Consider the following 112,798-nt stretch of genomic DNA (forward strand, 5'->3'; position numbering starts at 1 on the left):
GGCCGGCGGCGCCACTGCGACCTGCACCTTGGGCAGGCGCGCCGCGCCCCGATCGATTGCCCGCGCCTCGCTGAGGATCGCGCGCGTGCCGTTCATTTTCCAATTGCCGACGATGTAAGGCAGACTTGCCATCATGAACCCTTGTCTACGAGCCGACTCGTTGAAAGCGGCTCCCCCTGTTACCCGGCAGCTAGGACAGGGCCGCCCGGCTTGTCAAAGCGAGCGCGCCCGCTTTGCGACGACACGTCGTCCAGCGATGGGATCGTTCGCCCCTCTCCTTGCAAGCCGGCCGCGCACAAGTTTGCCGCGCGCCATTGCAGGAAGCCGCGTTGGCACTTAAAGCGTCGCCGCCCGGGCGCGAGCGTACTGTTTCGCGCCTACCCGACACGTCTCACTTGCTGAACGGCTCTCTCGCGCATGCTCCATTTCTTCCGCACCCTCATCAAGTCGAAGATCGGCGCCATCGTGGCGATCGTCGTGCTCGGCGTGATCGCGCTGTCGTTCGTCGCCGGCGACATCGGCGGCAATCGTAGCCTGGGCGGTGCAGGCAGCGGCGTCATCGCAGAAGTGGGCGGGGAGGACATCACCTCGGCCGACCTCAATCGCGAGGCGAACGACGCCTTGCAGCGGGTGCGCCAGCAGGACGCCAACCTGTCGATGGCCGGCCTGGTTGCCCGCGGTGGCCTCCAGATCCTGCTGAACGACCTCGTCGACCTCAATGCGCTCTACGCGTTCGGCAAGGACCATGGCGTCATCGCCGGCGACCGGCTGATCGACAGCGAGTTGCAGCGTGCAGGCGCCTTGCAGCCCAACGCCATCCCGCGCCAGTCGGTGGCGACGCGCCTGGTTGCACGCCAGCTGCTCTCGCCGGCCGAATACGGCGCCGTCATGCCTCGCGAACTGGCCTGGCGCTATGGCCAGCTGCTGGGCGAGCGGCGCATCGGCTCCGTCGCCGTGCTGCCCGCCCTCAGCTTCGCGCCGGAAAAGGCACCAAGCACGGCACAGCTGTCGAATTACTACAAGGCGCACACCAGCACCTTCATCCGCCCCGAGCGCCGCGTGATCCGCTTCACGACGTTCGGCCCCGACGTGGTGAAGAACGTGCCGGCGCCGACCGATGCGGAAATCGCCAAGAGGTACGAGGCCAACAAGGCGCTCTATGCCGCGCTGGAGCGCCGCGCCGTCACCCAGCTCGTCGTTCCGACAGAGGCCGCAGCCAAGGCGATCGTCGCCGAGGTCACCGGTGGCAAGACGCTGGAGGCCTCCGCTGCGCAGAAGGGACTCGCCGCCGCCAAGGTCGGTCCGTTGAGCAAGCAGGACTTCACCGCCCAGTCCTCCGCAGCGGTGGCCGATGCGGTGTTTGCCGCTCCCAAGGGCCAGCTCGTTACGGCGCGCAGCCCGCTGGGCTGGTACGTCGTGCGGGTCGAAGCGATCGACCAGCGCGCCGGCCGCTCCCTCGAAGAGGTCAAGGGCGAGATCGCGACTGCGCTCGCCGCCGACAAGCGCCGCAGCGTGATCAGCGATTTCGTCGCCAAGGTCGAAGAACAGTTCGAAGGTGGCGCCAACTTGCCCGAGGTCGCCAAGAACCTCGGCCTGCAAGTGCAGACCACACCTCCGCTGACGGCCGATGGCGCGGTCTACAACCAGCCCGGGGCCGCAATCTCGCCAGCGCTCAAGCCCGTACTCAAGACCGCTTTCACCATGGCGGAGAACGAACCGCAGGTGGCCGAGGCGGAGCCGGGCAAGACGTTCGTGCTCTATGACGTGACCGCGGTTGCGCCTTCCGCGCCGGCGCCGTTCAACGAGATCGTGCAGGACGTGAAGGTCGCCTATGCGCTCGATATCGGTGCGGCGACGGCCAAGGCACAGGCGCTGGCGATCCAGGCTGCCGTGCGTAAGGGTGAGAAGCTCGACGCCGCGATCGCCAAGATCGGCAAGAAGCTTCCGCCGATCGAACGTGTCGGCATGACCCGGCCCGAGCTCGCGCAGATCCAGCGCTCGGGCCGCCAGGTGCCGCCGCCGGTGCGCCTGCTATTCGCCATGGCCCGCGGTACCGTGAAGGTGCAGGAAGCGCCGCAGAAGCGTGGCTGGTTCGTGGTCGTGCTCGACAGCATCGAGCCCGGCAAGATCGATCGCAACGATCCCTCGATCGCCAATGCCCAGCGTGAGCTCGGCAAGGTGGCGGGCGGGGAATATGCCGAGACGCTGCGCAAGGCGATCACCAAGAGCGTCGGCGTCAAGCGCAACGAGGCGGCTTTGGCAGCCCTGCGCGACGAGCTCTCCGGCAAGAGCGCCGAGTGAGCGCCGGCCACACGGCCGCGACCTCCGGCGGCGAGACGCTTCAGCGCGGTTCGGCCGCTGCAGCGCTAAGCGCGGGCAAGCCCTCGCTGGTGTGGAAGCGCCTGGTTGCCGACACCGAGACACCTGTGGGCGCCGCCCTCAAGCTGTTCGAACCCGAGCGCGGCGACTTCCTGCTGGAATCGGTCGAAGGCGGCGAGACGCGCGGGCGCTACAGCTTGCTAGGGCTCGATCCCGATCTGGTGTTCCGCGCCGACCGCGACGGCTGTTCGGTGAACCGCGCGTGGCAGGCCGATCGCGGGGCTTTCTCGCCCTTGTCCGGCGGCAGCCTAGTGGAACTGCGCGCATTGGTGGAAGCCTGTCGCATCGATGTGCCGGCCGAGCTGCCCAAGGCGCTGGCGTGTCTCGTCGGCTACTTCGGCTACGAGACGATCGGCCTTGTCGAAACGCTGCCCCGCGCCGCGCAGAGCGCGCTCGAGCTGCCCGACATGCTGTTCGTGCGCCCGTCGCTTATCCTGGTATTCGACCGCCTGAGCGACGAGCTGTTCTGCGTCGCCCCGATCTGGCCCGAGCGCGTTGGAGCTAGTCCGGAGACGGCGATCACCGCGGCGGAGGAGCGCATCGACGAAGCCCTGCGTCGCCTTGCGCGGCCGGTGCCCGCCACCGCGCCGCTGGCGAACGAGGTCGAGCCCGAACGTACCCCGGTGATGGCGCCCGAGGACTACAAGGCCATGGTCCTGCGCGCCAAGGAGTACATCTCTGCGGGGGATATCTTCCAGGTCGTGCTCGCTCAGCGTTTCACTTGCCCGTTCCCGCTGCCGCCGATTGCGCTCTATCGCGCGCTGCGCCGGGTGAACCCCTCGCCCTTCCTCTACTTCCTCGACTTGCCCGGCTTCGCGCTGATCGGCTCCAGTCCCGAGATCCTGGTGCGCGTGCGCGATGGCGAGGTCACCATCCGCCCGATCGCCGGCACCCGCCCGCGTGGCGCGACGCCGGCCGAGGACCGCGCCAACGAAGCCAGCCTGCTCGCCGATCCCAAGGAGCGCGCCGAGCACCTGATGCTTCTCGACCTGGGCCGCAACGACGTCGGCCGTGTGGCCGCGGCAGGCACGGTGGAAGTGACCGACAGCTACATGGTCGAGCACTACAGCCACGTCATGCACATCGTCTCGAACGTGACCGGGCGCCTCGACACTGCGAAACACGATGCGATCGATGCGGTATTCGCTGGCTTCCCCGCCGGCACCGTCTCGGGCGCGCCTAAAGTGCGCGCCTGCGAAGTCATCGCCGAACTCGAGCCCGAGACGCGCGGGGCGTATGCCGGCGGCGTCGGCTACTTCGCGCCCGACGGCTCGGTCGATTCGTGCATCGTCCTGCGCACCGGCGTGCTCAAGGACGGCGTGCTCCACGTCCAGGCCGGCGCGGGCATCGTCGCCGACAGCGATCCGGCCTCCGAGCAGCGCGAGTGCGAAGCGAAGTCTGGCGCGCTCTTCGCCGCCGCCCGCGAAGCCATCCGCGTCGCGGGGGAACCCGCGTTCGGGCAGTAGGGTGCTGCAACGGATCAGGTCATCGTCGTCCCGAGCTCGACCCGGGACGATGCTGATGCTCGCTCTCGCGCTTGCCGCCTGCAGCGACCCGCAGCCCAAAGCCGCTGCCAAGGCCCCGCCGCCGCCACCCTGCTCCAGCGCGACGTTCGAGGGCACTCCGCTCACGCACTGCATCGCAGACCCGGCGCTGCACACCATTCGCATCGTGCTCGGGCCCAAGGGCAAGCCATACCGCAGCCTGTCCGAACTCGCCGTCGCGCTTGGGCCCAAGTCGAGCCAGGTGGCCTTCGCCATGAACGGCGGCATGTTCGACGAAGCGGGCCTGCCGATCGGCTACTACGTCGAGAACGGGACACGCACCCACGCGCTCAATCGCAACGAGGGCTGGGGCAACTTCCACCTCCAGCCCAATGGCGTGTTCTTCGGCACCGGCACCCGCTGGGAAGTCCGCACCGCGGCCGACTTCGAGAGCCACGTCGGGCATCGTCCCCAGTTCGGCACCCAATCCGGCCCGATGCTGGTGATCGCCGGCAAGCTGCACCCGCGCATCGACAACGATGGCCCCTCGCAGAAGCTGCGCAACGCTGTCGGCGTCGACAAGCAGGGCCGCGCGCACTTCGTCATCAGCGAGGCGCCGATCTCCTTCGGCAAGCTCGCCCGCTACTTCCGCGACGAGCTGCACACACCCAACGCCCTCTTCCTCGACGGTAGCGTCTCCTCGCTCTGGGATCCGCGCATGGGCCGCGTCGACGGCGGCCCGCCGCTAGGCCCCCTGATCGTCGTGGAGAAAAAGTTGATCGTCGGCGAGAAAAGGGCGAAGGCACACCCATGATCCTGGTCATCGACAACTACGACAGCTTCACCTGGAACCTGGTCCACTACATCATGGAACTGGGTGCGGAAGTGGAGGTCGTGCGCAACGATGCCCTGTCCGCCGGCCAGGCGATCACCAGCGGCGCACAGGGGTTCCTCATCTCGCCCGGGCCCTGCACGCCCAACGAGGCAGGTATCAGCCTCGACCTCGTCGGCGCTGCGGCTGACGCTAAGCTGCCCCTCCTCGGCGTGTGCCTGGGCCACCAAGCGATCGGCCAGCACTTCGGCGGCAGCGTCGTGCGCGGCGGGCTGATGCATGGCAAGACCTCGCCGGTCACCCACGACGACAGCGGCGTCTTTGCCGGCATCCCGACGCCATTCACCGCCACCCGCTACCACTCGCTGATCGTCGAGGACATTCCGGGAAGCCTGCAGGTCAATGCCCGCTCAGACGATGGCCATGTCATGGGCTTTCGCCATGCCGAACTGCCGATCCACGGCGTGCAGTTCCATCCCGAAAGCATCGCCACCGAGCACGGCCACGCCATGCTCGCAAACTTCCTGAAGCTCTGCGGCATCGACGCCAAGCTGCCCGAACGCCTCGACGCATGAGCGTCCTGACCACGCCCACCGTCGCCGAAACCGAAGAGCTGTTCGGGCGCATGCTCGACGGCGACATGCACGATGCCGAGATCACCGAAGTGCTGCTCGGCATGTCGGACCGCAAGGAAACTGCCGAGGACATCGCGGGTGCCGTGCTCGCCATGCGTGCGCGGATGATCCCGGTGGCGGCGCCCGCCAACGCGATCGACGTCTGCGGCACCGGCGGCGATGGCCAGCACAGCCTCAACGTATCAACGGCCGTCGCGATCGTCGTGGCGGCGTGCGGCGTGCCGGTTGCGAAGCACGGCAACCGCGCGGCCTCGTCCAAGGCTGGCGGCGCCGACACGCTGGAAGCACTCGGCCTCGACCTCGACCGCGCCAGCGAGCGAGCGGAGGAGACGCTGGCAGACATGGGCCTGGCGTTCCTGTTCGCGCAAAAGCACCATCCCGCGCTCGCCCGTATCGCTCCGATCCGCAAGGCCATTGGCAAGCGCACCATCTTCAACCTGACCGGTCCGCTCGCCAACCCGGCCGGCGTAACCCGCCAACTCGTCGGCGTCGCCAACCCCGTCTACGTCCCGATCTATCGCGATGCGATGGCGATGGTCGGCACTGGCGCCGCCCTCGTCGTCGGCGGCGAAGAGGGCCTGGATGAGCTCTCGATCGATGGCGCCAGCGTCGTCGCCGCTCTCAATTGTGCCGACGTCGCAACCCGCATCACCCCGGCTGACGCCGGTCTCGCCAGCCACCCGCTGGAGGAACTGCGCGGCGGCGACGCTGCCTACAACGCAGCCGCCCTGCGCCGATTGCTCGATGGCGAGCCCGGCGCCTATCGCGACGCGGTGCTGTTCAACGCCGCCGCCGCGCTGATCCTGGCGGGCGAGGCAAGCGACTGGCGCGATGGTGTCGAGGAGGCCGCCGAGATCATCGACAAAGGGCTCGCCAAGTCGCTGCTCGACTGCTGGATCCAGACCACCTCCAGCTAACCCCAGCATCTCAGCGGAAATATCGATGTCCGACAAGCTTTCCGAAATCTGCGCCACCAAGCGCGAGGAAGTCACGCAGCGGCAAGGTTATGCGACGATCGCCGACCTCGACGCGCGCGCGACCGAGCAGACCGCACCGCGCGGCTTTCGCCGGGCACTTGAGGCCAAGGCCGGTTCAGGCTTCGCTCTGATTGCAGAGATCAAGAAAGCTTCGCCGTCCAAAGGCTTGATCCGCGACGATTTTCGTCCTGCAGAGCACGCGCTCGCCTACCAGCACGGCGGTGCAGCCTGCCTTTCGGTCCTGACCGACGCTCCGTACTTCCAGGGCCATGAAGACTACCTGATGGACGCGCGCGCAGCCTGCGATCTGCCGGTCTTGCGCAAGGACTTCATGATCGATCCCTGGCAGGTCGCCGAGGCTCGATCCATCGGGGCCGACGCGATCCTGATCATCGTCGCGGCGCTCGACGACACGCAAATGGTGGAGATCGAAGCGGCAGCGATCGAGCGTGGCATGGACGTCCTCGTCGAAGTTCACAATGAGAATGAGATGGACCGTGCTAACGGTTTGAAATCGCGCCTCATCGGCGTCAACAATCGCGATCTCAAGCGCTTCGCCACCGATGTCGCCACCACCGAGCGCCTCGCCCCACTCGCGCCCCAAGGCACGCTGCTGGTGAGCGAAAGCGGGATCAACAGCCACGCCGATCTCCAGCGCCTGGCCACCTGCGGCGCCCGCACCTTCCTCGTGGGCGAGAGCCTCATGCGCCAGCCCGATATCGAGGCTGCCACCCGCACCCTGCTGTTCGGCTGAGCTGCGAACGCCCTGTCCTACAGCGACACGCTCTGGCATGAGACCGGCATGACTCGCCTCGACGCCATCGCCTGCCCTGCCGAAGACCTGGAATCGGCGGAAATACTTTGCTTCTGGACACCGGCAATTGCGGCAACTGGCGCATGAGCAAGTCGCTGACCCACATCGACGCCGAAGGCACTGCGCGCATGGTCGACGTCGGCGCCAAGGCTGAAACGCAGCGCCTCGCAGTCGCTTCGGGGCGCATCCGCATGAGCGCCGAGGCGCTTGCCGCCATCCGCGCTGGCGACGCGCCCAAGGGCGATGTGCTGGGCACTGCCCGGATCGCCGGAATCATGGCCGCCAAGCGCACCGGGGATCTCATTCCCATGTGTCACCCTCTGGCGATCGACGCGGTCAATCTCGACTTCGCCTTCGAGGATGACGCCGTGCGCGCGACCGCCACCGTTTCGCTGACGGGTAGGACGGGCGTCGAGATGGAGGCGATCACCGCCGTCACCATCGCGCTCGTCACCGTCTACGACATGGCGAAGGCGCTCGACAAAGCGATGGTAATCGAAGGCGTGCGCCTGATCGAGAAGCGCGGCGGCAAGTCGGGCCACTGGCGCGCACCGTCAGCATGACTCGCGATCCACCGATCCCGCTGGAGGAGGCGCAGGCCCAACTTCTCGCGCTGGCGAGACCTATGCCGATCGAGCGTGTCGATGCCGACAGCGCGCTCGGCCGCTATCTCGCCGAACCGCTCCATGCCCGCCGAACGCAGCCGCCGGTCGCACTGTCCGCGATGGATGGCTATGCCGTGACCGAGGGCGATCTGGCCGGCCCGTGGCAGGTGATCGGCGAGAGTGCTGCGGGACATCCCTTTTCCGGCACTTTTGAGCCGGGCGAGGCGATCCGCATCTCTACCGGAGCGGTGCTGCCGACCGGCGCAGGTGCCGTCATCCTGCAGGAGGATCTCGCACGCGAAGGCGATCGCCTGACGCTTACCGGCGAGCCGCCCAGGCCTGCACACAAGCACATCCGGCCGTGCGGGATGGACTTCTCGGCCGGCGCCGAGGTTCTGCCGGTCGGCACCCGCATCGGCCCGGCGCAGCTCGCCCTGGCGATCAGCGCGGGCCACGCCTATGTCCCCGTCCGGCGGCGTCCCCGCGTCCTGGTTATGGACAGCGGTGACGAGCTGGCGGCCGATCCCGAAGATTGCGGCGCGCACCAAATCCCGGCCAGCAATGGCGCGATGCTTGCTTCGATGGCGCGCTCGGTCGCCTGCGACGTGCGCCGTATCGGCCCGGTACGCGATACCATGGACGCGCTCGCCGCCGCCTTTGCGCAAGGCGACGATGCCGACGTGATCGTCACCAGCGGCGGCGCATCGGTCGGCGACCATGACCTCGTGCGCCCTGCGTTGGAAGCGTGGGGCGCGCAGATCGGCTTCTGGCGCGTCGCGATCAAGCCCGGCAAACCGATCCTCGTGGCGACCCGGGAGGCCGGCGGCCGGCGCCAGATCATCCTGGGGTTGCCCGGCAATCCGGTCTCCAGCCACGTCACTGCGTACTTGTTCATGCTTCCGCTGCTGCGCGCTCTGTTCGGGGCGGCAGCGCCCCTGCCCCGGTCCGTGACGATGCGCCTGGCCGCACCGCTGCCCGCCAACGGCGGACGCCGGGCGTTCCTGCGCGCGGTCTGGGCCGACGATCTCGTTACCCCGCAGCAACTGCAGGACAGCAGCGCGCTGGCGTCGCTCGCGGCCAGCAATGTCCTTATCGATCGACCCGCAAATGCCGAGCCGGCGGCGGCTGGGGACGCCGTCCGGGCGTACTGGCTCGAAAATGGCGGGACGGCTTGACGACACCATTTTTGTTGCTTAATTGTTCGCCAATTGTTCACGAGAAGAACGCCTGAGGAGGCGGCGGACATGTTGACACGTAAGCAGCACGAATTGCTCCGGTTCATCCAGGTCCGCCTTGAGGAGACGGGCATCTCTCCCAGCTTCGAGGAGATGAAGGAGGCGCTGGATCTCAAGTCCAAGTCGGGCGTACACCGCCTGATCTCCGCACTGGAGGAACGCGGCTTCATCCGGCGCCTGCCCAACCGGGCGCGGGCGCTCGAAGTGCTCAAGCAGCCAGAAAATTTGGGTGCTCGCCCGCCGGCGCCACGTGCTGCTGCGAATACCACCGCCGCGAACAGCAACGATGCGGCGCGGCCGCGTGCGGCGGCTCCGCAGCCTGCGAACGATGTGATAGAGATTCCACTCCACGGCCGCATCGCTGCCGGTGTTCCGATCGAAGCGCTTGAGGGGCAGACCACCCTACCCGTTCCTGCCGCCTTGCTGGGTGCCGGTGAGCACTACGCACTGGAGGTTTCGGGCGATTCTATGATCGAAGCGGGCATCCTGGACGGTGACTTTGCTTTGGTGAAGCGCACCAGCACTGCACGCGATGGCGAGATCGTGGTCGCGCTCGTGCATGGCGAGGAAGCGACGCTCAAGTACTTGCGGCGCGAGAACGGGATGGTGTGCCTCGATCCCGCGAACGCCGCGTATGAGCCGCAGATCTACCGCACCGGTGACGTCGAGGTTCAGGGCAAGCTCGCCGGGCTGCTGCGCCGCTACAACTGAGTGGTGCGCTGATCTCCGGGTCAGCCCGGCGGTTTGGCCGGCGATGCTGGTGTGGCAGTCGGGCGAGGTCGCTTAGGCCTGTCCTCGACCACGCGCCACCAGCCATGATCGCCTTCGCCCTCGGCTACGGTGCGGACATGCGGCGCGCTCAAGTCGATGGCGAGGCCGCCTGTGCGGGCCAGCAGATTGCGATCGGCCTTGAGCCAGCGAGGCTGGCAACTGCGCGGAAGCCAACGATCCGCGACGACCAGGTCGACCCGCTCGCAGACCGCCGCCAGGGATCGTTCGGGGAGCACACCGTGCCCGAGTGTTAGCAACAGCCGCCATTCGCGGCCGCCCCGGGCTACCACAATCACGCAAGCATCGGAATTGCACCGCGCGCCCGGCCATGACGAAATGAGGACAGGCGCGCCGCTCATCCCAGCGATCTCGGTCAGGTTGTCGCGTACGAAGTCGCTCCTGGTCTCGCGCAAAATGTACAGGGTGGTGCCGTCGCCGGACATCAGACCGACATGCCGGCCATCCGAGGACACCAGCACATCGGCGGGGCGAGCGGCAAGCAGCAGGGCCACGCCGGCGCAAACAGGAAGCAGCCCAAGCCAGCGCACCTTGCTGCTCCACAATCCCAGCCAGAGTGCCCCGGCCACGAACAGCGCGAGCGCTTCACCGCCGAATGCCGGCATCACGGTCACCGACCCGGGCCTGCTCGCAACCCAGTGCGCGATGCCGGTCAGCAAGGCTACCGATTGGCTCGCGATCCACCATGCCGGTGCGCCCAGACCGACGACGTCGAGTACCAGCGCACCGAGCACCGCGGGCATGATCACCAGCGTCGTCAACGGGATGGCGACGATGTTGGCCAAAGCGCCGTAGAGTCCCGCGCGATGAAAATGGTACAAGCCGATCGGCATCAACGCCAACTCAATGACGACACCGGTGAGCAGCAGAATCGCGAGATGACGAAGTGCCCGCAGCAGCAGGCTCTCCTCGCGGGGCGCGATGAACGCGCGGATCGGTGCCGCACCCGACAGGGCGACGATCGCCAGAACCGCGGCAAAGCTCATCTGAAAGCTGGGTCCGATCACCGCCTCGGGCCATAGGAGCAGCACGAGGAAGGCCGCTATCGCCAGCATCCGCAGCGACAGCGCCTCACGGCCGAGCGCCAATGCGGCGAGGACGAGCAAGGCGCCGATGCAGGATCGCACGGTGGGGACTTGAGAGCCGCTGACGAGCGTGTAGCCAAGGCCAGCCAGGGCGCCGAACCCGGCAGCGATGACCGGCAAGCGCACGCGCAAGGTCAGCCATGGCCATAGTGCAAGCAGCCGCAGCGCAACGAAGTACACAGCGCCGATTACTGCGCTGACATGGAGCCCACTGATGGAGAGCAGATGCGCAAGGCCAGAGTCGCGCATCGCCTCTGTGTCCCCATCCGTGATCCCGCCCATGTCGCCAGTGACCAGCGCCGCGGCAATGCCCGCCTCGCTTGCATCGAGGCGAGCCCGCACATGCTCGTTCAGTGCGCTTTGCACTCCGCTCAGCCACACACCACCGCGTCCGCGCTCCAGCACGATCGGAGGTGATAGCGCAGACCCGGTCGCCGCCAGCCCGCTGAACCAGGCCGTGCGCGCGAAGTTGTAGCCGCCTGGCAGCATCGGCGCCGCGGGTGGTACCAAGCGCGCCCGAACCTGGACCAAAGCACCGGCGCGCAAAGGCCGCCCACCCGAACCCTGGTTATCGGACAGGTTCAAGCGAACGCGGATTGCGCGCGCCGTCTCAGGCTCCCGTGCTGCGAGGATGATGCGTGTGCGCTGCTGCGCAGGCTGCGGCTCCACTGCCAGGATCCGCCCTGTCAGCGTCGATACCATGGGCCGGGCAATCGGCTGAGCGCCCACGAGATGCGAGCGCATCCACACCGAACCACACCCGGCGGCGAGTACCAAAGGCACGATGATCCCGGCCGACCTCAGGTAAGGATAGTTGCCGCTGGATCGGAGGATTGCAGCGCAAGTCGCCGAGACAGCGAGGCAAAGCGCGAGCAGCGCCAACCACTGCCCGGCATGCGGGAGAGCGAACCAGAGGACGATCCCGCTGCCGAATGCCACCGCGAGCCACGGCGCGCGGTCGAACTGCGCGCCGCCAAGAAATTGCTCGATGGACTGCAAGGGCCTCGACAACCGCGCCGCACTGTTCCATGGCCGATGTTGCAATGCAGCGTTCTCCGGAGCGCCTTGGGGCAGGATATCTTGACGCGCGGCTCCGCTGGCCATGGCGCGCATTGGACAGGAAGGATCGAGTGATGGCAAGCGGCAGCGTAACGCAGGCCACGCCAGGCGGAAACGCCGGCGCCCGGCCGGTCGTCACGCGGTTTGCGCCCTCACCGACGGGTTACCTCCATATCGGCGGAGCTCGCACGGCGCTGTTCAACTGGCTCTATGCTCGTCATCATGGCGGCAAGTACCTCCTGCGCATTGAAGACACCGACCGCGCACGATCGACCGAGCCGGCGATCGGCGCCATCTTCGACGGCCTGAGCTGGCTCGGCCTCGACGGTGACGAGCCTGCGACCTTCCAGTTCGCCCGCTCCGCCCGCCATGCCGAAGTCGCGCACAAGCTGATCGAGGCCGGCCAGGCCTATCGCTGCTACATGACGCAAGAGGAGCTCGCCGCTCACCGTGCCAAGGCGCAGGAGGAGCGGCGGCCGTTCCGATTGCTCAGCGCATGGCGTGATGCCGACGCTGCCGAATACCCGTCCGATGCCCCCTATGTCGTGCGCGTCAAGGCTCCTCGGGATGGCGAAACCGTCATCGACGATCTGGTCCAAGGCCGCGTTACCGTCCGCAACGAAGAGATCGACGACTTCGTCCTGCTGCGCTCTGACGGTACCCCCACGTACATGCTGGCGGTGGTGGTGGATGATCACGACATGGGCGTGACCCACGTGATCCGGGGCGACGACCACCTCAACAACGCGTTCCGCCAATTGGCGATCATCGATGCGATGAGCGCCATCGAAGGCTGGGAGCGGCCGGTCTATGGGCATGTGCCGCTGATCCATGGATCGGACGGAGCAAAGCTTTCCAAGCGCCATGGAGCGCTGGGCGTCGACAGTTACCGTGACGACCTGGGCATCCTGCCCGAAGCCTTGTTTAACTACCTGCTGCGGCTTGGCTGGGGACATGGCGACGACGAGATCATCGCCCGCGAGCAGGCCGTCGAGTGGTTCGATATGGCCGACGTCGGCAAGTCGCCCTCCCGCTTCGATCTGGTCAAGCTCCAGAACCTCAATGGTCACTACATGCGCGAGGCGGATGATGCCCGCCTCGCCGCCATGGTCGCCGAACGCCTTGGTGGTACGCCGGACCTTGATCTGCTCACCCGCGCCATGCCGGTGCTCAAGGTGCGCGCGAAGGACATCAACGAACTCGCTGACGGGGCTGCGTTCCTGTTTGCGACGCGACCGCTGGCGCTCAGCGAGAAAGCGGCCGCGCTGCTGACCGACGACGCGCAAGAGCGCCTCGCCGTCATGCACGATCGACTTGCCACTCAGGCGCAATGGTTGGCCGAGCCGCTCGAGGCGGCACTGAAAACCATGGCCGAGGAGCTGGGGCTAGGCCTCGGCAAGCTGGCACAGCCCCTGCGAGCTGCCCTGACGGGTCAGACGACCTCGCCAGGAATCTTCGACGTTTTGGTTCTGCTCGGCCGGGACGAGAGCCTTGCGCGGATTGCCGCGCAGGCTAGCGCTTCGGCAGGGTCGCATGTCTAGGGAGTAAAGACACTTGGCTAACCAGGCAAAACTCACCATCGCTGGCAAGGATTTCGACTACCCGGTTCTGCAAGGCAGCGTCGGTCCGGATGTGATCGACATCCGCAAGCTCTATGCGCAGACCGGGCAGTTCACCTTCGATCCCGGCTTCACTTCGACGGCGGCTTGCGAATCCGCGCTGACCTACATTGATGGTGACGAAGGCGTCCTTCTGCACCGCGGTTATCCGATCGGGCAGCTTGCCGAGCAATCCAGCTTCATGGAAGTGTGCTACCTCCTGCTGAACGGCGAGCTGCCAAGCGGGGCCGAGCTCGACAACTTCTCCACCACTATTACCCGCCACACCATGCTGCACGAGCAGCTTGCAACGTTTTACCGCGGCTTCCGCCGTGACGCGCACCCGATGGCGATCATGTGCGGCGTGGTCGGTGCGCTTTCGGCGTTCTACCATGACAGCACCGACATTGCGGACCCCGAGCACCGCAAGATCAGCTCGCACCGTCTGATTGCCAAGATGCCGACGATCGCGGCGATGGCGTACAAGTACTCGGTCGGGCAGCCCTTCCTCTACCCCGACAACAATCTCAGCTACACCGGCAACTTCCTGCGCATGACGTTCGGTGTGCCCGCGGAGGAATATGAGGTGGTGCCGGCCGTGGAAAAGGCGATGGACCGGATCTTCATCCTCCATGCCGACCACGAGCAGAACGCCTCGACCTCGACCGTGCGGCTTGCCGGATCGTCGGGCGCAAACCCGTTCGCGTGCATCGCCGCGGGTATCGCCTGCCTGTGGGGTCCTGCGCATGGCGGCGCCAACGAAGCGGCGCTCAACATGCTCAAGGAGATCGGCACGCCGGACAAGATCCCGCACTACATCGAGCGTGCGAAGGACAAGAACGATCCGTTCCGCCTGATGGGCTTCGGCCACCGCGTGTACAAGAACTACGACCCCCGCGCGACGGTCATGCAGTCGACCGTGCGCGAAGTCTTCGAAGCGCTCAAGGTCGACGATCCGCTGTTCGAGACCGCGCTGCGCCTCGAGGAACTGGCGCTGAAGGACGACTACTTCATCGAGAAGAAGCTGTTCCCCAACGTCGATTTCTATTCGGGCGTGATCCTCTCGGCGATCGGCTTCCCGACCACGATGTTCACCGTGCTGTTCGCGCTGGCTCGCACCGTCGGCTGGGTTGCGCAATGGAACGAGATGATCAGCGATCCAGGCCAGAAGATCGGCCGTCCGCGCCAGCTCTACACCGGCCCGACGCAGCGCGACTACGTGCCGCTCGACCAGCGCTGAGCCAGGCGCCGATCGGCGACGCTGCCTCGATTAGGAAAGGGCTCCGGTGCGAACCGGAGCCCTTTTTTGCTGAGACCGCCTTCCTGAGCAGGTAGCTTCTAAGCGCTGATCCTGCCGAACGGCATGAGCAGTTTGGCAAGGCTTGCCGCAGCCCGCCCGTCACCCTTGCGCAGCATGACCAGCAGTGCCGCGGCCTGTCTTTGCATCAGCCGATCGAAGACGTTGTCGGCGCTGGCAGCGACGGCCGCCTCCGCCAGGCGACGCGCTCCGGCCACATCCGCGGGATCGATCTGGATACGCTGCAGGCTGGCTAGCGCCGGAACGGCAGCATGATTGCCACCTAGCGCCAAGGCTCGACCAAGAGCGGTGTTGCCCGTTGCGGCCCGAGCGCCAAGCACGGTGCGCGCCATGAATGGCCCCAATTCGATCACCGCAGCAAGATGCCACCCGGCGAGCGCAAGGTGCGTCTCGGGGTTTCGCGGATCTGCCACGACGAGCGCTTCGAACTCACGTCTGGCAGCGATGACGTCGGCACGGCTGCGGGTAAGCTTACCGCGGTAACTGATGGCGAGGGCACGCTGCAGTCGTGCATTCTCGTCCCGCGGGTCGCGCTTGATCGCCGCGTCGGCCGAAGCGAGCGCCTGGCCTATCCGCGCGAGCGCCACACCCTTCTCGCGCGCACCGAACGCGGCACTCACCAGGATGTCACGCGCGCTTTCGGCGTGCACCGGCGTGCAGACAAGTGCGGAGCAGAGCCCCATCATCGCGGCGACATGCTTCATTCCGGGCTTCTCCCGCACGCGTTGGCGCGCACGCGTATGCTAAGCCACTGATGACGCGAAGCAATACCGAAAGCGGCGCCGGCGAAAGCGCGAGTAGTCATAAGCGGAGCAACTGCGTAAGCCGGATCACCGACATCGTGACGATTTCGCCGAGCTCTTAGAGGAATGTTAAGTATCCCTTATCAAGAATAAGCCACAAAACCCGCGTACTGAAACCTGGTCCCCCTAACGGAGCGCCGAGGAACTCCCTTGGCGATGAGGCATGCTGATCGGCGTATCCCCGCATGCCCTTTTTGACAGCGAGCAAACGCAGCGACAGCTTCGTGCCGCTTGCAGTCGCATGCTGCCTCTGGCGGTCGCGGTTTGCCTGGTCTGGACGCTGGTCTTCCTGATCCTAGCCGAGCCGCTCCTGGCGCTGATACTCGCCGCCGGCGCAGTCCTAATGGGTTGCTGCTGGATGATCTCGGAGCGGGTCTGCCTCTCGACCGGCATGATCCTCGCTGAAATCCTGTGCCTGGCGATCACGACGACGTTCTGCCTCGTCCTCGACCTTCCCACAGATGCGGTGCCCCGTACCAGCCATGGCTACTTCCTGGTCATCGGTTTCGGCGCCTATATCGATTTCCGCCGTGCGCCCGGCTTGGCACCGCTCGCTACTATCTGCGCCTCGATCTGCGGCTTCGTCGCCTTTTCGAGCATGCCGCTCCACTTCCAGTTTGCCCAGCCGGTCGCCGACCCGATCCGGATCGTCATGGCTTGGCTTAATGCCACCGCCACTGTCTTCCTCTTGGGAGCGATGCACTATGTCGTGCGGCGACGTGCGGCGCTCAACAAGAGGTTGGCGCGCGAGTTGGCATCTGCGGTTGCGCAGGGCGAACTGGAACTGCTGCTGCGACCCCAAGTGGATCGCTCGCGCAAGGTGATCGGGGCCGAGGCCGTGCTCCGCTGGAACCGCGTGACCGGGGCGCGCTTTGATGCGGGGGCATGCATGGCGACCGCCGAGAAGGCCGGCCTTGCCAGTCAGATCGACGCCTGGTTGCTCGCCGAGGCGGTGCATACCCTCTCGCGCTGGCAGCTGCGCTCCCACACCTACGATCTGGTTCTGAGCGTCGGCGTCAGTCCCGAACGCCTGCTGTCGGCTGGGTTCGTCGAGGAGCTGGGGGAGAGCCTGCGCTCGCATGGCGTCCATGCGCGCCATTTAAGGCTCGACCTGAACGGTCGCGCTGCGACTGCGGATTACGCGCCGCTCGTCGAGCGTATGGACCAGTTGCGAGCGCTGGGTCTGTCTATCGCCCTCAGTGGCGTAGGCACAGGCAGCAACGCCTTGACGTACCTCGAGCACATGCCGCTACAGCAGCTTAACCTCGACGCCAACTCCACGGCAGATGGCACGGACAACCGCAAGGCTGCGACGGTGGCGCGCAACCTGGTGGAATTGGCGCAGGAACTCGGCCTTACGGTCCTGGCGCAAGGCATCGAGATCGAGCCGCAGTTCGCGTTCATGCGCGAATGTGGCTGCCAATCCTTTGAAGGTCCGCTATTCGGATCGCCGTTGTCGCTGCAAGCCTTCGACGCTCATGTTCAAGCGACCCGCAGTGAACGGCTCCCGGCCGATGAGATGTCCCACTAATCTCACGCAGCATGACGAAAGAAGACCTCCCGAAGCACGTGCTTCGGAAGGCCTTCTTGCGATCAGAAGCTGCCGCTCAGCTCAGCGCAGCGAGACGACGTTGTCCGAGACGCGCGGATCCTTGCGCTCGCCGGTGTAGAGGCTGGCCATCGGCTCGTCCGTCACGATCACGCTCTCGCCCTGGCCGAAGCCGTTGAACGCGGTGCGCATCGCCGCGCCGTATGCGCCGAGCATGCCGATCTCGATGAAGTCACCCGCCTTGATGTCTGCCGAGAGCTGGAAAGGGCCTTCCATGTAGTCGGCATCGTCGCACGTGGGGCCGTAGAACGCGAAGTCCTCCATCACCTCGGAGCGCGCATCGTTGAGGATCTTGACCGGAAAGCGCCAAGCGACGTGCGCGGCATCGTAAAGGGCGCCGTAGGCACCATCGTTGATGTAAAGCTCCTTCCCACGGCGCTTCTCGACCTTGACGATCAGCGAGTTGTACTCGGCGCACAGCGCACGGCCAGGCTCGCACCACAGCTCGGCGTTGTAGGCGATCGGCAGCGCCTCGAAGTGACGGTGGATGATCGCGAAGTAGTCTTCCAGCGGCGGCGGCTCCATGCCCGGGTAGACCGAGGGGAAGCCTCCGCCAACATCGATCATGTCGATGACGACGCCAGCGTCGGCGATCGCCGCACGCACGCGCTCCAGCGCCTGGACATAGGCAAACGGGGTCATCGCCTGGCTGCCCACATGGAAGCAGACGCCGAGCCAGTCGGCGACCTGGCGAGTCTCCTGCAGCAGCGGACCTGCGTCGGCGAGGTCGATGCCGAACTTCGACGCGAGGCTCAGCTCCGAGTACTCGGACGAGACGCGCAGGCGCACGCAGAGACGCAAGTCGGCGGCCGGGTTGCCCTGATCGTCGGCGGTCGCCGCGACGATCTTCTCGAGCTCCTCGCGCGTGTCGAGGCTGAAGGTGCGCACGCCATGCACGAAGTAGGCCTCGCGGATGGCGCTGGCGGTCTTGACGGGGTGCATGAAGCACAGCGTCGCTTCGGGCAACACGCCACGAACAAGGCGAACCTCGGCGATCGAAGCCACGTCGTAGTGGGTGATGCCGCCCTTCCACAGGATCGGCAGCAGCTCAGGCGAAGGGTTCGCCTTTACCGCATAGAGCGACTTGCCCGGGAACTTCGTGGCGAAGAAACGTGCAGCCCGCTCCGCGGCGTGCGGACGGTTGAGGATAACGGGTTCGTCGGGCGAAAGGGCGCGCGCTACAGCCGATGCGTCAAGATGATGGTGCAACTCAAGGGACCCCCAAACGGATTGTTAGACAAGAGCTGCCTTGCGGTTTGGAAGTCCCCATGGGGCAGCGGAGGGCGGATATAGGGGGGTAGACCTGAATCGCAAGTGAAAAACACGGCCCGTCACAAAAGCTTCATGGAAGGATTTTTGCGCTCGGCTATGTGGCGGTAAAGTTGCGAAAACGCGTCGGTTTGGCGGCATCGTGTGGTCTCTCCCGTGCCGCGGCTCCAGGGCGACGGCATGCGATGAACGTCACTGACAGGAGGTGGTTTCGCCACTCAGGCCCGCGCGGGGCTTACGTGAGCTGGGCCGATCATTCATGCTACCGGCCTCGCTTAACTCAGACGATCACGGAAGTCCTCGTAATCAAAGCGCTTGATGCACTCGAGCGCATCGGTCCCCGAGTCCCACAACCAAATGGAAGGGAGCGGCACGCCGTTGAAGGTCGTGGTCTTGACCATCGAATAGTGCGCCTGATCGAGGAAGGCGAAACGTGCGCCCGGCTCGGCCGTGACTGGCAGAACATAGTCGCCGATGACGTCGCCAGCGAGGCACGAGGGGCCGCCCAGCCGAATGCGGCCCCCTCCCGGCCCGCCGAGCTCGTCGCCCGGACCGGCGCCCTCTCCCAGCATGGCCGGACGGTACGGCGCCTCGATCACGTCGGGCATGTGGCAGGTGGCGGAGATGTCGGTAATGGCCACCGGCATGCCGTTCCACCCGGTATCGAGCACAGTGCCCACCAGGATCCCGGCGTCGAGTGCGATGGCCTCGCCCGGCTCGATATAGACATCGGCGCCGGTATCCTCGGCGATGTCGGACAGGAACTCGATCAGTTCCTCGCGCTGGTAATCGGCGCGCGTGATATGATGGCCACCACCCAGGTTGATCCACTTGAACTGGCCGAAGTAGGGTTCGAGGTAGTCGAACACCTTGTCCCAAGTGCGTGCCAGCGGCTCGAAGTCCTGCTCGCACAAGGTGTGCATGTGGATGCCGTCGACCAGCTCCATATGCTCTTCCGTCAGCTGATCGATCGGAAAGCCCAGGCGTGAGTGCGGAGCGCAGGGATCATAGCGCGGCACCTCACCTTCGGCATGCAAGGGATTGATCCGCAAGCCGATATCGAAATCCTCTCCAGCTGCGCGGGCATGCTCGATGATCGGCCAAAGGCGCTCGATCTGGCCGGGTGAGTTGAAGATCACGTGGTCGGACAAGCGCAGGATCTCGGGCAGATCCTCGGGCTTGTAGGCCGCGCAGTAGGTCGTGATCTCGCCATCGTAGAACTCGGAGGCGAGGCGGGCTTCCCAAAGCCCTGAGGTGCACACGCCGTCGAGGTACTCGCCGACGATCGGCGCTGTCGACCACATCGAGAACGCCTTCAACGCCGCGAGCACCTTCGCGCCCGAACGCTCGCCTACATCCTGCAGCACGCGCAAGTTGGCACGCAGACGCGCCGCGTCGACGACGAAAGCGGGGCTGTCGACACGGCTGAGATCGAACTGGGCAAAGGCGCCTGGGTCGCCGGCTTTGGTTTCCATCTAGCTCAACCTTTCAGGACGATCATTAGACCTTGTCCGTTCGTGTCAGAGCCACGAAGGACCAGTTCACGTGCGGCTCAATCGACGCAGATCGCGTTCGAGGCTTTGCCGCCGACGATCTCCGAGTAGCATCCGAACATCCTGTCGTCGGCTTGGCACTGACCTGCCGTTGCGTCGCTCGCGTTGCCTTGGGCGATGCACTTGCCTTGGCACTGAGCCTTGTCGGTGCAGGCCTTGCCGGCATCGGCGAAGGGGTGGACGCACTGCTCGGCCTGGAGCCGTCCGCGCCGCTCCACCTGCCCGCCAACAGCGGCGCATGCCGCACGGTCAGCCACGCTCATATCACGCGGGAACGACTGCCCTCCGGCCTCTGGCGGCGCTTCGGTCGGGGTGCAACCGGCAAGGACGAGGCCGCCGAGCGCGGCGATGAGGAGCCGCCGCATCAGAATGCCAGCGGTCCGTCGAGTTCCTCGACAGTCCAGGGAAGGCCCTGCGTGTTTAGCATGTCCATGAACGGATCGGGATCGAGTTGCTCCATGTTGAACACGCCCTCGCCGCTCCATTTGCCCGTGAGCAGCATCGCCGCCCCGATCATCGCCGGCACGCCGGTGGTGTAGCTGACGGCCTGGTTACCGGTCTCGGCATAGGCCTCTTCGTGGTCGCAAATATTCTTTATATAGAATGTCTTCTCGCCCGAACCGTCCAGCGCTTCTCCGGTTGCGATGTCACCGATGTTGGTCTTGCCCTTGGTCGTTGGGCCGAGCGAAGCGGGTTCAGGCAGAACGGCTTTCAGGAACTGCAGCGGGATGATCTCGACGCCGTTGTAGGTGACCGGATCGATGCGAGTCATCCCGACATTCTGCAGTACGGTGAGGTGCTGGATGTAAGCGTCGCCGAATGTCATCCAGAAGCGCGCCCGCTCCATCTCGGGCAGGAACTTGGCGAGGCTTTCCAGCTCCTCGTGGTACATCATGTACATGTTCTTGGGCCCGACGCCCTCGAAGTCGAACTGCTGCTTCACGCCCATTGCCGGGGTCTCGACGAACTGGCCATTCTCCCAGTGACGCGCAGGCGCGGTCACTTCGCGGATGTTGATCTCCGGGTTGAAGTTGGTGGCGAAGGCCTGGCCGTGATCGCCGCCGTTGCAGTCGAGGATGTCGAGCAGGCGAATGGTCTTGAGCTTGTGCTTTTTCAACCACATAGCGAAGACACTTGTGACACCGGGATCGAAGCCCGAACCGAGCAGCGCCATCAGGCCGGCCGCCTTGAACTTGTCCTGATAGGCCCACTGCCAGTGGTATTCGAACTTGGCCTGGTCGCGCGGCTCGTAATTGGCGGTGTCAAGGTAGTTGGCGCCGGCTGCCAGGCACGCGTCCATGATCGCCAGGTCCTGGTAGGGCAGCGCCAGGTTGACGACCAGCTTGGGGCCGATGCTCTCGATCAGCTTGGTGGTGGCGGCGACATCGTCGGCGTCGATCGCATAAGTCTGGATGGTGACGCCAGTGCGCTCCTTCACCGACTGGGCGATCGCCTCGCACTTGGAAACGGTGCGGCTTGCGAGGTGGATGTCGGAGAAGATGTCCGCGTTCATCGCCATCTTGTGGACCGCAACCGATCCGACGCCGCCTGCGCCGATCACCAGAACCTTGCTCACTTGGCACTTCTCCTCATCCGGGGGGAACCCGCGAAGGTGGTGCATATAGGTCCGGCATATGACAACACAACAACGCCGCTACGGGGCTTGCTCCCGGTAGGGCGCAAGGCCTACCGCAACAGCCATGACCATCTCCCGTATGCCCACTCATGCCGGCGTGCAGCGCGCGGCTGAAAAGATCGCGGCTATCCTGCCGCCCACCCCATTGCTGCCGCTGGAGATCGATGGGCAGACGATCTGGTGCAAGGCCGAGTGCCTGCAGCCCGTTGGCGCATTCAAGATCCGCGGGGCATGGCACCGGCTGACCGATCTCGATGCAGCCGAACGCGCGCGCGGCGTCGTCGGTGTGTCGAGCGGCAACCATGCGCAAGGCGTCGCGTGGTCGGCAGCGCGGCTGGGGATTGCGGCCACCATTGTCATGCCGGTGGATGCGCCGGCGGTGAAGCTGGCGGCGACGCGCGCGCTCGGTGCGGAGGTCGTGCTCTACGATCGGCCCGCTGGCGAGAACCGCGACGAGGTGGCGGCGCGGCTGGTCGCCGAACGTGGCGCGACGTTGGTCCATGCCTTCGCCGATCCGTGGGTGATCGAAGGCCAGGGCAGCGCCGGGATCGAGATCGCGGCGCAAATGGCCGAGCTAGCGGGTGATGAGCCGCGACTGATCGTCGCGCCGTGCGGCGGTGGCGGCCTCGCAGGCGGGCTCGCGCTCGCGTGTCCGGACGCGCTAGTGGTGCCAGTCGAACCCGAGGGCTGGGATACGGTGGGGCAGAGCCTTGCCGCAGGGAGCCTGGTGCCGGTCGGCCCCGGCGCCCCGCCGACGAACTGCGATGCGCTACAGCCGCCGGTTACACACCAGATCAACCTCGATGTGCTGCAGGGCCGCGTGACGCAGGCGGCAACCGTGACGCCGAGCGAAGTGCGCGCGGCGCAGCGGCTCGCCTTTGCCAAGCTGCGGCTGGTCGTGGAGCCGGGCGGCGCGGCGGCGCTTGCAGCGGTGCTGGCGGGCAGGATCGCGGTGCAGCCGCGCACCGCCGTGATCCTGTCGGGTGGGAACACCGATCCCGCTGCCTACGCGCAAGTGCTGCTGGGAGACGATTGATGGACTTCGATGACCAGCTGCGTCGCTACTTCGGCACTGCCGACATGGACGCGATCGCGCCGCCCGCGCTGGCGGCCGGAATCGAGCGCATGGGTGTCGACCTCGGCATGGAGAGCGATCGCGGCCGCCGTTTCGCGCTGTGGACGCTGATGTACCTGCTCGGCGCCGCGCCCGATCTCGACGTTGCCTTCAAGGACGCCGACGATCGCGATGCCGCGCGTGACTTCATGGACATGATGGACCGGGCGACGCGCGAGTAGCTCGCACCTAAGCTAAGAGCGCACGAACAAGCTGGCCAGCTCGACGTGTGTCGACCAACGGAACTGGCCGATGGGCCGCAGCTCCGCCAGGCGATAGCCGCCGGCGACCAGCAGTCCGGCATCGCGCGCCCAGCTCGACGGGTTGCACGAGATGTAGACGACTCGGTCGACGGTGCTTTGTGCGATGTAGCCGACCTGTTCGCGCGCACCGGCGCGGGGCGGATCGAGCAGAACCGCGGCAAAGCGGTTCAGTTCGTCGGGCTGCAGCGGATTGCGGAAAAGGTCGCGATGCAGCGCATGGATGGGCACTTGCGCCCTCCCCGCCGCCATCCTGCAGGCAAGGTGCGCCTCACGCGCGGCTTCTGCGGCGAGCACCTTGGTGCCGGGTCCCACAAGCGCGAAGGCAAAGGTGCCGAGGCCGGAGAACAAGTCCGCGATCGTCGACGCCCCGGCTAGCCACTCGCGTGCAGCAGCGACCAGCGCCTCCTCGCCATCGCGAGTGGCCTGCAGGAAGGCGCCGGGCGGCAGCGACACCGGTACGCCGCCGAGGCGCACAGTAACGGGCTCCGGCTCCCAAGCGCCTTCTGGACCATAGCCTTGGTTGAGCGTGATCCGCGCCAGCGACTGGCGGCGCGCATAGTCCAACAGCGCCTCGGTGGCGGCGAGGCCTTCGACCTTCAGGCCCTTAAGCCCGAGATCGACACCTTGCTCGCTCAGCGCCATGTCCACTTCGACCGCCAGCTTGCCCGGCTGCGCAGCGAGCATCCGGCGCAAAGGTGCGACTTGCGCGAAGAGCTCGGGCGCGAGCACATGGCATTCGTGCATGTCGACGATGCGGTGCGATCCCATCTCGCGGAAGCCGATGGCGATCCGGCCGCCCACACGCTGGGCATGAAGCGTCGTGCGGCGCCGGGTGCGCGGAGGCGACAAGTGGGGAGGCGTAATCCGCTCGGGTTCGAGGCCCTGACCGGACGCCGCATTCGCGACGCGGCTGGCGACGAACTCGGTCAGCGTAGGCTCGTCGAGCTGCTGGAGCTGGCAACCCCCGCACGTACCAAAGTGGCGGCACGGCGGCGTGGCGTGACGCGGTCCCAGCTCCAGGGTTCCGTCCGCGAGCACCCGGTCGCCCGGCGCACTAAAGGCGAAATGGCGACCGTCCGACGTCACGCCATCACCCTTGGCAGCAATGCGGATGATCTCGTCAGGCTGGCTCACAGGCAGGCAGCCATGGCTTGGGGCAGATGCGCGACCAGGTCGTCCGCCGCGAACGCAGGTCCGGCCAGTCGCGCCGCCTCCCCGTGCAGCCACACAGCCTCGCAGGCGGCTTGTAACGGGTCGCCCGTCACGCCCAGCCGCGAGGCACACAGGCCGGCGAGGACGTCGCCGGTTCCCGCGGTGGAGAGCCAGGTCGATGCGCGCGGGGCGATCGAGACGCGGCCGTCCGGCGCCGCGATCACGGTGTCCGGCCCCTTGTACACGATCACGCTGCCGCTCTGCGAGGCGGCCTGCCGAGCACGCTCGATCTTGTTGCCCATCAATTCCGGAAACATCTTCGCAAATTCGCCTTCATGCGGAGTGATGATGGCCGGCGCGGTGAGCCCTGCAGGTCCCTTCTCGCCGAGCAGCCACAGCGCATCGGCGTCCGCCATCACCGGCACGCCGCTGCCAAGCGCGTCGTGCAACTTCTGCCACGCAGCATCGTCGCGCCCTAGTCCCGGCCCGACAAGCACCGCCTTGGCCTTGGTGAAGTCGGGCTTGTCAGCCTGAACGATGGCGTGGCTGGTCCGCACCGCCTTGGGCGCGCTCAACCGCACGTAGCCGCATCCGCCCCGCGCACAAGCTTCCGCTGCGAGGCCCGCCGCCCCGGGCATGGCGCCGCCAACGACTGCGACGAGGCCGCGCCGGTACTTGTGAGCGTCTGCCTCAGGTGCTCTCAGCGAGGGTCGAACCAGCACGTGTGCCGCGCCCGCTTGCTGCGTCACCCCAATGTCGACGAGTTGCAGCATGCCCATGCTGGCCACCGCAGGCATGAGACTATGAGTGTGCTTCCACGCGCCGAGTGCCAGGGTCAGGTCGCACGCCGGCAGGTCATCGGAAAGGAAGGCGCCGCTGTCGGCATCGACGCCGCTCGGCACATCGACCGCCACGGTGCGACGATGCGACTGCGCCAGCCTTGCCAGCAGCGCCACGTGCTCGGGTGCAAGCGGGCGCGAGAGGCCGCTGCCGAACAGGCAGTCGACGAAGACCTCGCCCTGAACAATCGCTTCGCTGTCCAGCACCGGACCTGCAAACAGAGCGCGTGCGTTGCGCGCCGCATCGGTGCGCGGCTCGCCAGCGGCAACAACCACCGCGTCGCCGCCGCGCTCGAGCAAGCTTTGCGCGACGACATAGCCGTCGCCGCCGTTGTTGCCCGGTCCGCACAGCACCGTCACACGCTGCCGCCCAGCGATGCGCCAGACCCAATCGGCGACGCCGCGCCCTGCGCGGTCCATCAAGGCCTCGACGCTGGTGCCGGCGGCGGTCAGGGCATCCTCGGCAGCGCGCATCTGCGCCACCGAGAGGATCTGGTCAGGGTTTCGCATCGGCCCGCTTGGACTTGATCTTGGCCGGAAAGAGGTAGCGGTCATCCGCCACGCTGACCGCCAGCTTGTCGCCCTCGATCGCCGTTCGCGCCTGCTCCGAACCATCGGCCACGACCAGCCCGCGGCCGTCACGCACCACGGCGAACCGGCGGAAGGCACCGTCCGGGTGCCGCACGATCAAGGTCAGCGTGTTGTCGACCTCGGCGCGATCGACGGCGCAGCTCTCGCTGAACTCGCGCGCCCCGGCCAGCGCGCAGGCGATGCGCTCGCCCCCCTCTGCCACCTTCGGAGTCTCGTCCGCCTGCTGTGACGAGCAGCCGGCCAGCAGCACCAGCGCGAGAACGGCAGCGCCGCGCATCAGCCGCGCTTCAGCTGCGACACGTCCCGCACCGCACCGCGCGCAGCGCTGGTGGTCATCGCCGCATAGGCCTGCAACGCCACCGAGACCTTGCGCGGCCGCGGGTGAAGTGGGGTCCAGGCGTGGACGCCCCGCGCCTCCATCGCGTCGCGCCGCTCCTTCAGCACCGCGTCGGAGACGGCGAGGTTGATGGTGCGATTGGGGATGTCGATCTCGATTACGTCGCCGTTCTCGATGAGGCCAATGGCGCCGCCTTCCGCCGCTTCGGGCGAGGCATGGCCGATCGACAGGCCCGACGTGCCGCCAGAGAAGCGCCCGTCGGTGATCAGCGCGCAGGCTGCGCCCAAGCCCTTCGACTTCAGGTAGCTGGTCGGGTAGAGCATTTCCTGCATGCCCGGCCCGCCGCGCGGTCCTTCGTAGCGTATCACCACTACGTCCCCCGCCACGACCTGGCCTCCGAGAATGCCCGCGACCGCTGCGTCCTGACTCTCGTAGACCCGCGCCGGACCGGTGAACTTCAGGATCTTCTCGTCGACACCCGCGGTCTTCACGATGCAGCCGTCGAGCGCGATGTTGCCCGAGAGCACGGCCAATCCGCCGTCCTGGCTGAAGGCATGCTCGGCCGAGCGGATCACGCCGGCCTCGCGGTCGATGTCGAGGCTTTCCCACCGGCGTGCCTGGCTGAACGCGGTCTGCGTCGGCACGCCGCCAGGCGCCGCGGCGTAGAACTCACGCACGTCACTGGAGGGCTGCAGCGCGATGTCCCAGCGCGCGATGGCATCGCCGATGCTCTTCGAGTGCACGGTGGGCAAGTCGCTGTTGATCAGGCCCGCGCGGTCGAGCTCACCCAGGATCGCCATGATGCCACCCGCCCGGTGGACGTCCTCCATGTGGACGTCGGACTTGGCCGGCGCGACCTTGGACAGGCACGGCACCTTGCGGCTCAAGCGGTCGATGTCGGCCATGGTGAAGTCGATCCCTGCCTCATGCGCTGCGGCGAGCAGGTGGAGCACGGTGTTGGTCGAACCGCCCATCGCGATATCGAGGCTCATCGCATTCTCGAAGGCGCCGAAGCTGGCGACGTTGCGCGGCAGGACGCTGGCGTCCTCGCCCTCGTAGTAGCGATGACACAGGTCGACGGCGACCCGGCCAGCTTCCAGGAACAGCCGCTCGCGATCGGCATGGGTCGCCAGCATCGAACCGTTCCCAGGCAGCGACAGGCCCAGCGCCTCGGTCAGGCAGTTCATCGAGTTGGCGGTGAACATGCCCGAGCACGATCCGCACGTCGGGCAGGCCGAGCGCTCGATTGTCGCGACATCCTCGTCGGAGTAGGACTCGTCGGCTGCGGCAACCATGGCGTCGACCAGGTCGAGCGCGTGCTCCTTACCCTTCAGGATGACCTTGCCGGCCTCCATCGGACCGCCCGAGACGAACACGGCCGGTATGTTGATGCGCAGCGCCGCCATCAGCATGCCCGGCGTGATCTTGTCGCAGTTGGAGATGCAGACCATCGCATCGGCGCAGTGCGCGTTGACCATGTACTCGACGCTGTCGGCGATCAGGTCGCGGCTGGGCAGCGAGTAGAGCATGCCGTCGTGGCCCATGGCGATGCCATCGTCGACCGCGATGGTATTGAATTCCTTCGCGACGCCGCCTGCCGCCTCGATCTGGCGCGCGACCAGCTGGCCGAGGTCCTTCAGGTGCACGTGGCCCGGCACGAACTGCGTGAACGAGTTCACCACCGCGATGATCGGCTTGCCAAAGTCGGAGTCCTTCATGCCCGTCGCACGCCAGAGCCCGCGTGCGCCCGCCATGTTGCGGCCGTGGGTGGTGGTACGGGAACGATAGGCAGGCATGGCACGGCTCCGGAAGGACGCTGGGCAAGGGAGATCGAAGCTCCCCCTACTCCACACGCTATTGCAGCCGAAGCGGAAAATAGCCGTCGTCTGCCGGCCGACTTGCGACGTGTGGAGCCATTTGCTCGCCGGGGCGTGCGCACGGCCCGGAGAACTGTCTTACGCTCCGTGTTATAAGTATTGTTGCGGATGGAGAGAGCATCAGCTTGAAGCCGCAAGAAGAACCGAAGGATTAACGGATCTTCATCATAGTCGCCTGCACAAGACAGGCTTCGTCGGGAGCGGACGCAAGTGTTTGATAGCAGATCGTAAAGGCAGGTTTGCAATGGGTCGTATCAGGTAATGCTAGGAGCTTCACGATGATCGCATGGAAAGCAACTTTTGCCTTCGGCTCCGCTATGGGCCTGGCTCTTGCCCTGCCGGCGGCGGCGCAGACTGCCGCAACGCAAGCTGCGAACTTTCAGGCAGCGCCCGGAGCGCCCGGCCAGTACCAGTCCGATTTCGCGCGCATGCGCAATGACGATCTCGAGCGCGGGAACGGCGGCTACCATGGTGAGGGCAAGGACAAGGGCAAGGGCCATGACAGCCATGGCAATGGCCATGGCTATGGTCACGGACACGGTCACTGCGACGATGGCGACCGCTGCCACGCCAGCCCGGGCTGAAGGCTAGCGTGCCATGTCGCGCCGACCGGTCGGCAAGCATCCGGACTCGCGGATGAAGTCAGCTGAAGTGGTGCGCCACGGCCTGAGTGATGCGTCCGAGACGTTCTGCCCAGGCCGCTTGCCCAGGCGCATCGCCGATCTGATCCTGGCGGACCTCGATGCCGAGGTATAGCCGCCCTTGCGCCTCGGCGTGGCGGTTCATCGTCGCGTTGAGGATCTTGCCTGAGTACGGCTGTTGATCACCCACGATCAGCCCCTCGGCTTCGAGCAGCGAGATCGCCAGGCGCGCGGCACGATCGTCTTCGTTGTAGAGGACACCAACATGCCATGGCCGCTGCTGCGTGGGATCGCTGGCGAGGCTCGGCGTGAAGCTGTGCAGCGACAGGATCAGCGCTGGCGGGGTCGCTTCCAGCACCGCCGCCAGTCCGGAATGATAGGGCTCGAAGAAGCGCATCATCCGCTCGGCGCGGTCTTCAGCACTGAGCGCATTTCCTGGGATCAAGTGGCCATCGCTGACCTGCGGGAGGATACCAGGCGCGTCGGGATCGCGGTTGAAGTCGCACACCAGGCGGCTGACATTCGCAAGGTATGCCGCGAAACCGGGGCGCGCCATCCGTTCGGCGACGCCCGCCACGCCGATGTCGACGGCGATATGCTGCTCGAGCAACTCGGGCGCGATGCCCAGGTCGACGCCATCGGGTACGCGGTTGGAGGCGTGATCGGCGACGACGAGGACGCCGCCGCTGCGAGGCTGGCCGAGAAGGCGATAAGTGTCGGACTGCACCCCGCCGCTATCCTCGTTCCGGCCGCTCAGCGCAAGGCGCCCGCGAGTTGCCACCAGTCTGGGTGCATGCGCGAGAGTTCCGCACTGGCCTGGTCCCGCTGCTCGGCGTTGTCATAGAGCCCGAAGCACGTCGCGCCCGAGCCCGACATGCGCACCACGAAGGCAGCGGTCTGCGCCAGTGCGGCGAGCACCCCGCCAATGGCGGGGCACAGCCGCAGGGCGGGCGCCTCCAGATCGTTGCGGCCTTCCAGCGCAATGGCGCGCAGCGGGCCGATCGGCATGGCGCCGCGGTCTACACCGTCCCAGCCCTTGAAGACCGGCCCCGTCGCCAGCGGCACGCGCGGGTTGACCAGCAGCACGGGCGTGCCGGCCAGGTCGTTGTCGACAGGCACCAGTTCCGTCCCAGTGCCAGTACCCACGCATGCCTGCGAGCGGACGCATGCGGGGACATCGGCGCCCAGCTTGGCCGCCCGCGCTTGCCAATCGTCGGGCAGCCCATGGGCCTGCTCGACCATGCGGAAGATCGCTCCGGCATCGGCCGATCCTCCGCCGAGACCGGCGGCGACCGGCAATCGCTTGTCGAGTTCGACCGCCCACCCGCGGCCATGCGGCAGCGTGTTCAGCGCCTTGGCCACGATGTTGCCGAACGGGGCGTCGATGCCGGAGGCGAACTCGCCGAAGATGCGCAGGCTGTCCTGCGAGGACGGCGCCGCGCTGACCTGGTCGCCTGCGTCCACGAAGGCGAACAGCGTCTCGAGCTCATGATAACCGTCGTCACGCCGCCGCCGGACGTGCAGCGCCAGGTTGATCTTGGCGTAGGCGGTTTCGGTCAGCACCAGCACGTCCTTGTGGAAGCCAACAGATGCGATCGCTAAGCCCGACGCAACGTCATGATCCCCGTCACCTTGAACTTGTTTCAGGATCAATTGCTCCGCAAGCGGCGCGCCGTATTTCGGCAGGCTGCACTATCCGCTGGCGAACCGAACCCTCGACTGAGCGGCCGATAGACCCTGAAACAAGTTCAGGGTGATGAAGACCGATCGGGATGCAAAGGCGCCCTGCAAGCAGGAGCGCGCCGGCCAATTACATATTCGGGTAGTTCGGCCCGCCACCGCCTTCCGGCGCGGTCCAGACGATGTTCTGGCCGGGATCCTTGATGTCGCACGTCTTGCAATGGACGCAGTTCTGCGCGTTGATCTGGAACTTCACGCCGCCCGTCGCCTCGTTCGGCACGTATTCGTAGACACCCGCCGGGCAGTAACGTGTCGAGGGGCCGCCGAAGACCGGCAGTTCGGTTTCCAGCGGGTAATCCGGGTCCTTCAGCACGAGGTGGACCGGCTGATCCTCCTCGTGGTTGGTAAAGGAGTAGGACACGCTGGTCAGGCGATCGAACGTCAGCACGCCATCGGGCTTGGGATAGGCGATCGGCCGGAACAGGTCGGCTCGCCGCAGCGCCGAGGCGTCGGTGTGGTGTTTCATCACCGGGAACGCCGGTAGCTTGAGGTACCGCAGCCACATGTCGATGTCGGCCAGCGCCGATCCGAACAGGTCGCCGTGGAACTTGGCCGTTAGCGGCTCGGCGTTCTGGACCTGCTTCAGCTCCTTGGCGATCCAGCTGTCGCGCAGTCTTGCCTCATAAACGTCGAGGCTGTCCTGCTCACGCCCGGCGGCGACCGCCTCGGCGATCGCCTCTGCGGCGAGCATGCCGCTCTTCATCGCGGTGTGCGTGCCCTTGATCCGCGGCACGTTGACGAACCCGGCCGAGCAGCCCGCAAGCACGCCGCCTGGGAACGCCAGCTTGGGGACCGACTGCCAGCCACCCTCGTTGATCGCACGGGCACCGTAGGCCACGCGCTTGCCGCCTTCGAGCAGTTCGCGGATCGCCGGGTGGGTCTTCCACCGCTGGAATTCCTCGAAGGGGTAAACGTAGGGGTTCTCGTAATCGAGCGCCGTCACCAGCCCGAGCGCGACCTGGTTGTTCGCCTGGTGGTACAGGAACGCGCCGCCCCAGGTGTTGCTCTCCGACAGGGGCCACCCTTGCGTGTGGAGCACACGACCCGGCACGTGCTTGGCCGGATCGATATCCCACAGCTCCTTGATGCCGATGCCGTAGATCTGCGGCTCGCACTCGGCTTCGAGGTTGAACTGCGCCTTCAGCCGCTTGGTCAGGTGACCGCGCGCGCCTTCGCAAAACACGGTGTACTTGCCGAGCAGCTCCATGCCGGGCTCGAAATCCGACTTCTCGCTGCCGTCGCGGGCGATGCCCATGACGCCGGCGACCACGCCAGTCACGGCGCCGTTCTCGTCGAACAGGACTTCGCTGGCCGAGAAGCCCGGGAAGATCTCCACTTCCAACGCCTCGGCCTGCTCGGCCAGCCAGCGGCACAGGTTGCCCAGCGAGCCGGTGTAGCAGCCCTTGTTGGACATGAACGGCGGCATGAATGCGTGCGGGATCGGCAGCTTGCCGGTCTTCGTCAGGTACCAGTGCCAGTTGTCCGTGACCGGCGTGTCGGCCAGGAAGCAACCGTCCTCGCGCCAAGTCGGCAGCAGCTCGTCCAGCGCCCGCGGATCGATCACTGCGCCCGACAGGATGTGCGCGCCGATCTCCGAGCCTTTTTCCAGGACGCAGACGCTCAGGTCCGGATTGACCTGCTTGAGCCGGATCGCGGTCGACAACCCAGCAGGGCCACCACCGACGATCACGACGTCGAACGGCATCGATTCACGTGTCGTCATGGACTTCTCGGTTCCCAGAGCGCTTGTTCAATCGCGCGATTAAATTTGCAAACGCCTTGATTGGTCGCGTGCGGCAGGTCAAGACCCGAGGCATGGGGATCGGAACAAATCCGGATTACGCAAGCGCGATCGCGGCGACTCTCGACTGGTGGCGTGACGCGGGCGTGGACATGGCGTTCGAGGACGCGCCGCGCTCCTGGCTGCCCCTTGCCGAGCCGGACCATCCCGCTCCCCGCGAGTCGCGCCGGCCGGCGCCCGAGCCGGAGGCACCCGCTCCACCTGCGCTGCTCCCGGCCACGCTGGAGGCATTCCATGCCTGGTGGATGTCCGCGCCGGAACTCGATGGCGGACGCTGCACCGGCCGAGTGCCGCCGCGCGGCGCCGCCTCGCCCGAACTCATGATCATCGCCTGCGCTCCTGAAAGCGCTGACCGCGAACTGCTGCTGTCCGGCCCCGAAGGCAGCGTGCTCGATGGCTTCATCAAGGCGTGCGGCCTGTCAGAAGAGCAGGTCTATCGAGCGAGCGCCCTGCCCTGCCACGCTCCGGGGACGGACTGGTCGCCACAGGCCAATCAGATCATCTCGCGCGCGCTGATCCAGCACATCGCACTGGTCCGCCCCAAGCGGGTGCTGGTGTTCGGTTTCGTCATCCTGCCGCTGCTCGGCCACGACTCACCTCAAGTCCCTGCCGTTTCACTCAGTTTTAACCATGAGGGAGCGACGGTGCCGCTGCTCACAGTGCGCAGAGTTCCGGCAGCGGCCTCGCAGCCGCGTTGGAAGTCCGCGCTGTGGCAGGCATGGCTCGACTGGTCGGCATGATCGTAGACGCGTCGGCGGTCGAGCGGGATCGGATCGTTTAGGGATCGGGGTGAAACCTTGAAGACTGCTGCAAAGGCCGGGCTGCTCGCCCTTCTGAGCGCTGCTTCGCTCGCCGCAAGTCCGGCGTTCGCGAACAGCGCCGCGGTGGATTACTTCCGTACGCGCGCGGATCGGACCGCCGTTCCATCGCTGCTCACGCTCGATGAGCGCGATTACTACCGCAAGCTCTTCGCCGCGATCGACAGCAAGGACTGGACCACAGTCCAGACGCTGTTCGCTCAGAAGAGCGACGGTCCGCTTCATCAGCAGGCCCGCGCCGAGTATTTCCTGGCGTCCGGATCTCCCAAGATCGAACTGACCGACCTGCAAGCCTGGCTGTCGCAAGGCACCGAGCTCCCGGATGCCGACCAGATCAGCCGACTTGCGCTGAAGCGCGGCGCCGTCAGCCTGCCGTCAGTGCCGACGGCACAGCGCTTTGCCACGCTGCCTTCGCTGCCCAAGCGCATCAAGCCTGGCGCGATCAACGACGGGACGATGCCGGGCACGGTCTCGGCGGGTATCCTGGAGCGGATCAAGGCCGACGATCCGATGGGCGCGCGGGTGCTGCTTGACGGTATCGATGCCTCGCTCAGCCCCTCGGCTCGCGCCGAATGGCGCCAGCGGGTGGCCTGGAGCTTCTACATCGAGAACCAGGACGCGCAGGCCTACGAAGTCGCGCAGCTGGGCGCGCAGGGTCAGGGCCCGTGGGTCGGCGAATCCTGGTGGACCGCTGGCCTTGCCGCCTGGCGCCTAGGCGACTGCGACGGTGCGGCCGACGCTTTCAAGAACACCGCTGCCCGCTCCGAGAACGCCGAGCTGACGTCTGCCGCATACTACTGGCAAAGCCGCTCGCTGGTGCGCTGCCGCAAGCCCGAGCAGGCCGCTGCCATCCTGCGCAAGGCCGCCGTGCGCGACGAGACGCTGTATGGCATGCTCGCCGCCGAACAGCTCGGCCTGCGCCTGCCGGAGCAGCACTCCGCCGCCGACTTCACGCAAGGCGACTGGCAGCAGCTGCGCAACGACAACAACATCCGCGTCGCCGTTGCGCTGAGCGAGATCGGCGAGGATAGCTTGGCTGACGAAGTGCTGCGCCACCAGGCGCGCATCGGCAGCCCTTCCGAGTTCGAGCCGTTGACCCGCCTCGCGCGCGACTTGGGCCTGCCCAAGACGCAGCTGTGGATGGCCTACAACGCACCATATGGCGGCAAGCCTGCACCAGCCACGCGCTTCCCGACGCCCAAGTGGGTGCCGGTGGGTGGCTGGCAAGTCGATCCGGCGCTGGTCTACGCGCACGTGCTGCAGGAGTCGGTGTTCCAGACCTCTGCGGTCAGTCCGGCAGGTGCACGCGGTCTGATGCAGATCGTGCCCGCGGCCGCGCAGGATCACAGCGGCGCGCTGGGCTACTCCGGCTCGCCGAGCGACCTCAACAAGCCCGAGGTCAACCTCGCGTTCGGCCAGCGTCACCTGCAGATGCTGAAGAACTCGGGCGCGACGCAAGGACTGCTACCCAAGGTCATGGCCGCCTACAACGCTGGCCTGGTTCCCACCGGCCGGTGGAACAGCGAAGTGCGTGACCAGGGCGATCCGCTGTTGTGGATGGAGTCGCTGCCGTACTGGGAGACGCGCGGCTACGTGAACATCGTCATGCGCAACTACTGGATGTACGAACGCCAGGCCGGCGGCGCCTCCGAAAGCCGCGAGGCCTTGGCACAGGGCATGTGGCCTACCTTCCCGGGCTTGGGCAGCGCCAAGGGCGTGCGCATGGCGGCGAACGGAGCGGTGCTGCGTGGCCGTTGATCCGGAGCGCACCTTCAAGCCGATCCAGATCGCCCTGCTCACCGTCTCCGACACGCGGGGTCCGGAGAACGACACCTCAGGCGACATCCTGGCCGATCGCATCACGGGCGCCGGGCACACGCTCAGCCAGCGCACCATCGTGCGCGACGACGTGCCGACGCTGGTCGCGCAGCTTAACGCCTGGATCGACGATAGCTCCGTCGATGCCGTGATCATCACCGGCGGCACCGGCCTCACCGGCCGCGACGTCACGCCTGAGGCCTTGGACCAAGTCAAGGAGAAGGACATCCCGGGCTTCGGCGAGCTGTTCCGCTGGCTCAGCTACAAGACGATCGGCACCTCGACCGTGCAGAGCCGTGCATGCGCCGTCCTCTCGCGCGGGACCTACATCTTTGCCCTGCCCGGTTCGAACGGGGCGGTGAAAGATGGTTGGGACGGCATCCTCGCCGAGCAGCTCGACAGCCGCAACCGCCCCTGCAACTTCGTCGAGCTGATGCCGCGCCTGCGCGAAGTTTAGAAGCTACTGTTCCGGCAGAGTGGGCTTGCCGCACTGTCAGCTGGCATGCTTCGACACGCTCAGCATGGGCGGCGACAGGTGACACGACGCAATGGTGAGAGAACGTCACCAACTTGCGGCCTCCCTCCAACACCGCCAAGGCTGGAACGTGCGGCCTCCCTCCAACATCGCCCAGGCTGAGCTTGTCGAAGCCCACTCCCGGCCTCGCGTAAGACGCTGATTCCCCCCTTAGGACCGCCAAACTCTTGACGATAAGTTCTTGGTATGTTCTCATCCGCACATGGCGGATCGAGCGCATGCACATGGCCGCGGAGCCCAGTCGTCCAGCGTCTCGGCGCGCTTCAATCTTGCCGCGCGAGAGGAGGACGGCGACTGGCAGGATGTGCATGAGTTTGTCGATGGTCCTGTGGACAGGCTGCGGACAACCGTCACAGAGGAGCACCCCAAGGCGATCCTCACCTTCAACAGCTCGCCAGACGTGCCGTTCGACCGTTCGATCAACGCGTATCGCGGCTGTGAGCATGGCTGCATCTACTGCTTCGCGCGGCCGAGCCATGCCTATCACGATCTCTCGCCGGGTCTCGATTTCGAGACCAAGCTCTTCGCCAAGCCGGACGCCGCCCGCCTCCTGCGCGAGACGCTTGCCAAGCCGAGCTACCGCCCGGCCCCCATCGCCATGGGCACCAACACAGATCCCTACCAGCCGATCGAGGCACGCTATCGAATAACCCGGCAGGTCTTGGAGGTCTGCCTGGAGACGCGGCATCCAGTGACGATCACTACCAAGTCCGATCGCGTGCTGCAGGATCTCGACCTGATCACCGAACTGGCGCGTCACGGCCTGATTTGGGTCGGCATCTCGGTCACGAGCCTCGACCCAAAGCTCTCGCGCCTGCTGGAGCCGCGCGCCGCCTCGCCGGCCAAGCGGGTCGCGGCGCTCGGCGCCCTAGTAGCGGCAGGAGTGCCGTGCCATGTCTCGGTGGCGCCGGTCATCCCATCGATCACCGATCACCAGATCGAGCAGATCCTGGCCGAGGCAGCCGCCGCGGGTGTGCGTGCGGCAACCTGGATCATCGTGCGGCTCCCCAATGAGGTGGCGCCGCTGTTCCGCGAATGGCTGGAGACCCACTTTCCGGATCGTGCGGCCAAGGTCATGGCGACGATCCGCTCCATTCGCGGTGGTCGCGACAACGATCCGCGCTTTGGCAAACGGATGAAGCCCGAAGGCGTGTGGGCCGACCTGTTCCGCAGCCGCTTCGCCATCGCCATGCGCCGCCACGGCATGGCGCGACCCGATGTCCGGCTCGATTGCACGGCCTTTCGCAAGCCCTCGGCAGATGGCCAACTCTCGCTCCTGTAACCGTGTGTTGCGCAACCCAAACGTTCGGCGCGCGTTCCAGCGCTTGATATGCATCAAGAGGAGGACTGAGATGGTCGAGGAACGCATTACCACGGTCGAAGGCGGCGCCGCTCCGACGACGCACACCACCGTGATCCACGATGGCGAGCGTCGCAGCAGCGGCGGCACTGCGCTGTTAGCGATCGTGCTGCTGATCGCAGTAATCGCCGGCATCTACTTCTTCAGCCAGTCGAGCTCGAGCGAGGCGGCCAAAGACAATGCCGTTGCGCAAGCCGCCAGCAGCGTCGGCGACGCGGCCAGCAAGGTCGGTAACGCCGCCGAGAATGCTGCCGACAAGGTGACCGACGGCAAGTGACCGCAGCGCGGGGTGGGTCAGAGCACCCACCTCGTCTGTGTGAATGATACGATGGATTGGTGCCGCCTCGTTGGAGCTCGCTGAGCTTCGTGTGTTAAAGCGCACTCGTCGCTGTTTGTCGGCCTTACTGTTCCCCCACCACCTCGACCGCGGGGCACTTTTCAGCCCGACTGACCACGATGTGGCGGGCAAGAGAGCATGTCGCGGCGACGACCGCGAACCCGACCGCCACCAGCATGGGCGTCGGCCCAAGCCCCGCACCTAGCGACAGCAGCACGCCGACTACGGCCGCGCCCAACGTCTGCCCGAACAGGCGCGAAGTGGCCAAAAGTCCTCCTGCAGCAGCCGCGCGGGCCACGGGTGCCCCGCCGATGATCATGCGCGCATTGGGCGAGAAGAACAGCCCGAACCCACAGGCGCAGACGACCAGACGCCAGGCGATGTCGAAACGTGTCGCCTCGTGCGGCAAGAAGCCGATCAGACAAAGGCCGACGATCGCCACCGCCATGCCGACGATGCCCAGCAGCGACGCGGAAACGCGGTCGGACAACCAGCCCGCCAGCGGCGCAATGATCAACATCGTCAACGGAAACGGAAGAAGCAGCAGTCCGGCTTGCTCGGGCGCGTAGCCCAAGCCCTGTTGGAACCGGAACGGCAGCGCGACGATGAGCCCCGCAGATGATAGAAAGCCGGTAATCGCTGCCAGCGAGGACAGGCCGATCCCGGGCTTGGCGAGCAGGTCAACCGGAAACACGGGTCGCTCCCGGGTCCGCTCACGCCGCACCAGCAGCCCTGCGGATAGCGCGCCCAGGCCGACGACCACCAGCCCGAGCGCCACACGGCCACCATGCGCCGCAAGTTCGACACCGCCGATCAGCAGCGCCAGGCTTCCTGCACTCCATAGCCCAGAGCGCCAGTCGAAGGGTCGGTCACTGCCGGCCGGGCTAGGCAGAAAACGCCCAAGCATCAACGAAACCAGCGCGAAGGGCACAGCGGCGACGAAGATCAGCCGCCAATCGCCTTGCGCGACGATGAAGCCACCCAGCGCCGGCGCCAGAGCGTTCGCCGAAGAGACGATCACGCTGTTCACACCCAGCCCGCCGCCCAGGCTCCGGCGCGGATAGATCTGCCGGATCATCGCTGAGGACACCGACATCGCCATGCCTGCGCCGAGGGCCTGCAGCGCGCGGATCGCCAGCAGCGAGGCGAGAGAGTGCACGAAGAATGCGAGCCCGGAGGCGACCAGGAAAACGACTTGCCCGGTCTGGTAGACGCGGCGCAGCCCCCAACGGTCGCCGAGATTGGCAAAGGGCAGCAGCGCCATCACCATGACCAGTTGGTAGACGGTGACGACGTTGACCACGACACCGGCATCGATCCGCAGATCGCGGCCGATCGTTGGCAGGGCGACGTTGGCTATGGTGCCGTCCAGTACGAACAGCCCCGTGCCAAAGCAGATCGCCACGATGGCCCAGATCCGGCGGGGGAGCGGCAGGCCATCGGCGGGCGGATGGGTTGCGGCAGGCGTGGCTGCGAACTGGATGTCGTCGTGTGACCGGAGCATGGGGGTGGAACGCTTCAAATACCGGTTAGTCGGCGACGGCTGTCGCGAATGCCGGACCGGAGGCTGGGGTGCTTCGACAAGCTCAGCACTGGCGGTACTCGAGTGAGCCTCCAGCTGCTGACTGGAGAATGCTTACGGGAGGATCATCATCGGCCTAGCGTCAACGCAGCTTGCCGATGGTCATCCCGTGCTGCTTGGCCGCGTCCTTGGTGGACTCCTCGGTGCGATTGAGCGCCTTGGCGATCTCCTTCAGCCCTTTGCCCTTGTCGGCGAGGGTGCGCAGCTTCTGGAGTTCCTCGGGCTTCCAGGGCTGCTTATGCTTGGCGACCTTGTCGCTCATTCGGCCGCCTCCGCAGTCTTCTTCTTGGCCGGCGCCTTCTTGGCAGCAGGCTTCTTGGCCGGAGCTTTCTTCGCTGCGGCCTTCTTTGGCGCTGCCTTCTTCTTGCCCTTAGGCGGGCCCTTGGCCGCCTTCTCGTCGATGAGAACGATGGCGGCTTCGGCGGTCAGCTCCTCGGGCTTGGCGTCGCGTGGCAAGGTGGCATTGGTTGTGCCATCGGTCACGTAGGGGCCATAGCGCCCTGCCATCACCTTCATCTCGCCGCCGGAAGTCGGGTGTGCGCCGAGCACCTTGAGCGGCTCGGCTGCGGTGCGGGCGCCGCGTCCACCCTTGTTCGCCGCCGCTTCCGCCAGCAGCGAGACGGCGGCGTTCATGCCCGTCTCGAACACCTCGGCCGTGGTCCGCAGACGCGCGTACTTGCCGTCGTGCACGAGGTAAGGGCCATAACGCCCGATGCTGGCCTTGATCTCCTCACCCGTTTCCGGGTGCATGCCGACGGTGCGCGGCAGGCTCAGCAGCTTAATCCCCCAATCCAGCGTCAGCTCGTCGATGTCCTTGGGGATCGACGCGCGCTTTGCTTCCTTGCCTTCGCCCAGCTGGATGTAGGGCCCGAAACGCCCTGCGCGCCGGACAATCTCCAGCCCGCTCTCGGGATCGACGCCCAGCGGCTCGTCCTCGGCCACTTCGCCATTGCCGCCCGGCTGCGCGAACTTGCGGGTGTACTTGCACTCCGGATAGTTCGAGCAGGCGACGAACGCGCCGAATTTGCCGCCACGCAGCGCCAGTCGGCCCTGCTGGCACTTGGGGCACAGACGCGGGTCGGTGCCGTCGTCCTTGGGCGGGAACAGGTAATCGCCCAGGAACTCGTCCAACCCTTCCATGACCTCGGACGGCTTGCGATCCATGACCTCATCGGACTTGGGCTTGAAGTCGCGCCAGAACGCGGCGAGCACGTCCTTCCACTCGGCCCGGCCGCCCGAGACGTCGTCGAGTTCATCCTCCATGCCAGCGGTGAACTGGTAGGCGACGTACCGGTCGAAGAAGCGCTCGAGGAACGAGGTCAGCAGGCGCCCGCTTTCTTCGGCGAAGAAGCGGTTCTTCTCGGTGCGGACGTAGTTGCGGTCTTTCAGTACCTGCAGCGTCGCGGCGTAAGTCGAAGGCCGCCCAATGCCGAGCTCCTCCAGCCGCTTGACGAGGCTCGCCTCGGAATAGCGCGGCGGCGGCTGGGTGAAGTGCTGCTCGGCGCTGACGTCCTTCTTGGCCGGCATGTCACCGGCTTTCATCGCCGGCAGCAGGCCGCTTTCCTCATCATCATCAGCCTTCTGGTCGCGGCCTTCCTCGTAGACCGCCAGGAAGCCGGGGAACTTCACGACCTGGCCGGTGGCGCGCAGCTCGTTGCGGCCGGTGCCGTCGCGTAGGGTGACGGTGGTGCGCTCCAGCTGCGCCGAGGCCATCTGGCTCGCCATCGCGCGCTTGAACACCAGATCGTAGAGCCGCGCCTCGTCGCCCGAACCGAAGCGCTCGCGGGTGAACTCAGTCGGGCGGATCGCCTCGTGCGCTTCCTGCGCGTTCTTGGCTTTGGTTTCGTAGTGGCGCGGCTTCTCGGGGAGGTAGTGGCCGGAGAACTTGTCCGAGATCGCGGCGCGCGCTTCGGAGATCGCTGAGGGGTCCATCTGCACGCCGTCCGTCCGCATGTAGGTGATCGCGCCCGCCTCGTAGAGCGTCTGCGCCACGCGCATGGTGTGGCTGGCCGAGAAGCCGAGCTTGCGCGCCGCCTCCTGCTGCAGCGTCGAGGTGGTGAACGGAGGCTGCGGATTGCGGCGGTGCGGCTTGGTCTCGACGCCTTCGACCTTGAACGCGCCGCTCTCCACCGCCGCCTTGGCGCGCATGGCGGTGCCTTCGTCGCTGAGGCTCAGGCGATCGAGCTTCTGGCCGTCGAACGTCACCAGCTTGGCGGTGAAGTCGGTGCCGTCATGCGCCATCAGCGCGGCGACCGACCAGTACTCCTGCGGTTTAAACGCCTCGATCTCACGCTCGCGATCGACGATTAGACGCAGCGCCACCGACTGCACGCGGCCTGCCGACTTGGCGCCCGGCAGCTTGCGCCACAGCACCGGCGAGAGCGTGAAGCCGAACAGGTAATCAAGCGCGCGGCGCGCCAAGTACGCGTCGATCAGATCCTGGTCCAGCTCGCGGGGCTGGGTCATCGCCTTGGTCACCGTATCCTTGGTGATGGCGTTGAAGGTGACCCGCTGCACGTCCTTGGGCAGCGCCTTGCGCTTGGCGAGCAGCTCACGCACGTGCCACGAGATCGCCTCGCCCTCACGATCGGGGTCGGTGGCGAGGATCAGGCGATCGGCTTGCTTGGCAAGATCGGTGATCGCCTTCACCTGCTTCTGCTTGTCGCCATAGAGCTCCCAATCCATGGCGAAGCTCTCGTCCGGGCGCACTGAGCCGTCCTTGGGCGGCAGGTCGCGGACGTGTCCGTAGGAGGCCAGGACGCGGTAGTCCTTGCCCAGATACTTCTCGATGGTCTTGGCCTTGGCCGGCGATTCTACGATGACGAGTTGCATTGTGATCCTGGAAAAGCGCCTCTACGCGTGCGCGCATACATACACGTACAAGGTGGGTCCGCTCGGCGCCGGCCGTCAAGAGGGTGCTTCAGGCGAAGATGCCCTGCAGCGACTCACCCTCGCCGATCACCTTTTCGAAGATCGCGACACTCAAGTACGCGGTTCCGACCGTTCCGATGTTGGCCAAAAGGTTCAGCATGATGACGAACGGCGGCGACTTGTCGATTGCATCGACTGATCCGCCTAGCAGCACGGGAGCAAGTGCGGCCACGATCGTGAATGTGGCGAAAATCGCGACGTACGCGCCGAAAGTAACGACAAGGATGAGTACGATCGTCCACGCACAATCGCGCGTTGCCTGCCAACTGGCGCGCAGCGCCTCGATGGACTTCGAGCCTTGCGTGATCACGAAAGCAGATGCCACTGACCACCGCGCCATCAGGAAAAGTCCCGGTACTACCAGGAACAGGAAGCCGACGATGATGGCGATGCCCGAAAGAAGTCCGACTCCGAAGTAGCTACGAAAGCTGCCTTCCCGGTCGATGAACCCTTTCTTCTTCAGCAGCATCCGGAAAATCGCGTAGACGACGCCGATCGAGACGAAGCTGGTGAGCGAGGATATGCTGTCCTCGCCTGCCAGCAGCTCGACCGCACTGTCCAAGGCTGACATGCCTACTGCGCCGAGCACCATTCCGAGAGGATGCCTAAGCAAGAGCTCCCACGTCGCGGCGAGCACCGCGCCGATGCTCAAGGTATTCGCCGTCCTTTCGATCGCCCCCTCCTGCGCGCACGCTCAAGCCGAAAGGCTGACCCGCCCTCCTGCATGCCGGTGAAGCCTGCCTGCGATCTCCAGTTCAAGCAAGGCCAGCTGGACGGACGCTGAAGTCGCGCCCGACTGGCGGATCAGCTCGTCCACGCCGATCGGCGCCAGGGTGAGCAGACCGACCACTTCCGCAGACTCCGCCGGATCAGGTTCGTGCCACGGTGTAGTCGACGAGAACTCGCGAAAGCTGGAGCGCGCAGCACCATCGAAACCGGAGAGCAGTTCGACCACATCCTCGGGCCGCTGCACCAGGATCGCGCCATCGCGGATCAGCTGGTTGCAGCCGTGTGAGCGCGAATCGAGCGGGGAGCCGGGGATCGCCATGATCTCGCGCCCGAACTCCCCGGCGAGGCGTGCGGTGATTAGCGAGCCGGACTTGGGGGCCGCCTCGACCACCAGCGTGCCGGCGGCAAGGCCGGCGATGATGCGGTTGCGGGTTGGGAAGTGGCGCGCGAGCGGCTCGGTGCGCGGCGGTTGCTCGGCGAGCAGTACGCCCTCGTTGGCGATACGCTCCTGCAGTTCGGCATGTTCGGGCGGATAGGCGATGTCGATGCCGCTCGCGATCACGCCGACGGTCCGGCCCTCGCCCGCCGCCAGCGCACCGGTATGCGCGGCGCCATCGATACCGCGAGCAAGACCCGAAACGACGGTAAAGCCGGCCTCGGCCAGGCCATGCGAGAAATCGCGCGCCAGCTTCACCGCGGCGCCCGAGGCATTGCGTGCGCCAACCACGGCGACGCAAGGGGCGTGCAAGTGGCTGGGATCGCCGCGCATGGTCAGGATCGGCGGCGCGCCTTCGGCCTCGGCAAGGAGCGGCGGGTAATCCGGCGAGTCGTCAAACAGATAGCGCGCGCCCGCCTTGCGAACGGCAGCGACCTCGGCAGCGACACGTCCCTCGGCGGCGGGAGTGTAGGCCTTGCCAGAGCGGCCGACCATGTCCGGCAACGCGTCCAACGCCGCGCTCGCCGTGCCGAAGCGGGCGAGCAGCTGCCGGTAGCTTACCGGGCCGATGTTGGGCGATCTCAGCAGGCGGATGCGGGCAAGCGCCTCGTCCTGCGTCAGCGCCGACCCCGCGCTCACGGCTTGGCCGCGCCGATCCGCGGCTCGGTGCCGCTACGCAGCCGCGCGATGTTGGCGCGATGCATCCAGACCACCAGCACGGCGAGCACCACCAGGGCGGGCACATACGCCTGGTAACCGAGCAGCAGTGCCGCGATCGGCGCTCCGACAGCTGCGGTCATCCCACCCAGTGAAGAGATCCGCGCAAGCGCCAGCACGCCAAGCCAGAGCACCGCGTAAGCCAGGCCGATCGGCCAGGCCAAGCCGAAGCACACACCCGCGAGCGTCGCGACGCCCTTGCCGCCGCGGAAGCGCAGCCACACCGGAAAGCAATGGCCCACCACCGCACCAACAGCGGCAAACGGCTCGCTCCCCGGCCAGATCGCACGCGCGATCAGCACCGCCGCGAGGCCTTTCGTCAGGTCGAGCAGCAGCGTCGTCGCCGCCAGTCCTTTGCGGCCGGTGCGCAGCACATTGGTCGCACCAATGTTGCCCGAGCCGATCGAACGCAAGTCGCCCGCGCCGGTCAACCTCGTGAGCAGCAGCCCGAACGGCACGGACCCGAGCAGATAGCCCAGGATGGCAGCAAGAATCTCGCTCATCGCCGCGTCTTAACCGCTCCCCAGGCGATTGGCGACGCCCTGTTGCCCTCTGCCGCGCAGCCTCGCTAACAGACGCAGCGACTTCCGCCCGAAAGGACCTTGCGTTTTGGACCGTACTCAAGACCCGGTGGCGCCGGTCCTGCTGTTCGACTCGGGCGTGGGCGGGCTCACTGTCTTGGCCGAGCTGCGGCGGGTGCTGCCGCAAGCGCCGGTGGTCTACGTCGCCGATACCGCGGGCCTGCCCTATGGCACCAAGACCGAAGCGCAGATCGCCGCGCGCGTGGCCGGGCTACTGGGGCGCCTCACCGAGCGGTTAAAGCCGCGCCTGGTCTGCATCGCCTGCAACACCGCCTCGACCATCGCCTTGGGCATGGTGCGCGAGGTGCTGGAAGTGCCGATTGTCGGCACCGTGCCCGCCATCAAGCCCGCTGCCGCGCTCACCCACAGCGGCGTCATCGGCCTGCTCGGCACGCAAGCGACGATCCGTCAGGCCTATGTCGACCGGCTGGAACACGAGTTCGCTGCGGGCAAGCACCTGCTGCGCCATGGTGCGCCCGATCTCGTGGACGCCGCCGAGGCCAAGCTGCGCGGCGAAACGCCCGATGCCGAGGCGATCGCATCCGCCGTGGACGCCTTACGCAGCATGCCAGGCGGTGCGGACATCGACACGGTGGTCCTCGCCTGCACGCACTTCCCGCTGCTGGAGGACGAACTTGCCGCCGCGTTCGGGCCTGGAGTCGGCTTCGTTCACGGCGCGGAAGGCATCGCTCGCCAGATCGCGCGGCTGCTCGAAGGTCAGGAATTCGTTCGCAAACTTGCCGACTTCGCGCTAACCACACGGCCGGGCGCATCCTGGGACGCGTATGCACAAGCACTCGCGGGCTACGGGCTGGAGGGGGTCGGGGCTGTTTGACGCGCAAGCTGAATGTCGTCCTTCTCATCCTGCTGCTGGTCATCGGAGCGCCCTTCACCTGGCTGCTTCTGAACGCGTCCACACGCGGCACGCAGGCCAAGCCGGTCACCATCGCCCAGCTGCGGCAACTCGCCGAATCCATGCCCGGCCCGGCACCCACCCAGGTGCGCTACGAGGCCGTCGGCGATCGCCATGTGATGAGCGATCTGCTCGCTGCCGGCTCGGGCCTGCGACCGGTCCCCTTCATGATCCGCGCGTACGAACTGGTCGGCGCTGACGGTACGCTGGCGACGATTGATCGCGGCCTGAACCGCGAACTGGCGGAACGGCGCCGGCTCTCGCACTATGATCCGATGGCGCAACGCATGGTCGAGCGAGCGCTCGCTGCAGCACCAGTGCAGCTTTCGCTGGGGACCGACGCGCATCACAGCGGCATGGCCGCCGCGGCGCCGCAGTTAGGCTCCGGGCTTGCAGGTCCGGCCGAGCGCTCGCCCGCCCAGCCCTATCCCGTGGCGCATGGCATCGTGGTCATCCCGGTCAGCAGCATCGCGCCGGGTCAGCGGATGGTCTACGCGCGCCTCGGCAATGGCCGCGAGGTGCTGTTCACGGGCGATGTCGCACCGATCAATGCCGCCTGGGAGGACGAGCGCCCGCCCGCGCGGATCGTCACCGGGCTGTTCGTCGACCATGATCGCGAGGAAATCGGCAGCTGGCTGCGCACGATCAGCGCACTGCGCGGCGCCGCCCCGGGCCTCCACATCGTCACCGGGCACGACCAGCAAGTGCCCCGGCTGCTTGTGCAGGGGTTCATCGAGCGGCCCGCTCAGCGCCGTCGCCGCCGCCGATAAGCGACTGGCAATGCAGGCGGCGATGCGGTAAGGCGCCGCCGACGCCCCCGGTCCCAAGCCGCCGGCTTCCAGTGACGATTGTGCGGCAACCCGCGGAGCGGATCGATTTCGTGAACTACGACCAGATTTTCGACCAGGCGATCGAGCGGCTCCATTCGGAGGGACGCTACCGGGTGTTCATCGACATCCTGCGCAACAAGGGCGCCTTCCCCAACGCGCGCTGCTTTGCCGGTCACAACGGGCCCAAGCCGATAACGGTGTGGTGTTCGAACGACTATCTCGCGATGGGCCAGCACCCGAAGGTCGTCGCCGCCATGGAAGAGGCGCTGCACGATGTCGGCGCTGGCTCGGGCGGCACCCGCAACATCGGCGGCAACACGCACTACCACATCGAGCTCGAGCATGAGCTGGCCGATCTTCACGGCAAGGAAGGCGCGCTGCTTTTCACCAGCGGCTACGTCTCCAACGACGCCACGCTCTCGACGCTCGCCAAGCTGCTGCCCGGCTGCGTTATCTTCTCCGATGCGCTGAACCACGCCAGCATGATCGCCGGCATCCGCAACTCTGGCTGCGAGAAGAAGGTCTGGCGCCACAACGACCTCGAGCACCTGGAAGCGCTGCTGGCCGAGACCGACCCGTCGGTGCCCAAGCTGATCGCGTTCGAGAGCGTTTACTCGATGGACGGCGACGTCGCCCCGATCCACGCGATCTGCGACCTGGCCGACAAGTACAACGCCATCACCTACATCGACGAAGTCCACGCGGTCGGCATGTATGGCAAGCGCGGCGGTGGCATCTCCGAGCGCGACGAGGCCGCGGACCGCATCCACATCATCGAGGGCACGCTGGGCAAGGCGTTCGGCGTGATGGGGGGCTACATCGCCGCCGACCAGCGCATCATCGACTGCATTCGCTCGTACGCGCCGGGCTTCATCTTCACGACCTCGCTCTCGCCGGTGCTGGTCGCGGGCGTGCTCGCCTCGGTCAAGCATCTAAAGGCGTCGAGCGAAGAGCGTGATGGGCAGCAGCATGCCGCCGCCACGCTCAAGGCGATGTTCCGCGAGGCCGGACTGCCGGTGATGGATTCGGTCACGCACATCGTGCCGCTGATGGTCGGAGACCCGGTCAAGGCCAAGAAGATCAGCGACATCCTGCTCGCCGAGTACGGCGCCTACGTGCAGCCGATCAACTTCCCGACGGTGCCGCGCGGCACCGAGCGCCTGCGCTTCACCCCCGGCCCAGCGCACACCGAAGCGATGATGCGCGATCTGACGCAGGCTTTGGTGGAGATCTGGGATCGCCTGGAGATGCGTCAGGCGGCTTAGGACACTGGTCCGGTTGTAAACGTCGCTAAGCCGTCACCTCGCTGGTAGGCTTCGACAAGCTCAGCGTAGGCGGTGTCTTGGTAAGCCGAGTTGCGAAAAAGCAGCGCAGGATTGACGCGTACCGGCTCGGCTGAACATCGCTTGGGCTGAGCTTGTCGAGGCCCGCCAGCCGGCGCCGCGGTTTACCGATTAGAGCTCCGCACCAACATCGTCTCAGCCGGCAGCCGGTGCGCCACGCCAAACCCAGTCGGCAGCGGCACTTCGCCCGATGGCACGCCCGAAACCCAGATCGCGTCGAACCCATCTGCGCGCATCTTGACCAGCGTGTCCCGCAGCGCCGCCATGTCGATGCGACCGTCGGGACAGGTGCGCTTCACACGCTGCGAGTCGCTGCTCCAGCGCTCCTGCAAGTGCGGATCGCGGATCGTCACCAGTCGCGCGTTGTCGACCATGAACAGCGTGTTGGTGAAAGCCTCGCGGCGCACGACCGCATAGCTCGCGAGCTTCTCGTCGGGAGTGAGTGTCCACCCGTCGCAGTCGGGACGCACGTAGATGTAGCCCAGCCGGCCGCCGCGGGGCACTGCATTCAGCATGGTCAGGCGCTGCTCCAGTTCCGGGCTGCGGGCCGCCCAGACCCAAGTCACGCTCCCCAGCCTCACGGCGAAGAGGGCAAGGCCGACCAGGCACAGCAGCCGCTCGCGCCGGGCATCGCGCGCCGGCGTGATCGCCAGCACCAGGATCATCAGCGCGATCGGCGCGGTGCGCAGGTCGGTGCCCCAGGAATTCAGCAGGAACTCGGGCGCAGCCAGCGCGCCGGCGGCGAGCAGCAGGCCCGAGATCGCGAGACGAGGCTCTAACTGGCGGGGCCCTGCCCAGCGCAGCGCGAGCAACGAAGCTAGGCCGACCGCCGCCAGTAGCGCGAAGTCCAGCTTCATCCAGGTGCCGCGCAATGCTCCGGCAAACACCGCAACCTTGGTCCGCAGCAGATCCTCATAAACCCACGCGAAATCCGACCCGCTCGAGTGCGAGCGCCACAGCAGCAGCGGAATGAGCGGCACCAGCAATGGCCAGTTGCGCCGCATCGCCGGCCACAGGTCGCGGACCGATCGCAGGCCGGCGAGTTCGTTGCCTGCAGCGAGCAGCAGCAGCGTTGCCCAGCTCGCCATGTGAGCCGTCCAGACCACCAGCGCCGCAACGACGAGGCCGAGTTGGCCGGCGACCGTCTCGGGCTTGCGCGCGTAGAGCCACGCGGCGGTCAGAAGGGCCAGCCCGATGCCCAGACAGTAGTTGAGGAAGCCGTACATCCACGCCTGGTTGAGCACGAGCGGCAAGGCCAGGAACGCGCTGGCCGAGATGCGTCCATGCGCGGCGCGAGAGAGCGCGAACAGACCGGCGATCGTCAGCGGAGCGATCAGCGCGGTGACGAGCCGCGTCGCCAGTTCCGCGCCAAGCCAATGGCTCAGCAGCGTCACGGGAAGGTCCTCGCCAAGATTGGCGATCCATTGCCACTGCACGGCGAAGTACCGCGCCAAGGGTCCGCCAGAGGGTGCCACTGAAAGGATGTAGTGCCGCGCCAGGTGCGCGGGGGCGTCGGCAAGGCCGGGGATCGGCACGAAGAGCACCGGCACCAGCGCCAGCAGCGCCGCTGCAGCCGCCAGCCAGCCGAGTGGAAGTGAGCGCCCGGCGCTAACTTGCGGCACGACCGAGCCTTTCCTCGCCAACCCGTCGCCGCCGGTCTATGCTCTTCGCTCGGTCATGAACGAGAGGATTGCACATGCGCTTCGTGCGGATCGGCGCCTGCATCATCGCGGTGCTGGCGATTGCCCTGGGCCTGCTCTGGCTCGGCCAAGGAACCGGCGTGATCGCCTGGCCTGCCGACAGCTTCATGCTGTCCGACCGGACCTGGGCGCGCAATGGACTGCTGCTGGTCGCGGTAGGCGGGATCGTGCTGTGGCTGGCCAATCCCTGGAGCCGCCGCTGAGAGACGATCATTGCGGGTCGGCGGTGCCGTCCGCGGGCACTTCGAGGATGAAGCGCGCGCCCTGCCCCGGCTGGCTCTCCACGCGCAAGTCGCCGCCCATGGCCCGGGCGAGCCGGCGCGAGATGTAGAGGCCGAGGCCCGAGCCGCCGTCGCCGCTGCGGCCGAGCCGCTCGAACTTCTCGAACACGATCGCCTGATCGGCATCGCTCAGACCCGGGCCTTGATCGACGACCAGTACCCGCGCCTGTTCGCCCGCTTGTTCCACCCGCACCTCGATGCGCGAGTTCTCGGGCGAATAGCGGATGGCATTGCCGATCAGGTTGATCAGGATCTGCAGCACGCGCCGGAACTCGGCCACGGCGCGTACCGTGTCGCCCGCTGCTGCGACCACGATGCCCTTTTCGCGCGCGCGGACACCCAGGATGCCGGTGGCCTGGCGGGCGACTTCACCCAGGTCGATGTGGTCGGGCGCGGTGACGAACCCTTCGGACTCGACGACTTCGAGATCGCCCAGGTCCTCCACCAGGCCGAGCAACAGCCGCCCGGCATTGGCGATCTCCGCCGCATAGTTGGCGTAAGCGTCGGGCAGAGGCCCGGCCAGCCGGCTGCGGATCGTCTCGGCATTGGCCACGATGCGCGCGATCGGCTGGCGCAGCACCGGCGCGAGGTCGTGGCCTACGAGGCCCTGACCGCCTGAAACAAAGACGCCCTCTCCCTCTGGCTCGACTTGCGGCGGAGGTTCGTCGGACACGAGCAGCAGCTCGAACCCGACCGGATCGTGACCGGGCCGGGACTGCGGCAGCAGTACGATGCGCCACGCGCGAGGCGAGCCTGCGACCTGCACCGGCGCGCCGTCCAGCAGGCGCCAGTGCAGCGCGCGCGCGCCATGGCTTTCGGGAGCAAGGAAGTCGGTGAACGGGCGGCCGACTCCGGCGCTCATGGCATCGGCCAAAGCCCGCAGCTCTGGACTGTCGCTGGCGACGAACAGGATCCGCTGCTCGGCGTCGAGCCGGGCGGACAGTTCGCTGACCTCGCGGTCCATCGCAGCCCGCCGTTCCATGACGCCCCGGGTCTCATCAGGCGCGAGCGGCGTGGACTGCCAGCTGCGCAGCACGATGTCGCAGCCATCCGCCTCGTCCTCGCCACGAGGGTCGACCTCCACCCAGGCCGTCACTGTCTCGGCGCCGTCCTGCGCGCTGATCGAGCGGGCGAGGCGCAAGCGATAGCGGCGTGCCTTGCGGACGAGTTCCAGCAGCTCGGGCACCGCGACCGTGCCCGGCAACTCGCCGCCGCAACTGCGCTGGAGGCTTGCAAGCGGCTCGTCCGCGTGGACCAGGCGGTCAGCCGCGTCGGTGGCGGCCCGCGCCAGGATCGGCTCCTGCACGTTCACCTCAGTTACCTGCGTCGGACAGGAGAGCGGCCGCTCCATCGCGACTCAGGCGAGCGAAAGCGTCAGGTGCGGCCATGTCGGGATAGAGCCGAAACAGCTGCTGCTCGGCTGCGGCGGCGCTCAGGCCGGCGGCGCGCAGCGACAAGGCGAAGCGCGTTGCCTGTCCCTCATGCAGGCACAGCGTCACGGCATCGCGCGCTTGACCGGAGCCCAGGGCCAGCGCGGTGAGGAAGAGGCCAAAGCCGGCATGATCCAGATCGAGCGCGGCGACGGCGGCATTACCCAGGCTCGTCACCAGCCTTGCTGCAAGTCCCAGACGGCTGGCGCCCTCTTCGTATGTGTCACGGATGCTTGCTTCGTGCGGAGCACCGTCCGGCGTCACAGAGCGGGTGGCGAGCAGCGCAGCTTGCAGCAGATCGCCCGGGAGTTCGCCGAGCGGCAATTGCATGCGCCGTTGCGCCTGACACCAACGCGCCTGCGCGGCGAGGACCTTCATCCCCGCATCCTTTGTCTCCGGATCGGGAGAGGCGAGCAGTGCCTGCAGCAGCGGCGGCACCACGGGATCGATCGCCGCGCTCTGCTCCAACCGCTCGGTCAGCTGCCATTCGAGCGCGAGTGCGTGGAGGTGGCCGAGCAAGGCCGGATCGCCGAGCAAGGTGCGGGCCAGCGGTGCGCTGCGATCCCGCGCGAAACCACCGAGCAGTTGTTGCGCCAAGTGCGACGCCATGCCGCGGATCCGGGCGAGAACCTCGTCCCCGAAGACCGTGGCACCTTCGCCGCCGAGCAGATGGCGCAGGATCGGTTGGACCGTGCCCGCCAAAGCATCGCCTCGCGCCAGTTTCGCGCGCAGGTTCTCCTCAAAGGATTCCCCATTCTCGATGCGCACGGCTGTCTCGAACATGCCCCCATGCTTAACGCCGGCTGGTTAAGGCCGGGTTAGTTGATCCGTCTTGGCGGCAGCACGATCGCCGCCAGCGTCAGCGCGACCGCGAGGATCCGCACCGTCACATCCAGATACCCCAACGCCGCCGCCACGCCCAGCACCAGGGCAAGCGCCGCGCGGTCGCAAGTCCAGGCCGCGAGGCCATCGTTGAGCAGCCGGGGCGCCAAGTGCAGCATCAGTACCAGCATCAGCGGCGCGAACAGCACGTTTCCGATCGGGATCGGCGCCAATCCGGTCGCATCGCCGGTCCCGAGCAGGCACACCGCGATGAGCGTCAGGTCCGTCACCCAGCCCAGCACGTCGGCTCGGGGGATTGCTGGCGCCATGACGCTGTAGGCCTGCCGCTCCGCACCGCGCAGCAGCTCGGTGGCACGCGCCAGCACCCATCCGATCGCCACCAGGACGAACGCCGGCACCACCAGTTGCAGGCAGCCAAGCGCGATCGCCAGGACGAGCGCCGCCAGCGCTGCCACGCTCGACGCGCCGCTCGCGTTCCCGCCGTGCAGCAGCGAGGAACCGAACGAGAGCACGCCCACGCGCGCCAGGCGGTCCGAAAGCGTCACCGCGTGGCTGCGGCCCAGGCGCAAGCGCAACCACTCGGTCTCGATCGCCAGCGCCTCGCCTTCGCTGCGCACCATGCGCCAGCCTGGGCCGGTGCGCGCGTCGGTAGGCACCTGGCGCATCTGCGCGCCGGACTGCAGCGCGATGCGCGTCAACGCAGAGGTCGCGTCGCAATCATGCGGCAGGTCATGCAGCCGCTCCACCAGCGCACCGGAAATGCGCATGACACCGGCGGCAGCGTTGTTGATGTCGAGCCGCTCGAACCCTTCCGCGACGGCGCCGTCGTCGGGCAGCGCGAGCACGACCGGTCGCGTGCCTTCGAGCAGCGGGGTCACTTGCGCGGGGTCGGCAAACAGCCCCTCGGTCACCACGATCAGCTCGTCGGCGGCAGTCACCAGCGCGGAGAGCTGCTGCGGACCGGCAACGATATGGAAGCGCAAGCCGGCGCTCTCGGCGCCGTGCTGCAGCGCGATCAGCTCGGGCGACGGGCCGCGTGCGAGGCAGATCAGGCGCTGGCAATCGAGCGCGAGCGCCAGCCCCAACTGATGCTGCGCCAGGCTTGCACCGGCGATGCGCAGGAACGCGCGCGGGAACGGCTGGCCGGATCCCGCGGGTTCGAGCATGGAAAGCAAGGCAATGCGCAGCGTGCTCCCCTTTCGCGCGCCGACGCCAGCGGCGTCACTAAGGACGAACTCTAGGCGCTGGCCGGCATGGTGCCAAGCGCCAGCATGGAACCCGACCTGTGGAAATCAGCTCTGGAAGGTTGCTCAGTCGGCCGTCACGTCCGCGACATAGGCCTTCAGGCGGCGCACCACCGTCGGCTCGCCAGGTGCTGCACCCAGCGCTTCCTCGGCCAGGTCGAGCAAGGGCTTGGCGTGGAAGCTCGCCGCCAGCCCCTTCAGGCGCATCGCCGCCAAGGTCCAGTTGCCATCGCATCGCGAACGTTCGAGCAAGTCGACCTGCCGTGCCACGCTCTCAGCATAGGCCGCGCGCAGTTCTTCGAACAACGCCGCATCGCCGCCCGCCGCGGCCTGGAGAGTGGCCTCGAGGGCGCCTGCTTCATAAGCCATCCACAAGCGCTAGAGCGGATCCGTTTAAGCGGGGTTTAACGCGGTGCGCCTCTCGTGATAATTTATCAGCATGGCAGGGGAAACACGCATCATCGCGTTCGGCGCGAACGGGGCCGAGCAAAACGGCGGCGAAGCTGGCGTACAGCCACTCGACACGAGCCTCGATGTGGCGAGCGACTCGCCCGAGACAGCATACGCTGTGTCAGATTGGGACAACGAAGAGCCTGTTTCCTCCTCGGCGTGGCAGGACCATGCCGTGCCTGTTCTGGCACTCGTGGCCATCGTTGCGTGGACGGTGTTCTTCGCCTGGTCGCAATGGAGTGTGCTGCCGCGCACCCCGGCCGCGCAAGTCCCCTCGCTCGTCGTGCAATGGGCGGTGCCGGTGCTGCTGGTCGCTGTCCTGTGGCTGCTCGCCATGCGCAGCAGCCGCCGCGAGGCCGCGCGCTTCGGTGATGCTGCGGCGCTCCTCTCGCGTGAGAGTGCCCAGCTCGAGACCCGGCTCACCACCGTCAACGGCGAGCTGAGCCTGGCGCGCGAATTCATCGCCGCCCAGTCACGAGATCTCGAGTCGCTTGGGCGCCTTGCCGTCGAGCGACTGACGCAGAACGCGGACCGTCTGCAGGAGCTAATCCGCGAGAATGGCGGCCGGCTCGACACCATCCAATCGGTCAGCAAGTCCGCGCTGGAGAACATGGACAAGCTGCGCGGGCAGCTGCCGGTCATTGCCAGCTCGGCCAAGGACGTCACCAACCACATCGGCAACGCCGGCCGCACCGCGCATGTTCAGCTGGAGGACCTGATCGCCGGGCTCGGCCGCCTGAACGAGTTCGGCTCGGCCTGCAACGACCAGGTGCGCGCCGTGCGCGAGGCGATGGACGCCGCCGCCGCGGGCTTCACCGGTGTGTGCGAAGATCTCGACCATCTGGCCGCCGCGCGCTTCGAGGCATTGGCCGAACGCGGCGCCGAGTTCCGCACCCGCATGGAGGCCGACGAGGTCGAGATGCTGGGCGCGATCCGTACCCGCGCCGCAGCGCTGGAGCACGAAGTGGCAGGCGTTCGCGGCGCGCTCGACACCCACGAGGCCGAGAGCCTGACCTCGCTACGCGCCCGGCTCACTGCCTTGCGCGACGAGAGCGGCGTGGTCGGCCGTGCCTTGCAGGACAGCGAGACACGCGCTGCCGACGCCTGGACCGCTCGCCTTGCGGCTCTGGAGGAACGCCGGGCCGAGCTGGAGACGCGGCTTGGCGAGAGCGAGCGGACCGGCCTCGAATCGCTGCGTGAGCGGGCGGACAAGCTGGCGCGCGCCAGCGAGGAGCTGCGCCTCCGCATCGCCGCCGACGAGCAGGCGGCACTCACTGCGCTGGAGGAGCGGGTTGCTCGCCTGCGTTCGCGCACGGGCGAGTTGCAGTCGCAGATCTCCGCCGGTGAGCAGGCCGCCCTCACCCGCCTTCAGTCGCAGCTTGCGGCGCTCGACGGCGCCGTTGCCGAGCGGCTGGCCGATCACGAGCGCCACTCGGACGAGCTGGCATGGCGCAGCGAAGCGCTGGTCGGGACGCTCAGCGATCATGGCGAGCGCATCGCCGCCGTCGCACAAAGCAGCGCGGAAGTCGAAGCGGCGCTGTCGCGCAGCCTCTCGCTGCTCGCCGATCGCCTGACTGCTTCGCGCACCACACTGGCCGCCACTGAGGGCGAGGTCGAGCGCTTGACCGATGCCAGCGTGCGTTTGCTGGAACTGATCCAGGCAAGCGCCAAGCACAGCTCCGGCGTGTTGCCCGAATCGCTCTCCGTTGCGGACGATCGCCTGTCGCGACTGGGTGACAAGGTGCTGCAACTCATCGACGATATCGAAACCGGATCGCGGCGCAGCTCGGAACTGCACGGTTCGGTCGACGCGCTGCGCGAGGCGCTAGGGGCAGTGCAGGCCGACCTTGCCGCCGGCCAGTCGGCGATCTCGGAGCGCAACGAAACGCACTATGCCGAGATCGGCGCGCTGAGAGCCAGCCTGGGCGATATCGAGAGCGCCGGCGAACGCATCGGCACTCGCACCCGCGAAGAACTCGCAGCCGCGATCGAGCAACTCGCCGCAAGCGTGCGCAACGTGCTCGCTTCGCTGGAGGACGAAGGCGCCGCACGCGTGCGCGAGCTCGCCGAACGTCTCGGTGACGAGAGCGCCAAGGCCATCGACCGCGTCATGCGCCCACGCGCGGCCGAAGCGGCCGGCGCGCTGGAGCAGGCGGTAGCACATGCCTCAGGTGCCGGTCGCGAGGCCGCAGTGCAGATGCGCGAGCAGCTCAATGCCGTCGAGGAAGCCGTCGGCAGCCTGGAGACTCGTGTCGCGCTCGCGCGCGAGCAGGCGCAGGAGCAAGTCGACAATGATTTCAGCCGCCGCGCCGCGCTGATCGTCGATGCTCTTAAGTCCAACGCCATCGATGTCGCTTCGGCCCTCTCCGCCGATGTCGCCGACACTGCTTGGGCAGCCTACCTCAAGGGTGACCGCGGCATCTTCGCGCGTCGGGCGGTGTCACTCCTGGACGCCGGGGACACACGCGCGATCCAGCAGCTGTTCGAGCGCGATGACACTTTCCGCGAGCATGTCAGCCGCTACATCCACGACTTTGAGTCGCTGCTGCGCCAGGTGCTCTCCACGCGTGAGGGCCATGCTCTGGGCGTGACGCTGCTGTCCTCGGACATGGGCAAGCTCTACGTTGCATTGGCGCAAGGGATCGAGCGGCTGCGGAACTGAACCGCAGAAATAGGACCTCGTCCTCGGCATGACCCCGTACCGGTCGCCTGAGTTTCGAACCTGTTCGCGTACGTGCTTGCCGGACGAGCTTATCGTTGCCGACACCGACGTCGAGTAAGACCCGGAATGACGCTCGTCAGCCCCGGGCAATCAGTACCCCATGCTCTTTACCGGCGGCGGACCGTAGAAGTTCAGGTCCTGCACATCGACCCAACCGTAGACATAGTTCAGGTAGAACGCGAACATCATGGCCGCCGACAGGATCGTCGCACGCACCGCGATGCGACCGGGGCGGAAGTTTACCGGCGCACTGTCGGCGTGCCCCGTTTCGACGCGGTGTTCCTTGACTTCGTCGGGCGTGCGCAGCCCGAACGGCATGACCAGAAACGCGGCGAGCACCCAGAGCAGCGAGTAGATCGCAAGAACGGAGGTCCATTTCACGGGCGCAAGCTCCTCAGCGCTCGGGTGCCATCATGACGAGGACTTGCGGCTTCTTGCCGGTCCAGCGCGCGGCGGCGCGGCGCGCGGCGAGGCGCGCGGCTTCGCGGCGCTTCTCCGGCTCGGCGCGGGCCTTGCGCGCGGCGGCGAGCGCATTCTCCACGTCTTGGCGGGTCTCGTCGATGAACGCCTGGCGATCGGCATCGAGCGGCAGCCCGAGCATGTCGACCTGCACGTCTCCCTTGGCGTCGATCGCCACCGTGATCACACCGGTGTTCGACAGGCGCCGGCGCATCACCACCGCGTCGCCGTCCGCCGGCACGATCATGTCGCCATCCAGCACCAGGCGACCGGCGCGCACTTCGTCGATCTTGCCGGGCTTGCCGGGCGCGAGGCGCACCAGGTCACCATTGCGCTGGAACACCGCGCTCGCAATGCCCGTCTCGAGCCCGAGCCGCGCTTGCTCGCGCATGTGGCGGATCTCGCCATGCACCGGCACCAGGATCTCAGGACGGATCCAGCGGTAGAGCGCCTCCAGTTCCGGCCTTCCAGGGTGGCCCGAGACGTGGATCAGGCTCTGGCGATCTGTCACGAGCTTGATGTCACGATCGGCCAGGCGGTTCTGGATCCGGCCGATGGCGATCTCGTTGCCGGGGATCTGGCGGCTGGAGAACAGCACCACGTCGCCCGCTTCCAGGCTGATCGGATGGTTGCCCTCCGCCACGCGCGAAAGCGCCGCACGTGGCTCGCCCTGGCCACCGGTCGCGACGATCAGCACCTCGCCGCGGGGCAGGCTCATGGCCGTAGCGAAGTCGACCGGCGTAGGCAGATCTCTAAGGTAGCCGCTCGCCTGCCCGGCCTCGATGATGCGGTCGAGCGAGCGCCCGGCGACGCACAACTGGCGCCCTGTCGCCTTGGCCACCGCGCCGAGCGTCTGCAAACGCGCCACGTTGGAGGCGAAGGTGGTCACCAGCACCCGCTTGCCCTTGTGCTTGGCGACTTCTAGTTGCAGCCCGCGGTAGACCTCGCCTTCCGAGCCCGATGGCTCGGGATTGAAGACGTTGGTGGAATCGCACACCAGCGCGAGCACGCCCTCGTCGCCTAGCTCGGTCAGTTCGGCGGCGGTGGCCGGAGTGCCGATCTGCGGCTCCTCGTCGATCTTCCAGTCGCCGGTGTGGAACACGCGTCCGAACGGCGTGTCGATCAGCAGCGCGTTGCCCTCGGCGATCGAGTGCGCCAGCGGGACATAGCTGATGCCGAAATCGCCCACCTCGAACTCGTCGAGGTCATGGACGACGTTGAGCTCGATCTGCTCGAGGATACCCTCCTCCTCCAGCTTTGCCGCTACCAATCGGGCGGTGAACGGCGTCGCATAGAGCGGCACGCCCAGCTTCTTGGCGAAGTAGGGCACTGCGCCGATATGATCCTCGTGCGCGTGGGTCAGGACGATGCCGAGCAGGTCGTCGCGCCGCTGTTCGATGAAGTCGAGGTCGGCGAAGACCAAGTCGATGCCCGGGTACTCGCCGCCGCTGAAGGTCATGCCCAGGTCGACCATGATCCACTTGCCACGACAGCCGTATAGATTGACGTTCATTCCGATTTCGCCGGAGCCACCCAGCGCCAGAAACAGCAGCTCTTCACCCGGCTTGTTTGTCGAATCAGTCACTTATCGGAACGCTCCGCCAGAATAGCTAGACCCTCAAGGGTCAGGTCGGCATCGACCGCGTCGAAGATATCGGTCGCTTCGTTGAACAGGACGGCAAGGCCGCCGGTGGCAATCACTTTGGCCGGACGGCCGATCTGAGCGCGCATGCGGGCGATCAGGCCCTCCATCATCGCCACATAGCCCCAGAACACCCCGATCAGCATCTGATCCTCGGTGTTCCGGCCAATAACGCTGTTGTTGGCCGGCACTTCGATGGCGATGCGCGGCAGCTTGGCAGTGTTCCCCACCAAGGCGTCGAGCGAGAGGTTGAGGCCGGGGGCGATAATGCCGCCCTTGTAGGCGCCGTTGAAGTCTACCACGTCGAATGTCGTCGCGGTGCCGAAATCGATGACGATGAGGTCACCAGGGTACTTGGAGTGTGCGGCGACGGCGTTGACGGCGCGATCGGCACCCAGCGAGCGCGGCTCGTCGACATCGATGTCGATCGCGTAGTCGGCCGCGCCCTGCCCGGCAATCAGCGGCTCGATCTGGAAGTAGTTCTGCGCCAGGACTTCCAGGTTGTGGAGTGCGCGCGGCACTACGGTGGAGATGATGATTTTGTCCACCGCCTTGCGCTCCACACCGCGGATCTGCAACAGCTGGAGCAACCACACGGCATATTGGTCGCCAGTCCGGCGCGGGTCCGTGGCTATGCGCCAGCGCCCCTTCAGCGTGCGCCCGTCGAACAGCGCGAAGACCACATTGGTGTTGCCGGCATCAATCGCGAGCAGCATGGCTTGGTTGTCCCGGTCAGCGGCGGTCGAGATCGACTTCGCCCGCGTGGATGGTCCGCCTCGTGCCGCCGGGAAGCTGGAGTTGCAAGGCCCCTTCGGGGTCGAGCCCCGCGAAAGTGCCGTGGACCGCGGCGCCGTCAGGGCCATGCACCATGAGCGGAGTGCCAAAGGCATGCGCACGCGCGATCCAGTCGGCGCGAAGCTGGTCCCAGGCGCCGGAGCGCCATAGTCGCAGAGCGTGGCTCCAGCAGGTATCGAGCCGGTCGGCGAAGGCGTTCCGAGCGGCGAAGCCTTCTTTACCAAGCTGAGGAGACGGGGGCAAGACATCGGCCAGGCTGGCGGTCTTGCGATCCGCCAATTCCGGAGCCTTCACCAGATTTACGCCGACCCCGACGACAACGGCATCGCCGAAGCGCTCCAGCAGAATGCCCGCAAGCTTATTGCCGTCGAGCAGGAGGTCATTGGGCCACTTGAGCGCCAGCCCTTCGAGCCCCGGCGCGAGTGCCTCGATCGCGGCATAGACCGCGACACCCGCCACCAGCGATAACGTATGCGGTGGAGGATCCCCGGCGTGGAGGTGCACCACGGTCGAGCCCATGAAGTTGCCGGCGCCATCGCTCCACACCCGGCCCTGGCGGCCACGTCCGTCGACTTGCCGATCGGCGACGAGCCAGTGTCCCGTACCGATGGTCTCGCCGGCGGCAACCCGAGCGGCGAGGTCGGCGTTGGTCGAGCCGGTTTCGGCGACGACTTCGATCAAGTCGGCCTGCGTGCTCTAGGCGGCGAGGAAGAGCACGGATGCAGCGGTCTGCGCCAGGCCGTCGAGCTGCTTGGTGACCAAGTAGCCCAGCGGCGACATGAACACCGCGCAGATCAGGAGCAGGATCTTGTGCGCCAAGTCGCTTTCTCCTCGCACGATGTCCGCCGGCTCGTCGAAGTACATGATCTTGACGATCTTGATGTAGTAAAACGCGCCAATGACCGAGGCGGCGATACCGATCGCGGCGAGCGCGACGTAGCCGGCCTGCACTGCGGCCTGGAACACCACGAACTTGCCCCAGAAGCCGAACAGCGGCGGTATGCCGGCGAGGCTGAACATGATCATCGCCAGCGCCAGCGCCAGGTATGGCCGTGTGCGCGACAGGCCCGATAAATCGGCGATGGCTTCGACCGGGCGGTCCTCTGCGTCGCGCAACATCAGGATCGCAACGAAGCCGCCCAGCGACATGGCGATGTAGATCACCAGGTAGGTCAGCATCGCCGCCGCGCCCTGGGGCGTCGCGATGGCGAGGCCGATCAGCACAAAGCCGACGTTGTTGATCGAGGAATACGCCATCAGACGCTTGATGTTGGTCTGTCCGATGGCGCCCAGCGCTCCCACCACGATCGAGGCGATCGCGGCGAAAATGACGATCTGGCGCCAGGCATCGGCTTGCGATCCGAAAGCCTCGAGCGAGACGCGCATCAGCAGCGCCAAGGCCGACGCCTTGGACGCAGTGGCGAAGAACGTGGTCACAGGCGTCGGCGCACCTTCGTAGACATCGGGCGTCCACATGTGGAACGGCACGGCCGCGATCTTGAAGGCGAGGCCCGCCAGCACGAAGACGATGCCGAACACCACGCCGGCGCCTAGCGCGCCCGACAGCGCCGAGCTGATGCCGACGAACGAGGTCGTGCCGGTGAAGCCGTATACCAGGCTGACGCCGAACAGCAGGATGCCCGAAGCCAGCGCGCCCAGCACGAAGTACTTGAGGCCGGACTCCGCCGAGCGTCCGTCGTTGCGGAGGAACGCAGCCAGGACGTAGGACGCCAGCGAGTTGAGCTCCAGGCCGATGTAGAGCGTCAGCAAGTCGCCCGCCGAGGCCATCATGCCCATGCCGAGCGCGGCGAGCAGGATCAGCACCGGGTACTCGGCGCGCATCTGGCCGAGGCGGTCGAAGAAGGCCGGCGCAATGATCAGCGCGGCAGCGGACGAACCGTAGATCAGCAGCTTGGCGAACGCGGCAAAGGCATCAGCGCGGTACTGGCCGCCGAATGCGGTCACGTCGGGCCCGGACAGGCCATGCACCAGCGCCGGGGTGACCAGCGCCATGCAGCCGACCAGCACGGCCACGGCGAGGATCGAGAGCAGGCGCGCGGCCTTGTCTCCGCTCCAGGCGGCGATCAGCAGCAGGACGAGGCTGGCGACGCTGAGCGTCTCTTCAGGCGCGATCAGGCGCAGCGAGTGGGCGAAGTCCATCAGTGCTGCCCTCCCTCGGCCGCGGCTTCGTGGGTTGGCTGGCCCTTTCCGATCATCAGCTTGCCATCGTAGGCCGGCTTGGCCCGGGCAAGACGCGCGTCGAGCGCAGCAATGTCCTGGCGCATCGGCGCGATGAAGCTCTCGGGGTAGACGCCCATCCACAGCACCGCGAGGCCCAGCGGGATCATCATCAGGTATTCGCGCAAGGTCAGGTCCGGCATGGCCGCGGCGTCGGCGTTCTTCTGCTCTCCGAAGATCACGCGGCGGTAGAGGTACAACATGTAGGCAGCGCCCAGGATGATGCCGGTGGTGCCGACCAGCGCGACCCAGGTCGAGACCTGGTAGACGCCGCCCAAGCTCAGGAACTCACCCACGAAGCCCGAGGTGCCCGGCAGGCCTATCGAGCCCATCGTGAACAGCAGGAAGAACAGCGCATAACGCGGCATGTTGATGGCGAGACCGCCGTAGCGGCTGATCTCACGCGTGTGCAGGCGATCGTAGATGACGCCGACGCACAGGAACAGCGCGCCCGAGACCAGGCCGTGGCTGAGCATGACCAGCATCGAGCCTTCCAGCCCCTGCACGTTGAACGCGAACAGGCCCAGCGTCACGATCGCCATGTGCGCGACGGACGAGTAGGCGATCAGCTTCTTCATGTCATGCTGCACCAGCGCGATCAGCGAGGTGAGCACCACCGCCAGCATCGACATCGCGAAGATCAGCGGCGCGAACTGCGCGCTCGCCTCCGGGAACATCGGCAGCGAGAAGCGGATGAAGCCATAGCCGCCCATCTTCAGCAACACGCCGGCGAGGATGATCGATCCCGCGGTTGGCGCCTGGACGTGCGCGTCTGGCAGCCAGGTATGGACCGGGTACATCGGCATCTTCACCGCGAAGCTGGCGAAGAAGGCGAGCCACAGCCAGGTCTGGACATGCGGATCGAAGTCGTAGGCCATCAGTGTCGGGATGTCGGTGGTGCCGGCCTGGTTGGCCATCCACAGCATCGCGATCAGCATCACCACCGAGCCGAGCAGCGTGTAGAGGAAGAACTTGTAGCTGGCGTAGATGCGGTTGTCCCCGCCCCAGATGCCGATGATCAGGTACATCGGGATCAGGCCGGCCTCGAAGAAGATATAGAACAAGTAGAGATCCTGCGCCGCGAACACGCCGATCATCAGCGTTTCCATCAGCAGGAACGCGGCCATGTACTCGCCGACGCGCTTGTTCACCGAGGTCCAGCTGGCACCGATGCAGACCGGCATCAGGAACACCGACAGCATGATCAAGGTCAGCGCGATGCCGTCGATGCCCAGCGCATAGGAGAAGCTGGAGAACACCGCGTGGCGCTCTTGGAACTGCCACTGCGCGCCGCCGATGTCGAAATTGGCCCAGAGCAGCACGCCTAGGACGAAGTCGATCAGCGTGGCGATAAGCGCGACCGTACGAGCGGCTTGCGCCTCCAGCTTGAGGCAGGCGATGGCGCCAACCAGCGGCACCAGCAGCATCAGGGAGAGGATCGGAAAGCCCCCCATCACATCCCCCTCATCGAGACGACCATCATATTCCCCGTTGCCCCAGTCACTTGATCACCCACGTGATCGCGGCGACGAGGCCGATCAGCATGACCAGCGCGTAGCTGTAGAGATAACCCGACTGCACCTTCTGTGCGTAGCGCGAGCCCTTGGCGACGACCCAGGCGGCACCGTTCGGACCGAACCGGTCGATGATGCCGACATCGCCGACCTTCCAGAACACGCGGCCAAGCCAGAGCGCAGGCACCACGAAGACGTAGTGGTACAGCTCGTCAAACATCCACTTGCGATAGACGAAGGTGTAGATCGGCCCGATCTGCTCGGCGAACGCGGCCGGGAAGCGGGTGTTCTTGAGGTAGCCGTACCAGGCGGTCAGCAGGCCAATGGCCATGACCGTAAACGGCGCCCATTTCACCCACAGCGGCACCCCGTGCATCGCGTGGAGCGTGTGCTCTGCAAAGACAAGGCTACCCTTCCAGAACTCGCCCGTGCCTTCGGAGATGAAGGCGTGCTGGAAAACGAAGCCGGCGAAGACCGCACCGATCGACAGCACGATCAGCGGGATCAGCATGACCAGCGGGCTCTCGTGCGGGTGGTAGCCGCCAGTGCCTTCGCTCTCGTGCGGGCTCGGGACGTGATGATCCGAGGCCGAACCATAATCGGCCTGGTTCGAGTCCTCTTGCGCCGGCGCATTCGCCGCCTCGCTGCCGTGACCATGCGTATCGTGCGCGTCGTGGTCATGGCCGTGCGCATCGTGCAGCGCATGCTGGATGTGCTCGGACGCGGCCCAGCGCGGCTTGCCGAAGAAGGTGAGGAACACCAGGCGCCAGGAGTAGAAGCTCGTCATCAGCGCCGCGATGATGCCCATCCAGAAGGCGTAGCCACCGACTTGCGTGTTCGAGGCGTAGGCGGCCTCAAGGATCGAATCCTTCGAGTAGAAGCCCGCAAAGCCGAACACGTCCGCGATGCCGACGCCGGTGATCGCCAGCGTACCCGCGGTCATCGCCCAGAAGGTGATCGGGATCTCCTTCCGCAGGCCGCCGTAGTACCGCATGTCCTGCTCATGGTGCATCGCATGGATCACCGAGCCGGCGCCGAGGAACAGCAGCGCCTTGAAGAAGGCGTGCGTGAACAAGTGGAACATCGAGGCGCCGAAAGCACCGACGCCGGCCGCGAAGAACATGTAGCCCAGCTGCGAGCAGGTCGAATAGGCGATGACCCGCTTGATGTCCCACTGGGTGCAGCCGATCGTCGCCGCGAAGAAGCAAGTCGAGGCGCCGATGAAGGTCACGAAGCCGAGCGCGGTCGGCGCTGCTGCAAACATCGGTGACAGGCGGCAGACCATGAACACGCCCGCAGTGACCATGGTCGCGGCGTGGATCAGCGCCGAGACCGGGGTCGGGCCTTCCATCGCGTCGGGGAGCCAGGTGTGCAGGCCCAACTGCGCGGACTTGCCCATCGCGCCGACGAACAGCAGCAGGCACAACACTGTCAGCGTGTCGAAGCGGTGGCCGAGAAAGCCGATGGTCGAGCCGGCCATGGCCGGCGCCGCGTGCAGGATCTCGGGGATCGAGACGGTATTGAATACCAGGTAGGTGCCAAAAATGCCGAGCATGAAACCCAGGTCGCCCACGCGGTTGACCACGAAGGCCTTGATCGCGGCGGCGGAGGCGGACGGCTTGCGGAACCAGAAGCCGATCAGGAGGTACGAGGCGAGGCCCACGCCTTCCCAGCCGAAGAACATCTGCACCAAGTTGTCGGCGGTCACCAGCATCAGCATGGCGAAGGTGAACAACGAGAGGTACGCGAAGAAGCGCGGCTGGTCCGGCTCCTCGTCCATGTAGCCCCATGAGTAGAGGTGCACGAGCGCGGACACGCTGGTGATGACGACCAGCATGACCGCGGTCAGCGTATCGACGCGCAGCGCCCAGTCGAAGGTCATCGAGCCCGATTGCACCCACTTGAGCACCGGGATCACAGTGGCTTCGGCGTTGCCGCTCAGGAACGAGATGAAGATCGGCCACGACAGCGCACAGGCGACGAACAGCGCACCGGTGGTGATCACCTTGGCCGGAAACGCGCCCAGCTGCTTGTTGCCCAGCCCGGCGACGATCGCTGCCAGCAGCGGCAGGAAGACGATGATGAGGATGGAGTGCAACGTCTTAGCCCTTCATCCGATTGGCATCGTCGACCGCGATGGTGCCGCGGCTGCGGAAATAGATGACCAGGATCGCCAAGCCGACAGCGGCTTCGCCAGCGGCCACGGTCAACACGAACATCGCGAAGATCTGGCCGGTAAGGTCGTGCAAGAAGGCGCTGAACGCGACCAGGTTGAGGTTCACCGACAGCAGGATCAACTCGATTGCCATCAGGATGACAATGATGTTCTTGCGGTTGAGGAAGATGCCCAGGACGCCCAGCACAAACAGGATCGAGCTGACGACGACGTAGTGTTCGATGCCGATCACAGCGTCATCCCCTTACCCACCTCAGGCTTCATGTTGATCGTCGCCTCGTCGGGACGGCGTGCGTTCTGCTTGGCGATGTTCTGACCGCGGGTGTCGCTACGCTGGCGATGGGTCAGCACGATCGCGCCGATCATGGCGACCAGCAGGACCAAGCCCGATGCCTCGAACAGGAACAGGTAACGCCCATAGAGCAGCTGGCCGATCGCAGCGATGTTGCTGACGCCAGGCGCCGTCACGGCCGCACCGTCCGGCGTGCCCAAGTGGATCGCACCGGCCTTGTAGGCGCCGACGCCCAGCACGATCTCGGCGAGCAGCACGACGGCGATCAGCATGCCGAGCGGGAAGTTCTTCACGAACCCGGCGCGCAGTTCGGCGAAGTCGATGTCGAGCATCATAACGACAAACAGGAACAGCACCGCCACCGCGCCGACATAGACGATGACCAGCAGCATCGCGATAAACTCGGCGCCGACCAGCACCATCAGGCCGGCAGCGTTGAAGAACGCCAGGATCAGCCAGAGCACCGAGTGCACGGGGTTGCGCGCCAGGATGGTGACGGCGCCCGAAGCGATCGTCAGCACCGCGAAGAGGTAGAAGGCGAAAACGTGAATCATGAGTGCCGCGGCCCCCTAGCGGTAGGGCGCATCGGCTTCAAGGTTCGCGGCCAGAGCCCGCTCCCACTTGTCCCCGTTCGCCAGCAGCTTCGCCTTGTCGTAAAGCAGTTCCTCGCGCGTCTCGGTCGAGTACTCGAGGTTTGGACCCTCGACGATGGCGTCGACTGGGCACGCTTCTTGGCAGAAGCCACAGAAGATGCACTTGGTCATGTCAATATCGTAGCGCGTGGTGCGGCGCGAACCGTCGTTGCGCGGCTCAGCCTCGATCGTGATCGCCTGAGCCGGGCAGACCGCCTCGCACAGCTTGCACGCGATGCAGCGCTCCTCCCCGTTGGGATAACGGCGCAACGCATGTTCGCCGCGGAAGCGCGGGCTGAGTGGGTTCTTCTCGAACGGATAGTTTATCGTGGCCTTGGGCTTGAAGAAGTACTTCAGCGTCAGGGCATGTGCCTTCAAGAACTCCCAGAGCGTGAAGGACTTGACCAGTTGGGCGACACTCATGCGCCATACCTCGTAAACATGAGCCAGCCCGAGACGAGCACCACGAAGCCGAGCGAGACGGGCAGGAAGACCTTCCAACCCAAACGCATCAGCTGGTCATAGCGGTACCGGGGCACGGTCGCCTTCACCCAGGAGAAGATGAAGAAGAAGAACAGGATCTTGAGCAGCAGCCAGACGAAGCCCGGAATCCAGTAGAGGAACGGGATCTCAAACGGAGGCAGCCACCCGCCGAAGAACAGCGTCGCGTTGAGCGCGCACATCAGCAGCACGTTGGCGTATTCGCCGAGCCAGTAGAGGGCGAAGGACATCGACGAGTATTCGGTCTGGAACCCGGCGACGAGCTCGGATTCCGCCTCGGTCAGGTCGAACGGCGCGCGACCGGTCTCGGCCATACCCGAGATCAGGAACATGACCCACATGGGAAACAGCAGGATGTTGAACCAGAAGCCGTTCACGAAGCCGAGGCCTGCACCCTTCTGCGCTAGTACGATGTCGTTCAGGTTGAAGCTGTTCGCCCACAGCACCACGCAGATGAGGATAAAGCCGATCGAGACTTCGTAGCTGATCATCTGCGCTGAGGCGCGCATGGCCGAAAAGAACGGGTACTTCGAGTTGGACGCCCAACCCGCCATGACGGTGCCGTAGACACCCAGCGAGCTGATCGCGAGCACGTAGAGCAGGCCGACGTTGATGTTGGCCAGCACCGCGCCCGAGTTGAACGGGATCACCGCCCAGGCGAGCAGCGCAACGGTGAAAGTGACGATCGGGGCAATCAGGAAGATGCCCTTGTTCGCGGCCGAAGGGACGATCGTCTCCTGCAGGAAGACCTTGAGGCCGTCCGCGAAGCTCTGCAGCAAGCCGAACGGGCCGACCACGTTGGGGCCGCGACGCAGCGCCATGGCCGCCCAGATCTTGCGGTCGGCGTAGATGATCATCGCCACGCCGAGCATCAGCGGCAGTGCGATCAGCAGGATGCCGCAGATCGTCGCGATCGCCCACGCCCACTCGTAGGACATGCCCAGGTTCTGGAAAAACGCAGTCACTCGGCGGCCTCCGCCAGGTCCTCACCGTGGAGCAGTTCGGCCGAGCAGCGCTGCATCACCGCGCTGGCGCGGGCGATCGGGTTGGTCATGTAGAAATCCTGGATCGGATAGGCGATGGCGCCGCTTGCGGAACCGCCGCCGGACGGCAGGCCGCTTCCGTAGTCGGCCAAGCCCTCGATGCCAAGCGCCGGAACCTGCGAAATCATCGCCATGCGCAGATCGTCGAAGCTGTCGAAGCCGACCGACACGCCGAAGGCATCGGCCAGCGCGCGCAGGATCGTCCAGTCCTCACGCGCGTCACCAGGCGCAAAGACGGCCTTGTCGGCGAACTGTACGCGGCCCTCGGTGTTGACGTAAGTGCCCGGCTTCTCGGTGTAGGCCGCGCCCGGCAGGATGACGTCGGCGGCATGCGCACCCTTGTCTCCATGGTGGCCGATGTAGACGATCATCGAACCGGCGAACTTGGTGTAGTCCACCTCGTCGGCGCCGAGCGAAAGCACGACCTTGGGCTTGGCATTCACGAGGTCGGCGATGCCACCCTTCTGCGCGAAGCCGAGCATAAGACCGCCCATGCGGCTGGCCGCCATGTGCAGCACGTTAAAGCCGTTCCACTTCGTGCCGTCTTCCAGATCGCGAACGAGGTTGAGACTGCCGGCAAGCGCCAGCGCGGCATCGAGTCCGCCGCTGCCCAGCCCTGCCCCGCCGACAATGACCGCCGGACGCTTGGCTGCGGCAAAAGCGTCAGAGACATGACCCGGCAGATTGCCGAGCAACGCGCGGTCGTTGCCGAGGAACTCGCCGCCACAGGTGGTGTCCCACTCCGGACCGATCAGGAACACCTTGGCGCCGCGCTTGGCCGCCTTGCGGATGCGGACATGCACCAGCGGCGCTTCCCAGCGGACCATCGAGCCGACAATCAGGATGACGTCCGCTGTCTCGATGCCGTTGAAGGTGGAGTTGAAGTTGACCGCTGCCAGGCTGTCGGTGGCGTAGTCCATGCCCGTCTGCCGGCCCTCGAGCTGGGTCGAGCCGAGCGCGCCGAGCAGCGCCTTCGCGGCAAACATGGTCTCGCAGTCGACCAGATCGCCGGCGATCGCAGCGATGCTGTTGCCCGGGTTCAGCGAAGCGATGGCTGCGAACGCCTCGTTCCAGCTGACCGGCTGCAGCTTGCCGTCGCGGCGTAAGTAGGGGCGGTCAAGACGACGCTTGGTCAGGCCATCGACCTGATAGCGGCCCTTGTCGCTCAGCCATTCCTCGTTGACGTCGTCGTTGATGCGGGGAAGCACGCGCATGACTTCGCGGCCACGCGCGTCGATGCGGATGTTGGCGCCGGTCGCGTCCGAGACGTCGATGCCGAGCGTCTTCTTCAGCTCCCAGGGACGCGCCTCATAGGCGTAAGGCCGGCTGGTCAGCGCGCCGACCGGGCACAAGTCGATCACGTTGGCCGATAGTTCATGCTTGGCAGCATGCTCAAGATAGGTCGTGATCTGCATCTGCTCGCCGCGATAGAGCGCGCCGATCTCGTCGACGCCGGCGACCTCCTCGGAGAAGCGCACGCAGCGGGTGCAGTGGATGCACCGCGTCATCTGCGTCTTGATTAGCGGGCCCATGTACTTGTCGGTCACCGCGCGCTTGTTCTCGTGATAGCGCGAGCCGCCACGACCATAGGCGACCGATTGATCCTGCAGATCGCACTCACCGCCCTGGTCGCAGATCGGGCAATCGAGCGGGTGGTTGATCAGGAGGAACTCCATGACCCCCTCGCGCGCCTTCTTCACCATTTCGGAGTCGGTGCGGATCTCCTGGTTGTCGGCGGCCGGCAGCGCGCAGGAGGCCTGCGGCTTGGGCGGTCCGGGCTTCACCTCGACCAGGCACATGCGGCAGTTGCCGGCGATGCTCAGCCGCTCGTGGTAGCAGAAGCGCGGGATCTCCTTGCCGGCCAGCTCGCACGCCTGGAGCACGGTGGCGCCGTTCGGGACTTCAATCTCGACGCCGTCGACTTTGACCTTGGGCATTACTCGGCGGCCTCTTGCAGCGAGCCAAGCCGCTCTTCGATGCGGCGCTCGATTTCGGGGCGGAAGTGGCGGATGAGGCCTTGGATCGGCCATGCGGCGGCGTCGCCCAGGGCGCAGATCGTGTGGCCTTCGACTTGCTTGGTAACCTGCTGGAGCATGTCGATCTCCTCGACGTGCGCCTCACCGGTGCGCAGGCGTTCCATGACGCGCCACATCCAGCCGGTGCCTTCGCGGCAGGGCGTGCACTGGCCGCAGGACTCGTGCTTGTAGAAGTACGACAGCCGGCTGATAGCGCGCACGATGTCGGTGGACTTGTCCATGACAATGACCGCTGCGGTGCCGAGACCCGATCCGACGGCCTTGAGGCCGTCGAAGTCCATCGGCGCGTCCCAGATCTGCGCAGCGGGTACCAGCGGAACCGACGAACCGCCGGGGATCACGGCCAGCAGATTGTCCTTGCCACCACGGATGCCGCCGCAATGCTTCTCGATCAATTCGCTGAACGGGATGCTCATCGCCTCTTCGACGACGCAGGGGCGGTTCACGTGGCCGCTGATCTGGAACAGCTTGGTGCCGCGGTTGTTCTCGGCGCCGAAGCTGGAGAACCAGGCCGCGCCGCGGCGCAGGATAGTCGGCGCGACCGCGATCGACTCGACGTTGTTGACAGTGGTAGGGCAGCCGTAGAGGCCAGCGCCGGCCGGGAACGGCGGCTTGAGGCGCGGCTGGCCCTTCTTGCCTTCCAGGCTCTCGATCATCGCGGTCTCTTCGCCGCAGATGTAGGCGCCGGCGCCGCGATGGACGAACACGTCGAAATCGTAGCCCGAACCGGCGGCGTTCTTGCCGAGCAGGCCAGCGTCATAGGCCTCCTGCACGGCAGCGAACAGCACTTCGGCCTCACGAATATATTCGCCGCGGATGTAGATGTAGGCCGCGCGAGCCCCCATCGCGAAGCCGGCGACCAGCGCGCCTTCGACCAGCTTGTGCGGGTCGTGGCGGATGATCTCGCGGTCCTTGCACGAACCGGGCTCGGACTCGTCGGCGTTGATCACCAGGAAGCTGGGCTTCGGGTTGCCGGCGGCGTCGAGCGGCGGCTGCTTGGGCATGAAGGACCACTTCATGCCGGTCGGGAAGCCCGCGCCGCCACGCCCGCGGAGCCCTGAGTCCTTCATCTCCTGGATGATGGCGTCGCGCCCGCGCGCGATCAGGTCCTTGGTGTTGTCCCAATCACCCCGGGCCTGCGCAGCGCTCAGCTTCCACGACTGGTAGCCGTAGACGTTGGTGAAGATGCGATCCTTGTCGGCGAGGCTCATGCCCACTCACCCCGATAATCGTGGTTTTCGTCGACCATCGCCGTGAGCGACGACAGCGCGCCTGCTGGCTCCACCGTATGCCGAGCCGGATCCTGCGTGCCCGTCTTCGGCGTCTCGCCGCGAGCAAGCGCGTCGAGGACGACGTCGAGCCGCTCGGGCGTCAGGTCTTCGTAGTTGTCGTCGTTGATCTGGACCATCGGCGCCGAGGCGCAGTTGCCCATGCACTCGACCTCAGTCAACGTCCACAGCCCGTTGTTGGTGGTGTGCCCAATGTGCATGCCGCGCTTCTCGCAAGCGGACATGATGTCGTCCGACCCGCGCAGCATGCACGGCGTCGTCCCGCAGACCTGCACGTGATAGCGCCCGACCGGCACCAGATTGTACATGAAGTAGAACGTCGCGACTTCGAGTACGCGGATCACCGGCATGTCGAGTTCACGCGCGACGAACTCGATCACCGGGATCGGCAGCCAGCCTTGCGTCTGCGTCTCTTCGCCGACCTGGCGCTGCGCGTAGTCGAGCAGTGCCATCACCGCCGAGCGCTGACGCCCTTCGGGATAGCGGGCGATCGTCACCCTCGCCTTCTCGGCCCAATTTTCGGTCCAGGCGAAGTTGCCCCACCGTGCCCGTAGCTCGGGCGTATCGGGTGCGATGGTGCGGTCGGCCATTAGCGAACAAACTCCACGCGAGAGCACTTGTCGCCCTCGAAACTGTAGATCGACATCACTTCGAACGGTTCGGCCCCGGCCGAACGCGAGACGGTCTCATGCAGAACCACGTACTCGCCCAGCTCGTAGCCCTTGACTATCTCGGCCCGGTTCTGCGGGAACTCCGCGAACATGGCTTTCAGGCCGGAGCGCACGCCTTCGCGGCCGTCGCGCAGGACGGCACCACGATAGCTCGCCTCGCAAGCGTCATCCGTCATCAACGCCACGTAGGCGTCGGCATCCTGCGCATTGTAGTGTGCGATCATCCGTTCGGCGATCGCGAGACGTTCAGCCATGCTTGCGCTTCCGCTTGATCCAGACGTCCTGGCTGAACAGGAACATCTCGAAGCCGCCGATCGCCGTCACCAGCATTGGCAGCATCTCGGATGCCTTGAAGCCCAGGTAGAGCGAAGCGAAGTACGCGATAGCCAGGACCAGCCCGGTAACCATTCCCCACATCCGCGTCATGTCGAACATCTGCGCCTTCATCTTCACGTACTCCCGCAATTCCCCGCTACGCACTCACCCGAGGCAAGGGGTCCCACCCCGCCTGCCTCGGCACTCGAAAACTCTACCGGTCGCATTCCCCGAAGACGACGTCGATCGCACCCAGGATCGCGGTGGCATCGGGCAGCATGTGCCCCTTGCACATCATATCCATCGCCTGGAGGTGCGAGAACGCGGTCGGCCGGATCTTGCAGCGGTACGGCTTGTTCGAGCCGTCCGAGACCAGGTAGACGCCGAACTCCCCCTTCGGGCTTTCGGTCGCCACGTAGACTTCACCCGCCGGTACGTGAAAACCCTCGGTGTAGAGCTTGAAGTGATGGATCAGCGATTCCATCGAGCTCTTCATCTCGGCGCGCTTGGGCGGAACGATCTTGCGGTCGGTCGAGGCAATCGGACCTTCGGGCATCTCGCGCAGGCACTGCTTCATGATACGGGCCGACTGGCGCACTTCCTCGACGCGGACCATGAAGCGGTCGTAGCAATCCGAGTTGGTGCCGACGGGGATCTCGAAATCCATGCGGTCGTAGACGTCGTAGGGCTGGCTCTTGCGCAAGTCCCAGGGAATGCCGGCGCCGCGGATCATCGGGCCGGAGAAGCCCCAGGCGATCGAGTCCTCGCGGCTGACCACGGCGATGTCGACGTTGCGCTGCTTGAAGATGCGGTTGTCGACCACCAAGCTCATGGCGTCGTCGAACAGCTGTGGCAGGCGCGTGTCGAGCCAGTCGCCAATGTCGGTCAGCAGCTTGAGCGGCACGTCCTGGTGGACGCCACCCGGGCGGAACCATGCCGCGTGCATGCGCGCGCCCGAAGCGCGTTCGAAGAAGTTGAGGCAATCCTCGCGGATCTCGAACAGCCACAGGTTGGGCGTCATCGCGCCGACGTCCATGACGTGCGACCCGAGATTGAGCATGTGGTTGCAGATGCGCGTCAGCTCGGCGAACAGCACGCGCAAATACTGCGCGCGCAGCGGCACTTCGAGGTTCAGCAGCTTCTCGATCGCGAGCACGTAGCTGTGCTCCATGCACAGCGGCGAGCAGTAATCCAGCCGATCGAAATATGGCAGCGCTTGGAGGTAGGTCTTGTGCTCGATCAACTTCTCGGTGCCGCGGTGGAGCAGGCCGACGTGCGGGTCGACCCGCTCGATCACCTCGCCGTCGAGCTCCATAACCATGCGCAGCACGCCGTGCGCGGCCGGGTGCTGGGGTCCGAAGTTGATGGTGTAGTTGTCGACCGACTCGCCCGTCGTGGTGGGCGAGCGTTCCAGAGTCATTCCGCTCATGATCAGCTACCTTCGGGAGCGGGACCGCCGCCCTGCTTGTCCGACGCCGGGCCATCGGCCGGGCGATCGGGCTGCTTCGCTGTCGGATCGGGCGCACCAGGTTCGGGCGTCCCGGTGGTCTTCACCGTAGGCTCGCTCTGACCCTGGCCTGCCACCGTACTCGACGTGGTGGCGCTCGGCGCGACTTTCTGCTCGGCCTTGCTGTCGCTCGGCTCGGCAGCGCCGCTCTGACCGGGTTTCTCGGTGACCTTCGGCTCGGCGACTGGGGGCGATGCCGGCTTCTCCGAGGCTTTCTCGTCACCCGGCAGCACGTAGTCGGCGCCTTCCCAGGGGCTGAGGAAGTCGAACGAGCGCAAGTCCTGAGCCAGACGCACCGGCTCATAGACGACGCGCTTGTCCTCCTCGGAGTAGCGCAGCTCGTGGTAGCCCGTCAGCGGGAAGTCCTTGCGGAACGGGTGTCCTTCGAAGCCATAGTCGGTGAGGATCCGGCGCAAGTCCTGGTTGCCGGCGAAAACAACGCCGTACATGTCGAACACCTCGCGCTCGAGCCAGCCGGCGACCGGCCACAAAGTTGTGACGGTCGGCACCGGCGTGTTCTCGGCCGCGGTCACCTTCACCATCACGCGGTGGTTTTTGGTGAGTGAGAGCAGCATGTAGACGACTTCGAAGCGCTCGGCCCGCGACGGATAGTCGGCGCCGGCGATCTCCATCAGCTGCTGGTAGGCATGCTCATCGCGCAGCAGCCGCAGAGCATCCTCGACGCTTTCGCGCCGCACGGTGAAGACGAGTTCCTCGAACTCTTCCTTCGCATCGACCAGCATCGCGCCAAGCGCGGCGGACAAGGTGTCCAGCACGCCTTCGCTCGAGGTGATCCTGGGAGCAGAGTGCAACACGGCCATTCTCAGCGCTCCAGCGTGCCGACGCGGCGGATCTTGCGCTGCAGCTGCATGACGCCATAGAGCAGCGCCTCAGCAGTCGGCGGGCAACCCGGCACGTAGATGTCCACCGGCACGATACGGTCGCAGCCGCGCACGACGCTGTAGCTGTAGTGGTAGTAGCCACCGCCGTTGGCGCACGAACCCATCGAGATCACGTACTTGGGATCCGACATCTGGTCGTACACGCGGCGCAGCGCCGGGGCCATCTTGTTGCACAGCGTGCCGGCGACGATCATCACGTCCGACTGGCGCGGGGAGGCGCGCGGCGCGACGCCGAAGCGCTCCATGTCGTAGCGCGGCATGTTGACGTGGATCATCTCGACCGCGCAGCAGGCGAGGCCGAAGGTCATCCACCACAGCGAGCCGGTGCGGGCCCACTGGAACAGCTCTTCGGTGGAGGTGACGAGGAAGCCCTTGTCGGACACTTCCTGGTTCAGCCCGTCGAAGAAGGCCTGATCCGGCAGCTTGGCCTCGCTCTCGGGAACGTGGCCGTCCTTGCGAAATTGGGTGACGAGATCGGTCATTCCCAGTCCAGAGCTCCCTTCTTCCACGCATAGGCGAGGCCGATCGCCAGTTCGCCCAGGAACACCATCATGGTGATCCAGCCGGGCCAGCCCGTAACGTCGAGCGACACCGCCCAGGGGAACAGGAACGCCGCTTCCAGATCGAACACGATGAACAGGATCGCGATCAGGTAGAAGCGCACGTCGAACTGGCTGCGCGGATCCTCGAACGCGGGAAAGCCGCACTCGTATTCGCTCAGCTTGTCGGCATTCGGATTGTGCGTACCGGTCAGCCGCGCCACACCCATGGGCAGGAACACGAATGCCGTCGATAGCGCCAGCGCGATCACCAGGAAAATCAGGATCGGCAGGTATTGCGAGAGGTCGACCAAAGCTCTGACTCGTTGCGATAACCGGTTGCACCGCGCCCTAGTCCCGCCCGGTGCGCGGTGCAACCCCGGGCGCCCTCTTGGGCCTCAATATGCGGCCCGTGAGGAAACGGCATCAATCTATGTCTATCCGGACCGACGAAGGCCTACATGGACCGCGTTTCGCGCATCCATACGGACGGTATCGGCGCATTGCCAATGCCGCATTGCAGCATTATGCGCGATGCAAAGCGCTGTCCAACGCAATTACTGAGAGGGCTAGACCATGGCACAGATTTCCGCCGCCGATCCGATCGTGATCCTGTCGTATGCACGCACCCCGATGGGCGGCCTGCAGGGCGCACTCGCCGAGGTAAGCGCGACCGACCTTGGCGCCACGGCGGTCAAGGCCGCAGTCGAGCGCGCAGGCGTGTCGGGCGATGACATCGAGCGGATCTACATGGGCTGCGTCCTCCCCGCTGGCCTGGGCCAGGCCCCTGCGCGCCAGGCCGCGATCAAGGCCGGCCTGCCCAAGTCGGTGCAGGCAACCACGGTGAACAAGGTCTGCGGCTCGGGCATGCAGACGGTGATCATGGGTGCAGAGGCGCTCGCTTCGGGCTCGATCGACATGGTCATCGCCGGGGGCATGGAGAGCATGACCAACGCGCCTTACCTCTCCAAGAAGCACCGCGGCGGTGCGCGCGCCGGCCACGACACGATCTACGACCACATGTTTCTCGACGGCCTGGAAGACGCCTACGAGGAAGGCCGTTCAATGGGCAGCTTCGCGCAGTGCACCGCCGACGAGTACCAGCTGACGCGCCAGGATCAGGACGCCTACGCGATCGAGTCGCTGCGCCGTGCGCAGGCCGCGATCTCCAGCGGCGCGTTCGCCGGTGAAGTCGTCCCGGTCACGGTCAAGACCCGCAAGGGTGAAGTGATCGTCGACACCGACGAAGCGCCCGGCAAGGGCCAGCCCGACAAGATCCCGCAGCTGAAAGCCGCCTTCGCCAAGGAAGGCACGATCACCGCGGCCAGCTCCAGTTCGATCTCGGACGGCGCCGCTGCGGTGGTGCTGACGCGCGCCAGCCAGGCGCAGGAGAAGGGCCTGAGCCCCGTCGCCACCGTGGTCGGCGTCGCTGCTCACGCGCAGGAGCCGGCCAAGTTCACCACCGCACCGGCCGGAGCGATCACCAAGCTGCTGAAGAAGGTCGACTGGGCGATCGAAGACGTCGACCTGTTCGAGATCAACGAGGCTTTCGCCTGCGTCGCCATGTTCGCCATGCATGATCTCGGCATCCCGCACGACAAGATCAACATTCACGGCGGCGCGACGGCGCTGGGCCACCCGATCGGTGCCTCGGGCACGCGCATCATCGTGACGCTGCTCGGCGCGCTTAAGGAAAAGGGCCTGAAGCGCGGCATCGCTTGCCTGTGCATCGGCGGCGGTGAGGCGACCGCAGTCGCGGTGGAACTGGCCTGATCTATCGCTAACCTTCCCTCGGGCCTGCTTGGGGGAAGGTCGGTGCGGCATCGATGAAAGCGGCGCCACTTCCTGTCGCGCCGCCACTTCAGCCTTTGCCTCAACACCGCTCATGCTGAGCTTGTCGAGCATGCCAACCACCGGTGCGCCATGTCCCAGGATTACACCCGAGGTCACGGGCAGGCTTCGACAAGCTCAGCCTAGGCGGTGTTGAGGTTAGGTTGTTCGCCTTCGTGACCTGCTATCCAGGCAGGCAGGGCTCACCTTATGGGTTCCCCGTACCCCACAGGCGATCAGCCGGCGCAAAGGCCTTGTGCCCATCGGCATCGAACTGGCACCAGCCTGCCTCGCACTCGCCGAGCAGCCCGACGACGCCCGGCTCCACTCGCCACTGCAGGTGCGAGTCTGCCTTCGGTTCGGCGCGCATCTCCGCCGCGCCCTTCCCGGTCACGATTGCCGCGCGCTGGCGCGAGAGCAGCAGGTCGCGCATCCAGCCCTTGTCGCCTGCCGGGTCCTCGATCAACCGCCATGGACCCTCGCGGCGCAGTACTCTCACCGGCAAGTGCGGGCGGCGGTAGACCCAGGAGATGCGGTAGCTGTCTCCTGGCCCCACACGCATGTTAGCGACGTCCGCATCGATGGACGCCCAGTAGGGCACACCCTCGTCCTCGGCGCGCGCGGGCATGGCCGCACAGCACAGGGCCAGAGCAAGGACGAGACGGGGACGAAGGGCAACCATGCCGCGTGCATAGACCTCTCGCGAACATCGCTTCAAGGCTTCTTGACCGCGCCCGTACGCTCGTCCACCCGCTAGGCCCGACATGACCGCCGAGCCCCAGGCCCCGACCGCGCCCGCCACCCCTGCCCGCAAGCCGCGCGTGATCGTCACGCGCCGTCTTCTGCCCGCTACGCAGGCGCGCATGCAGGACTTGTTCGACGTGCAGCTCAACGCCGACGACCGACCCTTTTCACGCGAGGATCTGGCAGCGGCGATCCGCGCGTGCGACGTGCTGGTGCCCGCCGTTACCGACTCGGTCGACGCGGAATTGATCGCCGACGCGGGCGAGCGCCTCAAGCTCATCGCGCAGTTCGGCGCCGGAACCGACAACATCGACCTGGCGGCTGCCCATGCGCGCAAGATCATCGTCACCAACACACCCGGCGTGTTTACCGACGACACGGCCGACCTGACGCTCGCGCTGATCATCTTCGTCGCGCGCCGCTTCGCCGAGAGCGCCCAAGTGCTCGCGCAAGGTGCATGGGAGGGGTGGGGCCCGACGAACCTGCTCGGGCAGAACCTTGGCGGCAAGCAGTTGGGCATCGTCGGCATGGGCCGGATCGGCCAGGCGGTGGCTCGGCGCGCCCGCGCCTTCGGGCTCGAGATCGTCTATCACAACCGCAACCGCTTGCCTGCCGAGTTCGAGACCGAGCTAGGTGTGCGCTACGAAGCCGATCTCGAAGCACTGTTTGCACAAGCCGACATCCTGACGCTCCACTGCCCGGCCCTGCCCAACGGGGAGCCGCTGCTCGACCGCCGACGGCTCATGCTGATGAAGCGCGGCGCGCTGCTGATCAACACCGGTCGCGGCCAGCTGGTGGAGGAGGAGGCGCTGATCGCCGTACTCCGCGACGGACATCTGGGCGGCGCCGGGCTCGACGTCTTCGCCAATGAGCCACAGCTCGATCCACGCCTGCTCGCTTTGCCGAACGTGCTCGTGCTGCCGCACCTGGGCAGCGCGACGCGCGAGGGGCGCGAGGCCGCGGGCGAGCGGGTGATCGCCAACATCCGCTTCTGGGTCGATGGACACAGACCTCCGGACCGCGTCCTTCCTCCGCTCTGACGCGCCTGCCCCGCCAGCCTCTTGTGCGGTAACGAAATATCGACTCAACTGCGCTACCCGGACGTAACGATGCCGCCGGCAGCGCCGGAAGGCGGTCGGACAGCGGCGCCGGAGGGGGATTGCCGAACCATGCCGTTTCGCCGCGCTTCGATGTCTGTTGCTCTGGTTGCCTCCGCACTGGTTGCCTTCGCCCTGCCCTCGATGGCCATGGCCCAGGATGGTTCGATCGAGGCGAGCGACAGCGGCGACACAGCCTGGCTTCTCGCCGCTACCGCCCTGCTGTTGATCGCCACACTGCCGGGCATGGCGCTGTTCCAGGCGGGACGAGCGCGAGCGGGTGCCTTCGTCGCCATGCTGATGCAGACCGCCGCGGTCGCTGCCGCCGTCTCGCTCGCCTGGATCGTTTGCGGCTACACGCTTGCGTTCGGGGGCGTGACCTCAGGCTGGCTGGGCGGCGGCAATGCCATGATGTTGGTCGAGCTCGGCAACGTGCGGGATGGTCTGTCGGTACCCGAGAGCGCCTTTGCGCTGTTCCAGATGGTCTGCGCCGTTCTCGCGTCGGTGATGATGCTGGGTGCCTGGTCCGGACGCGGCCGCTTCGGCTGGGTGGTGCTGTTCGCCGCGTTGTGGAGCGTGGTCGTGCTCGCGCCTGTGCTGCACTGGCTGTGGGGTGGCGGCTGGCTCGCCTCCGCCAGCGGCACCATCGACTATGCCGGCGGCATGGCGCTGGAGGTGTCGGCCGGGACAAGTGCGCTGGTGACGGCGGTGCTGATGGGCCGCGGCATCGACTTCCCGCGAGACAGCAACACCGGCCTCTCGCCGATCACCCTGGCGGGCGCACTGCTGTTGTGGATCGGATGGTTCGGCCTGTGCGGCGGCTCCGCCTTCGCCGCCAACGACGATGCGGCGGCAGCGCTCATCTCCGCGCACGCCGCGGCTTGCGCCGGCGGCCTCATGCGACTGCTTATTGACCGGCTGCGCCGTGAGCCGCCCCGCGCCGAAGCTTTCGCCTTGGGCCTGGTATCCGGCTTGGCGGCGATCGCGCCCGCTGCGCTCTATGTCTCGCCGGGCGGTGCCATGGCCATCGGCGCGATCGGTGCCACGCTCTCGGCAGGAGCGGCATGGCTCGTCCGCCGCATGGGTATCGATGATCGGCTCGGCGTGTCCGCGCTGTTTGCCGTGCCCGGCGCTGCGGGATCGCTGCTGGTCGGGGTGTTCATGGCCCGGGCGCTGGGCGGCACCGGCTACGACGACACCATGAACCCGATCGCGCAACTGGTCGCCCAGGGGATCGGAGTGGTGGTGGTTGCGGCTTGGTCGGCGATCGGCAGCACCGTGATCGCGCTGATGGCCTCGCTCGCGTTCCCTATGCGGGTCAGCGAAGCCTCCGAGGAAGCCGGCCTGGACGTGGCCACACACGGCGAGCGCTGACGTCGTCCCGGGCTCGACCCGGGACGACGTCAGCGACGAACCTCGTGCTAAGCGCCACGTGAAAGCTTGGGGTATTTTGAAACCGGTCCCGGGTCGAGCCCGGGACGACGTGGGTCTCGACCCTTGCCTAGCCTCAGTCGCCCGTCAGGATGCGATCCACCAGTTCCTTGACCGTCGGCGTGAAGCCGTTGGAATAGAACGGATCCTGCTTGAACTTGTAGGCCGCGTGGCCGGCGAACATCAGGTTCTCGTCGATCGGGCCATCGTGCGCGATATCCTGCAGGGTCTTCTGGATGCAGAAGCTGCGCGGATCGGCGAGGCGGCCGGTGGTGTAGTCGTCATGGTCCTTCCACGAGGAGAAGCCGCAGTGCGATAGGCAGCCCATGCAGTCGGCCTGATCCTTGCGGATGACATCGCGCTCGATCGGATCGACGAACACGATGGTGTCGTCCGGCGTGCGCAGGCCATCGGTGTAGCCTTCGAGCACCCAAGTCCGGGCGCGCTCCAGGTCCTTGGGCGCGACCCAGAAGTTCTTGCCCTTGACGCCCACGTCCAGGCGGACCGTATGTTCGCCCGCCTCGACCTTCGAGTAGGGGATCTGCCGCTCGGACCGCGCTTCCAGATTGCGCAGGAAGGGATTGCGCACGGCCGAGGAGTAGAAACCCGTGGGCGAGAAGCGGTGGAGCAGCACGTCGCCTGGCTCCAGCTCGCGCAACGCGTCCTTCCACTGCTGCGGGATCGGGCTCTCGTGGGTGAGCAGCGGGCGGGTCCCGTACTGGAACGCGATCGAGCCCAGTTCCGGGTTGTCGATCCAGTTCTCCCAATCGCGCAAGTACCACACGCCGCCGGCCATGATGATCGGCACGTCATCGGAGATCCCCTCGCCGCGCATGGTGTCGCGCAGCGCCTTGACGCGGGGGTATGGATCCTCGGGCTTGGTCGGGTCCTCGGCATTGGACAGGCCGTTGTGGCCGCCGGCCAGCCACGGGTCTTCGTAGACCACCGCCGCCATCAGCTCCGAAACCTTGGAGTAGGCCCGCTTCCACAGCGCACGGAACGCCCGCGCGGAGCTGACGATGGGCAGGTAGTTGACGTTGAAGCGCGCCGCGATCTCGGACAGCTTGTAGGGCATGCCGGCGCCGCAGGTAACACCGGTCACCATGCCGCGCGTCTTCTCCAGCACGCCTTCGAGCACGGCTTGCGCGCCGCCCATTTCCCACAGCACGTTGATGTTGATGGCGCCCTTGCCGCCGGCGATGTCATAGGCGCGGCGCACCTGCTCCACCGCGCCGTCGATGGCGTAGCGGATGAGCTGCTCGTGGCGTTCCTTGCGGGTGAGCGCGTCGTAGATCTGGGGCACGATCTTGCCCTCGGCATCGTAGCTGTCGGCGTTGACTGCGCTTACCGTGCCGATGCCGCCGGCAGCCGCCCAGGCGCCCGAGCTGAGGTGGTTGGTCGCCGAGACGCCCTTGCCGCCTTCAACCAGCGGCCAGACTTCGCGGCCGCCGTACATGATCGGCTTAAGACCCTTGAAACCCATGACTTCTTCGTCTTCCTTCTGGAGCGCGCCCGCTCAGCTAGCACCCATTCAACCCAGGGCGGCCGGAGCGCTGCCAGCCAAACGGCACGGTCGTATCGCCTCTGGCGCTGGTCTGGCACCTTTTGCCTCGAAGCGCGCGTAATAACCTTGCATCTTGGGCTTACGCACAAATTCCGCCAAGCGGAAGCCCACTGCTTCGAATTCGCAGAAAAGCAAGGCGGGCGGGATGCCGTGGCTCTCGGTCGGGCGGTCGATGTCGACCACTACGACGCTGCCGCCGGGCCGCAGCGCCGGACGCAGCCGCCACAGGAACGCGTACGGCTCGCCCACCTCGTGGTACATGTGGACCAGCATGATGCGGTCGAAGCTGTTCGCGGGCAGTCGCGGATCGTCCTCGGCACCTTGCTTGATCGAGACGTTGTCCAGCCGCTCGCGCTCGATGCGCAGGCCCAGCCTTCGCAGCGCCTCACGGTCGATGTCCTGCGCCAGCACGCGGCCGTCAGCACCCACGCGTTGCGCGAGACGGACCGTATAGTAGCCCTCGCCCGCGCCAATGTCGGCGATCGACATGCCCTTGTCGATCCCAGCCAGATCCATGACGCTGCGCGCCTCGTTGACGCTGTCCCGCTCGGTTTCGGAGGAGAAGCCGTTGGCGCCCAGGTTGGAGATGGGGCGGTCCGCGCGCGGGAACATGCGCGAGGTGGGCGCGCGCCCGTCCTCGACCTTCTTCTCGCAGCCCGAGGAAAGCAGCGCGAGCGCCAGAACGGCGGAAGGGATGATGCGAGAACGCGCGACCATGGCCGCCCCTTAGCGAGTCGTCATAGGCTTGGCAAAGCCGTGAGTTAGCCGGATGCTTGATGCTCCCCTCCAAGGGGAAGATCATCTCAACTCAATCCACGTCTTCGACTTCGACCTTCTCGCCCGTCACCCGCTGCGAAAGCGCTGCGGCCATGAACGCGTCCAACTCGCCGTCGAGCACGTCGCCCGGTGCCGTGGAGACCAGGCCGGTACGCAGGTCCTTCACCTGCTGGTAGGGCTGCAGCACATAGGAGCGGATCTGGTGGCCCCAGCCGATGTCGCTCTTGCTGGCGTGCTCGGCGCTGGCGGCCTCCTCGCGCTTCTGCATTTCGGCCTCGAACATGCGGGCCTTGAGCATGCCCATGGCGATCTCGCGGTTCTTGTGCTGCGAGCGATCGATCTGGCTCGCGACGACGATGCCGGAGGGCTGGTGCGTGATGCGCACTGCGGAATCCGTGGTGTTGACGTGCTGCCCGCCAGCACCCGACGCACGATAGGTGTCAATCTTCAGGTCGGCCGGGTTGATCTCGATCTCGAAGGTATCGTCGATTACCGGGTAGACCCACACGCTGGAGAAGCTGGTGTGGCGCCGCGCGGAGCTGTCGTAGGGGCTTATGCGGACCAGGCGGTGCACGCCGCTCTCGGTCTTGGCATAGCCGTAGGCGTTCTCGCCCTTGATCAGCAGCGTGGCGCTCTTGATACCCGCCGCTTCGCCCGCGTGGTAGTCAACCAGTTCGACCTTGTAGCCCTTGCGCTCGGCCCAGCGGCTGTACATCCGCTGCAGCATCTCGGCCCAGTCCTGGCTCTCGGTGCCGCCCGCGCCGGCATGGACTTCGAGGTAGGTGTCGTTGCCGTCGGCCTCACCGGCGAGCAGTGCCTGCACCTTGTCGCGATCGGCCCGTTCGGCAAGCGCCTTCAGCGTCGCGTGGCCCTCGTCGATGGTGGCAGCGTCGTCCTCCATCTCGCCCAATTCGATGAACTCGATCGCGTCGGCCATCTCGCTCTCGATCTGGCGGACAGCGCCGATCGAAGCTTCGAGCCGGCGACGCTCCTTCATCACCGCTTCGGCTTCCTTGGGCTTGTCCCACAGCGTCGGGTCCTCAACGCGCGCGTTCAACTCTTCGAGGCGACGCGTGGCGCGATCCCAGTCGAGGAACTTGCGGACGAGCGCCATCGCCTTCTGTATACGCTGAACGTGGGCCTGCCCTTCGGCACGCATGACGGCAAAACTCCGGAACGAATAGGGGTCGCCTCGCTTAGCGGAGCGGGCGGGATTGTAAAGGGAACGGGTGTCCCTTGCGCTCTCCCCGTCCGGGAAGAGGGCATCGGGCCTCAGCGCTTTTTGAGCGCCTTTACCGCAGCCAGCGTCTGCGCGACGTGATCGCGGAAGTCGAGATCCGAGTGCACGAACACGATTTTGCCATTGGGCGCGATCACGTAGCTGGTGCGGTCGGTCATTCCAGCCGGCGCCCCTGCCCGCTTTAGCGCAACGTCATAGGACTTGATGATCGCCGGGCTCGCCACGCCAACGGTGAACTTGTCGCGGCACTCCTCGGTGGAGAACTTGCGCAAGGTCGGCAGGTCGTCCGCCGACAGGCCGATCACGGTCGCGCCGTACTTCGCGAACTCCGGCGTCGCCTCGGCAAAGGCGTGCGCCTCCAGCGTACAGCCTTGCGTGAATGCCTTGGGGTAGAAGTAGAGGACGACCGGTCCCTTGCGCAGCGCCTTTCGCAAGTCGAGCGGAACGTCCTTACCGCCGAGCGCCCCCTGCGTGCTGAACGCCGGCGCGGCAGTGCCGACCGGCAGAGTGGCCATGGCCGCGCCCGGCAGAGCGAGGGCGGCGAGGGAAGCGAGAGCGGTGAGGCGCTTGATCATGGCGGCAGTCTGGACCCGGCCGGCGGCCAAGTCCAGCAACTCGCTCACTCGATGTAGCCGAGGACCGTGCCGACTTCGTAAGTCTCACCGGTGGACGCGGTGATCTTCAGCGTGCCGGTGGCGGGCGCCTCGACTTCGTTGGTCGACTTGTCAGCCTCGAGCGAGAACAGCGGCTGTCCTTCGGTCACCTGCTCGCCGTCCTTGGCGAGCCATTCGGCGATCTGGCCCTCCTGCATCGAGAAGCCGATTTTGGGGAGCAGGATTTCAACGGCCATGGTGTGTACGATCCTCTTCGCGGTTTCTGCGCTGACTAACGCATGTCACGGGGCTGGCAAGGGGATTGGTAGCGGCCACGCGATATCTGCCCTCCCCGTGTTGGGGAGGACGCCTATTCCACCCCATCCTCATGGGCCATCCAGTGCACGAAGCGGTGCAGCGGATACATGGCATCGTGCGGGTTGCCGATCGTCGAAGGCCCCGCCTCGCCCAGGTGGACGATCCGCTGCGCCCCGCCGGCGGCAAGGCGGTCGCGATAATCGGCCATGCGGTCGAAGGGATAGAACCCGACGGTCTGCGTCGCGACGTTGATCCACTTCACCGCGTCGTCGAGCGAGTCCACCCGCACCACGTTGGCGGTCTTGTTGATCGGGTGGAAGTCGACCGGCTCGTCGGAACGGATCACCAGGCCCTTGCCGTCAGTGCGGCCCCACACGCCGTAGTCATCGTCCATCATCACCATCGCCTCGACCTGCTCGCGCATGTCCATGTCGAGCGGGCGCAAGTCGCCGCTATCGGCGGCCCGGCGGGCAATGTGGTGATAAAGGCGCTCGCAGAAGCGGTCGACCTGATCCCGCGGGCCTTCCACGAACTGGTAGCGGCTGGCAACGCATGCCTCCTGGTTGAGAACCATGACGTCGGTCGAGCACAAGTCCGCCACCTGGTCGATTGTCTCGTCATCCACCAGCGCCTCGCGACCCACCAGTGAGATCGAGGTCTTGGGATCGAACGAGACGAGCTGCAGCCCTGGCATCAGGTACTTGATAACGTTCGCGATCGCATCGCCGCCGCCCCAGGCGACGATCTTGTCGAAGTACTGCGGGCGGAACAGCACCCGCTCGGTCGCATCGTCGCCGCCGCGCCAGTAGACTGCCGACATCGAGCGCACCATCGCATGGTCTGGGTCGATGTCGGCCATGGTGCGCAGGATCGCGACCATGGTGAACGGATCGGCGGACGGCATCTTGAACAGGTTCACCGCCTTGACCATCGCCCCTTGCGCGATCGACTTGACGGCAACGCCCGGCGAATTGCCCGGCATGACGTGGATCAGCCGCGGCGCGAAGGCGCGCACGAAGCTCTTGCGGCCGGTGAAGTCCTGCTTGGGGACCCAGGTGTCGAGCGCGCGTGGGTCGGGGAAGTTCTGCTCCACGTCCGCCATCAACACCCGCTTGTCGAGGTAGGCGGAGGCATGGTGAACGCTGCGCATCACCACCTCGCGCGGCAGGATGTGCGTGGTGCACATGCGCTCGACGCATTCCTCCATGTAGACGTTGCCGGGCGCCCGCAGTCGCTCGCCGGTCTCGACCAGGAAGTCCATGATCTCTGACAGCGGTACGTTGAGCAGCGGCGGCACTTCAGTGCGCGGGGGCACCGCGCGGTCGAACGGGATTCGCGGCGTGGCGAACGTGACGCCGAGGTCACGCGACTTCTGCACCACGTCGCTGCCGAACAGCACCTCGCCGCGCAGGAAGAAGGGTGCCGAGACGATCGCTTCGGCGGGCTCGATTTCGCTGATCAGGTTCATGACAATCCTCTCACATATGCATCGACGGTGCCTGCGCAGCCGATCTTGTCGTCGCCTTCGAGATCGGCGTAGCGCGCGATGTCGTCACGGATCGACGGGGACTTCGCGCCGCAGGCACAAGGGCGGAAGTCGAGGTGGATGCGGTCGCCCGAGATCACGCCGCCCCAGCGGCCATCAAGCGACAAGTCGAAGAACGCGGCGCGACATTCGATCTCGCCTTGGTCGTCGTGCTCGACCAGGCTCTCGCCCGTCTTGTCCAACGGCAAGGCCACGACCCATGGCGGCACGTGATAGCGATGGCCGGCCTGACAGCGCGGCATCGAGGAGTTGAGCTCCTGCATGCCGTACATCTGGTAGATGAAGCGCGGGTGCAGGTTGAAGGTCTCGTAGACGAACTCGCGATAGTCCGGCGGCAGCTGCGCGCGCTTGAGCCCGCCGCCCAGGTACACGCCGTTCTCCGGGTGGAAGTCGCTGCCCGAGAAGCCTGCCTCGCGCACCGCCTTGGCGAAGGGGTACAGAGCGCCCCACATGCCGGTGATGTAGAGTCGCTCGTTGCGCTTGGAGATGATGTCCTCCACCGCACCCACCTGCGCGGCATCGAGCGCGGCCTGGCGGCGGGCGGACTCTGCCTCGAACGCGGCGATCTCGTCGGGCTTGGCGGTTCCGTCGCCAATCGCCTTGCGCAGCGTGACCATCTGCGTCAGCGAGCCGATCGTCACCGGCGGCAGCCCGGACTGGAACCGCTCTGCCTCAGGATTGACGAAGGCGCCCATCAATGCCTGCCCCATCGCCGCATTGCGCGGAGTGTAGGCGACCGCACTCGCTGCGCCGGCCGGCGTGCGCTTGTCGCCCACTCGGATATCGGATCCCCACTGCACCGCATCGACCCCGTCGCGCCCCGCGAAGTCGAGGTCGGCTTGCGAGGCGACAAGCATCGCCGACTTTCCAGTCGTGCCGCTGGAGCACGAGACGTAAAGGCCGGCCTTGCCGCATGCCTCGACCCACTGGTCGATGCTCTCGACGCCGGTGAGATCGACACCATCGGTCGGGTGAGCAGAGACGGTGCCGAGCCACTTGGTCAGCTTGTCCCACTTACCGCCGGTCAGGAACGTTTCGGGGTAGGACTTGTAAGCGGTGTGCGGCAGCAGCAGCGGAACCGCATCGTCTAGACACTCGATCCTTGAGACGCCGCCGTCACGAGCCCGGAAGCTCACCAGTCGGATGTGCTGGCCCTGCTCCTGCAAGCGCTCGTCTAGTGCCGCGACTTGCACCTCGCGCAGCTCGGTCGCGGAGTGCTGATAACAGTCCGGCGTGCCGAGCGTACTCAGCAGGCGGTCGACATTGGCTCCCATGGCTTGTCCTCTCTTGCTGGCTGATCAAGCCACGCCCCGCACGTAGGCGTCGACGGTGCCGGCGCAGCCGATCTTGTCGTCACCCTCCAGGTCGGCGTAGCGGGCGATGTCGTCGCGGATCGACGGGCCGGCGTTGCCGCAGGCGCAGGGGCTGAGGTCCAGGCTGATCCGGTCGCCGGTGATCACTCCACCCCAACGGCCGTCGAGCGACAAGTCGAAGAACGCCGCCCTCCCCTCCATCTCGCCGTGCCGATGGTCGAGCGCGTGGTCGCCGGACTTGGCGAGCAGGATCGGCACGATCCACGGCGGCACGTGGTAGCGCCCACCCTCACGGCACTTGGGCATGCCGGAGTTCAGCTCCTGCATCGAATAGTTCTGGAATTGTCGATCAGAGGGGATGTTGAAAGTCTCGTAGACGAACTCCTGGTAGTCGTCCGGCAGCTGCGCCCGCTTGAGCCCGCCGCCGACGTAGATCGAGTTGTCCGGGTTGAAATCGTCGCGTCCGTAGCCACGATCGCGCACCGCCTTGGCCACTTGCCACAGGCCGCTCCACAGGCCTGAGAGCTGTAGCTTCTTGTCCCGATGGGCGATGATGTGCTCGGCAGTGGCGGGCACCGCATCGGCGACCGCCTGAGCCCGCGCGGCCGATGTTTCCTCGAACGCGGCCACTTCATCCGGGCGGGCGGTGCCGTCGGCGATCTTCTTGCGCATGACCACCATGCTGGTCAGCGAGCCGACCGTGATCGGCGGCACCGGATAGTTCCAGCGCGGCCACTCTGGATTGGCGTAGGCGTCATACTGCGCCTGCGCGATCGTCTTGTTCTTGGGCACCGAGGCCACCGGCGCGCTGCCCACGATCATGCGATCCTGCCGCGGCTTCACGCCTGAGCCCCAGGAGAACACGTTGACCGTGTCGATCTTCGACCAGTCCATGTCCTTCTGCGAGGCGATCAGCATCGCCGACTTGCCCGTCGTCCCGCTGGAGCACGAAATGAAGTAGCCCTTGGCGGCCAGTCGCTCGATCCAATCGTCGACACCGTCGACACCCTCGAGGTCCACGCCTTCGATCGGATATGGCGAGATCGTGCCGAGCCACTTGGTCAGCTTGTCCCACCGCTCATCCATCAGGAAGCTTTCCGGATAGGACTTGTAGGCGGTGTGCGGGAACAGCACCGAGACCACGTCCGCCACGCTGGCGATCCGCTCCAGCCCGGCATCGCGGGCGCGCAAGGACAGGAGCTTGATCCGCCCTTTTCGCTCCTGGAAACGCTCGTCCAGCGCGGCGACTTGCGTCTCGCGCAGCTCGTCCGCGCTGAACGAGAACCGCTCAGGATCAGCGACCAACGCGGTAAGCTTTTCGACTGCGGATCCCATCGGCATGCCTCTCTTCATCTTCGTGCTTGGCCCGAGTGCTGCGACTCGTTAATGGCACCTGATGCGTTTCGTTACTCATGATTCGGTTGGCTGCGCAAGCGCTTTCGGCTTTGGTGGCTTCATGCCTCCACAAGTTGCATCCCTCGCCGAGACCACCGCGCGCTCGGGCCGCCCCACGCGCGAACAGGCGCAGGCTCGTCAAGCCGAACTGCTCGATCGGGCGCTCGACCACTTTCTCGACCGCGGGTTCGAACAGGCGACCATCGAGGCAATCGCCGCTGACGTGAGCATGACCAAGCGCACCGTCTACGCACGCTATCCGGACAAGGCGGCGCTGTTCCTGGCAGCCGTGCGCCGTGGGATCGACCGCCTGGCGCTCGCGCCCGAGAGCATCGCCGCGACGCGCGCCGACGATCTAGAACGGACGCTGATCGCCATCGCTCGGCTCCGCATCGATCTCGTCAGCACGCCGCAAGGGCTGAAGCTGCAGCGGATCATCAACACTGAATCATACCGCTTTCCCGAGATCTTCACGACGTACTACGACGTCGCCGCGCGCCCGACCGTGCGCTTCCTGGCAGACGTGCTGCAAGCCGAGGCAAAGGCGGGCCGGCTCGTCATCGACCAGCCGATGCTGGCGGCAAACACCTTCATGAGCATGGTGGTGGGTGGCCCGGTTCGCTTCATCACCTCGGGCCACCCGCTCGAGCCGGACGAAATCGAGGCGCGCGTCGCGTTCGCGGTGCGGCTGTTCCTGCAAGGCGCCCGGCCGCGCTAATAAGGCCTTAGAACATGGGAGAGAATGACATGAACCAGAGCCCGACACGTACCGTCGTCATCACCGGCGCCAGCTCGGGCATCGGCCTTGCCAGCGCGCTCGAGTTCGCCCGCGCCGGCTGGCGCGTCATCGGCACCGGTCGCGATCCGGTCCGCAGCGCCCAGGGCGAGGCCGCGATCCGCGACGCTGCCGGTCCGGACGCCAAGGTCGACTTCCTGCGCGGCGACTTCTGCGAAATGGCCGATGTGAAGCGCGTCGCGGGCGAGATCGCGGAACTGACTGACCATATCGACGTGCTCGTGAACAACGCCGGGGGCGTGCGCGACGCGATCTACACCACCGGCGATGGCTTGGAAGCGACCTTCGCCGCCAATCACCTTGCGCCGTTCCTGCTGACTCGCGAACTGCTGCCGCTGCTGGAGCGTGCCGCGGCGGAGCGTGAGCCGGGTGCCGTGCGCGTCGTCGCCGTCTCCTCCAGCGCGCACGAGTACATCCCGAGCATGAACTGGGACGACCTGCAGTTCCGCAATGGCCCGGCCGGTGCCGCTTATTGCCAGGCGAAGCTGGCCAACCTGCTTTACACCCGTGAGCTGAATCGCCGTCTCGCAGATACCGGCATCGTCGCGCAGGCGATGCATCCCGGCATGGTCGACACCAACTTCGCCAGCCACGGCGGCCAGCAGATGCAGGACCATTTCGCCACCCACGCCGCGGACGGACCCGAAGGCGCCGCGCGCACCATCTTCTGGCTGGCGACCTCGGAAGAAGGCGGGCGCGAGGGCGGTCGCTACTTCCACAACAGGGCCGAGGCGCCGGTCGCCTCCCAAGGGAGCGATGATGCCGCGGCCGCGCGGTTGTGGACCGAGAGCGAGGCTCTGCTCAGCACGCTGGGGTACTGATCCAGCTTCTCCTTCTCCCACCTCCAACCCGTTCGGTTCGGCGCTTGATCGCGTTGCCAATCACGTGACCTTGAGTCAGCGCGAGAAGCGGGTAGCACTCGCCCCATGGATTCGAACCTGCGCCCGCGCCGCTCCGCACTCTACCTGCCCGCGTCCAACGCCAAGGCCATCGCCAAGGCGCGCACCCTGCCGTGCGACATGGTGATCCTCGACCTGGAGGACGCGGTCGCCCCGGAGATGAAGGACGCGGCGCGGGGCGCCGCCGTTGCCGCGGTCGCTGAAGGCGGCTTCGGCCACCGCGAGATCGCGATCCGTGCGAACGGCCTCGACACCCCCTGGGGCGCGGCCGATCTCGCCGCGATCGCCGGGTCGCACGCGGACGCGGTGCTGGTGCCCAAGGTCGATGGCCCCGAGGACATCCAAGGCTATCAGGACGCGCTTGGCTCCGCGCCGCCGGCCATGCAGCTGTGGGCGATGATCGAGACCTGCGCCTCGGTCGCCAACCTTCCAGCGATCGCTGCTACTGCCAGCTCCACACGGCTGTCGCTGTGGATCATGGGCACCAACGATCTCGCCAAGGAGATGCGCGCGCAGCTGACGCCGTGCCGCACGCCGTTCCTGCCGTTCCTGTCGGTGGCGGTCGCTGCCGCTCGCAGCCAGGGCATCGCGATCCTGGACGGTGTGTGCAACGAGTTTCGTGACCTCGAAGCTTTCGAAACGGAGGCGCGCCAGGGGCTGATGTTTGGCTTCGACGGCAAGAGCCTGATCCACCCGGCACAGATCGAGCCGTGCAATGCAGTGTTCTCGCCCAGCGAGACAGAGCTCACCTGGGCGCGCGCAGTGATCGACGCCTTTGCGCTCCCGGAGAACGCCGGCAAAGGCGCGATCAAGGTCGAAGGCAGGATGGCGGAACTGCTGCACCTGGAACAGGCGCAGCGCCTGGTCACTGTGGCGGAGCGGATTGCGGCCCACGATTGAGCCGCACCGTGGTGTCGCCCGAGCTCAGCCCGGGACGACAGGATCGGATCAGACGCTCAGCTTGCCGAATGCTTTGGCGCCGGCGTAGTGCGCGGCCTTGCCCAGTTCTTCCTCGATGCGGATCAGCTGGTTGTACTTTGCCAACCGGTCCGAACGCGCCAGCGAGCCGGTCTTGATCTGCCCGCAGTTGGTGGCGACCGCCAGGTCGGCAATGGTCGCATCCTCGGTCTCGCCCGAGCGATGCGACATGACCGCGGTGTAACCAGCGCGTTGCGCGATCGAGACCGCTTCCAGCGTCTCTGTCAGCGATCCGATCTGGTTGACCTTCACCAGCAGCGAGTTGGCCAGGCCCTGCTCGATGCCCATCGTCAGGCGCTTGGGATTTGTGACGAACAAGTCGTCGCCGACCAGCTGGACCTTGTGGCCGATCTTGTCGGTCAGCGCCTTCCAGCCCTCGAAGTCGTCCTCACTCATGCCGTCCTCGATCGAGATGATCGGGTAGGCGGCAGTGAGGTCGGCCAGGTAGTCGGCGAACTCAACGGGCGAGAGCGACAGGCCCTCACCGCTGATCTCATACTTGCCGTTCTTGAAGAACTCGGTCGAGGCGCAGTCTAGTGCAAGTTGAATCTCGCTGCCGAGCTTGAAACCGGCCTTCTCGATCGACTGGCTGACGAAATCGAGCGCCGCACGGGTCGAAGCGATGTTGGGCGCAAAGCCACCCTCGTCGCCCACCGCGGTCGCCAGGCCCTTCTCGTGCAAGCCCTTCTTAAGCGTGTGGAAGATCTCGGCGCCCCAGCGCACGGCCTCGGCGATCGAGTCCGCGCCGACCGGCATGATCATGAATTCCTGGAAGTCGATCGGGTTGTCGGCGTGCTCGCCGCCGTTGATGATGTTCATCATCGGCACCGGCAGCACGTGTGCTGAGACACCGCCGACGTAGGCATAAAGCGGCAAGCCGCGCGCGTTCGCCGCCGCCTTGGCGACCGCCAGCGAAGTGCCGAGGATCGCGTTGGCGCCGAGACGCCCCTTGTTCTCGCTGCCGTCGAGCTCGATCATGGCGAGGTCGAGGTCGCGTTGGTCCTCCGCATCCATGCCGACCAGCGCTTCGCCGATCTCGTTGTTGACCGCGTCGACCGCCTTCAGCACGCCCTTGCCCAGGTAACGCGCCTTGTCGCCATCGCGCAGCTCCACAGCCTCATGCGCACCGGTCGATGCGCCCGAGGGCACCGCGGCGCGGCCGAAGCTGCCATCTTCCAGCAGCACGTCCACTTCGACGGTGGGGTTGCCCCGGCTGTCCAGGATCTCTCGGCCATGGATGTCGATGATGGCGGTCATGCGGCTGACACTCCTTCGCTGGCGCGGGTTTGCGCGGGATTTGGGCGTCCTTAGCAGGGGAACTTTCGCTGACAAGTTGCGTTGCAGCAATCAACCCTTCGTTGTGTTACGCAAGCTCTACCAACTTGCATCAATACGAACGTGTGGGATCGAACTTCAGGAGGACACACCATGGTCGAAACTACAACGATCCCCGGTTCGGGCGCCACTGGCGGGAACGGAACCGAAGCGGCGAAGAACCACTTCTCAAAGGCTGTGGAAGAAGCGCTGGCTGGCGCCAAGGCGCTCGGTGCTGAAGCTCAGAACCGGGCGGGCGAGTACCGCGAAAAGCTGTACGAAAAGAAGGACGGCCTCGCCGGCGACGCCAAGGTGCGCACGGGCGAGTACAAGGAAAAGGCCTTCGGCTTCGCTGACCAGGGCAAGGCACAGGCCAGCGGCGCGCTCGCCAGCCTCAGCCAGCTGATCACCGACAACGCCGGCGTGTTGGACGAGAAGGTTGGCGCCAAGTACGGCGACTATGCTCGCGGTGCCGCCAAATCGGTGCAGGATGTCGCGACGCGTCTCGACGAGAAGTCGCTCGACGAACTGGGCGAGGATGCGGTCGAGTTCGTGCGGCAGAGCCCCGCGCTGGCGCTCGGCATGGCTGCTGCTGCCGGATACCTCCTCGGCCGTGTGTTCAAGTAAGGCACGGTCTGACGCATCGGACCGCACATGCCGGACATCACCTACGCGCCTGAGACGGCCGTCGATCCCTTGCTGAGCGAAGCGCGCGAGCGCTCGCTCAACGAGGATCTCCACCAGCTTGCGCAAGACGCGCGCACTTATGCCGAGGCGGAGCTTCAGTTCCAGAAGTCCCGCGCGGCATTCGCGGCGAGTGCCAGCAAGAACATCGTCATCTATGCCGTTGCGGCATTGGTGCTCGTGTTCTTCGCAGTCATGGCACTGGTCGTGGGCCTCGTCATCGCCCTTGCCCCCATCATCACCGCATGGGGGTCGACCGCACTCGTCACGCTGGTGCTGCTCGGGCTTGCCGTCTTCCTGCTGCTGCGCGCCAAGAGGCAGGTCACCTTGCTGACGACGGTCTGGGGCGGGGAGAAGTCTTCATGAGGGCCCCGCTCGAAGCCAAGGTGCTGGCCGACAAGGCGCTGCGGGACACCAGCAAGCTGGCGTTCGACACGCGCCTGGCGCAGGTGAAGCTCGATCTGGAAGCGCGCGGCGTGGCCGGGCGTGTCGCCGACGAGGTCGTCGAGCAAGCACGTGTGGTCTACGACGAGGGCGCTGCCGTGGTGCAGGAGCATCCGGGAGTCGTTGGCGGAACCATCGCCGCGCTGATGCTTTGGATCCTGCGAAATCCCATCATCGGCTGGCTCGACGCTCTGCTCGGGCCGCGCCGCTAATACACGAGGTCTCACGATGGCATCCGAGAACAAAGCCGTGCCCGCCACCAATGCCGAGACCACGTCGACCAACGTCGTGGCCCTGCCCAAGCGTCCCGAGGCGACCACCCCGTCCGAAAAGGCGATCGGCTTCGTCAAGGAACATCCGGTGCTCACCGTCGTCGGCGGCGTTGCCGTGGGTCTCGCCATCAGCGCCTTGATCCCGCGTAGCTTCAGCCGCCGCTTCGCGAAGAAAGCCTATCGTTATGCGGAGGCTGGTGCTGCCGCCGCGCTGTCGTTCGGACAGGATGCGGTCGACGAGGCGGAAGACGGTAGCGCGGTTGCGCGCAAGAAGGCGGCACTGCTCGCCTCCAGGGCAGAAAAGTTGAGCGAAAAGGCCGCCGAGCGCGCCGAGAAGCTGAGCGAGAAGGCCATTGCCCGGGCCGAGAAGCTGGGCGTTGCTGCACTCGGCACCGCGACCGTGCTGGGCCATGCAGCTGCCGAGCGTGCGGAACGTCTCGGCCATGTCGCTGCCGTTCGTGCCGAGGATCTGGGGGGCCGCGCGTCCGACCGCCTCAGCCAGTTGGGTGACAAGGCACTGGTGCAGTCGAGCAAGCTGTTCGGCGTTCCAGCGGCCTCGACCAGCGTCGCTGACCGCATACTGGACAAAGCGCACGGCGTAAGGGCGCGTATCCGCGGCTGAGGGTTGCACACCGGGGCAGCGTGCGCGTAGGGGTCGCCCTCACCCTCGTAAGGATTTCGGCTCCTCCCCATGCAGAAACTCCACCTTGTGATGGGCGGCCGGGTCAAGGACCCGCGCACGCTCGAATACACCGACCTCAGCTCGCTAGACATCGTCGGCGTCTTCCCGGACTACGCCTCGGCTGAGGATGCCTGGCGCGCAAGCGCCCAGCGCACCGTCGACGATGCCGAGATGAAGTACGTGATCGTGCACTTGCACCGCCTGCTCCAGCCCGACCTGCCGACCGACACCACAGCCCGGTGATCAGGACATTTCGGCCGGGCGACGAACATGCGCTCCGGGACATCCACCTCGCCTCGATCACGAAGGTCGGGCCGCTGGCGTACAACCCCGCGCAAGTCGCCGCCTGGGCCACCAAGACGCGTGAAGCGAGCGAGTGGCTCGAGTGGCACGACTATGGCGATCGCATCACCATCGCCTTCGCCGAGAATGGCGCGCCCGCGGCGTTCACGCTGCTTGAAGCGGATGGTCATCTCGACATGCTCTACTGCCATCCCGATCATGTGCGGCAGGGCCACGCCCTTCGCCTGGTCGAGGAGGCGAGCGCTTTCGGCCGCTCGCAGGGGCTGTCGACCATCACTACCGACGCGAGCGAATTGGCGCGCCCGGTGTTCCTGGCGGCCGGATACCAAGTCGACGAGCGGCAGGACTTCCTGCTCGATGGCGTGCCGATCCACAATTACGCCATGAGTAAGGACCTGCTGCAGGAAACGGAACTGGCGGCCTGACCGGTCCACCGCAACGGTCTGGAGCATCAACCGCCCCGGACCGTTGTCGTGACCATGACTTATCGCCTCGCGCTGCCATCCAGCCTTGCCGCCCTGTCCCTGGCGCTCGCCGCCTGCTCGTCCGAGCGTTCCGCTCCGGACACCGCCACGCAGACGCAGAGTGCAGCACCCTCGTCAGCGGAGCCGGCTCCGACTGCTGAACCGACCAGCCCCTCCACACCGGCCGGTGACGCGTCTGCGAGCGCTGCGCACGTCCTCGCTCTCGAGGGGCTCGGCGATCTTCGTGTGGGCAAGCCGGTGCCCAAGGCCAGCAGCTGGGCATAGCGCGGAGCGCAAGCCAGCGATACATGCCGGACGGTGACTTCGCCCGACTACCCGGGCGTCTACGCCATTGTCGCGCGTGGCATCGTGCGCCGCGTGACGGTTGGGCAACGCTCGGACGTCGAGCTCGTCGAAGGAATTGGCGTGGGCGCGAGCGAAGCCGAGGTGAAGAGCACCTTTCCGAGCTTCCGGGAGGAGCCGCACAAGTACGAGGCTTCACCCGCCAAGTACCTAACCGCGCCCAATGCCGAGCACAGCGAGTCCGCACTTCGCTTCGAGATCGGCCATGACGGCAAGGTCAAGGCGATCCACGTCGGGATCATGCCTGAACTTGCCTACGTCGAGGGTTGTGCGTGACGATAGAGGCTTGCCGGTTGCGTGCAAACCGCAAACGCCGGTAGCTGACTCCGACAAGCTCAGCCCAAGCGGCAGGCGCGTAAACCGCTGCCGAACACAAAGCGATCCCAACGTTGTCAAGCTGGTCGACTTACACAATGACCGCCAGGGCTGAGCTTCTTGAAGCCCGCCCCGGCGCTCACGTTTTATCTCGCTTCAGATGAACTCGATTTTCTCGACCACGAAGAACTTGTCGCCCGAGGGCACCGTCACCTCGACCTCATCCTCGACCTTGCGGCCGATCAGCGCCTTGCCGAGCGGCGAGTTGTAGCTGATCCGCCCGATCTTGGCGTCCGCCTCGTAAGGGCCGACGATCTGGTACTTCACCGGCTTGTCGTCGTCGTCGAGCAGCGTCACGGTGGCGCCGAAGATGATCTTGTCGCCCGAAAGGCTCGCCGGGTCGACGATTTGCGCGCGGGTAACCCTGTCTTCCAGGTCGGCGATCGACGCCTCGACCTGGCCCTGACGCTCCTTGGCGGCATGGTACTCGGCATTTTCCGACAAATCGCCGTGCGCGCGCGCTTCTTCGATCGCGTCGACAATGCGCGGGCGTTCCTCGCGCAAGGCCTTGAGTTCAGCGGTCAGCCGTTCATAGCCTTCCGCGAGCATCGGCAACTTCTCGACACTGGCCATTTGCTTCGCTTTCATCCTTGTATTGGCGCCGCAGCCGGCGGGGTACCACACGCGCCGCGACTAGTCCCCTGTCCGCTCGCAGATGGAGCGGGTTGATCGCTAATAATGTGGGGAGGCGAGAATGGTTTCAGCTATAATAATCCTGGAGTGATCGCACTTCAAGCTGGCTGCCGCGCATCGCCGAAATCGCCTGTGCCGCGGCCCTGCTGGCAGCCGCCGTGGTGAAGTACGGCACCTTGCCCGCGAGCGCTGACTTGCGGATCTCCTGCGAGTCCTGAAGGCTCTGCCAGCCTTCGGTGGTGTTGAAGATCAGTGCGATTTCGCCATCGACGATCTTGTCGACAATGTGCGGGCGTCCTTCGGCGACCTTGTTCACCAGCTCCACCGGTAGCCCCGCGTCGGCGAGGTAGCGCTGGGTGCCCGAAGTCGCGATGATGCGGAAGCCCATGGCGACCAGCTCCTTCACGGCTGGCAAGATGACGGGCTTGTCGCCCGTCTTGACCGAAACGAACACGGTACCGCTCTCCGGAAGCTTCATGCCCGCGCCCAGCTGTGCCTTGAGGAAGGCGGTGGCGAAATCGGCATCGATGCCCATGACCTCGCCCGTCGACTTCATCTCGGGGCTGAGCACCGGGTCGACGCCGGGGAAGCGGTTGAACGGGAACACCGCTTCCTTGACCGCCATGTACGGCAGGTCGCGTTTGAACGGCGGGAAGGTGCTGAGCTTCTCGCCCGCCATGACGCGCGCGGCGATCTTGGCGACAGGCTGGCCGATCGCCTTGGCGACGAACGGCACGGTGCGGCTGGCGCGTGGGTTCACCTCGATGAGGTAGACTTGGCCGTCCTTCACCGCGAACTGGATGTTCATCAGCCCGCGCACGCCCAGGCGCATGGCGAGCAGCTCGGCCTGACGCTCCATCTCGGCGACGATCTCGGGCGAGAGGCTGTAGGGCGGCAGCGTGCAGGCGCTGTCGCCCGAGTGGATGCCGGCTTCCTCGATGTGCTGCATGACACCAGCGACGACGACCTGCTCACCATCGCACAGCGCATCGACATCGCACTCGATCGCATCGCGCAAGTACTGGTCTATCAGCACCGGACTGTCGCCGGACACCTGCACGGCCGTGGTGATGTAGTTGTCGAGCTGCTGTTCGCTGTCGACGATCTCCATCGCCCGGCCGCCGAGCACGTAGCTGGGGCGCATCAGCACCGGGTAGCCGATGCGGTTGGCCACGGCGACGGCCTCGTCGCGGCTGCGGGCAATGCCGTTCGCCGGCTGCTTGAGGCCCAGCTTGGTGACCATGGCGGCGAACCGCTCGCGATCTTCGGCCAAATCGATGGCGTCGGGGGAGGTGCCGAGGATCGGGATGCCCGCGTCCTCCAGCGCCTGCGCCAGCTTGAGCGGGGTCTGCCCGCCGAACTGCACGATGACGCCGACCAGTTCGCCCGCCTGCTGCTCGACGCGCAGGATCTCCAGCACGTCCTCGGCCGTCAGCGGCTCGAAGTAGAGGCGGTCCGAGGTGTCGTAGTCGGTCGAGACGGTCTCAGGATTGCAGTTGACCATGATCGTCTCGAACCCAGCTTCGGCGAGCGCGAAGCATGCGTGGACGCAGCAGTAGTCGAACTCGATGCCCTGGCCGATGCGGTTGGGACCGCCGCCCAGGATCACTATCTTGCGCCGGTCGGACGGCATCGCCTCGTCCTCGGGCTCGCCGAAGATCGGCGCTTCGTAGGTCGAGTACATGTAGGGCGTGATCGCCTCGAACTCGGCGGCGCAGCTGTCAATGCGCTTGAAGACCGGCAGCACGCCGAGCTTGTGGCGCAGCTTACGCACTTCGTCCTCGCTGGTCGCGCCGGCCATGGCGCGCAGCGCGTCGTGCAGCAGGCCGGAACGGCGCGCCTGGGTTTCGGCCAGACCACCCGCGACACCGACCGAGCGGACCGCCAGGTTGGCGAGGCGCTTGTCGGAGAAGCCCATCGCCTTGACGCGGCGCAGACCGGCGGCGTCGATCGGCAGGCCGTCCTTGGCGATCTTCGCTTCCTCAGCGACGATCTCCTCGATGTGGCGCAGGAACCAGCGGTCGAAGTGGGTGATCGCATGGATCTCCTCGACGCTCAGTCCTTCGCGCATGGCCTGCGCGGCGACGAGCAGCCGGTCTGGCGTCGCCTTGGCGAGCGCCGCAGTGATCACGTCCTTGCCCGCGCCTTCCAGCGCCGGCACGCGGTTGAAGCCGTCAAGTCCGGTCTCCAGGCCGCGCAAGGCCTTCTGCATCGACTCCTTGATGTTCCGGCCGATCGCCATGACTTCGCCGACGGACTTCATGGCGGTCGTGAGGAGCGGGTCGGCGCCCTTGAACTTCTCGAACGCGAACCGCGGGATCTTGGTGACGACGTAGTCGATCGTCGGCTCGAAGCTCGCCGGCGTGGCGCCGGTGATTTCGTTCATGATCTCGTCGAGCGTGTAGCCGACCGCCAGCTTGGCCGCGACGCGCGCGATCGGGAACCCGGTCGCCTTCGACGCCAGCGCCGAGGAGCGCGAGACGCGCGGGTTCATCTCGATGACGATCAGGCGACCGTCCTTCGGATTGACTGCGAACTGGACGTTCGAACCGCCTGTTTCCACGCCGATTTCGCGCAGCACCGCGATGCTGGCGTTCCGCATGATCTGGTATTCCTTGTCGGTCAGCGTCAGCGCCGGCGCGACAGTGATGGAGTCGCCCGTGTGGACGCCCATCGGATCGACGTTCTCGATCGAGCAGATGATGATGCAGTTGTCGTGCCGATCACGCACGACTTCCATCTCGTACTCTTTCCAGCCGAGCAGCGATTCCTCGATCAGCACTTCGGTGGTTGGCGAGGCATCGAGGCCCGAGCGCACGATCGCCTCAAATTCGGCCTTGTTGTAGGCGATGCCGCCGCCGGTGCCGCCCAGCGTGAAGCTGGGGCGGATGATCGCGGGCAGCCCGGTGGTCTCAAGCCCGGCGATCGCCTCTTCCAGCGTGTGCGCCACGACGGAACGCGCGGACTCAAGCCCTATCTTGTCCATCGCCTCGCGGAAGCGCTGGCGGTCCTCGGCCTTGTCGATCGCGTCCGCATTGGCGCCGATCATCTGCACGCCCAGGCGATCGAGCGTGCCGTCGTTGAACAGCGCCAGCGCGCAGTTGAGCGCGGTCTGGCCCCCCATCGTCGGCAGCAGCGCGTCCGGCCGCTCCTTCTCGATAATGCGTGTGACGATTTCGGGCGTGATCGGTTCGATGTACGTGGCATCGGCCATGTCCGGGTCGGTCATGATCGTCGCCGGGTTCGAGTTCACTAGGACGACGCGATAGCCCTCCTCGCGCAGCGCCTTGATCGCCTGCGTGCCCGAATAGTCGAACTCGCACGCCTGGCCGATGATGATGGGCCCCGCGCCGATGACGAGGATGGTCGAGATGTCGGTGCGTTTGGGCACTATGCTGCTACCTTGAGCTTGGTGGCGACTCCCTCCCCCTGAAGGGGGAGGGTCGGGGTGGGGGTTTCAGGACGTTGAAGAAGCGCATGACGCCCGTGGCGCAGAAGCTGCGGCGCGAACCGACCGAAGCGGAGAAGCGGTTGTGGTCGCACTTGCGCGCGAGCCAGCTTGGGGTTCAGTTCACGCGGCAATTCGCGATTGGGCGGCATGTGGTGGATTTCGCGTGCCGATCCTTGAAGCTTGCTGTCGAGTTGGACGGTGGACAGCACGCCGACAACGCTGCCGATGAAGTCCGCACTCAGGTCATAGAGCTGCACGGCTATCGCGTGATCCGCTTCTGGAACAACGACGTGCTGCAGAACACCGAGGGAGTCCTGACAATCCTGCTGCAGGAACTCGATCTCGCCAGGAACCGCATCTAGCTCCTCCTCCCTTGAGGGAGGAGCTTGGGAGGTGGGTGTACCCACGCTGGCGTGGACGCCAGGCCTAGCGGCCTGGCTCCCCCACCCCCAACCCCTCCCCGCCGGGGAGGGGGGAAGAAAGGTGACGCCAGCTATCATCAATCAGCCGACCAGCTCAGCGAAAGCCTTGTCCCAGTACTCCGGACCTTCCGCCTTGGCCTTCACAATGATCGGATCGTTCGCCTGCAGCTCCGCCACAACGGCGCGGAACTTGTCGGTCTGGAACTGGTGCATGGAGCCGCCGAAGTCGTTCTGCTTGGTCTCCCACACGCCCTTGGCGATCATGGCGTCGAGGAACTTGGTGCCGGCCAGCTTCGACTTGCCGCGCACCTTGGTGCCGAACTTGCGCACCGCGACCGAGAACTTGTCCTCGATGATCAGCACCAGCTCGCCGTAGGGGTACCAGCGCGTCGCGATGTTGAGGTCGTTGGCAGGGCCCGCGACGTAATAGGCGATCATGTGGTCGACCAGTTCGGACTCGCTCATGCCGGCACTCCCTCTTGCATCATTTCGACGAAGTTCTTGAACAGGTAGAAGCTGTCCTGCGGCCCCGGGCTCGCTTCTGGGTGGTACTGCACGCTGAAGGCGCGCTTGCCGCTCAGCGAGATGCCGCAGTTGGAACCATCGAACAGCGAGACGTGGGTTGCGATCACGTCTTCGGGCAGGCTGTCGTTATCGACTGCGAACCCGTGGTTCATCGAGGTGATCTCGACCACGCTGTCGGTCAGTCGCTTGACTGGGTGGTTGGCGCCGCGATGGCCCTGGAACATCTTTAGCGTCTTCGCACCCGCCGCCAGCGCGAGCAGCTGGTGCCCCAGGCAAATACCGAACACCGGGATGTCCCGCTCCAGCAGTGCGCGGATCACCGGCACGGCATAGGCGCCGGTCGCCGCCGGGTCGCCGGGACCGTTGGAGAGGAACACGCCATCGGGCTTCAGCGCCAGGATCGTTTCCAGCGTGGCTTCCGCCGGCACCACCGTCACTCGCGCACCGGCCTTCACCAGATTGCGGAAGATGTTGTCCTTGGAGCCATAGTCAATCGCCACAGCATGCGGCCGCACGTCATGCGGGGAGCGGCCGTAGCCGGTGCCCAGCGTCCAGGTGGAACCTTCCCACTGCTCCTCGATCTCGCGGCTGACGATCTTGGCGAGGTCCATGCCTTCGAGCCCCGGCCAGTCGCGCGCGCGCTGCACCAGCGCGGGGATGTCGAACTGGCCATCGGGATGGTGCGCGATCACCGCGTTGGGCGCGCCCGAGAGGCGGATACGGCGCGTCAGCGCGCGGGTATCAACGCCGGCGAGCCCAATCTTGCCCTTGCTCTGCAGCCATGCGCCCAGCTCGCCGCGCGAGCGGAAGTTGGAGGCTTGCGTCACGTCCTCGCGTACGACCATGCCGACCGCCCCGTCGACATTCGACTCGTGGTCCTCGTCGTTGATGCCGACATTGCCGATGTGCGGGAACGTAAAGGTGACGATCTGCGCGGCGTAGGAGGGATCGGTCATCACCTCCTGGTAGCCGGTCATCGAAGTGTTGAAGCACAGCTCGCCCACCGCTTCGCCGGTTGCACCGAACCCGCGGCCCCAGACGACGTGACCATCAGCGAGGACGATCACGCCGGTTGCGCCGTCTGGTTTTGGCGCGTGCGAAGGGGCGGCGTCGGCCATGAGGGGTCGCTCCGGTAGGCGGTTCTGACAATGGGTGCTAAGGGGCGGCGGCTAGTCCTGCTTGGAGCTTACGTCAAGGCAGGCGATGGATTTTGCGTGACCTTGCCCCTATCTGGCCGGCCACAACACCATCCAGAAATGCTAGGGACACGATGATCCGCGATACTCTCAAGGCCGCCCAGATCTCCGCCATGAAGTCGGGCGACAAGCCACGCCTGGCCGCGGTGCGCCTGATCCTCGCCAAGGTGAAGGACCGCGACATCGAACTGCGCACGGCCTCTGCGCAGCCGGACGACGACGCGCTGGTGATCGAAGTGTTGCAGAAGATGGTCAAGCAGCGCCGCGAATCGATCCAGCTGTTCGAGCAAGGCGGCCGCCCCGAGAAGGCCGAGGAGGAAAAGGCAGAGCTGGTGGTGATCGAGGAGTTCCTTCCGCAGCAGCTCTCCGAAGCCGAGACCAAGGCGGCGATCGAGGCGATCAAGGGTGAACTGGGTGCGGGTGGCCTGAAGGACATGGGCAAGGTCATGGCCGAACTGAAGGCGCGTCACGGCGCGGTGCTCGATATGGGCAAGGCGAGCGGGTGGGTTAAGGAAGCGCTGGCCTAAAGCCAGCGCGCGCCGCCCGCAGGCCGGCGCTCATTGAACTCCCCTCCCGCCGGCGGAGGGGCTGGGGGAGGGCTTGTTGGACTACAAGGATAAAGCCTACTCCCGCCCGACCGCCCGCTCACGCGAGCTGCGCCGAGATGCCACGGAAGCCGAGCGTAAGCTGTGGCGTGCGATCAGCGCTCGCAAGCTCGCAGGCTTCAGATTCAACCGGCAATTTCCGGTCGGGCAGTACATCTGCGACTTCGCCTCGCGCGAACGCCGGCTCGTCATCGAGATCGATGGCGGACAACACGCCATGAACAAGGAATATGATGAGCGTCGGACGCAGTTCCTGGAGCAGCAAGGCTACACCGTGATCCGCTTCTGGAATTCCGATGTGCTCGATAACCTTGAGGGTGTGCTTATCAGGATAAAGCGGGTCTTGGCGGACATGCCCTCCCCCGGCCCCTCCCGCAAGCGGGAGGGGAGTTTGTGGACGTCCTCGTGTGCGCGGATCGGAGGTTCTCCATGCTAACCCCCCAATGGCTCGACCAGCTCCGATCGCGCGTCACCCTCTCGGCGCTGATCAACCGTACCGTGCGCCTCCAGAAGGTCGGCAACGAGTTCAAAGCCTGCTGCCCGTTCCATAACGAGAAGACCCCGAGCTTTCACGTCAACGACGCGAAAGGCTTCTATCACTGTTTCGGCTGCTCGGCTCATGGCGACGCGATCCGCTGGATGACCGACCAGCAGGGCCTCTCCTTCATGGATGCGGTGAAGGAACTCGCCGCCGAAGCCGGCATGGATGTCCCCGCGCCCGATCCGCGCGCGGCCAAGGCGGCCGAGAAGCGCGACACCCTGCACGATGTCATGGCCGCCGCGCAGGAGTGGTTCGTGGCCCAGCTCACGGCGTCAGAGGGTGAGGCGGCGCGCGCCTATCTCGCCACCCGCGGGTTCGACGCGCACACCGTACAGCGCTTCGGCTTCGGCTTCGCGCCGGAGGGACGGCAAGCAATGAAGGGCGCCCTCTCCCGCTTCCCCGAGGCCAAGCTGATCGAGGCGGGCCTGCGGATCGCGGTCGATGGCAAGGATCCGTACGATCGGTTCCGTGGGCGCCTCATGCTGCCGATCGAGGATACGCGCGGACGGGTCATCGCATTCGGCGGACGCATCCTCGCCAAGGGCAAGACGGATGCGCCCAAGTACCTGAATTCGCCCGACACGCCGCTCTTCGACAAGGGCCGCACGCTCTACAACCTGCACCGCGCCGCGCCCGCCGCCCGCCAGTCCGGCCGCATGATCGTGGTCGAGGGCTACATGGACGTGATCGCGCTCGCCGCCGCCGGCATCGGCGAGTGCGTGGCGCCGATGGGCACCGCGCTCACCGAGCAGCAGATCGAGCTGCTGTGGCGTCACGTCGAGACGCCGATCCTGTGCTTTGACGGCGACGCCGCCGGACAGCGCGCGGCGATGCGCGCGGTCACCCGTGCCCTGCCCTTGCTCCGGCCGGCGCACTCGTTAGGCATCGTGCGCCTACCCGAGGGTCTCGACCCGGACGACCTGCTCAAGGCCAAGGGCAAGCCCGCCATGGAGACCCTGCTCGCCGGTGCGCGCTCGCTGGTGGACGTGCTCTGGGAGGCCGAGCACGACGCCGTGCCGCTGACCACGCCCGAGGCCAAGGCCGGCCTCAAGGCCCGGCTGATGGCGCATGTCGAAACGATCGCGCACCAGGACGTCGCCGGCCTCTACAAGCGCGAGCTGATGGACCGGTACTCGGCGTTCGCCTTTCCACGGCGCGAGGACCGTCCCTTCACGCCGCGCGGAAAGCCCCAGCCCGGCAGACGCGGCGGCTTCCAACCTGGACCTGCGCCCTCGGACCCGCAGTCGATCGCGCGGCTCAACCGGGCGACGGACGGCAGCCGCGACACGCTTTCCGCGGCGATCCTGGCGGGTCTGGTGCGCTGGCCTGGCCAGATCCATCGGCATGCCGAGACCCTGATGTCCACCCATGGTCTCGACCGCCGCTTCGGTGTGCTGGTCGACTGCTGCGACTCGGCGCACCCGCTTGAAAGCGAGGCTCTCAGCGCCATATTGGCGAAACACGGTCTGGAGCTGCACGGCCCGTCCGCATGGTCCGACTTGCGCTTCGGCTTTCTCCAGCCCGAGGTGAACGAAGCTCAGGCCGCGGCCGAACTGGCGCAGGCGATAGAACTTCTGGTCGAACGGCCAGCGCTCGAAGCAGCCCTTGCGAGAGCGACGGGACGTTTCGAAAGCGAGTTGTCCGAAGAAGCTTTTTCGGAGCAACAACGGTTGCTCAAGAGAAAGCTGGAATTTGACAATCGTCTCAGGCAAATGGCGACGAGACATGCAGCCGGTTCGTAAAATAGCCAGGCAGCAGGATCACACGGCGGTAGAATGAGCAAGAACGACACCAACGGCGGCGACAACAATTCCGACGGCAGCGACGCACCGCTGATCGACCTCAACGAGGGGACGATCAAGAAGCTGATCGCGCGCGCCAAGCGTCGTGGCGTGATCACCTATGACGAGCTGAACGAGGCCCTTCCGCAGGACCAGATGTCTACCGACCAGATCGAGGACATCATGGCCGCGATCTCGGAGATGGGCGTCAACATCGTCGAGAACGACGAGGGTGCCGACGGCGAGGACGACCGCGAGGCGGACGAGCCGGACAACGACGCCGATGGCGAGGAAGATGGCTCGGCGCCGCGCCAGAACGTCGACCCTGCCAAAAAGAAGGAAACCATCGAGCGCACCGATGATCCGGTGCGTATGTACTTGCGCGAGATGGGCGCGGTCGAGCTGCTCAGCCGTGAGGGCGAGATCGCCATTGCCAAGCGCATCGAAGCCGGCCGCGACATGATGATCCTGGGCCTGTGCGAGAGCCCGATCACCTTCCACGCGATCATCCAGTGGTCCGAGGCGCTGAACAACGGCGAGATGCAGCTGCGCGAGATCCTCGATCTCGACGCCATGCTCTCCAAGGAACCTGCGCCCGAAACGCTGACCGACGACGCCGAGGAAGGCGACGGCGAGATCAGCGAGGCCACCGCGGGCCCCTCCTTCAAGGAGGAAGAGGAGGTCGAGGAAGAGCCCGAGACGTCCGAGGACGAGGACGAGGACGGCATCGAACGCCGCGCCAAGCGTCCTGCCGAGGAAGAGGAGGAGGACAACACCCTCAGCCTCGCGCAGATGGAAGCGGCGCTCAAGCCTGACGCGCTTGAGAAGTTCGCCCAGATTACCGAGATGTTCCAAGCGTTCGAGAAGCTCCAGTCCGAGCGGCTCGATGCGCTGGCGCTCGGCATCGACTTCCCGGCCGCCAAGGAGCAGCAGTACCACCAGCTGCGTGAAGACCTCACCGCGCAAGTGGAATCGGTCAAGTTCCACGCGACCAAGATCGAGTACCTGGTCGACAACCTCTACGCCTTCAACCGCCGCCTGACCGCACTCGGCGGTCAGATGCTGCGACTGGCCGAGCGCCACAAGGTGAAGCGCGCGGACTTCCTCGAGTCCTACGTGGGCCGCGAGCTCGACGACACCTGGCTTGCCGAGATGGGCAAGAAGGACAAGAAGTGGCTGGCCTTCGCGCAGAGCGAGGCCGATCCGGTCGAGCGCATCCGTTCGGAGGTGTCGGACATTGCCGCCGCCACTGGCATGGCGCTCCCCGAGTTCCGCCGCATCGTCAACATGGTCCAGAAGGGCGAGCGCGAAGCGCGTATCGCCAAGAAGGAGATGGTCGAGGCGAACCTGCGGCTCGTGATCTCGATCGCCAAGAAGTACACGAACCGTGGCCTGCAGTTCCTGGACTTGATCCAGGAAGGTAACATCGGTCTGATGAAGGCGGTCGACAAGTTCGAGTACCGCCGCGGCTACAAGTTCAGCACCTACGCCACCTGGTGGATCCGGCAGGCCATCACCCGCTCGATCGCCGACCAGGCGCGGACCATCCGCATCCCGGTCCACATGATCGAGACGATCAACAAGCTGGTGCGCACCAGCCGCCAGTTCCTCCACGAGCAGGGCCGCGAGCCTACGCCGGAGGAAATGGCCGAACGCCTGAGCATGCCGCTCGAGAAGGTGCGCAAGGTGATGAAGATCGCCAAGGAGCCGATCTCCCTCGAAACGCCGATCGGCGACGAGGAAGACAGCCATCTGGGCGACTTCATCGAGGACAAGAACGCGATCATCCCGGTGGACGCCGCGATTCAGGCAAACCTCAAGGAAACGGTCACGCGAGTGTTGGCGTCGCTTACTCCTCGAGAGGAGCGTGTACTGCGCATGCGCTTCGGCATCGGCATGAACACCGATCACACGCTGGAGGAAGTCGGCCAGCAGTTCTCGGTGACGCGCGAACGCATCCGCCAGATCGAGGCCAAGGCGCTGCGGAAGCTCAAGCACCCAAGCCGGAGCCGCAAGATGCGCTCGTTCCTGGACCAGTAATCTTCATTAGATACACGAACCAATACGCCCGCAGGCCTCGAGCTTGCGGGTGTTTTCGTATCGTGATGCGACCTGTCAGCTGGAGAGAAAGCAGATGAAGATCACGATCAGGACGGCTGCGCTTGCGGCGTCCATGCTGCTCCTCGCCAGCCAGGCCTCGGCTCAAGCGGCTGCGAACCCTGCCGCCGCTACCGCCAGCTCGCCCGAAGCGCTCGCGCTGGCACATGGCATCGTCGACACCGCCTTCCCGCCCGAACGGCGCGAGGAGATGATGGACAAGCTGATGACCACCGTGGCCTCGCAAATGAAGGCCGGCATGCCCGCCACGTTCATGGGCGATCCTGGCCTCGCCAAGATCCAGTGATGTACCTCGGCGCTAGACCGGATGCGCGCTGAACGCACGCGACAAGCCGTGGTATAGCCGCTCACGGCAGACGAGGCCCGCCGCCGCATCGGAGATGAGCGCCGTCGCCAGCAGCGGCAGCAACAGCGCGTGGCTGCCGGTGATCTCCGAGAGGATCACCACCGAGGTGAGCGGCGCACGCACGACACCGGTGAAGTAACCGGCCATGCCGAGCAGGACCACAGCGCCGCCCGGCGCCAGAGGGAACAAGGGCTTGAGCAGATCGCCCAGCCCTGCGCCCACCGCCAGCGACGGCGCGAAGACGCCGCCGGGCGCACCCGATAGCGACGTCGCCAAGGTGGCAAGCGCCTTGGCCGGGCCGAACCAGTAGGGGCTGTGGCTGCCCTCGATGATCTCGCGCGCAGGCTCGTAGCTCGTGCCCCAGGTCATGCCCGTCGCACAGCCGATCACGGCGATGACAAGGCCGCACAGCAGCGCCGTCAGGATCGGCCGGGCTCTCAGCCAGGCGAGTGGTCGTGCCTGCGACAGCGTGCCCCGCAGCAAGGCTCTCGAGAACAATCCGCCCGCCAGGCCGCCGATGACACCTGCGACCGGCGCGATCACCAGCGCCTGCTGGAAAGGTAGACCCACGGCGACGACACCGAAGTAGGTGTAATCCCCCGCGATCCCCAGGCTCACCATGCCCGAGACCAGCACCGCCACCATCACCAGCAGCGTCATGCGCTGTTCGTACGCGGCGGCAAGCTCCTCGATGGCGATGGTCACGCCCGCAAGCGGCGTGTTGAACGCCGCGGCGACGCCGGCCGCGCCGCCCGCGACCATCACCGCCGGGCCGAGCGGCACCCGGAACAGCTTGTACGCCCGCGCCATGATCGCGGCGGAGATCTGGACCGTTGGCCCCTCGCGCCCCGTCGATGCTCCGATCAGCAAGGCCCCGACGGTCAGCCCGAACTTGCCGAGGGCCGTGCGCAGCGACACCAGCGAGCGGATCGCCGCCTCGGGAGCGCGCCGGGCCACCATGACTTGCGGGATACCCGACCCTCGCGCGTCCGGCGCGAAGCGGCGCGTCAGCGCGGTGAGCACCACGAAACCGAGCGGGGTGACGATCAGGGGCGACCACCAGTAGGCCGCGACCATGCGCAGGAACATGCGACTTGCCCAGTCACCCGCCTCGGCGAAGACCAGCGCGACCAGCCCCAACGCGATAGCGCCCAGCAGTGTCGCCTGCCGCCGTCGCCACAGCAGCGAGGTGGGGCCATGGCGGCGCGCCATCACGCGAACATGATCGATGCGGCGGCGGCGCCGCGCAGGGCTGACCTGGGGTGTGGCTTCGTGCGCGTCGGCTTGTTGCATGATGGCTGATGGCTTCCCGGATCGCTGCAAGTCGGTGAGGCGGGGGGCGGCGACCTGTCGCGCCGCCGCGCGCGGAGCCTCGATGGTGGCCCTCTAGCGCGATGCGGTTGACGATCCAACCGTGCCGTCATGCGGGGCACTGGCCATATCGGCCGGCTGCGACTATGGGGCGCGGACCAGACCCCGCAAGGATGAATCGCGCCCATGCGCATCGCCATCGCTTCCGACCATGCCGCCGTGGACCTCAAGGCGGAACTGCGCGAGTACCTGATCGAACTCGGCCACGAGGTTGCCGATCTGGGTCCCGCAACGGCCGACCGAGTCGACTATCCCGACTATGGCTACAAGCTGGCCGAAGTGGTTGCGGATGGCACAGTCGAGCGTGCCGTGGCGCTGTGCGGTTCAGGCATCGGCATATCGATCGCGGTGAACCGCCACCCGGCGCTGCGTTGCGCGCTCGTCGGCGAACCGCTGAGCGCTGCCCTGGCGCGCGAGCACAACGATGCCAACGCGATCGCCATGGGCGCGCGCCTGACCGGCGTGGACATGGCGAAGGCCTGCCTCGACGCCTTCCTTTCGACCGAGTTCGGCGGTGGCCGCCACGCTGGCCGCGTCGACAAGCTAACTCACCCCAAGATCACCGAGGAGACCGCCGCATGAGCACCGTCACCGACGCCCCTGTCACGATGGCCCCGATCCGCTCCGCCGGCTTCTTCAGCGCGAGCCTGGAACAGGCCGACCCCGAAGTCTTCGCCGCTATCCGCGGCGAGCTGAAGCGCCAGCAGACCAAGATCGAGCTGATCGCCAGCGAGAACATCACCAGCAAGGCCGTGCTCGAGGCGACCGGCTCGGTGTTCACCAACAAGTACGCCGAGGGCTATCCCGGCAAGCGCTACTATGGCGGTTGCGAGTACGCCGACGTCGTCGAGACCCTGGCGATCGAGCGTGCCAAGCAGCTGTTCGGGTGCGAGTTCGCCAACGTCCAGCCCAACTCGGGCAGCCAGATGAACCAGGCCGTGTTCCTGGCGCTGCTGACGCCGGGCGACACCTTCATGGGCCTCGACCTCAACTCGGGCGGGCACCTCACCCACGGTTCGCCGGTCAACATGAGTGGCAAGTGGTTCAATCCCGTGCCCTACGGCGTGCGCCCGGACGACCACCTGATCGACATGGACGAGGTCGCCCGCATCGCGCGCGAGTCCAAGCCCAAGCTGATCATCGCGGGCGGCACAGCCTACTCGCGCGTGTGGGATTTTCAGCGCTTCCGCGAGATCGCGGACGAGGTGGGCGCCTGGCTGCTGGTCGACATGAGCCACTTTTCCGGACTCGTCGCGGGCGGCGCGCACCCCTCGCCCTTCCCGCATGCCCACGTGGTAACCACCACCACGCACAAGTCGCTGCGCGGCCCCCGCTCGGGAGTGATCCTCACCAACGACGAGGCACTCGCCAAGAAGTTCAACACCGCGGTGTTTCCCGGCCTTCAGGGCGGGCCGCTGGTGCACGTGATCGCCGCCAAGGCTGTCGCCTTCGCCGATGCTCTCAAGCCTGAGTTCAAGGCCTACGCGCACCAGATCGTCGCCAATGCTCGCGCGCTGGCGGCCAGCGTCGAGGACGCCGGGCTCTCGGTGGTCTCGGGCGGCACCGACAACCACCTCATGCTGGTCGACCTCACCGCCAAGGACGTGACCGGCAAGGCGGCGGAGAAGGGCCTCGATCGCGCCTGGCTGACCTGCAACAAGAACGGCGTGCCGTTCGACAAGCGTTCGCCCTTCGTCACCTCGGGTATCCGCCTCGGCACGCCGGCCGGCACCACCCGCGGTTTCCGCGAGGAAGAGTTCCGCGAGATCGGCCAGTTGATTGTCCAGGTGGTCGACGGCATGGCGCGCAATGGCGATGAAGGTGACGGTCAGGTGGAACAAGCGGTCCGCGCGCGCGTAGAAGCGCTGTGTGAACGCTTTCCCATCTATGAGGACCTCTGACCATGACCGATCCCAACGCACCCAAAGGTGACTTCCTGACCGACGCCCGCCAGGAACTGGCCGGCATGCTGCAGGACGGACTGAACCATCCCTCGACCAAGCCCGTGCTCGCCTGGGGCGCAATCGGCGCTGTCGCGGCAGTCGTTCTCCCGTTCGTGACGATCCCGGTCGGTCTTGCCGCCGGCGCGGGTTACCAGTTCTACAAAAGGGTTCGCCCCGACTGATGCAGAGTACCTGAATGCGCTGTCCCTTTTGCGCCCACGAGGATTCGCAGGTCAAGGACAGTCGGCCGACCGAAGACAACACCTCGATCCGCCGCCGCCGCCAGTGTGGCAGCTGCGGCGCGCGGTTCACGACCTTCGAGCGCGTCCAGCTGCGCGAGATCACCGTGGTCAAGACCGACGGCTCTCGCCAGCCGTTCGACCGCTCGAAGATCGAGCAGTCGGTCGCCCTCGCGTGCCGCAAGCGCAGCGTCGATCGTGAGAAGATCGACCGGCTGGTCTCGGGCGTGCAGCGCCAGGTCGAAACGCTGGGCGAGAGCGAGGTCTCTTCGCTGCAGATCGGCGAAATGGTGATGGACGGCCTTCGCCAGCTCGACTCGGTCGCCTACATCCGCTTCGCCTCAGTTTATCGCGACTTCAGCGAGGCTCGCGACTTCGAGGAGTTCGCCAGCACTGTGCGCGGCATCGGCCCCCTCGCGGCCGACCTGTGAGCCCGCCCCCCGTCATCGTGCTGGTGCGCCCGCAATTGGGCGAGAACATCGGCAAGGCCGCGCGTGCCATGCTCAACTTCGGCCTGACCGAGATGCGGCTGGTCGCCCCGCGTGACGGCTGGCCCAATCCCAGCGCCGGCCCGGCCGCCGCTGGTGCAGACGGGGTGCTGGATGGCGCCAAGGTCTACGACACGCTGGCCGAGGCTGTCGGCGATTGCGTCAATGTCTACGCAACGACAGTGCGCAAGCGCGGCGTGACCAAGCCTGTCGTCACGCCGGAACAGGCGGCGAGCGAGATTCACGCCGAGCTCGGACGCTCCGCCTACGTCTTCGGCCCCGAGCGTTCCGGCCTGGAGACGGAAGACGTCGCTCTCGCCCGCGCGATCCTGACGGTGCCTATCAATCCCGAGTTCGCCTCGCTCAACCTCGCGCAAGCGGTGATCCTGTGTGCGTACGAATGGTCGAAGCAGGTCGGGCTGTCGCAACCGACCGTGGAGGAGCTGCTGCCACCGGCGCCGCAGGAGGAGCTGGAAGGGCTGATCGGCCACTTCGAGCGCCTGCTCGACGCCAAGAACTACTTCTGGCCCGAACCGCGCGCCGAGACGAACCGGCTGACCTTGCGCAACCTCCTGACCAAACCTGCGTGGAACCACCTGGAGGTGCGCACCTTCCGGGGCATCCTCAGCACGTTGGAGCGCGACAAGCGCGACCGGTAGGTTCGGTCAGCCCACGTGCCCACCCAGCCAGGCGATGGATTTGGCCAGGTAGCGCGTGGTGACCTCGGTGCCCCGGCCCCAAGCCTCGAACCCATGCGGCGCACCGGGTACCACCTCCAGCGCCGCCGGTACACCGGCGGCCTCAAGCCGCTGCGCATACGCCACGTCCTCGTCATGGAAGAGCTCGATCGCTCCCACCCCGATCCAAGCCGGCGGCAACCCCGAAAGGTCCTCGTGCCGCGCCGGCGACGCATGGGAGGAGACCTCGACCGCGCCCGGCTCCCGACCGAGATAGCTGCTCCACCCAAAGCGATTGAGGTCGTTGTCCCAAACTGGGTGCGCAAGGGCGTCGAGGTTGCGATGCGCCGCGGTGCGATCGTCGAGCATCGGCGCCATCAGCCACTGCGCGGCAGGCTCTGGCCCGTCCTCGTCGCACACCCGCTGGACCAGCGCGGCAGCCAGCCCGCCCCCAGCACTCATTCCGCCGATGGCGATGCGCCGAGGATCGATCGCGAAGCCGCTCGCCTCGGCCAGCATCCAGCGCCAGACAGCGTGGCAATCGTTCAGCGCAGCGGGATAGCGATGCCTTGGTGCCAGCCGGTACTCGGCCGAGACCACGGTGATGCCGAGCTCCGCTGCGACCTGGCCACACAGGGCATCGTCGACGGCTGCCGAGCCGATGACATAGCCGCCGCCGTGGATCCACAGCAGCGCTCCGGTGCTGCGGACCGTACTCGGACGGTAGATGCGACAGCCAGGCGCGGCCTTGCGCACCTCGAGCGAGACGCCCGCCGTCGCCGGAGCCTTCCGCAGCTTCATCAGCAAGGGCGCAAGCGCTCTGAACCATGCAGCGCGGATCGGTACGTTCGGAA

Annotated in this window: 111 protein-coding genes (2 of these 111 only partly in view); 50 read left to right on the forward strand and 61 right to left on the reverse strand. The window is 66.2% G+C overall.

What is annotated here, in order from left to right:
• Positions 1-132, reverse strand: partial view of a triose-phosphate isomerase gene (tpiA, locus tag GV044_RS06945; RefSeq protein ID WP_159867267.1) — the 5' portion only. 627 nt of this gene lie to the left of the window's left edge; the window shows 132 of its 759 coding nt (coding positions 1-132); its start codon is at positions 130-132; its stop codon lies beyond the left edge, outside the window.
• 285 nt (positions 133-417) lie between these two features.
• Between tpiA and GV044_RS06950 the strand changes: the two genes are divergently transcribed.
• From GV044_RS06950 to lexA, 9 genes are all read left to right on the forward strand, one after another.
• Positions 418-2,301 carry a peptidylprolyl isomerase gene (locus GV044_RS06950; protein WP_159867270.1) on the forward strand — a complete coding sequence of 628 codons (1,884 nt, stop codon included), beginning with the start codon at positions 418-420 and terminating at the stop codon, positions 2,299-2,301.
• Between the two features lie 89 nt (positions 2,302-2,390).
• Positions 2,391-3,845, forward strand: a complete 1,455-nt coding sequence (locus GV044_RS06955) for an anthranilate synthase component I family protein (RefSeq protein ID WP_201299078.1) — start codon at positions 2,391-2,393, stop codon at positions 3,843-3,845.
• A gap of 55 nt (positions 3,846-3,900) precedes the next feature.
• Positions 3,901-4,677: a phosphodiester glycosidase family protein gene (locus GV044_RS06960; protein ID WP_236554766.1), complete on the forward strand. Its 777-nt coding sequence runs from the start codon at positions 3,901-3,903 to the stop codon at positions 4,675-4,677.
• The gene (locus GV044_RS06965) at positions 4,674-5,270 is read left to right on the forward strand and encodes an aminodeoxychorismate/anthranilate synthase component II (RefSeq protein ID WP_159867279.1); all 597 of its coding nucleotides are present in this window, start codon (positions 4,674-4,676) and stop codon (positions 5,268-5,270) included. Before GV044_RS06960 ends, GV044_RS06965 begins: the two co-directional genes overlap by 4 nt.
• Positions 5,267-6,247, forward strand: coding sequence for an anthranilate phosphoribosyltransferase (gene trpD, locus GV044_RS06970; RefSeq protein ID WP_159867282.1), 981 nt, complete (start codon positions 5,267-5,269; stop codon positions 6,245-6,247). Before GV044_RS06965 ends, trpD begins: the two co-directional genes overlap by 4 nt.
• Before the next feature lie 25 nt (positions 6,248-6,272).
• Positions 6,273-7,061: an indole-3-glycerol phosphate synthase TrpC gene (gene trpC / locus GV044_RS06975; RefSeq protein WP_159867285.1), complete on the forward strand. Its 789-nt coding sequence runs from the start codon at positions 6,273-6,275 to the stop codon at positions 7,059-7,061.
• 143 nt (positions 7,062-7,204) lie between these two features.
• On the forward strand, positions 7,205-7,684 hold the full coding sequence (gene moaC, locus GV044_RS06980) for a cyclic pyranopterin monophosphate synthase MoaC (RefSeq protein WP_159867288.1): 480 nt from the start codon (positions 7,205-7,207) through the stop codon (positions 7,682-7,684).
• Positions 7,681-8,901, forward strand: a complete 1,221-nt coding sequence (glp, locus tag GV044_RS06985; protein WP_159867291.1) for a gephyrin-like molybdotransferase Glp — start codon at positions 7,681-7,683, stop codon at positions 8,899-8,901. The genes moaC and glp overlap by 4 nt, the downstream gene beginning before the upstream one ends.
• Before the next feature lie 69 nt (positions 8,902-8,970).
• Entirely contained in the window at positions 8,971-9,672 is a 702-nt protein-coding gene (gene lexA, locus GV044_RS06990) for a transcriptional repressor LexA (protein WP_159867294.1), read from the forward strand.
• A gap of 20 nt (positions 9,673-9,692) precedes the next feature.
• Here the strand turns inward: lexA and GV044_RS06995 are convergent, their stop codons facing one another.
• Positions 9,693-11,939 carry a ComEC/Rec2 family competence protein gene (locus GV044_RS06995; protein WP_159867297.1) on the reverse strand — a complete coding sequence of 749 codons (2,247 nt, stop codon included), beginning with the start codon at positions 11,937-11,939 and terminating at the stop codon, positions 9,693-9,695.
• A gap of 29 nt (positions 11,940-11,968) precedes the next feature.
• Here GV044_RS06995 and gltX point away from each other — a divergent pair, with 29 nt between their 5' ends.
• Together gltX and GV044_RS07005 are read left to right on the forward strand one after the other, a co-directional pair.
• A complete protein-coding gene (gene gltX / locus GV044_RS07000; protein WP_159867300.1) occupies positions 11,969-13,435 on the forward strand; it encodes a glutamate--tRNA ligase in 1,467 nt (488 codons plus the stop codon).
• Between the two features lie 13 nt (positions 13,436-13,448).
• The gene (locus GV044_RS07005) at positions 13,449-14,732 is read left to right on the forward strand and encodes a citrate synthase (protein ID WP_159867303.1); all 1,284 of its coding nucleotides are present in this window, start codon (positions 13,449-13,451) and stop codon (positions 14,730-14,732) included.
• 98 nt (positions 14,733-14,830) lie between these two features.
• Here GV044_RS07005 and GV044_RS07010 read toward each other — a convergent pair whose 3' ends face one another.
• The gene (locus GV044_RS07010) at positions 14,831-15,514 is read right to left on the reverse strand and encodes a hypothetical protein (protein WP_236554768.1); all 684 of its coding nucleotides are present in this window, start codon (positions 15,512-15,514) and stop codon (positions 14,831-14,833) included.
• 340 nt (positions 15,515-15,854) lie between these two features.
• On the opposite strand from GV044_RS07010, the gene GV044_RS07015 reads away from it, so the two are divergent.
• Complete coding sequence (locus tag GV044_RS07015; protein WP_159867306.1) at positions 15,855-17,144, forward strand: EAL domain-containing protein; 1,290 nt, start codon at positions 15,855-15,857, stop codon at positions 17,142-17,144.
• Positions 17,145-17,225: 81 nt separating this feature from the next.
• Here the strand turns inward: GV044_RS07015 and GV044_RS07020 are convergent, their stop codons facing one another.
• The 4 genes from GV044_RS07020 to GV044_RS07035 form a co-directional block, all read right to left on the reverse strand.
• Positions 17,226-18,431 (reverse strand): type III PLP-dependent enzyme, encoded by a 1,206-nt coding sequence (locus GV044_RS07020; RefSeq protein ID WP_159867309.1) that lies wholly within the window; start codon positions 18,429-18,431, stop codon positions 17,226-17,228.
• Between the two features lie 335 nt (positions 18,432-18,766).
• Positions 18,767-19,966 carry a carboxynorspermidine decarboxylase gene (locus GV044_RS07025; RefSeq protein WP_159867312.1) on the reverse strand — a complete coding sequence of 400 codons (1,200 nt, stop codon included), beginning with the start codon at positions 19,964-19,966 and terminating at the stop codon, positions 18,767-18,769.
• A 77-nt stretch (positions 19,967-20,043) separates the two neighbouring features.
• On the reverse strand, positions 20,044-20,409 hold the full coding sequence (locus tag GV044_RS07030; protein WP_159867315.1) for a hypothetical protein: 366 nt from the start codon (positions 20,407-20,409) through the stop codon (positions 20,044-20,046).
• The gene (locus GV044_RS07035) at positions 20,409-21,620 is read right to left on the reverse strand and encodes a saccharopine dehydrogenase family protein (protein ID WP_159867318.1); all 1,212 of its coding nucleotides are present in this window, start codon (positions 21,618-21,620) and stop codon (positions 20,409-20,411) included. The genes GV044_RS07030 and GV044_RS07035 overlap by 1 nt, the downstream gene beginning before the upstream one ends.
• A gap of 124 nt (positions 21,621-21,744) precedes the next feature.
• On the opposite strand from GV044_RS07035, the gene GV044_RS07040 reads away from it, so the two are divergent.
• Together GV044_RS07040 and GV044_RS07045 are read left to right on the forward strand one after the other, a co-directional pair.
• Positions 21,745-22,716: a threonine/serine dehydratase gene (locus GV044_RS07040; protein ID WP_159867321.1), complete on the forward strand. Its 972-nt coding sequence runs from the start codon at positions 21,745-21,747 to the stop codon at positions 22,714-22,716.
• Complete coding sequence (locus GV044_RS07045) at positions 22,716-22,976, forward strand: hypothetical protein (protein ID WP_159867324.1); 261 nt, start codon at positions 22,716-22,718, stop codon at positions 22,974-22,976. The genes GV044_RS07040 and GV044_RS07045 overlap by 1 nt, the downstream gene beginning before the upstream one ends.
• A 12-nt stretch (positions 22,977-22,988) precedes the next feature.
• On the opposite strand, the gene GV044_RS07050 is transcribed toward GV044_RS07045, so the two are convergent.
• Genes GV044_RS07050 through ilvD form a run of 4 tightly spaced genes read right to left on the reverse strand, consistent with a single transcriptional unit; the run spans position 22,989 to position 27,772 of the window.
• Positions 22,989-24,191, reverse strand: coding sequence for a class I SAM-dependent RNA methyltransferase (locus GV044_RS07050; protein ID WP_159867327.1), 1,203 nt, complete (start codon positions 24,189-24,191; stop codon positions 22,989-22,991).
• Positions 24,188-25,558: an NAD(P)H-hydrate dehydratase gene (locus GV044_RS07055; protein ID WP_159867330.1), complete on the reverse strand. Its 1,371-nt coding sequence runs from the start codon at positions 25,556-25,558 to the stop codon at positions 24,188-24,190. The genes GV044_RS07050 and GV044_RS07055 overlap by 4 nt, the downstream gene beginning before the upstream one ends.
• Positions 25,545-25,916, reverse strand: a complete 372-nt coding sequence (locus GV044_RS07060; RefSeq protein ID WP_159867333.1) for a hypothetical protein — start codon at positions 25,914-25,916, stop codon at positions 25,545-25,547. Before GV044_RS07060 ends, GV044_RS07055 begins: the two co-directional genes overlap by 14 nt.
• Positions 25,916-27,772: a dihydroxy-acid dehydratase gene (gene ilvD, locus GV044_RS07065; protein ID WP_159867336.1), complete on the reverse strand. Its 1,857-nt coding sequence runs from the start codon at positions 27,770-27,772 to the stop codon at positions 25,916-25,918. Before ilvD ends, GV044_RS07060 begins: the two co-directional genes overlap by 1 nt.
• Positions 27,773-28,131: 359 nt before the next feature.
• Between ilvD and GV044_RS07070 the strand changes: the two genes are divergently transcribed.
• A complete protein-coding gene (locus GV044_RS07070) occupies positions 28,132-28,437 on the forward strand; it encodes a hypothetical protein (protein ID WP_159867339.1) in 306 nt (101 codons plus the stop codon).
• Between the two features lie 58 nt (positions 28,438-28,495).
• On the opposite strand, the gene GV044_RS07075 is transcribed toward GV044_RS07070, so the two are convergent.
• From GV044_RS07075 to GV044_RS07085, 3 genes are all read right to left on the reverse strand, one after another.
• Entirely contained in the window at positions 28,496-29,221 is a 726-nt protein-coding gene (locus GV044_RS07075; protein WP_159867342.1) for an N-formylglutamate amidohydrolase, read from the reverse strand.
• 26 nt (positions 29,222-29,247) lie between these two features.
• Positions 29,248-30,060, reverse strand: a complete 813-nt coding sequence (locus tag GV044_RS07080) for a 4-(cytidine 5'-diphospho)-2-C-methyl-D-erythritol kinase (RefSeq protein ID WP_159871028.1) — start codon at positions 30,058-30,060, stop codon at positions 29,248-29,250.
• A 244-nt stretch (positions 30,061-30,304) separates the two neighbouring features.
• On the reverse strand, positions 30,305-31,957 hold the full coding sequence (locus GV044_RS07085) for an electron transfer flavoprotein-ubiquinone oxidoreductase (protein ID WP_159867345.1): 1,653 nt from the start codon (positions 31,955-31,957) through the stop codon (positions 30,305-30,307).
• 92 nt (positions 31,958-32,049) lie between these two features.
• Here GV044_RS07085 and GV044_RS07090 point away from each other — a divergent pair, with 92 nt between their 5' ends.
• The 5 genes from GV044_RS07090 (at position 32,050) to GV044_RS07110 (ending at position 36,843) form a co-directional block, all read left to right on the forward strand.
• Positions 32,050-32,775 carry a uracil-DNA glycosylase family protein gene (locus tag GV044_RS07090; protein WP_159867348.1) on the forward strand — a complete coding sequence of 242 codons (726 nt, stop codon included), beginning with the start codon at positions 32,050-32,052 and terminating at the stop codon, positions 32,773-32,775.
• A 57-nt stretch (positions 32,776-32,832) separates the two neighbouring features.
• Positions 32,833-34,611, forward strand: a complete 1,779-nt coding sequence (locus GV044_RS07095) for a lytic transglycosylase domain-containing protein (protein ID WP_236554770.1) — start codon at positions 32,833-32,835, stop codon at positions 34,609-34,611.
• The gene (gene moaB / locus GV044_RS07100; protein WP_159867351.1) at positions 34,601-35,128 is read left to right on the forward strand and encodes a molybdenum cofactor biosynthesis protein B; all 528 of its coding nucleotides are present in this window, start codon (positions 34,601-34,603) and stop codon (positions 35,126-35,128) included. The genes GV044_RS07095 and moaB overlap by 11 nt, the downstream gene beginning before the upstream one ends.
• Before the next feature lie 280 nt (positions 35,129-35,408).
• A complete protein-coding gene (locus GV044_RS07105) occupies positions 35,409-36,488 on the forward strand; it encodes a PA0069 family radical SAM protein (RefSeq protein ID WP_159867354.1) in 1,080 nt (359 codons plus the stop codon).
• A 70-nt stretch (positions 36,489-36,558) separates the two neighbouring features.
• Entirely contained in the window at positions 36,559-36,843 is a 285-nt protein-coding gene (locus GV044_RS07110) for a hypothetical protein (RefSeq protein ID WP_159867357.1), read from the forward strand.
• Positions 36,844-36,967: 124 nt separating this feature from the next.
• Here the strand turns inward: GV044_RS07110 and GV044_RS07115 are convergent, their stop codons facing one another.
• The 6 genes from GV044_RS07115 to plsY form a co-directional block, all read right to left on the reverse strand.
• Positions 36,968-38,407, reverse strand: a complete 1,440-nt coding sequence (locus GV044_RS07115) for an MFS transporter (protein WP_159867360.1) — start codon at positions 38,405-38,407, stop codon at positions 36,968-36,970.
• Between the two features lie 160 nt (positions 38,408-38,567).
• Positions 38,568-38,747 (reverse strand): hypothetical protein, encoded by a 180-nt coding sequence (locus tag GV044_RS07120; RefSeq protein ID WP_159867363.1) that lies wholly within the window; start codon positions 38,745-38,747, stop codon positions 38,568-38,570.
• Positions 38,744-41,317 carry a type I DNA topoisomerase gene (topA, locus tag GV044_RS07125; RefSeq protein WP_159867366.1) on the reverse strand — a complete coding sequence of 858 codons (2,574 nt, stop codon included), beginning with the start codon at positions 41,315-41,317 and terminating at the stop codon, positions 38,744-38,746. The genes GV044_RS07120 and topA overlap by 4 nt, the downstream gene beginning before the upstream one ends.
• Positions 41,318-41,405: 88 nt before the next feature.
• Entirely contained in the window at positions 41,406-42,068 is a 663-nt protein-coding gene (locus tag GV044_RS07130) for a hypothetical protein (protein ID WP_159867369.1), read from the reverse strand.
• A 42-nt stretch (positions 42,069-42,110) separates the two neighbouring features.
• The gene (gene dprA, locus GV044_RS07135) at positions 42,111-43,220 is read right to left on the reverse strand and encodes a DNA-processing protein DprA (protein ID WP_159867372.1); all 1,110 of its coding nucleotides are present in this window, start codon (positions 43,218-43,220) and stop codon (positions 42,111-42,113) included.
• Positions 43,217-43,801 carry a glycerol-3-phosphate 1-O-acyltransferase PlsY gene (plsY, locus tag GV044_RS07140; RefSeq protein ID WP_159867374.1) on the reverse strand — a complete coding sequence of 195 codons (585 nt, stop codon included), beginning with the start codon at positions 43,799-43,801 and terminating at the stop codon, positions 43,217-43,219. The genes dprA and plsY overlap by 4 nt, the downstream gene beginning before the upstream one ends.
• Before the next feature lie 106 nt (positions 43,802-43,907).
• Between plsY and murI the strand changes: the two genes are divergently transcribed.
• The 3 genes from murI (at position 43,908) to hemA (ending at position 46,887) form a co-directional block, all read left to right on the forward strand.
• Positions 43,908-44,714, forward strand: coding sequence for a glutamate racemase (gene murI / locus GV044_RS07145; protein ID WP_159867380.1), 807 nt, complete (start codon positions 43,908-43,910; stop codon positions 44,712-44,714).
• A complete protein-coding gene (locus GV044_RS07150; RefSeq protein WP_159867385.1) occupies positions 44,711-45,562 on the forward strand; it encodes a hypothetical protein in 852 nt (283 codons plus the stop codon). The genes murI and GV044_RS07150 overlap by 4 nt, the downstream gene beginning before the upstream one ends.
• A 110-nt stretch (positions 45,563-45,672) precedes the next feature.
• Positions 45,673-46,887 carry a 5-aminolevulinate synthase gene (hemA, locus tag GV044_RS07155; protein WP_159867390.1) on the forward strand — a complete coding sequence of 405 codons (1,215 nt, stop codon included), beginning with the start codon at positions 45,673-45,675 and terminating at the stop codon, positions 46,885-46,887.
• A 182-nt stretch (positions 46,888-47,069) separates the two neighbouring features.
• Here the strand turns inward: hemA and GV044_RS07160 are convergent, their stop codons facing one another.
• Positions 47,070-48,587, reverse strand: a complete 1,518-nt coding sequence (locus GV044_RS07160; RefSeq protein WP_159867394.1) for a hypothetical protein — start codon at positions 48,585-48,587, stop codon at positions 47,070-47,072.
• Between the two features lie 74 nt (positions 48,588-48,661).
• On the opposite strand from GV044_RS07160, the gene GV044_RS07165 reads away from it, so the two are divergent.
• A complete protein-coding gene (locus GV044_RS07165; protein WP_159867397.1) occupies positions 48,662-48,868 on the forward strand; it encodes a hypothetical protein in 207 nt (68 codons plus the stop codon).
• A gap of 7 nt (positions 48,869-48,875) precedes the next feature.
• Here the strand turns inward: GV044_RS07165 and GV044_RS07170 are convergent, their stop codons facing one another.
• The 4 genes from GV044_RS07170 to GV044_RS07185 form a co-directional block, all read right to left on the reverse strand.
• Positions 48,876-50,297, reverse strand: coding sequence for a sensor histidine kinase KdpD (locus GV044_RS07170; RefSeq protein WP_159867400.1), 1,422 nt, complete (start codon positions 50,295-50,297; stop codon positions 48,876-48,878).
• Positions 50,260-51,159, reverse strand: coding sequence for a hypothetical protein (locus GV044_RS07175; RefSeq protein ID WP_159867403.1), 900 nt, complete (start codon positions 51,157-51,159; stop codon positions 50,260-50,262). Before GV044_RS07175 ends, GV044_RS07170 begins: the two co-directional genes overlap by 38 nt.
• A 35-nt stretch (positions 51,160-51,194) precedes the next feature.
• Entirely contained in the window at positions 51,195-52,385 is a 1,191-nt protein-coding gene (locus tag GV044_RS07180; protein ID WP_159867406.1) for a hypothetical protein, read from the reverse strand.
• A 144-nt stretch (positions 52,386-52,529) separates the two neighbouring features.
• Entirely contained in the window at positions 52,530-52,832 is a 303-nt protein-coding gene (locus tag GV044_RS07185; protein ID WP_159867409.1) for an Hpt domain-containing protein, read from the reverse strand.
• A 70-nt stretch (positions 52,833-52,902) separates the two neighbouring features.
• Between GV044_RS07185 and GV044_RS07190 the strand changes: the two genes are divergently transcribed.
• Positions 52,903-55,575 carry an ATPase gene (locus GV044_RS07190; RefSeq protein WP_159867412.1) on the forward strand — a complete coding sequence of 891 codons (2,673 nt, stop codon included), beginning with the start codon at positions 52,903-52,905 and terminating at the stop codon, positions 55,573-55,575.
• 150 nt (positions 55,576-55,725) lie between these two features.
• Here the strand turns inward: GV044_RS07190 and GV044_RS07195 are convergent, their stop codons facing one another.
• The 20 genes from GV044_RS07195 to ndhC form a co-directional block, all read right to left on the reverse strand.
• Positions 55,726-56,016, reverse strand: coding sequence for a DUF1467 family protein (locus tag GV044_RS07195; protein ID WP_159867415.1), 291 nt, complete (start codon positions 56,014-56,016; stop codon positions 55,726-55,728).
• 13 nt (positions 56,017-56,029) lie between these two features.
• Complete coding sequence (locus tag GV044_RS07200) at positions 56,030-57,607, reverse strand: ribonuclease J (RefSeq protein ID WP_159871034.1); 1,578 nt, start codon at positions 57,605-57,607, stop codon at positions 56,030-56,032.
• A gap of 68 nt (positions 57,608-57,675) precedes the next feature.
• Positions 57,676-58,452: a type III pantothenate kinase gene (locus tag GV044_RS07205; RefSeq protein WP_159867418.1), complete on the reverse strand. Its 777-nt coding sequence runs from the start codon at positions 58,450-58,452 to the stop codon at positions 57,676-57,678.
• A gap of 16 nt (positions 58,453-58,468) precedes the next feature.
• Positions 58,469-59,212 carry a biotin--[acetyl-CoA-carboxylase] ligase gene (locus GV044_RS07210; RefSeq protein ID WP_159867421.1) on the reverse strand — a complete coding sequence of 248 codons (744 nt, stop codon included), beginning with the start codon at positions 59,210-59,212 and terminating at the stop codon, positions 58,469-58,471.
• Positions 59,213-59,227: 15 nt separating this feature from the next.
• Positions 59,228-60,691, reverse strand: a complete 1,464-nt coding sequence (nuoN, locus tag GV044_RS07215; RefSeq protein WP_159867424.1) for an NADH-quinone oxidoreductase subunit NuoN — start codon at positions 60,689-60,691, stop codon at positions 59,228-59,230.
• Entirely contained in the window at positions 60,691-62,223 is a 1,533-nt protein-coding gene (locus tag GV044_RS07220) for an NADH-quinone oxidoreductase subunit M (protein ID WP_159867427.1), read from the reverse strand. Before GV044_RS07220 ends, nuoN begins: the two co-directional genes overlap by 1 nt.
• Positions 62,224-62,269: 46 nt before the next feature.
• On the reverse strand, positions 62,270-64,381 hold the full coding sequence (nuoL, locus tag GV044_RS07225) for an NADH-quinone oxidoreductase subunit L (RefSeq protein WP_159867430.1): 2,112 nt from the start codon (positions 64,379-64,381) through the stop codon (positions 62,270-62,272).
• Between the two features lie 4 nt (positions 64,382-64,385).
• Positions 64,386-64,691, reverse strand: a complete 306-nt coding sequence (gene nuoK, locus GV044_RS07230; RefSeq protein ID WP_159867433.1) for an NADH-quinone oxidoreductase subunit NuoK — start codon at positions 64,689-64,691, stop codon at positions 64,386-64,388.
• Entirely contained in the window at positions 64,688-65,305 is a 618-nt protein-coding gene (locus tag GV044_RS07235; protein WP_159867436.1) for an NADH-quinone oxidoreductase subunit J, read from the reverse strand. The genes nuoK and GV044_RS07235 overlap by 4 nt, the downstream gene beginning before the upstream one ends.
• Before the next feature lie 15 nt (positions 65,306-65,320).
• Complete coding sequence (gene nuoI, locus GV044_RS07240) at positions 65,321-65,806, reverse strand: NADH-quinone oxidoreductase subunit NuoI (protein ID WP_159867439.1); 486 nt, start codon at positions 65,804-65,806, stop codon at positions 65,321-65,323.
• Positions 65,803-66,849, reverse strand: a complete 1,047-nt coding sequence (nuoH, locus tag GV044_RS07245) for an NADH-quinone oxidoreductase subunit NuoH (protein ID WP_159867442.1) — start codon at positions 66,847-66,849, stop codon at positions 65,803-65,805. The genes nuoI and nuoH overlap by 4 nt, the downstream gene beginning before the upstream one ends.
• Positions 66,846-68,864, reverse strand: coding sequence for an NADH-quinone oxidoreductase subunit NuoG (nuoG, locus tag GV044_RS07250; protein ID WP_159867445.1), 2,019 nt, complete (start codon positions 68,862-68,864; stop codon positions 66,846-66,848). The genes nuoH and nuoG overlap by 4 nt, the downstream gene beginning before the upstream one ends.
• Positions 68,864-70,174, reverse strand: coding sequence for an NADH-quinone oxidoreductase subunit NuoF (gene nuoF, locus GV044_RS07255; protein WP_159867449.1), 1,311 nt, complete (start codon positions 70,172-70,174; stop codon positions 68,864-68,866). Before nuoF ends, nuoG begins: the two co-directional genes overlap by 1 nt.
• On the reverse strand, positions 70,171-70,842 hold the full coding sequence (gene nuoE / locus GV044_RS07260; protein WP_159867452.1) for an NADH-quinone oxidoreductase subunit NuoE: 672 nt from the start codon (positions 70,840-70,842) through the stop codon (positions 70,171-70,173). The genes nuoF and nuoE overlap by 4 nt, the downstream gene beginning before the upstream one ends.
• Positions 70,842-71,177 (reverse strand): nuclear transport factor 2 family protein, encoded by a 336-nt coding sequence (locus tag GV044_RS07265; protein WP_159867455.1) that lies wholly within the window; start codon positions 71,175-71,177, stop codon positions 70,842-70,844. Before GV044_RS07265 ends, nuoE begins: the two co-directional genes overlap by 1 nt.
• Complete coding sequence (locus GV044_RS07270) at positions 71,170-71,370, reverse strand: hypothetical protein (protein ID WP_159867458.1); 201 nt, start codon at positions 71,368-71,370, stop codon at positions 71,170-71,172. Before GV044_RS07270 ends, GV044_RS07265 begins: the two co-directional genes overlap by 8 nt.
• A gap of 82 nt (positions 71,371-71,452) precedes the next feature.
• Positions 71,453-72,667 (reverse strand): NADH-quinone oxidoreductase subunit D, encoded by a 1,215-nt coding sequence (locus GV044_RS07275; protein ID WP_371741579.1) that lies wholly within the window; start codon positions 72,665-72,667, stop codon positions 71,453-71,455.
• A gap of 2 nt (positions 72,668-72,669) precedes the next feature.
• Positions 72,670-73,566, reverse strand: a complete 897-nt coding sequence (locus tag GV044_RS07280; protein WP_159867461.1) for an NADH-quinone oxidoreductase subunit C — start codon at positions 73,564-73,566, stop codon at positions 72,670-72,672.
• Positions 73,567-73,568: 2 nt separating this feature from the next.
• On the reverse strand, positions 73,569-74,129 hold the full coding sequence (locus GV044_RS07285; protein WP_236554772.1) for an NADH-quinone oxidoreductase subunit B family protein: 561 nt from the start codon (positions 74,127-74,129) through the stop codon (positions 73,569-73,571).
• Positions 74,126-74,500: an NADH-quinone oxidoreductase subunit A gene (gene ndhC, locus GV044_RS07290; RefSeq protein ID WP_159867464.1), complete on the reverse strand. Its 375-nt coding sequence runs from the start codon at positions 74,498-74,500 to the stop codon at positions 74,126-74,128. The genes GV044_RS07285 and ndhC overlap by 4 nt, the downstream gene beginning before the upstream one ends.
• Before the next feature lie 262 nt (positions 74,501-74,762).
• Between ndhC and GV044_RS07295 the strand changes: the two genes are divergently transcribed.
• Positions 74,763-75,959 (forward strand): acetyl-CoA C-acyltransferase, encoded by a 1,197-nt coding sequence (locus GV044_RS07295; protein WP_159867467.1) that lies wholly within the window; start codon positions 74,763-74,765, stop codon positions 75,957-75,959.
• A 265-nt stretch (positions 75,960-76,224) separates the two neighbouring features.
• Here GV044_RS07295 and GV044_RS07300 read toward each other — a convergent pair whose 3' ends face one another.
• Positions 76,225-76,698, reverse strand: a complete 474-nt coding sequence (locus tag GV044_RS07300; RefSeq protein WP_159867470.1) for an SH3 domain-containing protein — start codon at positions 76,696-76,698, stop codon at positions 76,225-76,227.
• 82 nt (positions 76,699-76,780) lie between these two features.
• Between GV044_RS07300 and GV044_RS07305 the strand changes: the two genes are divergently transcribed.
• Together GV044_RS07305 and GV044_RS07310 are read left to right on the forward strand one after the other, a co-directional pair.
• On the forward strand, positions 76,781-77,800 hold the full coding sequence (locus GV044_RS07305) for a D-glycerate dehydrogenase (protein ID WP_159867473.1): 1,020 nt from the start codon (positions 76,781-76,783) through the stop codon (positions 77,798-77,800).
• 150 nt (positions 77,801-77,950) lie between these two features.
• Complete coding sequence (locus GV044_RS07310) at positions 77,951-79,231, forward strand: ammonium transporter (RefSeq protein ID WP_159867475.1); 1,281 nt, start codon at positions 77,951-77,953, stop codon at positions 79,229-79,231.
• A 133-nt stretch (positions 79,232-79,364) separates the two neighbouring features.
• Here GV044_RS07310 and GV044_RS07315 read toward each other — a convergent pair whose 3' ends face one another.
• The 8 genes from GV044_RS07315 to GV044_RS07350 form a co-directional block, all read right to left on the reverse strand.
• A complete protein-coding gene (locus tag GV044_RS07315) occupies positions 79,365-80,771 on the reverse strand; it encodes a nitronate monooxygenase family protein (protein WP_159867477.1) in 1,407 nt (468 codons plus the stop codon).
• 48 nt (positions 80,772-80,819) lie between these two features.
• Positions 80,820-81,569: a class I SAM-dependent methyltransferase gene (locus GV044_RS07320; RefSeq protein ID WP_159867479.1), complete on the reverse strand. Its 750-nt coding sequence runs from the start codon at positions 81,567-81,569 to the stop codon at positions 80,820-80,822.
• A gap of 91 nt (positions 81,570-81,660) precedes the next feature.
• Positions 81,661-82,788, reverse strand: a complete 1,128-nt coding sequence (gene prfB, locus GV044_RS07325) for a peptide chain release factor 2 (RefSeq protein WP_159867481.1) — start codon at positions 82,786-82,788, stop codon at positions 81,661-81,663.
• A gap of 113 nt (positions 82,789-82,901) precedes the next feature.
• Positions 82,902-83,444: a peroxiredoxin gene (locus GV044_RS07330; protein WP_159867483.1), complete on the reverse strand. Its 543-nt coding sequence runs from the start codon at positions 83,442-83,444 to the stop codon at positions 82,902-82,904.
• 44 nt (positions 83,445-83,488) lie between these two features.
• Positions 83,489-83,719: a biotin/lipoyl-containing protein gene (locus GV044_RS07335; RefSeq protein WP_159867485.1), complete on the reverse strand. Its 231-nt coding sequence runs from the start codon at positions 83,717-83,719 to the stop codon at positions 83,489-83,491.
• Between the two features lie 113 nt (positions 83,720-83,832).
• Complete coding sequence (locus GV044_RS07340) at positions 83,833-85,248, reverse strand: acyl-CoA reductase (RefSeq protein WP_159867487.1); 1,416 nt, start codon at positions 85,246-85,248, stop codon at positions 83,833-83,835.
• Positions 85,245-86,600, reverse strand: coding sequence for a hypothetical protein (locus GV044_RS07345; RefSeq protein ID WP_159867489.1), 1,356 nt, complete (start codon positions 86,598-86,600; stop codon positions 85,245-85,247). Before GV044_RS07345 ends, GV044_RS07340 begins: the two co-directional genes overlap by 4 nt.
• Before the next feature lie 24 nt (positions 86,601-86,624).
• Positions 86,625-87,974: a hypothetical protein gene (locus GV044_RS07350; RefSeq protein WP_159867491.1), complete on the reverse strand. Its 1,350-nt coding sequence runs from the start codon at positions 87,972-87,974 to the stop codon at positions 86,625-86,627.
• Between the two features lie 121 nt (positions 87,975-88,095).
• Here GV044_RS07350 and GV044_RS07355 point away from each other — a divergent pair, with 121 nt between their 5' ends.
• The 3 genes from GV044_RS07355 (at position 88,096) to GV044_RS07365 (ending at position 90,629) form a co-directional block, all read left to right on the forward strand.
• The gene (locus GV044_RS07355; protein WP_159867494.1) at positions 88,096-88,752 is read left to right on the forward strand and encodes a TetR/AcrR family transcriptional regulator; all 657 of its coding nucleotides are present in this window, start codon (positions 88,096-88,098) and stop codon (positions 88,750-88,752) included.
• Between the two features lie 29 nt (positions 88,753-88,781).
• Positions 88,782-89,651 carry an SDR family NAD(P)-dependent oxidoreductase gene (locus tag GV044_RS07360; protein WP_159867498.1) on the forward strand — a complete coding sequence of 290 codons (870 nt, stop codon included), beginning with the start codon at positions 88,782-88,784 and terminating at the stop codon, positions 89,649-89,651.
• Positions 89,652-89,756: 105 nt separating this feature from the next.
• A complete protein-coding gene (locus GV044_RS07365) occupies positions 89,757-90,629 on the forward strand; it encodes a CoA ester lyase (protein ID WP_159867501.1) in 873 nt (290 codons plus the stop codon).
• A gap of 48 nt (positions 90,630-90,677) precedes the next feature.
• On the opposite strand, the gene eno is transcribed toward GV044_RS07365, so the two are convergent.
• Positions 90,678-91,964, reverse strand: coding sequence for a phosphopyruvate hydratase (eno, locus tag GV044_RS07370; protein WP_159867505.1), 1,287 nt, complete (start codon positions 91,962-91,964; stop codon positions 90,678-90,680).
• A 171-nt stretch (positions 91,965-92,135) separates the two neighbouring features.
• Between eno and GV044_RS07375 the strand changes: the two genes are divergently transcribed.
• The 8 genes from GV044_RS07375 to GV044_RS22095 all read left to right on the forward strand — a co-directional run bounded on the left by GV044_RS07375 (position 92,136) and on the right by GV044_RS22095 (position 95,509).
• A complete protein-coding gene (locus tag GV044_RS07375) occupies positions 92,136-92,648 on the forward strand; it encodes a hypothetical protein (RefSeq protein WP_159867508.1) in 513 nt (170 codons plus the stop codon).
• A 27-nt stretch (positions 92,649-92,675) separates the two neighbouring features.
• Positions 92,676-93,071, forward strand: coding sequence for a phage holin family protein (locus GV044_RS07380; protein WP_159867511.1), 396 nt, complete (start codon positions 92,676-92,678; stop codon positions 93,069-93,071).
• Positions 93,068-93,361, forward strand: coding sequence for a hypothetical protein (locus tag GV044_RS07385; RefSeq protein ID WP_159867514.1), 294 nt, complete (start codon positions 93,068-93,070; stop codon positions 93,359-93,361). The genes GV044_RS07380 and GV044_RS07385 overlap by 4 nt, the downstream gene beginning before the upstream one ends.
• Positions 93,362-93,377: 16 nt before the next feature.
• Entirely contained in the window at positions 93,378-94,043 is a 666-nt protein-coding gene (locus tag GV044_RS07390) for a hypothetical protein (protein ID WP_201299027.1), read from the forward strand.
• A gap of 69 nt (positions 94,044-94,112) precedes the next feature.
• Complete coding sequence (locus GV044_RS07395; protein WP_159867517.1) at positions 94,113-94,346, forward strand: DUF4170 domain-containing protein; 234 nt, start codon at positions 94,113-94,115, stop codon at positions 94,344-94,346.
• Complete coding sequence (locus tag GV044_RS07400) at positions 94,343-94,831, forward strand: GNAT family N-acetyltransferase (RefSeq protein WP_159867520.1); 489 nt, start codon at positions 94,343-94,345, stop codon at positions 94,829-94,831. The genes GV044_RS07395 and GV044_RS07400 overlap by 4 nt, the downstream gene beginning before the upstream one ends.
• A 54-nt stretch (positions 94,832-94,885) precedes the next feature.
• Complete coding sequence (locus GV044_RS22090; RefSeq protein WP_236554775.1) at positions 94,886-95,155, forward strand: hypothetical protein; 270 nt, start codon at positions 94,886-94,888, stop codon at positions 95,153-95,155.
• A gap of 33 nt (positions 95,156-95,188) precedes the next feature.
• Positions 95,189-95,509 carry a hypothetical protein gene (locus GV044_RS22095; RefSeq protein WP_236554776.1) on the forward strand — a complete coding sequence of 107 codons (321 nt, stop codon included), beginning with the start codon at positions 95,189-95,191 and terminating at the stop codon, positions 95,507-95,509.
• Positions 95,510-95,704: 195 nt separating this feature from the next.
• Here GV044_RS22095 and greA read toward each other — a convergent pair whose 3' ends face one another.
• On the reverse strand, positions 95,705-96,181 hold the full coding sequence (greA, locus tag GV044_RS07410) for a transcription elongation factor GreA (RefSeq protein WP_159871042.1): 477 nt from the start codon (positions 96,179-96,181) through the stop codon (positions 95,705-95,707).
• 127 nt (positions 96,182-96,308) lie between these two features.
• Positions 96,309-99,632, reverse strand: coding sequence for a carbamoyl-phosphate synthase large subunit (carB, locus tag GV044_RS07415; RefSeq protein ID WP_159867523.1), 3,324 nt, complete (start codon positions 99,630-99,632; stop codon positions 96,309-96,311).
• Between the two features lie 86 nt (positions 99,633-99,718).
• On the opposite strand from carB, the gene GV044_RS07420 reads away from it, so the two are divergent.
• Positions 99,719-100,054, forward strand: a complete 336-nt coding sequence (locus tag GV044_RS07420) for an endonuclease domain-containing protein (protein ID WP_159867526.1) — start codon at positions 99,719-99,721, stop codon at positions 100,052-100,054.
• Positions 100,055-100,195: 141 nt separating this feature from the next.
• On the opposite strand, the gene GV044_RS07425 is transcribed toward GV044_RS07420, so the two are convergent.
• Positions 100,196-100,579, reverse strand: coding sequence for a hypothetical protein (locus GV044_RS07425; protein ID WP_159867529.1), 384 nt, complete (start codon positions 100,577-100,579; stop codon positions 100,196-100,198).
• Complete coding sequence (gene carA, locus GV044_RS07430; RefSeq protein WP_159867532.1) at positions 100,576-101,757, reverse strand: glutamine-hydrolyzing carbamoyl-phosphate synthase small subunit; 1,182 nt, start codon at positions 101,755-101,757, stop codon at positions 100,576-100,578. Before carA ends, GV044_RS07425 begins: the two co-directional genes overlap by 4 nt.
• A gap of 152 nt (positions 101,758-101,909) precedes the next feature.
• Here carA and GV044_RS07435 point away from each other — a divergent pair, with 152 nt between their 5' ends.
• From GV044_RS07435 to GV044_RS07455, 5 genes are all read left to right on the forward strand, one after another.
• On the forward strand, positions 101,910-102,362 hold the full coding sequence (locus GV044_RS07435) for a GatB/YqeY domain-containing protein (RefSeq protein ID WP_159867535.1): 453 nt from the start codon (positions 101,910-101,912) through the stop codon (positions 102,360-102,362).
• A gap of 76 nt (positions 102,363-102,438) precedes the next feature.
• Positions 102,439-102,876: an endonuclease domain-containing protein gene (locus GV044_RS07440; protein ID WP_159867538.1), complete on the forward strand. Its 438-nt coding sequence runs from the start codon at positions 102,439-102,441 to the stop codon at positions 102,874-102,876.
• Positions 102,870-104,723 carry a DNA primase gene (gene dnaG / locus GV044_RS07445; protein ID WP_159867541.1) on the forward strand — a complete coding sequence of 618 codons (1,854 nt, stop codon included), beginning with the start codon at positions 102,870-102,872 and terminating at the stop codon, positions 104,721-104,723. The genes GV044_RS07440 and dnaG overlap by 7 nt, the downstream gene beginning before the upstream one ends.
• A 33-nt stretch (positions 104,724-104,756) precedes the next feature.
• On the forward strand, positions 104,757-106,802 hold the full coding sequence (rpoD, locus tag GV044_RS07450; RefSeq protein ID WP_159867544.1) for an RNA polymerase sigma factor RpoD: 2,046 nt from the start codon (positions 104,757-104,759) through the stop codon (positions 106,800-106,802).
• A gap of 94 nt (positions 106,803-106,896) precedes the next feature.
• Entirely contained in the window at positions 106,897-107,166 is a 270-nt protein-coding gene (locus GV044_RS07455; RefSeq protein WP_159867547.1) for a hypothetical protein, read from the forward strand.
• A 12-nt stretch (positions 107,167-107,178) separates the two neighbouring features.
• On the opposite strand, the gene GV044_RS07460 is transcribed toward GV044_RS07455, so the two are convergent.
• Positions 107,179-108,519, reverse strand: coding sequence for a chloride channel protein (locus tag GV044_RS07460; RefSeq protein WP_371741580.1), 1,341 nt, complete (start codon positions 108,517-108,519; stop codon positions 107,179-107,181).
• 204 nt (positions 108,520-108,723) lie between these two features.
• Here GV044_RS07460 and rpiB point away from each other — a divergent pair, with 204 nt between their 5' ends.
• The 5 genes from rpiB to GV044_RS07485 are packed head-to-tail and all read left to right on the forward strand — an operon-like array spanning position 108,724 to position 111,926.
• Entirely contained in the window at positions 108,724-109,179 is a 456-nt protein-coding gene (gene rpiB / locus GV044_RS07465) for a ribose 5-phosphate isomerase B (RefSeq protein WP_159867550.1), read from the forward strand.
• Positions 109,176-110,498 carry a serine hydroxymethyltransferase gene (glyA, locus tag GV044_RS07470; protein WP_159867553.1) on the forward strand — a complete coding sequence of 441 codons (1,323 nt, stop codon included), beginning with the start codon at positions 109,176-109,178 and terminating at the stop codon, positions 110,496-110,498. Before rpiB ends, glyA begins: the two co-directional genes overlap by 4 nt.
• A gap of 2 nt (positions 110,499-110,500) precedes the next feature.
• Entirely contained in the window at positions 110,501-110,722 is a 222-nt protein-coding gene (locus tag GV044_RS07475) for a hypothetical protein (protein ID WP_159867556.1), read from the forward strand.
• A gap of 14 nt (positions 110,723-110,736) precedes the next feature.
• Positions 110,737-111,210 (forward strand): transcriptional regulator NrdR, encoded by a 474-nt coding sequence (gene nrdR / locus GV044_RS07480; protein WP_159867559.1) that lies wholly within the window; start codon positions 110,737-110,739, stop codon positions 111,208-111,210.
• Complete coding sequence (locus GV044_RS07485) at positions 111,207-111,926, forward strand: RNA methyltransferase (protein ID WP_159867562.1); 720 nt, start codon at positions 111,207-111,209, stop codon at positions 111,924-111,926. Before nrdR ends, GV044_RS07485 begins: the two co-directional genes overlap by 4 nt.
• Positions 111,927-111,932: 6 nt before the next feature.
• Here the strand turns inward: GV044_RS07485 and GV044_RS07490 are convergent, their stop codons facing one another.
• On the reverse strand, positions 111,933-112,798 hold the 3' portion of the coding sequence (locus GV044_RS07490) for an alpha/beta hydrolase (protein WP_201299028.1). 73 nt of this gene lie beyond the right edge of the window; 866 of the gene's 939 nt are visible here — the last part of the coding sequence; the start codon falls outside the window, past its right edge; it ends in the stop codon at positions 111,933-111,935.

The organism is Novosphingobium sp. 9U, assembly GCF_902506425.1.
Lineage (GTDB): Bacteria > Pseudomonadota > Alphaproteobacteria > Sphingomonadales > Sphingomonadaceae > Novosphingobium.

Coding starts and splice junctions, on each gene's coding strand:
- GV044_RS06950 (WP_159867270.1), top strand. CDS start 418: ATGCTCCATTTCTTCCGCACCCTCATCAAGTCGAAGATCGGCGCCATC.
- GV044_RS07315 (WP_159867477.1), bottom strand. CDS start 80,771: ATGGGTTTCAAGGGTCTTAAGCCGATCATGTACGGCGGCCGCGAAGTC.
- glp (WP_159867291.1), top strand. CDS start 7,681: ATGACTCGCGATCCACCGATCCCGCTGGAGGAGGCGCAGGCCCAACTT.
- GV044_RS07110 (WP_159867357.1), top strand. CDS start 36,559: ATGGTCGAGGAACGCATTACCACGGTCGAAGGCGGCGCCGCTCCGACG.
- GV044_RS07375 (WP_159867508.1), top strand. CDS start 92,136: ATGGTCGAAACTACAACGATCCCCGGTTCGGGCGCCACTGGCGGGAAC.
- dnaG (WP_159867541.1), top strand. CDS start 102,870: ATGCTAACCCCCCAATGGCTCGACCAGCTCCGATCGCGCGTCACCCTC.
- GV044_RS07205 (WP_159867418.1), bottom strand. CDS start 58,452: ATGCTGCTCGCGATTGATGCCGGCAACACCAATGTGGTCTTCGCGCTG.
- GV044_RS07180 (WP_159867406.1), bottom strand. CDS start 52,385: ATGCTCGAACCCGCGGGATCCGGCCAGCCGTTCCCGCGCGCGTTCCTG.
- GV044_RS07200 (WP_159871034.1), bottom strand. CDS start 57,607: ATGAACGTCAATCTATACGGCTGTCGTGGCAAGTGGATCATGGTCGAC.
- rpiB (WP_159867550.1), top strand. CDS start 108,724: ATGCGCATCGCCATCGCTTCCGACCATGCCGCCGTGGACCTCAAGGCG.
- GV044_RS07120 (WP_159867363.1), bottom strand. CDS start 38,747: ATGAGCGACAAGGTCGCCAAGCATAAGCAGCCCTGGAAGCCCGAGGAA.
- GV044_RS07350 (WP_159867491.1), bottom strand. CDS start 87,974: ATGGGATCCGCAGTCGAAAAGCTTACCGCGTTGGTCGCTGATCCTGAG.
- GV044_RS07355 (WP_159867494.1), top strand. CDS start 88,096: ATGCCTCCACAAGTTGCATCCCTCGCCGAGACCACCGCGCGCTCGGGC.
- GV044_RS07340 (WP_159867487.1), bottom strand. CDS start 85,248: ATGAACCTGATCAGCGAAATCGAGCCCGCCGAAGCGATCGTCTCGGCA.
- GV044_RS07330 (WP_159867483.1), bottom strand. CDS start 83,444: ATGATCAAGCGCCTCACCGCTCTCGCTTCCCTCGCCGCCCTCGCTCTG.
- GV044_RS07460 (WP_371741580.1), bottom strand. CDS start 108,519: ATGCAACAAGCCGACGCGCACGAAGCCACACCCCAGGTCAGCCCTGCG.
- GV044_RS07025 (WP_159867312.1), bottom strand. CDS start 19,966: ATGGAAACCAAAGCCGGCGACCCAGGCGCCTTTGCCCAGTTCGATCTC.
- glyA (WP_159867553.1), top strand. CDS start 109,176: ATGAGCACCGTCACCGACGCCCCTGTCACGATGGCCCCGATCCGCTCC.
- GV044_RS07090 (WP_159867348.1), top strand. CDS start 32,050: ATGGGGATCGGAACAAATCCGGATTACGCAAGCGCGATCGCGGCGACT.
- GV044_RS07265 (WP_159867455.1), bottom strand. CDS start 71,177: ATGGCTGAACGTCTCGCGATCGCCGAACGGATGATCGCACACTACAAT.
- GV044_RS07070 (WP_159867339.1), top strand. CDS start 28,132: ATGATCGCATGGAAAGCAACTTTTGCCTTCGGCTCCGCTATGGGCCTG.
- GV044_RS07455 (WP_159867547.1), top strand. CDS start 106,897: ATGAAGATCACGATCAGGACGGCTGCGCTTGCGGCGTCCATGCTGCTC.
- GV044_RS07275 (WP_371741579.1), bottom strand. CDS start 72,667: ATGAGCGGAATGACTCTGGAACGCTCGCCCACCACGACGGGCGAGTCG.
- GV044_RS07235 (WP_159867436.1), bottom strand. CDS start 65,305: ATGATTCACGTTTTCGCCTTCTACCTCTTCGCGGTGCTGACGATCGCT.
- rpoD (WP_159867544.1), top strand. CDS start 104,757: ATGAGCAAGAACGACACCAACGGCGGCGACAACAATTCCGACGGCAGC.
- GV044_RS07045 (WP_159867324.1), top strand. CDS start 22,716: ATGGACTTCGATGACCAGCTGCGTCGCTACTTCGGCACTGCCGACATG.
- GV044_RS07270 (WP_159867458.1), bottom strand. CDS start 71,370: ATGAAGGCGCAGATGTTCGACATGACGCGGATGTGGGGAATGGTTACC.
- carA (WP_159867532.1), bottom strand. CDS start 101,757: ATGGCCGACGCCGCCCCTTCGCACGCGCCAAAACCAGACGGCGCAACC.
- GV044_RS07390 (WP_201299027.1), top strand. CDS start 93,378: ATGGCATCCGAGAACAAAGCCGTGCCCGCCACCAATGCCGAGACCACG.
- eno (WP_159867505.1), bottom strand. CDS start 91,964: ATGACCGCCATCATCGACATCCATGGCCGAGAGATCCTGGACAGCCGG.
- GV044_RS07380 (WP_159867511.1), top strand. CDS start 92,676: ATGCCGGACATCACCTACGCGCCTGAGACGGCCGTCGATCCCTTGCTG.
- nuoN (WP_159867424.1), bottom strand. CDS start 60,691: ATGGACTTCGCCCACTCGCTGCGCCTGATCGCGCCTGAAGAGACGCTC.
- nuoI (WP_159867439.1), bottom strand. CDS start 65,806: ATGAGTGTCGCCCAACTGGTCAAGTCCTTCACGCTCTGGGAGTTCTTG.
- GV044_RS07335 (WP_159867485.1), bottom strand. CDS start 83,719: ATGGCCGTTGAAATCCTGCTCCCCAAAATCGGCTTCTCGATGCAGGAG.
- GV044_RS07220 (WP_159867427.1), bottom strand. CDS start 62,223: ATGGGGGGCTTTCCGATCCTCTCCCTGATGCTGCTGGTGCCGCTGGTT.
- GV044_RS07435 (WP_159867535.1), top strand. CDS start 101,910: ATGATCCGCGATACTCTCAAGGCCGCCCAGATCTCCGCCATGAAGTCG.
- GV044_RS07360 (WP_159867498.1), top strand. CDS start 88,782: ATGAACCAGAGCCCGACACGTACCGTCGTCATCACCGGCGCCAGCTCG.
- GV044_RS07085 (WP_159867345.1), bottom strand. CDS start 31,957: ATGACGACACGTGAATCGATGCCGTTCGACGTCGTGATCGTCGGTGGT.
- GV044_RS07385 (WP_159867514.1), top strand. CDS start 93,068: ATGAGGGCCCCGCTCGAAGCCAAGGTGCTGGCCGACAAGGCGCTGCGG.
- GV044_RS07040 (WP_159867321.1), top strand. CDS start 21,745: ATGACCATCTCCCGTATGCCCACTCATGCCGGCGTGCAGCGCGCGGCT.
- GV044_RS07010 (WP_236554768.1), bottom strand. CDS start 15,514: ATGAAGCATGTCGCCGCGATGATGGGGCTCTGCTCCGCACTTGTCTGC.
- lexA (WP_159867294.1), top strand. CDS start 8,971: ATGTTGACACGTAAGCAGCACGAATTGCTCCGGTTCATCCAGGTCCGC.
- topA (WP_159867366.1), bottom strand. CDS start 41,317: ATGCAACTCGTCATCGTAGAATCGCCGGCCAAGGCCAAGACCATCGAG.
- GV044_RS07185 (WP_159867409.1), bottom strand. CDS start 52,832: ATGGCTTATGAAGCAGGCGCCCTCGAGGCCACTCTCCAGGCCGCGGCG.
- GV044_RS07030 (WP_159867315.1), bottom strand. CDS start 20,409: ATGCGGCGGCTCCTCATCGCCGCGCTCGGCGGCCTCGTCCTTGCCGGT.
- GV044_RS06960 (WP_236554766.1), top strand. CDS start 3,901: ATGCTCGCTCTCGCGCTTGCCGCCTGCAGCGACCCGCAGCCCAAAGCC.
- nuoE (WP_159867452.1), bottom strand. CDS start 70,842: ATGGCCGACCGCACCATCGCACCCGATACGCCCGAGCTACGGGCACGG.
- greA (WP_159871042.1), bottom strand. CDS start 96,181: ATGGCCAGTGTCGAGAAGTTGCCGATGCTCGCGGAAGGCTATGAACGG.
- GV044_RS07300 (WP_159867470.1), bottom strand. CDS start 76,698: ATGGTTGCCCTTCGTCCCCGTCTCGTCCTTGCTCTGGCCCTGTGCTGT.
- GV044_RS07365 (WP_159867501.1), top strand. CDS start 89,757: ATGGATTCGAACCTGCGCCCGCGCCGCTCCGCACTCTACCTGCCCGCG.
- GV044_RS07060 (WP_159867333.1), bottom strand. CDS start 25,916: ATGCGCGGCGCTGCCGTTCTCGCGCTGGTGCTGCTGGCCGGCTGCTCG.
- GV044_RS07305 (WP_159867473.1), top strand. CDS start 76,781: ATGACCGCCGAGCCCCAGGCCCCGACCGCGCCCGCCACCCCTGCCCGC.
- GV044_RS07310 (WP_159867475.1), top strand. CDS start 77,951: ATGTCTGTTGCTCTGGTTGCCTCCGCACTGGTTGCCTTCGCCCTGCCC.
- GV044_RS07190 (WP_159867412.1), top strand. CDS start 52,903: ATGGCAGGGGAAACACGCATCATCGCGTTCGGCGCGAACGGGGCCGAG.
- nrdR (WP_159867559.1), top strand. CDS start 110,737: ATGCGCTGTCCCTTTTGCGCCCACGAGGATTCGCAGGTCAAGGACAGT.
- gltX (WP_159867300.1), top strand. CDS start 11,969: ATGGCAAGCGGCAGCGTAACGCAGGCCACGCCAGGCGGAAACGCCGGC.
- prfB (WP_159867481.1), bottom strand. CDS start 82,788: ATGCGTGCCGAAGGGCAGGCCCACGTTCAGCGTATACAGAAGGCGATG.
- GV044_RS06965 (WP_159867279.1), top strand. CDS start 4,674: ATGATCCTGGTCATCGACAACTACGACAGCTTCACCTGGAACCTGGTC.
- GV044_RS06995 (WP_159867297.1), bottom strand. CDS start 11,939: ATGGCCAGCGGAGCCGCGCGTCAAGATATCCTGCCCCAAGGCGCTCCG.
- GV044_RS07425 (WP_159867529.1), bottom strand. CDS start 100,579: ATGAGCGAGTCCGAACTGGTCGACCACATGATCGCCTATTACGTCGCG.
- GV044_RS07475 (WP_159867556.1), top strand. CDS start 110,501: ATGACCGATCCCAACGCACCCAAAGGTGACTTCCTGACCGACGCCCGC.
- moaC (WP_159867288.1), top strand. CDS start 7,205: ATGAGCAAGTCGCTGACCCACATCGACGCCGAAGGCACTGCGCGCATG.
- GV044_RS07165 (WP_159867397.1), top strand. CDS start 48,662: ATGCGCTTCGTGCGGATCGGCGCCTGCATCATCGCGGTGCTGGCGATT.
- GV044_RS07420 (WP_159867526.1), top strand. CDS start 99,719: ATGACGCCCGTGGCGCAGAAGCTGCGGCGCGAACCGACCGAAGCGGAG.
- GV044_RS07175 (WP_159867403.1), bottom strand. CDS start 51,159: ATGTTCGAGACAGCCGTGCGCATCGAGAATGGGGAATCCTTTGAGGAG.
- GV044_RS07055 (WP_159867330.1), bottom strand. CDS start 25,558: ATGCGAAACCCTGACCAGATCCTCTCGGTGGCGCAGATGCGCGCTGCC.
- GV044_RS07295 (WP_159867467.1), top strand. CDS start 74,763: ATGGCACAGATTTCCGCCGCCGATCCGATCGTGATCCTGTCGTATGCA.
- GV044_RS07285 (WP_236554772.1), bottom strand. CDS start 74,129: ATGACCGATCTCGTCACCCAATTTCGCAAGGACGGCCACGTTCCCGAG.
- trpC (WP_159867285.1), top strand. CDS start 6,273: ATGTCCGACAAGCTTTCCGAAATCTGCGCCACCAAGCGCGAGGAAGTC.
- nuoF (WP_159867449.1), bottom strand. CDS start 70,174: ATGAGCCTCGCCGACAAGGATCGCATCTTCACCAACGTCTACGGCTAC.
- GV044_RS07015 (WP_159867306.1), top strand. CDS start 15,855: ATGCTGCCTCTGGCGGTCGCGGTTTGCCTGGTCTGGACGCTGGTCTTC.
- GV044_RS07395 (WP_159867517.1), top strand. CDS start 94,113: ATGCAGAAACTCCACCTTGTGATGGGCGGCCGGGTCAAGGACCCGCGC.
- GV044_RS07170 (WP_159867400.1), bottom strand. CDS start 50,297: ATGGAGCGGCCGCTCTCCTGTCCGACGCAGGTAACTGAGGTGAACGTG.
- GV044_RS07320 (WP_159867479.1), bottom strand. CDS start 81,569: ATGGTCGCGCGTTCTCGCATCATCCCTTCCGCCGTTCTGGCGCTCGCG.
- GV044_RS07115 (WP_159867360.1), bottom strand. CDS start 38,407: ATGCTCCGGTCACACGACGACATCCAGTTCGCAGCCACGCCTGCCGCA.
- GV044_RS07345 (WP_159867489.1), bottom strand. CDS start 86,600: ATGGGAGCCAATGTCGACCGCCTGCTGAGTACGCTCGGCACGCCGGAC.
- GV044_RS07105 (WP_159867354.1), top strand. CDS start 35,409: ATGGCGGATCGAGCGCATGCACATGGCCGCGGAGCCCAGTCGTCCAGC.
- ilvD (WP_159867336.1), bottom strand. CDS start 27,772: ATGCCTGCCTATCGTTCCCGTACCACCACCCACGGCCGCAACATGGCG.
- trpD (WP_159867282.1), top strand. CDS start 5,267: ATGAGCGTCCTGACCACGCCCACCGTCGCCGAAACCGAAGAGCTGTTC.
- GV044_RS07280 (WP_159867461.1), bottom strand. CDS start 73,566: ATGGCCGTGTTGCACTCTGCTCCCAGGATCACCTCGAGCGAAGGCGTG.
- nuoG (WP_159867445.1), bottom strand. CDS start 68,864: ATGCCCAAGGTCAAAGTCGACGGCGTCGAGATTGAAGTCCCGAACGGC.
- GV044_RS22090 (WP_236554775.1), top strand. CDS start 94,886: ATGACTTATCGCCTCGCGCTGCCATCCAGCCTTGCCGCCCTGTCCCTG.
- plsY (WP_159867374.1), bottom strand. CDS start 43,801: ATGAGCGAGATTCTTGCTGCCATCCTGGGCTATCTGCTCGGGTCCGTG.